112 protein-coding genes and 3 pseudogenes (1 of these 115 only partly in view) are annotated in these 111,510 nt (G+C 61.3%); 68 read left to right on the top strand and 47 right to left on the bottom strand.

Going from position 1 to position 111,510, the window contains the following annotated elements; genetic code table 11:
- The first annotated feature begins 159 nt into the window (after positions 1-159).
- Together OGV19_RS09855 and rarD are read left to right on the top strand one after the other, a co-directional pair.
- Positions 160-1,746, top strand: a complete 1,587-nt coding sequence (locus OGV19_RS09855; RefSeq protein ID WP_264313217.1) for an EAL domain-containing protein — start codon at positions 160-162, stop codon at positions 1,744-1,746.
- A 33-nt stretch (positions 1,747-1,779) separates the two neighbouring features.
- Entirely contained in the window at positions 1,780-2,667 is an 888-nt protein-coding gene (gene rarD / locus OGV19_RS09850; RefSeq protein WP_264313216.1) for an EamA family transporter RarD, read from the top strand.
- Here the strand turns inward: rarD and OGV19_RS09845 are convergent.
- Positions 2,630-4,201 (bottom strand): TerC family protein, encoded by a 1,572-nt coding sequence (locus OGV19_RS09845; protein ID WP_264313215.1) that lies wholly within the window; start codon positions 4,199-4,201, stop codon positions 2,630-2,632. The two genes, rarD and OGV19_RS09845, sit on opposite strands and share 38 nt — an antisense overlap.
- A gap of 250 nt (positions 4,202-4,451) precedes the next feature.
- Here OGV19_RS09845 and OGV19_RS09840 point away from each other — a divergent pair, with 250 nt between their 5' ends.
- Positions 4,452-5,033, top strand: coding sequence for a LysE family translocator (locus tag OGV19_RS09840; protein ID WP_264313214.1), 582 nt, complete (start codon positions 4,452-4,454; stop codon positions 5,031-5,033).
- Here OGV19_RS09840 and OGV19_RS09835 read toward each other — a convergent pair.
- From OGV19_RS09835 to OGV19_RS09815, 5 genes are all read right to left on the bottom strand, one after another.
- Complete coding sequence (locus OGV19_RS09835) at positions 5,018-5,794, bottom strand: AraC family transcriptional regulator (RefSeq protein ID WP_264313213.1); 777 nt, start codon at positions 5,792-5,794, stop codon at positions 5,018-5,020. The genes OGV19_RS09840 and OGV19_RS09835 overlap by 16 nt on opposite strands.
- Positions 5,795-5,804: 10 nt before the next feature.
- Positions 5,805-6,347: a helix-turn-helix domain-containing protein gene (locus OGV19_RS09830; protein WP_264313212.1), complete on the bottom strand. Its 543-nt coding sequence runs from the start codon at positions 6,345-6,347 to the stop codon at positions 5,805-5,807.
- Between the two features lie 97 nt (positions 6,348-6,444).
- Positions 6,445-7,863 carry a short-chain fatty acid transporter gene (locus OGV19_RS09825; RefSeq protein WP_264313211.1) on the bottom strand — a complete coding sequence of 473 codons (1,419 nt, stop codon included), beginning with the start codon at positions 7,861-7,863 and terminating at the stop codon, positions 6,445-6,447.
- 136 nt (positions 7,864-7,999) lie between these two features.
- Positions 8,000-8,656, bottom strand: a complete 657-nt coding sequence (locus tag OGV19_RS09820; protein WP_264313210.1) for a CoA transferase subunit B — start codon at positions 8,654-8,656, stop codon at positions 8,000-8,002.
- Between the two features lie 35 nt (positions 8,657-8,691).
- The gene (locus tag OGV19_RS09815) at positions 8,692-9,390 is read right to left on the bottom strand and encodes a CoA transferase subunit A (RefSeq protein ID WP_264313209.1); all 699 of its coding nucleotides are present in this window, start codon (positions 9,388-9,390) and stop codon (positions 8,692-8,694) included.
- A 140-nt stretch (positions 9,391-9,530) separates the two neighbouring features.
- Between OGV19_RS09815 and OGV19_RS09810 the strand changes: the two genes are divergently transcribed.
- Entirely contained in the window at positions 9,531-10,436 is a 906-nt protein-coding gene (locus OGV19_RS09810; RefSeq protein ID WP_264313208.1) for a LysR family transcriptional regulator, read from the top strand.
- Positions 10,424-11,245 carry an aldo/keto reductase gene (locus OGV19_RS09805; protein WP_264313207.1) on the top strand — a complete coding sequence of 274 codons (822 nt, stop codon included), beginning with the start codon at positions 10,424-10,426 and terminating at the stop codon, positions 11,243-11,245. The genes OGV19_RS09810 and OGV19_RS09805 overlap by 13 nt, the downstream gene beginning before the upstream one ends.
- A gap of 16 nt (positions 11,246-11,261) precedes the next feature.
- On the opposite strand, the gene OGV19_RS09800 is transcribed toward OGV19_RS09805, so the two are convergent.
- From OGV19_RS09800 to lexA, 4 genes are read right to left on the bottom strand one after another with little or no spacing between them, the layout of a single operon-like run.
- The gene (locus OGV19_RS09800; protein WP_264313206.1) at positions 11,262-14,342 is read right to left on the bottom strand and encodes an error-prone DNA polymerase; all 3,081 of its coding nucleotides are present in this window, start codon (positions 14,340-14,342) and stop codon (positions 11,262-11,264) included.
- Positions 14,339-15,757, bottom strand: coding sequence for a Y-family DNA polymerase (locus tag OGV19_RS09795; RefSeq protein ID WP_264313205.1), 1,419 nt, complete (start codon positions 15,755-15,757; stop codon positions 14,339-14,341). Before OGV19_RS09795 ends, OGV19_RS09800 begins: the two co-directional genes overlap by 4 nt.
- Before the next feature lie 12 nt (positions 15,758-15,769).
- Entirely contained in the window at positions 15,770-16,384 is a 615-nt protein-coding gene (gene imuA / locus OGV19_RS09790; RefSeq protein ID WP_264313204.1) for a translesion DNA synthesis-associated protein ImuA, read from the bottom strand.
- On the bottom strand, positions 16,384-17,001 hold the full coding sequence (gene lexA, locus OGV19_RS09785; protein WP_264313203.1) for a transcriptional repressor LexA: 618 nt from the start codon (positions 16,999-17,001) through the stop codon (positions 16,384-16,386). Before lexA ends, imuA begins: the two co-directional genes overlap by 1 nt.
- Positions 17,002-17,093: 92 nt before the next feature.
- Between lexA and OGV19_RS09780 the strand changes: the two genes are divergently transcribed.
- Both OGV19_RS09780 and OGV19_RS09775 read left to right on the top strand, forming a co-directional pair.
- Positions 17,094-17,750, top strand: coding sequence for an HAD family hydrolase (locus OGV19_RS09780; RefSeq protein ID WP_264313202.1), 657 nt, complete (start codon positions 17,094-17,096; stop codon positions 17,748-17,750).
- Positions 17,751-17,906: 156 nt separating this feature from the next.
- A complete protein-coding gene (locus OGV19_RS09775) occupies positions 17,907-18,818 on the top strand; it encodes a LysR family transcriptional regulator (RefSeq protein WP_264313201.1) in 912 nt (303 codons plus the stop codon).
- Between the two features lie 44 nt (positions 18,819-18,862).
- Here OGV19_RS09775 and OGV19_RS09770 read toward each other — a convergent pair whose 3' ends face one another.
- From OGV19_RS09770 to OGV19_RS09750, 5 genes are all read right to left on the bottom strand, one after another.
- Positions 18,863-20,923 (bottom strand): TonB-dependent receptor, encoded by a 2,061-nt coding sequence (locus OGV19_RS09770; protein ID WP_264313200.1) that lies wholly within the window; start codon positions 20,921-20,923, stop codon positions 18,863-18,865.
- A 165-nt stretch (positions 20,924-21,088) separates the two neighbouring features.
- Positions 21,089-22,432 (bottom strand): MFS transporter, encoded by a 1,344-nt coding sequence (locus OGV19_RS09765; RefSeq protein ID WP_264313199.1) that lies wholly within the window; start codon positions 22,430-22,432, stop codon positions 21,089-21,091.
- A gap of 50 nt (positions 22,433-22,482) precedes the next feature.
- Complete coding sequence (locus tag OGV19_RS09760) at positions 22,483-22,812, bottom strand: NIPSNAP family protein (RefSeq protein ID WP_264313198.1); 330 nt, start codon at positions 22,810-22,812, stop codon at positions 22,483-22,485.
- Positions 22,812-24,530, bottom strand: a complete 1,719-nt coding sequence (locus tag OGV19_RS09755) for an FAD-dependent oxidoreductase (RefSeq protein WP_264313197.1) — start codon at positions 24,528-24,530, stop codon at positions 22,812-22,814. The genes OGV19_RS09760 and OGV19_RS09755 overlap by 1 nt, the downstream gene beginning before the upstream one ends.
- Positions 24,527-25,354, bottom strand: a complete 828-nt coding sequence (locus tag OGV19_RS09750) for an SDR family NAD(P)-dependent oxidoreductase (protein WP_264313196.1) — start codon at positions 25,352-25,354, stop codon at positions 24,527-24,529. The genes OGV19_RS09755 and OGV19_RS09750 overlap by 4 nt, the downstream gene beginning before the upstream one ends.
- A 177-nt stretch (positions 25,355-25,531) precedes the next feature.
- Between OGV19_RS09750 and OGV19_RS09745 the strand changes: the two genes are divergently transcribed.
- Positions 25,532-26,446 carry a helix-turn-helix domain-containing protein gene (locus OGV19_RS09745; RefSeq protein ID WP_264313195.1) on the top strand — a complete coding sequence of 305 codons (915 nt, stop codon included), beginning with the start codon at positions 25,532-25,534 and terminating at the stop codon, positions 26,444-26,446.
- A 66-nt stretch (positions 26,447-26,512) separates the two neighbouring features.
- Here the strand turns inward: OGV19_RS09745 and OGV19_RS09740 are convergent, their stop codons facing one another.
- The 4 genes from OGV19_RS09740 to OGV19_RS09725 form a co-directional block, all read right to left on the bottom strand.
- Positions 26,513-27,286, bottom strand: a complete 774-nt coding sequence (locus tag OGV19_RS09740) for an IclR family transcriptional regulator (RefSeq protein ID WP_264313194.1) — start codon at positions 27,284-27,286, stop codon at positions 26,513-26,515.
- A gap of 70 nt (positions 27,287-27,356) precedes the next feature.
- On the bottom strand, positions 27,357-28,814 hold the full coding sequence (locus tag OGV19_RS09735) for an amidase (RefSeq protein ID WP_264313193.1): 1,458 nt from the start codon (positions 28,812-28,814) through the stop codon (positions 27,357-27,359).
- Positions 28,811-30,121 carry a citrate-proton symporter gene (locus OGV19_RS09730; protein ID WP_264313192.1) on the bottom strand — a complete coding sequence of 437 codons (1,311 nt, stop codon included), beginning with the start codon at positions 30,119-30,121 and terminating at the stop codon, positions 28,811-28,813. The genes OGV19_RS09735 and OGV19_RS09730 overlap by 4 nt, the downstream gene beginning before the upstream one ends.
- An 83-nt stretch (positions 30,122-30,204) precedes the next feature.
- Positions 30,205-31,380 (bottom strand): M20 aminoacylase family protein, encoded by a 1,176-nt coding sequence (locus tag OGV19_RS09725; RefSeq protein WP_264313191.1) that lies wholly within the window; start codon positions 31,378-31,380, stop codon positions 30,205-30,207.
- Between the two features lie 533 nt (positions 31,381-31,913).
- On the opposite strand from OGV19_RS09725, the gene uvrA reads away from it, so the two are divergent.
- Both uvrA and OGV19_RS09715 read left to right on the top strand, forming a co-directional pair.
- Positions 31,914-34,430 carry an excinuclease ABC subunit UvrA gene (uvrA, locus tag OGV19_RS09720; protein ID WP_264313190.1) on the top strand — a complete coding sequence of 839 codons (2,517 nt, stop codon included), beginning with the start codon at positions 31,914-31,916 and terminating at the stop codon, positions 34,428-34,430.
- Between the two features lie 60 nt (positions 34,431-34,490).
- Positions 34,491-34,655 (top strand): annotated as a pseudogene (locus OGV19_RS09715) (HlyD family secretion protein); the annotation flags it as partial.
- A 57-nt stretch (positions 34,656-34,712) separates the two neighbouring features.
- Here the strand turns inward: OGV19_RS09715 and fdhE are convergent.
- From fdhE to fdnG, 4 genes are read right to left on the bottom strand one after another with little or no spacing between them, the layout of a single operon-like run.
- Positions 34,713-35,621 (bottom strand): formate dehydrogenase accessory protein FdhE, encoded by a 909-nt coding sequence (fdhE, locus tag OGV19_RS09710; RefSeq protein ID WP_264313189.1) that lies wholly within the window; start codon positions 35,619-35,621, stop codon positions 34,713-34,715.
- Positions 35,618-36,253 carry a formate dehydrogenase subunit gamma gene (locus OGV19_RS09705; protein WP_264313188.1) on the bottom strand — a complete coding sequence of 212 codons (636 nt, stop codon included), beginning with the start codon at positions 36,251-36,253 and terminating at the stop codon, positions 35,618-35,620. Before OGV19_RS09705 ends, fdhE begins: the two co-directional genes overlap by 4 nt.
- Positions 36,250-37,134: a formate dehydrogenase subunit beta gene (gene fdxH / locus OGV19_RS09700; protein ID WP_264313187.1), complete on the bottom strand. Its 885-nt coding sequence runs from the start codon at positions 37,132-37,134 to the stop codon at positions 36,250-36,252. The genes OGV19_RS09705 and fdxH overlap by 4 nt, the downstream gene beginning before the upstream one ends.
- Positions 37,135-37,147: 13 nt before the next feature.
- Positions 37,148-40,198 (bottom strand): formate dehydrogenase-N subunit alpha, encoded by a 3,051-nt coding sequence (gene fdnG / locus OGV19_RS09695; protein WP_264313186.1) that lies wholly within the window; start codon positions 40,196-40,198, stop codon positions 37,148-37,150.
- 757 nt (positions 40,199-40,955) lie between these two features.
- On the opposite strand from fdnG, the gene OGV19_RS09690 reads away from it, so the two are divergent.
- From OGV19_RS09690 to OGV19_RS09630, 13 genes and pseudogenes are all read left to right on the top strand, one after another.
- The gene (locus tag OGV19_RS09690) at positions 40,956-42,248 is read left to right on the top strand and encodes an MFS transporter (protein ID WP_264313185.1); all 1,293 of its coding nucleotides are present in this window, start codon (positions 40,956-40,958) and stop codon (positions 42,246-42,248) included.
- A gap of 112 nt (positions 42,249-42,360) precedes the next feature.
- A complete protein-coding gene (locus OGV19_RS09685) occupies positions 42,361-42,672 on the top strand; it encodes a hypothetical protein (protein ID WP_264313184.1) in 312 nt (103 codons plus the stop codon).
- Between the two features lie 48 nt (positions 42,673-42,720).
- Entirely contained in the window at positions 42,721-43,272 is a 552-nt protein-coding gene (locus OGV19_RS09680) for a YbhB/YbcL family Raf kinase inhibitor-like protein (protein WP_264313183.1), read from the top strand.
- Positions 43,273-43,822: 550 nt separating this feature from the next.
- Positions 43,823-44,884 (top strand): 3-deoxy-7-phosphoheptulonate synthase, encoded by a 1,062-nt coding sequence (locus OGV19_RS09675; RefSeq protein ID WP_264313182.1) that lies wholly within the window; start codon positions 43,823-43,825, stop codon positions 44,882-44,884.
- 79 nt (positions 44,885-44,963) lie between these two features.
- Positions 44,964-45,245, top strand: a complete 282-nt coding sequence (locus OGV19_RS09670) for a peptidylprolyl isomerase (RefSeq protein ID WP_264313181.1) — start codon at positions 44,964-44,966, stop codon at positions 45,243-45,245.
- Positions 45,246-45,309: 64 nt separating this feature from the next.
- Positions 45,310-47,145, top strand: a complete 1,836-nt coding sequence (locus OGV19_RS09665) for an extracellular solute-binding protein (RefSeq protein ID WP_264313923.1) — start codon at positions 45,310-45,312, stop codon at positions 47,143-47,145.
- Complete coding sequence (locus tag OGV19_RS09660; RefSeq protein WP_264313180.1) at positions 47,142-48,200, top strand: microcin C ABC transporter permease YejB; 1,059 nt, start codon at positions 47,142-47,144, stop codon at positions 48,198-48,200. The genes OGV19_RS09665 and OGV19_RS09660 overlap by 4 nt, the downstream gene beginning before the upstream one ends.
- Positions 48,200-49,216 carry an ABC transporter permease gene (locus OGV19_RS09655; RefSeq protein WP_264313179.1) on the top strand — a complete coding sequence of 339 codons (1,017 nt, stop codon included), beginning with the start codon at positions 48,200-48,202 and terminating at the stop codon, positions 49,214-49,216. Before OGV19_RS09660 ends, OGV19_RS09655 begins: the two co-directional genes overlap by 1 nt.
- A 26-nt stretch (positions 49,217-49,242) precedes the next feature.
- Complete coding sequence (hbdH, locus tag OGV19_RS09650) at positions 49,243-50,013, top strand: 3-hydroxybutyrate dehydrogenase (protein WP_264313178.1); 771 nt, start codon at positions 49,243-49,245, stop codon at positions 50,011-50,013.
- A 56-nt stretch (positions 50,014-50,069) separates the two neighbouring features.
- Complete coding sequence (gene eco, locus OGV19_RS09645; RefSeq protein ID WP_264313177.1) at positions 50,070-50,549, top strand: serine protease inhibitor ecotin; 480 nt, start codon at positions 50,070-50,072, stop codon at positions 50,547-50,549.
- A gap of 69 nt (positions 50,550-50,618) precedes the next feature.
- On the top strand, positions 50,619-52,577 hold the full coding sequence (locus tag OGV19_RS09640; protein ID WP_264313176.1) for an acetoacetate--CoA ligase: 1,959 nt from the start codon (positions 50,619-50,621) through the stop codon (positions 52,575-52,577).
- A gap of 37 nt (positions 52,578-52,614) precedes the next feature.
- Positions 52,615-52,890, top strand: coding sequence for a peptidylprolyl isomerase (locus OGV19_RS09635; RefSeq protein WP_009686637.1), 276 nt, complete (start codon positions 52,615-52,617; stop codon positions 52,888-52,890).
- Positions 52,891-53,206: 316 nt separating this feature from the next.
- A pseudogene (locus OGV19_RS09630) lies at positions 53,207-54,024 on the top strand (autotransporter outer membrane beta-barrel domain-containing protein); the annotation flags it as partial.
- On the opposite strand, the gene OGV19_RS09625 reads toward OGV19_RS09630, so the two are convergent.
- On the bottom strand, positions 54,021-54,644 hold the full coding sequence (locus tag OGV19_RS09625) for a LysE family translocator (RefSeq protein ID WP_264313175.1): 624 nt from the start codon (positions 54,642-54,644) through the stop codon (positions 54,021-54,023). The pseudogene OGV19_RS09630 and the gene OGV19_RS09625 overlap by 4 nt on opposite strands.
- Positions 54,645-54,774: 130 nt before the next feature.
- Between OGV19_RS09625 and OGV19_RS09620 the strand changes: the two genes are divergently transcribed.
- On the top strand, positions 54,775-55,599 hold the full coding sequence (locus OGV19_RS09620; protein ID WP_264313174.1) for a helix-turn-helix domain-containing protein: 825 nt from the start codon (positions 54,775-54,777) through the stop codon (positions 55,597-55,599).
- 65 nt (positions 55,600-55,664) lie between these two features.
- Positions 55,665-56,279, top strand: coding sequence for a LysE family translocator (locus OGV19_RS09615; RefSeq protein WP_264313173.1), 615 nt, complete (start codon positions 55,665-55,667; stop codon positions 56,277-56,279).
- Here OGV19_RS09615 and OGV19_RS09610 read toward each other — a convergent pair.
- A complete protein-coding gene (locus tag OGV19_RS09610; RefSeq protein WP_264313172.1) occupies positions 56,227-56,952 on the bottom strand; it encodes a metallophosphoesterase in 726 nt (241 codons plus the stop codon). The two genes, OGV19_RS09615 and OGV19_RS09610, sit on opposite strands and share 53 nt — an antisense overlap.
- A 75-nt stretch (positions 56,953-57,027) precedes the next feature.
- Here OGV19_RS09610 and OGV19_RS09605 point away from each other — a divergent pair, with 75 nt between their 5' ends.
- The 3 genes from OGV19_RS09605 to OGV19_RS09595 all read left to right on the top strand — a co-directional run bounded on the left by OGV19_RS09605 (position 57,028) and on the right by OGV19_RS09595 (position 58,603).
- Entirely contained in the window at positions 57,028-57,558 is a 531-nt protein-coding gene (locus OGV19_RS09605) for a DUF3016 domain-containing protein (RefSeq protein WP_264313171.1), read from the top strand.
- 62 nt (positions 57,559-57,620) lie between these two features.
- A complete protein-coding gene (locus OGV19_RS09600; RefSeq protein ID WP_264313170.1) occupies positions 57,621-58,364 on the top strand; it encodes a carbon-nitrogen hydrolase family protein in 744 nt (247 codons plus the stop codon).
- Positions 58,361-58,603: a hypothetical protein gene (locus tag OGV19_RS09595; protein WP_264313169.1), complete on the top strand. Its 243-nt coding sequence runs from the start codon at positions 58,361-58,363 to the stop codon at positions 58,601-58,603. Before OGV19_RS09600 ends, OGV19_RS09595 begins: the two co-directional genes overlap by 4 nt.
- Before the next feature lie 30 nt (positions 58,604-58,633).
- Here OGV19_RS09595 and OGV19_RS09590 read toward each other — a convergent pair whose 3' ends face one another.
- Together OGV19_RS09590 and OGV19_RS09585 are read right to left on the bottom strand one after the other, a co-directional pair.
- A complete protein-coding gene (locus tag OGV19_RS09590; protein WP_264313168.1) occupies positions 58,634-59,134 on the bottom strand; it encodes a methylated-DNA--[protein]-cysteine S-methyltransferase in 501 nt (166 codons plus the stop codon).
- Between the two features lie 76 nt (positions 59,135-59,210).
- Positions 59,211-60,011, bottom strand: coding sequence for a WaaZ-like lipopolysaccharide core biosynthesis protein (locus OGV19_RS09585; protein ID WP_264313167.1), 801 nt, complete (start codon positions 60,009-60,011; stop codon positions 59,211-59,213).
- A gap of 269 nt (positions 60,012-60,280) precedes the next feature.
- On the opposite strand from OGV19_RS09585, the gene OGV19_RS09580 reads away from it, so the two are divergent.
- Positions 60,281-60,481 carry a hypothetical protein gene (locus OGV19_RS09580; protein WP_264313166.1) on the top strand — a complete coding sequence of 67 codons (201 nt, stop codon included), beginning with the start codon at positions 60,281-60,283 and terminating at the stop codon, positions 60,479-60,481.
- Positions 60,482-60,527: 46 nt separating this feature from the next.
- On the top strand, positions 60,528-60,890 hold the full coding sequence (gene osmE / locus OGV19_RS09575; protein ID WP_264313165.1) for an osmotically-inducible lipoprotein OsmE: 363 nt from the start codon (positions 60,528-60,530) through the stop codon (positions 60,888-60,890).
- A gap of 2 nt (positions 60,891-60,892) precedes the next feature.
- On the opposite strand, the gene OGV19_RS09570 is transcribed toward osmE, so the two are convergent.
- Positions 60,893-61,252, bottom strand: a complete 360-nt coding sequence (locus tag OGV19_RS09570; RefSeq protein ID WP_413470133.1) for a hypothetical protein — start codon at positions 61,250-61,252, stop codon at positions 60,893-60,895.
- Between the two features lie 196 nt (positions 61,253-61,448).
- On the opposite strand from OGV19_RS09570, the gene OGV19_RS09565 reads away from it, so the two are divergent.
- From OGV19_RS09565 to OGV19_RS09555, 3 genes are all read left to right on the top strand, one after another.
- On the top strand, positions 61,449-61,670 hold the full coding sequence (locus tag OGV19_RS09565) for a hypothetical protein (RefSeq protein WP_264313163.1): 222 nt from the start codon (positions 61,449-61,451) through the stop codon (positions 61,668-61,670).
- Positions 61,671-61,749: 79 nt separating this feature from the next.
- Positions 61,750-62,211, top strand: a complete 462-nt coding sequence (locus OGV19_RS09560; RefSeq protein WP_264313162.1) for a GNAT family N-acetyltransferase — start codon at positions 61,750-61,752, stop codon at positions 62,209-62,211.
- A gap of 72 nt (positions 62,212-62,283) precedes the next feature.
- Positions 62,284-62,493, top strand: a complete 210-nt coding sequence (locus OGV19_RS09555; RefSeq protein WP_264313161.1) for a hypothetical protein — start codon at positions 62,284-62,286, stop codon at positions 62,491-62,493.
- Positions 62,494-62,576: 83 nt separating this feature from the next.
- Here the strand turns inward: OGV19_RS09555 and OGV19_RS09550 are convergent, their stop codons facing one another.
- Complete coding sequence (locus OGV19_RS09550) at positions 62,577-62,774, bottom strand: hypothetical protein (RefSeq protein ID WP_264313160.1); 198 nt, start codon at positions 62,772-62,774, stop codon at positions 62,577-62,579.
- 343 nt (positions 62,775-63,117) lie between these two features.
- Here OGV19_RS09550 and OGV19_RS09545 point away from each other — a divergent pair, with 343 nt between their 5' ends.
- The 3 genes from OGV19_RS09545 (at position 63,118) to OGV19_RS09535 (ending at position 66,494) form a co-directional block, all read left to right on the top strand.
- Positions 63,118-64,617 (top strand): sensor domain-containing diguanylate cyclase, encoded by a 1,500-nt coding sequence (locus OGV19_RS09545; protein WP_264313159.1) that lies wholly within the window; start codon positions 63,118-63,120, stop codon positions 64,615-64,617.
- A 194-nt stretch (positions 64,618-64,811) separates the two neighbouring features.
- Complete coding sequence (locus OGV19_RS09540; RefSeq protein WP_264313158.1) at positions 64,812-65,069, top strand: hypothetical protein; 258 nt, start codon at positions 64,812-64,814, stop codon at positions 65,067-65,069.
- A gap of 285 nt (positions 65,070-65,354) precedes the next feature.
- The gene (locus tag OGV19_RS09535; protein ID WP_264313157.1) at positions 65,355-66,494 is read left to right on the top strand and encodes an acyltransferase family protein; all 1,140 of its coding nucleotides are present in this window, start codon (positions 65,355-65,357) and stop codon (positions 66,492-66,494) included.
- A gap of 170 nt (positions 66,495-66,664) precedes the next feature.
- On the opposite strand, the gene OGV19_RS09530 is transcribed toward OGV19_RS09535, so the two are convergent.
- Positions 66,665-67,225: a TetR/AcrR family transcriptional regulator gene (locus OGV19_RS09530; protein ID WP_264313156.1), complete on the bottom strand. Its 561-nt coding sequence runs from the start codon at positions 67,223-67,225 to the stop codon at positions 66,665-66,667.
- On the bottom strand, positions 67,222-67,758 hold the full coding sequence (locus OGV19_RS09525) for a dihydrofolate reductase family protein (RefSeq protein ID WP_264313155.1): 537 nt from the start codon (positions 67,756-67,758) through the stop codon (positions 67,222-67,224). The genes OGV19_RS09530 and OGV19_RS09525 overlap by 4 nt, the downstream gene beginning before the upstream one ends.
- A gap of 556 nt (positions 67,759-68,314) precedes the next feature.
- On the opposite strand from OGV19_RS09525, the gene OGV19_RS09520 reads away from it, so the two are divergent.
- A complete protein-coding gene (locus OGV19_RS09520; protein WP_264313154.1) occupies positions 68,315-68,566 on the top strand; it encodes a hypothetical protein in 252 nt (83 codons plus the stop codon).
- A 383-nt stretch (positions 68,567-68,949) separates the two neighbouring features.
- Here OGV19_RS09520 and OGV19_RS09515 read toward each other — a convergent pair whose 3' ends face one another.
- Positions 68,950-69,978: a PDZ domain-containing protein gene (locus OGV19_RS09515; protein ID WP_264313153.1), complete on the bottom strand. Its 1,029-nt coding sequence runs from the start codon at positions 69,976-69,978 to the stop codon at positions 68,950-68,952.
- A 455-nt stretch (positions 69,979-70,433) separates the two neighbouring features.
- Here OGV19_RS09515 and OGV19_RS09510 point away from each other — a divergent pair, with 455 nt between their 5' ends.
- The 3 genes from OGV19_RS09510 (at position 70,434) to OGV19_RS09500 (ending at position 74,548) form a co-directional block, all read left to right on the top strand.
- The gene (locus OGV19_RS09510; protein WP_264313152.1) at positions 70,434-70,946 is read left to right on the top strand and encodes a sigma-70 family RNA polymerase sigma factor; all 513 of its coding nucleotides are present in this window, start codon (positions 70,434-70,436) and stop codon (positions 70,944-70,946) included.
- A 77-nt stretch (positions 70,947-71,023) separates the two neighbouring features.
- Positions 71,024-71,974 (top strand): FecR family protein, encoded by a 951-nt coding sequence (locus OGV19_RS09505; protein ID WP_264313151.1) that lies wholly within the window; start codon positions 71,024-71,026, stop codon positions 71,972-71,974.
- A gap of 147 nt (positions 71,975-72,121) precedes the next feature.
- Positions 72,122-74,548 carry a TonB-dependent siderophore receptor gene (locus OGV19_RS09500; protein WP_264313150.1) on the top strand — a complete coding sequence of 809 codons (2,427 nt, stop codon included), beginning with the start codon at positions 72,122-72,124 and terminating at the stop codon, positions 74,546-74,548.
- A 115-nt stretch (positions 74,549-74,663) separates the two neighbouring features.
- Here OGV19_RS09500 and OGV19_RS09495 read toward each other — a convergent pair whose 3' ends face one another.
- Genes OGV19_RS09495 through tnpB form a run of 3 tightly spaced genes read right to left on the bottom strand, consistent with a single transcriptional unit; the run spans position 74,664 to position 76,961 of the window.
- Positions 74,664-75,050: a GNAT family N-acetyltransferase gene (locus OGV19_RS09495; protein ID WP_264313149.1), complete on the bottom strand. Its 387-nt coding sequence runs from the start codon at positions 75,048-75,050 to the stop codon at positions 74,664-74,666.
- Positions 75,051-76,583 carry an IS66-like element ISPpu13 family transposase gene (locus tag OGV19_RS09490; RefSeq protein WP_264311494.1) on the bottom strand — a complete coding sequence of 511 codons (1,533 nt, stop codon included), beginning with the start codon at positions 76,581-76,583 and terminating at the stop codon, positions 75,051-75,053.
- An 18-nt stretch (positions 76,584-76,601) separates the two neighbouring features.
- Positions 76,602-76,961 carry an IS66 family insertion sequence element accessory protein TnpB gene (tnpB, locus tag OGV19_RS09485; RefSeq protein ID WP_010954006.1) on the bottom strand — a complete coding sequence of 120 codons (360 nt, stop codon included), beginning with the start codon at positions 76,959-76,961 and terminating at the stop codon, positions 76,602-76,604.
- Between the two features lie 478 nt (positions 76,962-77,439).
- Here tnpB and OGV19_RS09480 point away from each other — a divergent pair.
- Positions 77,440-78,015 (top strand): annotated as a pseudogene (locus OGV19_RS09480) (tyrosine-type recombinase/integrase); the annotation flags it as partial.
- A gap of 283 nt (positions 78,016-78,298) precedes the next feature.
- Here OGV19_RS09480 and OGV19_RS09475 read toward each other — a convergent pair.
- The gene (locus tag OGV19_RS09475; protein WP_264313148.1) at positions 78,299-79,168 is read right to left on the bottom strand and encodes a DMT family transporter; all 870 of its coding nucleotides are present in this window, start codon (positions 79,166-79,168) and stop codon (positions 78,299-78,301) included.
- Between the two features lie 121 nt (positions 79,169-79,289).
- On the opposite strand from OGV19_RS09475, the gene OGV19_RS09470 reads away from it, so the two are divergent.
- The gene (locus OGV19_RS09470) at positions 79,290-80,672 is read left to right on the top strand and encodes an aminotransferase-like domain-containing protein (RefSeq protein WP_264313147.1); all 1,383 of its coding nucleotides are present in this window, start codon (positions 79,290-79,292) and stop codon (positions 80,670-80,672) included.
- A gap of 741 nt (positions 80,673-81,413) precedes the next feature.
- Positions 81,414-82,031 carry a hypothetical protein gene (locus tag OGV19_RS09465; protein ID WP_264313146.1) on the top strand — a complete coding sequence of 206 codons (618 nt, stop codon included), beginning with the start codon at positions 81,414-81,416 and terminating at the stop codon, positions 82,029-82,031.
- Between the two features lie 436 nt (positions 82,032-82,467).
- Here the strand turns inward: OGV19_RS09465 and OGV19_RS09460 are convergent, their stop codons facing one another.
- Entirely contained in the window at positions 82,468-82,938 is a 471-nt protein-coding gene (locus tag OGV19_RS09460; RefSeq protein ID WP_264313145.1) for a hypothetical protein, read from the bottom strand.
- 110 nt (positions 82,939-83,048) lie between these two features.
- On the opposite strand from OGV19_RS09460, the gene OGV19_RS09455 reads away from it, so the two are divergent.
- On the top strand, positions 83,049-83,594 hold the full coding sequence (locus OGV19_RS09455) for a phiTE_072 family protein (protein ID WP_264313144.1): 546 nt from the start codon (positions 83,049-83,051) through the stop codon (positions 83,592-83,594).
- Between the two features lie 22 nt (positions 83,595-83,616).
- Here the strand turns inward: OGV19_RS09455 and OGV19_RS09450 are convergent, their stop codons facing one another.
- On the bottom strand, positions 83,617-83,814 hold the full coding sequence (locus tag OGV19_RS09450) for a hypothetical protein (protein WP_033698215.1): 198 nt from the start codon (positions 83,812-83,814) through the stop codon (positions 83,617-83,619).
- A 150-nt stretch (positions 83,815-83,964) separates the two neighbouring features.
- On the opposite strand from OGV19_RS09450, the gene OGV19_RS09445 reads away from it, so the two are divergent.
- On the top strand, positions 83,965-84,597 hold the full coding sequence (locus OGV19_RS09445; protein ID WP_264313143.1) for a polysaccharide lyase family 7 protein: 633 nt from the start codon (positions 83,965-83,967) through the stop codon (positions 84,595-84,597).
- A 143-nt stretch (positions 84,598-84,740) separates the two neighbouring features.
- Positions 84,741-85,334 carry a hypothetical protein gene (locus OGV19_RS09440; protein ID WP_264313142.1) on the top strand — a complete coding sequence of 198 codons (594 nt, stop codon included), beginning with the start codon at positions 84,741-84,743 and terminating at the stop codon, positions 85,332-85,334.
- 33 nt (positions 85,335-85,367) lie between these two features.
- On the opposite strand, the gene OGV19_RS09435 is transcribed toward OGV19_RS09440, so the two are convergent.
- The 3 genes from OGV19_RS09435 to OGV19_RS09425 all read right to left on the bottom strand — a co-directional run bounded on the left by OGV19_RS09435 (position 85,368) and on the right by OGV19_RS09425 (position 86,887).
- Positions 85,368-85,763, bottom strand: coding sequence for a hypothetical protein (locus tag OGV19_RS09435; RefSeq protein ID WP_264313141.1), 396 nt, complete (start codon positions 85,761-85,763; stop codon positions 85,368-85,370).
- Positions 85,764-85,926: 163 nt separating this feature from the next.
- Positions 85,927-86,463 (bottom strand): hypothetical protein, encoded by a 537-nt coding sequence (locus OGV19_RS09430; protein ID WP_264313140.1) that lies wholly within the window; start codon positions 86,461-86,463, stop codon positions 85,927-85,929.
- Between the two features lie 199 nt (positions 86,464-86,662).
- Positions 86,663-86,887, bottom strand: coding sequence for a hypothetical protein (locus OGV19_RS09425; RefSeq protein ID WP_264313139.1), 225 nt, complete (start codon positions 86,885-86,887; stop codon positions 86,663-86,665).
- Positions 86,888-86,987: 100 nt separating this feature from the next.
- On the opposite strand from OGV19_RS09425, the gene OGV19_RS09420 reads away from it, so the two are divergent.
- Positions 86,988-87,338 carry a hypothetical protein gene (locus OGV19_RS09420; protein WP_264313138.1) on the top strand — a complete coding sequence of 117 codons (351 nt, stop codon included), beginning with the start codon at positions 86,988-86,990 and terminating at the stop codon, positions 87,336-87,338.
- Positions 87,339-87,397: 59 nt separating this feature from the next.
- Positions 87,398-88,267, top strand: coding sequence for an adenine nucleotide alpha hydrolase family protein (locus tag OGV19_RS09415; protein ID WP_264313137.1), 870 nt, complete (start codon positions 87,398-87,400; stop codon positions 88,265-88,267).
- A 2-nt stretch (positions 88,268-88,269) separates the two neighbouring features.
- On the opposite strand, the gene OGV19_RS09410 is transcribed toward OGV19_RS09415, so the two are convergent.
- Positions 88,270-88,725: a hypothetical protein gene (locus OGV19_RS09410; protein WP_264313136.1), complete on the bottom strand. Its 456-nt coding sequence runs from the start codon at positions 88,723-88,725 to the stop codon at positions 88,270-88,272.
- Positions 88,726-88,776: 51 nt separating this feature from the next.
- On the opposite strand from OGV19_RS09410, the gene OGV19_RS09405 reads away from it, so the two are divergent.
- The 6 genes from OGV19_RS09405 to OGV19_RS09380 all read left to right on the top strand — a co-directional run bounded on the left by OGV19_RS09405 (position 88,777) and on the right by OGV19_RS09380 (position 91,405).
- On the top strand, positions 88,777-89,580 hold the full coding sequence (locus OGV19_RS09405) for a hypothetical protein (RefSeq protein ID WP_264313135.1): 804 nt from the start codon (positions 88,777-88,779) through the stop codon (positions 89,578-89,580).
- A gap of 80 nt (positions 89,581-89,660) precedes the next feature.
- Entirely contained in the window at positions 89,661-90,041 is a 381-nt protein-coding gene (locus OGV19_RS09400; protein ID WP_264313134.1) for a hypothetical protein, read from the top strand.
- Positions 90,038-90,310 carry a hypothetical protein gene (locus OGV19_RS09395; protein ID WP_264313133.1) on the top strand — a complete coding sequence of 91 codons (273 nt, stop codon included), beginning with the start codon at positions 90,038-90,040 and terminating at the stop codon, positions 90,308-90,310. The genes OGV19_RS09400 and OGV19_RS09395 overlap by 4 nt, the downstream gene beginning before the upstream one ends.
- On the top strand, positions 90,307-90,702 hold the full coding sequence (locus tag OGV19_RS09390; RefSeq protein ID WP_264313132.1) for a hypothetical protein: 396 nt from the start codon (positions 90,307-90,309) through the stop codon (positions 90,700-90,702). Before OGV19_RS09395 ends, OGV19_RS09390 begins: the two co-directional genes overlap by 4 nt.
- On the top strand, positions 90,699-91,082 hold the full coding sequence (locus OGV19_RS09385) for a phage protein NinX family protein (protein WP_264313131.1): 384 nt from the start codon (positions 90,699-90,701) through the stop codon (positions 91,080-91,082). Before OGV19_RS09390 ends, OGV19_RS09385 begins: the two co-directional genes overlap by 4 nt.
- The gene (locus tag OGV19_RS09380; RefSeq protein WP_264313130.1) at positions 91,079-91,405 is read left to right on the top strand and encodes a hypothetical protein; all 327 of its coding nucleotides are present in this window, start codon (positions 91,079-91,081) and stop codon (positions 91,403-91,405) included. The genes OGV19_RS09385 and OGV19_RS09380 overlap by 4 nt, the downstream gene beginning before the upstream one ends.
- Positions 91,406-91,421: 16 nt before the next feature.
- On the opposite strand, the gene OGV19_RS09375 is transcribed toward OGV19_RS09380, so the two are convergent.
- Positions 91,422-91,607, bottom strand: a complete 186-nt coding sequence (locus OGV19_RS09375) for a hypothetical protein (RefSeq protein WP_264313129.1) — start codon at positions 91,605-91,607, stop codon at positions 91,422-91,424.
- A 71-nt stretch (positions 91,608-91,678) separates the two neighbouring features.
- On the opposite strand from OGV19_RS09375, the gene OGV19_RS09370 reads away from it, so the two are divergent.
- The 5 genes from OGV19_RS09370 (at position 91,679) to OGV19_RS09350 (ending at position 97,517) form a co-directional block, all read left to right on the top strand.
- Positions 91,679-92,599 carry a phosphohydrolase gene (locus OGV19_RS09370; RefSeq protein WP_264313128.1) on the top strand — a complete coding sequence of 307 codons (921 nt, stop codon included), beginning with the start codon at positions 91,679-91,681 and terminating at the stop codon, positions 92,597-92,599.
- A 52-nt stretch (positions 92,600-92,651) separates the two neighbouring features.
- Complete coding sequence (locus OGV19_RS09365) at positions 92,652-93,149, top strand: hypothetical protein (protein ID WP_264313127.1); 498 nt, start codon at positions 92,652-92,654, stop codon at positions 93,147-93,149.
- A gap of 212 nt (positions 93,150-93,361) precedes the next feature.
- Positions 93,362-94,555 carry a tyrosine-type recombinase/integrase gene (locus OGV19_RS09360; protein WP_264313126.1) on the top strand — a complete coding sequence of 398 codons (1,194 nt, stop codon included), beginning with the start codon at positions 93,362-93,364 and terminating at the stop codon, positions 94,553-94,555.
- Positions 94,556-94,575: 20 nt separating this feature from the next.
- Positions 94,576-96,162 carry an ABC-F family ATPase gene (locus OGV19_RS09355; RefSeq protein WP_264313125.1) on the top strand — a complete coding sequence of 529 codons (1,587 nt, stop codon included), beginning with the start codon at positions 94,576-94,578 and terminating at the stop codon, positions 96,160-96,162.
- A 161-nt stretch (positions 96,163-96,323) separates the two neighbouring features.
- Positions 96,324-97,517 carry an MFS transporter gene (locus OGV19_RS09350; protein WP_264313124.1) on the top strand — a complete coding sequence of 398 codons (1,194 nt, stop codon included), beginning with the start codon at positions 96,324-96,326 and terminating at the stop codon, positions 97,515-97,517.
- Here the strand turns inward: OGV19_RS09350 and OGV19_RS09345 are convergent.
- Positions 97,479-98,525 carry an alpha/beta hydrolase family protein gene (locus OGV19_RS09345; RefSeq protein ID WP_264313123.1) on the bottom strand — a complete coding sequence of 349 codons (1,047 nt, stop codon included), beginning with the start codon at positions 98,523-98,525 and terminating at the stop codon, positions 97,479-97,481. The genes OGV19_RS09350 and OGV19_RS09345 overlap by 39 nt on opposite strands.
- 199 nt (positions 98,526-98,724) lie before the next feature.
- Here OGV19_RS09345 and yghU point away from each other — a divergent pair, with 199 nt between their 5' ends.
- The 8 genes from yghU (at position 98,725) to OGV19_RS09305 (ending at position 108,523) form a co-directional block, all read left to right on the top strand.
- Positions 98,725-99,564: a glutathione-dependent disulfide-bond oxidoreductase gene (yghU, locus tag OGV19_RS09340; RefSeq protein WP_264313122.1), complete on the top strand. Its 840-nt coding sequence runs from the start codon at positions 98,725-98,727 to the stop codon at positions 99,562-99,564.
- Between the two features lie 140 nt (positions 99,565-99,704).
- The gene (locus OGV19_RS09335) at positions 99,705-101,411 is read left to right on the top strand and encodes an amidase (protein ID WP_264313121.1); all 1,707 of its coding nucleotides are present in this window, start codon (positions 99,705-99,707) and stop codon (positions 101,409-101,411) included.
- A 72-nt stretch (positions 101,412-101,483) separates the two neighbouring features.
- On the top strand, positions 101,484-102,185 hold the full coding sequence (locus tag OGV19_RS09330) for a helix-turn-helix transcriptional regulator (protein ID WP_264313120.1): 702 nt from the start codon (positions 101,484-101,486) through the stop codon (positions 102,183-102,185).
- A gap of 15 nt (positions 102,186-102,200) precedes the next feature.
- Entirely contained in the window at positions 102,201-103,118 is a 918-nt protein-coding gene (locus OGV19_RS09325) for a pyridoxal-phosphate dependent enzyme (RefSeq protein ID WP_264313119.1), read from the top strand.
- 336 nt (positions 103,119-103,454) lie between these two features.
- A complete protein-coding gene (locus OGV19_RS09320) occupies positions 103,455-104,552 on the top strand; it encodes a carboxynorspermidine decarboxylase (protein WP_264313118.1) in 1,098 nt (365 codons plus the stop codon).
- A gap of 31 nt (positions 104,553-104,583) precedes the next feature.
- On the top strand, positions 104,584-105,828 hold the full coding sequence (locus tag OGV19_RS09315) for a saccharopine dehydrogenase family protein (protein ID WP_264313117.1): 1,245 nt from the start codon (positions 104,584-104,586) through the stop codon (positions 105,826-105,828).
- A 145-nt stretch (positions 105,829-105,973) separates the two neighbouring features.
- Positions 105,974-106,354: a RidA family protein gene (locus tag OGV19_RS09310; protein WP_264313116.1), complete on the top strand. Its 381-nt coding sequence runs from the start codon at positions 105,974-105,976 to the stop codon at positions 106,352-106,354.
- Between the two features lie 168 nt (positions 106,355-106,522).
- Positions 106,523-108,523, top strand: coding sequence for a peptidase U32 family protein (locus tag OGV19_RS09305; RefSeq protein WP_264313115.1), 2,001 nt, complete (start codon positions 106,523-106,525; stop codon positions 108,521-108,523).
- 69 nt (positions 108,524-108,592) lie between these two features.
- On the opposite strand, the gene OGV19_RS09300 is transcribed toward OGV19_RS09305, so the two are convergent.
- Entirely contained in the window at positions 108,593-109,915 is a 1,323-nt protein-coding gene (locus OGV19_RS09300) for a sigma-54 dependent transcriptional regulator (RefSeq protein ID WP_264313114.1), read from the bottom strand.
- Between the two features lie 341 nt (positions 109,916-110,256).
- Between OGV19_RS09300 and OGV19_RS09295 the strand changes: the two genes are divergently transcribed.
- A complete protein-coding gene (locus OGV19_RS09295; RefSeq protein WP_013972506.1) occupies positions 110,257-110,523 on the top strand; it encodes a hypothetical protein in 267 nt (88 codons plus the stop codon).
- 123 nt (positions 110,524-110,646) lie between these two features.
- Here the strand turns inward: OGV19_RS09295 and OGV19_RS09290 are convergent, their stop codons facing one another.
- Both OGV19_RS09290 and OGV19_RS09285 read right to left on the bottom strand, forming a co-directional pair.
- Positions 110,647-111,213 (bottom strand): vWA domain-containing protein, encoded by a 567-nt coding sequence (locus OGV19_RS09290; RefSeq protein ID WP_319026045.1) that lies wholly within the window; start codon positions 111,211-111,213, stop codon positions 110,647-110,649.
- A 101-nt stretch (positions 111,214-111,314) separates the two neighbouring features.
- Positions 111,315-111,510, bottom strand: partial view of a magnesium chelatase ATPase subunit I gene (locus OGV19_RS09285; RefSeq protein WP_264313113.1) — the end only. Its footprint extends 806 nt past the window's final position; 196 of the gene's 1,002 nt are visible here — the last part of the coding sequence; its start codon lies beyond the right edge, outside the window; its stop codon occupies positions 111,315-111,317.

The raw sequence follows: 111,510 nt of genomic DNA, 5'->3' as shown, positions 1-111,510 counted from the left end.
CCATTCTCGGCGGGCTTGATTCTCCGGATGTGGAGAACCTTATTGTTGTATTCGTAACCGGATTCTACATTGCGTAAATTGCTTTGTCGCGCTTTAGTTCGCCACCCTCCCCGACAAGCGGCTATTCTCTGCACGTTATCTTCATCAGATTAGGCCAGTATGCCCCTTACCCGTAAACGCCGCGCCGGCTGGAGTTGGCGCAACCTGCTCCCTTTGGCGATCGGGGTACTCCCGGTGGCCTGCGGCCTGGGGGTCATGAATTGGCAGATCGACCGTGAGCTGCGTGCCGACAGCCATGCCACCACCGCTCAGGTGATTGCCCATGTCGAACGCATACTCGACACAGCGTCCAATACCGCACAAGCACTGCTGCCGTTGGCGGGCAGCCCATGCGAGCAGGTGCAACTGGCCCTGCGCGGCCAGGTCACACGTAACGCGTTCGTGCGGTCCACCAACCTGTTCCAGCACAACACGCTGTATTGTTCCTCGCTGTTCGGTGAGTTCGATGAGGCCGTCGACGCCGGCGACTACGCCAGCGGCACGCTGTGGTTGATGGATGGCAACTCGGTAACGCCGGGCCATGCCCTGCTGGTGTATCGGGCCAGCGACGGCGATCGCGGTGCGATCAGCACCGTGGATGGCGACCACTTGCTCACGGCGCTGCGGCTTATCGGCCCGGATGAAACACTGCAGATCCGCGTTGGCAACAACTGGATGGGCAAGGACGGTGTCGTCCACGAAGGCTCACCGCCCACGGCGGCGACTGCCGCGGTGATGCTGAGCTCGACGCGTTACCCGTTCAGCGTGTACGGCGGCTATGGCGCCGACAAGCAAGGCCAACTGCTGCTCAACCACTACCCCGCCCTGCTCAGCCTGCTGCTGATACTCGGTGCGGTGGCCGGGGTTGCGTGCCATTGGCAGGTCCGCCGTGCCACCTCGCCACGCGCCGAACTGCAGCGGGCCCTGGAGGCCGACGAGTTTCTACCGTACTTCCAGCCCGTGGTACGCAAGGGTGATTACCACTGGGCCGGTGCCGAAGTGCTGATGCGCTGGAACCACCCCCGTGAAGGCCTGGTGCGCCCCGACCTGTTCATCCCCTACGCCGAACACAGCGGCCAGATCGTCGCCATGACCCGCGCGCTGATGCTGCATACCGCGCAGAGCCTGGCGCCGTATGCCGCGCTGCTCGAGGACGGTTTCCATATTGGCATCAACATCACCGCTGACCATTGCCGCGACCTGAGCCTGCTCGACGACTGCCGGACCTTTCTTCAGCATTTCCCGCCAGGCCGGGTGGCGCTGACCCTGGAGTTGACCGAGCGCAAGCTGATCGAAGCCACCCCGGTAACCCTGGAGCTGTTTGAAAAACTGCATGAGATGGGCGTGATGATTGCCCTCGACGATTTCGGCACCGGCCAGTCGAGCCTCAACTACTTGCGTCAATTCAAGGTCGACTACCTGAAGATCGACCAGAGTTTCGTCGCCATGATCGGCGGCGACGCACTGTCGCTGCACATCCTCGACACCATCATCGAGCTGTCGGGCAAACTGGGCCTGGGCATCGTCGCCGAAGGCGTCGAAACCGAGACCCAACGCGACTATCTGGCCCGGCACGGTGTGGACTTTCAACAAGGCTACCTGTTCGCCAAGCCCATGCCGCCGGACGCCTTTCTCGAAGCGTTGGCCGCTCGCCCTGGTGTCTCGCGGTTGCCGCAGGACGCGCCCCCTGAGATCATGCGCGGCTGATCCAGCCGCTCAACTCCCCTAATCGAGGCACTCGTGTCAAAAGGTATCCTTTCATCGGTCATGGCGTCCTGCTTGTTTGCCGTGATGTACTTCTATACCTCCCTGCTCACGCCGCTCGATGGCGAAGAGATCTTTGGCTGGCGCACGCTGTTGACGCTGCCCTGCCTCACCCTGTTCATGCTTGCCTCGAAGGACTGGAAACGGGTCGGCGAGCTGCTGGCGCGGGTACGACGCACCCCGGTGCTGCTGCTGGGGATGGTCGGTACGTCCTGGCTGATGGGGGTGCAACTGTGGCTGTTCCTGTGGGCGCCGCTGCACGGGCGCAGCCTGGAGGTGTCGATGGGTTACTTCCTGCTGCCGCTGACCATGGTATTGACCGGGCGCCTGGTCTACGGTGAGCGCCTGTCCCACCTGCAGAAGGTGGCCGTGTGCTGCGCCGCGCTGGGCGTCGGGCACGAGCTCTACCAGCATGGCAGCTTCGCCTGGGAAACCCTGGTGGTGATGATCGGTTACCCAATCTACTTCGTGCTGCGCCGACGCTGCCGCACCGACCATCTGGGTGGCCTGTGGTGCGACATGTGCCTGCTGTTGCCGTGGGCCCTGTACTTCGTGATCCAGGGGCCGTTGTCACCTGCTGACCTGCAGGCCCACCCTGGCCTTTACGCCTTGATCCCAGTACTGGGGGCAATCAGTGCTTCTGCCCTGATCGCCTACGTGCTGGCCAGCCGTCTGTTGCCGTTCAGCCTGTTTGGCCTGCTCAGCTACGTCGAGCCGGTATTGCTGGTGGGCGTGGCCCTGTTGCTGGGTGAAAGCATCGGCCCGGATCAGTGGCTGACCTACCTGCCGATCTGGGCCGCAGTGCTGGTGTTGGTGGTCGAAGGTTTCAAGCACCTGCTGCGTCAGCGTCGCCGTTCGGTATAAGCCGCACCTGGCGCACCCGCCGTTCTTCGACAGCCTCCACGGTCATGATCCAGCCATTCCAGGCCAGGCGATCCCCTACCACCGGCAGGCGATCCAGCAAGCTCATCACCAGGCCCGCGAGGGTCTGGTAGTCCTCGGTGGCGCGGGCGCTGAAGCCGGTACGCGCCTGGAGCTGGCTGAGGTTCAGGGCGCCGCTGACGACAAAACCATTACCTTCTTCAACGATCCCTGGGCCCTCTACCTCGCTTGCATCCGGCAGTTCGCCGGCAATCGACTCAAGGATATCGGTCATGGTCAAAAGGCCGGTGAAATCACCGAACTCGTTGACCACGAAGGCGATATGGGTCGATTGACCGCGCATCTGTTCAAGCGCGTTGAGGATGCTGAAGCTTTCCAGCAGATTCAACGGGGCCCGCGCCATGCGCTCCAGATCTGGCTGGCTACCCGACAGCAACTCCTTGAGCAGCTCCTTCTTGTGCACGAAACCCAGTGGCTCATCGATGCGGCCATCGCGGATCAGCGGCAGGCGCGAGTAAGGCGAGTTGGCCAAGGCCTCGGAAATGGCCGCGGCCGGTTGCGCAAGGTCGATCACATCGACTTCGGCACGCGCGGTCATCACCGTACGGATCGGGCGCTCGGCAAGGTTAAGCACGCCACTGATCATCACCCGCTCACGGCGGTCGAACAGCACCTCTTCACCCCCACCTTCGACTAGGTCGGCGATTTCCTCGCCCACCTCGTCGGCCTCGACCCGACGGCCACCCAGCAGGCGTAGCACCGCATGGGCAGTGCGCTCACGCAGTGGCCGGTGCTGCTGCAGGCTGCGCTTGCGGCGCGCGCGGGCCAGCTGGTTGAACACCTCGATCAGAATCGAGAAGCCGATGGCCGCGTATAGGTAGCCTTTCGGAATATGGAAACCCAGACCTTCGGCAGTCAAGCTGAAACCGATCATCATCAAGAAGCCCAGGCACAGCATGATCACGGTCGGGTGGGCGTTGACGAAGCGGGTCAGCGGCTTGCTGGCGACAATCATGATGCCGATCGAGAAGATCACCGCGATCATCATGATCGACAGCTGCTCGACCATGCCCACCGCCGTGATCACGGCGTCCAGCGAGAACACCGCATCGAGCACGACGATCTGCGCAACGATTGGCCAGAACGCCGCGTGGCGTACCGCACCGCTGGCCTGGGTGACATGCCCTTCAAGCCGCTCGTGCAGCTCCACGGTGGCCTTGAACAGCAGGAAGACACCACCGAACAGCATGATCAGGTCACGGCCCGAGAAGCTCTTGCCGAACACCTCGATCAGCGGCGCGGTGAGTGTCACCATCCACGAGATACTCGCCAACAGGCCCAAGCGCATGATCAGCGCCAAGCTCAAGCCGATGATCCGCGCGCGGTCGCGCTGATGGGGCGGCAACTTGTCGGCCAGGATGGCGATGAACACCAGGTTGTCGATACCCAGCACCAGCTCGAGGACGATAAGCGTCAACAGGCCTAGCCAGGCCGTGGGGTCGGCTAGCCATTCCATTAGCGGGTACTCACAAGGGAAGCGTCACGAGGACAGGTGAAGGATGGCCAGGAAGGCCGGAAACTGGGGGGCTCCGCGAAGCTGCTCATAGTTACCTGAATAGAAATTGGGTAAGCGATCCTACAATCACAGCAGGTTTTTCGGACAGCGAGAAACTATTGCAAAACCTGTAACAGGGGACTTTCATTCAATACGGCTGACGCCCTGCGCCTGAAGATTAGCGTCAACTTCCACCACCTGGATTGCCCTCATGAGTCTGTCTCTTTCCATGGCCGCTTTCGCCCTGGCGGCCTCGATCTCCCCTGGCCCGGTCAACATCGTCGCCCTGGGCAGCGGTGCCCGCCATGGCCTGCGCGCCAGCCTGTGGCATGTAACCGGTGCAACCCTTGGTTTCTGCCTGCTGCTGGTACTGGTCGGGCTGGGCCTGCATGAACTGTTGTTGCGCTGGCCGCTGCTGGGCGTGCTGCTGCACTGGGGTGGGGTGGCTTTTTTGCTGTACATGGCCTGGAAACTGGCCAGCGACGATGGCCGGCTAAGTAGCGAGGATCAACAGAATGCGCCCTCGGCCTGGCACGGCGCGGCGATGCAATGGCTCAACCCCAAGGCGTGGTTGGCGGCGGTGGCGGGTGTCGGTGCCTATACCGGCGGCGAACAGCAACTGCTGTGGCTGTTCACCTGGATCTATGGGCCGATCTGTTTTGTCTCGGTGGCCAGCTGGGCCTGGGCAGGCAGCGTGATTCGTCAGTACCTTGGCAACCCTGGGCATATGCGCTTGTTGAACCGGGGGCTGGCCGTATTGCTGGTGGGTAGCGCGGTTTACCTGCTGCGATAATGTCCAGGCGTCGCTGCCAGGTGCCGCTTGAAGGCACGTTGCAGGTGCGCCTGGTCGGCGAACCCCGCGTCCAGCGCCGCGTCGGCAATCGACCGGCCTTGACGCAATTGCGTACGGGCATGCTGCACACGCTGGTCAAGCAAGTAGTCGTGGGGCGTCAAACCAAAACGCTGGCGAAACGCGCGAATCAGGTAGGAGCGGGATAAACCGCAGGCGTCGCAGATGTCTTCAAGGCTTAGCGGGTCGGTACGGTGCGCACGGATGAAGGCTGCGGCAGCCTCCAGCCCCGCGTGGTCCGGCACAGCCACACTCGGCGCATCCTCCAGCAAACCAGGCAGTGAGGCATAGAACGCTGCAAGCCTGCCTTCGCGATCAGGCAGGTCGTCGTCGAACAGGTCTGCAAATACCTGAAGCAAGCGCTTGTAGAGTACCGGCGAGGTGCTGCATGTCTGCGCCGGCAACTGAAAACCCAGCGCCTGCAACCACGGCAGGTCGACGAACATCATCAGGTAGGACCACGCTTGCCCCTCGATGGGGTTGCAGGTGTGCACCACCCCAGGGTTCATCAGCACCGTGGTGCCAGCGCTGACGTCGACACGGCTGCCGCCGCTCAGGTAGGTGCTGCGCCCACCGGTGATGACGCCGATGGAAAAGCTCTCATGGGAATGGGCGGCGTAGCACACCTGGCGCCCGTCCCCTACGCGCCGGGCCTCGACGAAGGGCAATGCCGGATCACGCCAGAACCGCGACACTTCGATCATCGCCCTGACCTCACTCGCCGTCGTCGTGCACCACAACCAGCAACTGCGCCGGCTGCGGCCCGACCGAACGTAGCCGGTGCGGGGTCTGGGCGTTGAAGTGCAAGGCGTCACCCTGCTCCAGCAGCACCCGCTCGTTCATGAAATCCACCTCCACCAGCCCTGCATGAACGAACAAAAACTCCTCGCCCTGGTGTTCCTTGAACGTCGGGTCGCTGAACTCGGTAGGCGGCTGGATCAGGAACGGCAACAGACTGCGCTGCCCCACCTGGCTGGTGAGCGCCGCATATCCTGGCCCCTGGCCGTCGCCCACCAGGGCCTGGCGCTCACCCTGACGCACCAGGCTGTAACGGCTCTGCGCGGTGTGCTCCTCCGCGAACAGTTCTTCGACGTTCACGTTCAGCGCGCGCGCCAACTTCAACGCCGCAGCGATCGACGGCGTGTTCAGGCCGCGCTCGACCTTGGACAGGTAGCTTTTGGTCATACCGGTTTTTTCGGCCAGCACTTCCAGGGTGAGCCCCAGTTTCTTTCTTAACAGTTTCAATCGGATAGACATGTGACGCAGGTTTCCCAGGCGAAGGCAGGTGCAAGGTTCGCGCACACCGATGATACGTGGACTGCACGCGAAATGCTGGCCGAGACCTGGCAAATTCTCAAGGCATCACGGGCGGCACATACTGCAAGGTGGTACCCAACGCCCACAGCAACACCAGCACCAACGGCGCATGCACCAGCAACTGCACGAACGAGAAGCCGATCAGGTCGCGCGCCTTGAGCCCCAGCACGCCCAGCAATGGCAACATGTAGAACGGGTTGATCAGGTTCGGCAGCGCCTCAGCGGCGTTGTAGATCTGCACCGCCCAGCCCAGGTGGTATTGCAAGTCATTGGCCACCAGCATCACATACGGCGCCTCGATGATCCACTTGCCACCGCCCGAGGGGATGAAGAAGCCCAGTACTGCCGAATACACGCCCATTAGCACCGCGTAGGTGTCGTGGGAGGCAATCTGCACGAAGAAGGTGGAAATGTGATGGGCCAATGTCTGCTCATCCACGCCCTTGACCTGGGTAAGGATCGCCGCGATCGAGCCATACAAAGGGAACTGGATCAGCACCCCGGTAGTGGTCGGCACGGCACGGGTCACGGCATCCAGGAAGCTGCGCGGGCGCCAGTGCAGCAAGGCACCCAGCATGATGAACAGGAAGTTGTAGGTGTTCAGCCCGGAGATGGCGGTGATAGCAGGCTTGGTTGCGAACTCCTGGTACAGCCAGCCACCGGCCAGGGCCACCAGCAGCAAGGTCAGGATCGGGCTGTACTCCAGCCACTCGCCGGGCCGGCTGCGCTGGGCAGGTGTTGGCGCGGTAAAGCTTGGGTCAACACCGCATTGTTGCGCGGTACGCGCGCTGTTCGGGCCTGGCGCGGTGGCATAGGCAACCACCAGCGATACGATCACCAGCGCCGCCAGCATGACGCCGGACTGCCAGAGGAAGATGGTCTCGGTGAACGGAATCACCCCCGTGATCGACAGGATCGACGGTGGCAAGCTGGCCGGGTTGGCCTGCAGTTGCGCCGCTGAAGACGAAAGGCCCAGCGCCCATACCGCGCCAAGGCCCAGGTATGCGGCAGCGCCGGCAGCGCGGTAGTCCATTTTCAGGTCCGTGCGCCGTGCCAGGGCGCGCACCAGCAGGCCACCGAACACCAGCGACAGGCCCCAGTTGAGCAACGAAGCCAGCATCGAGATCAGCGCCACCCAGCACACGGCCGAGCGGCCGTTTTTGGGGATGCGTGCCAAGCGGTCGATCAGCCGCGCGGCAGGCGGCGAACTGGCCACCACATAGCCGCCGATGACCACAAACGCCATCTGCATGGTGAACGGGATCAGGCTCCAGAAGCCATCGCCGAACGCCTTGGCGGTGTCGGTCGGCTTGGCACCCATGGCCAGCGCACCCACGCACACCAGCACCACAGCAAGGGCGGCGAATACCCAGGAATCAGGGAACCAGCGTTCGGCCCAGTTGGAGCAGCGCAGGGCAAAGCGGGCGGAGCGGCTGTCTTGGATTTCAGCGGCCACAGTCAACTTCCTTTTATTGGTTTTATCGGACGGATCTTGAAGCAACAGCAAAACCCTGTGGAAGCGGGCTTGCCCGCGAATGCGTCGGCATTCGCGGGCAAGCCCGCTTCCACAGGGTCGGTGGTCACAGCAGGGGTTAGAAGGTCATTTCTTTCACATCATCCGGCACGATCAGCTTGCCAGCGGTCTTCTCGATGATTTCTTCAACGCTCACCCCCGGCGCTGTCTCGCGCAGGATGAACGCGCCATCGTCGATTTCCAGGTAGGCAAGGTCAGTCAGCACCTTGCGGATGCAGCCGGCACCGGTCAGCGGCAGGCTGCAGCGCGGCAGCAGTTTGGACTCGCCGTCCTTGGACGCGTGGGTCATGGTGACAATGATGTTGTCGGCTCCGGCCACCAGGTCCATGGCGCCGCCCATGCCCTTGACCAGCTTGCCGGGGATCATCCACGAGGCGATGTTGCCGTGCACATCCACTTCAAAGGCGCCGAGCACCGTGAGGTCGACGTGGCCGCCTCGGATCATGGCGAACGACTGCGCCGAATCGAAGATCGAGGCGCCACGGCGGGCGGTGACAGTCTGCTTGCCGGCGTTGATCATGTCGGCATCGATCGTGCTCTCAGTAGGGAATTCGCCCATGCCGAGCAAGCCGTTCTCCGACTGCAACATCACATCCATGTCGGCAGGTACGTAGTTGGCCACCAGGGTCGGAATACCAATACCCAGGTTGACGTAGTAGCCGTCCTTCAGTTCACGGGCGACGCGTTGCGCCATCTGTTCGCGGGTCAGTGCCATGGTCAGGATCTCTTTGTTGTTCTGAAGGATGGCGCTCAGGCCTTGACGGTGCGCTTTTCGATACGCTTTTCGAAGGTACCGACAATCACGCGGTCAACGAAAATACCGGGGGTGTGGATCTCGCTGGGCAGCAGCACGCCCGGTTCGACGATCTCTTCCACTTCGACCACGGTGATCTTGCCGGCAGTGGCCGCCAGCGGGTTGAAGTTTTGCGCAGTGTTGCGGTACACCACGTTGCCGTAGTGGTCGGCCTTCCAGCCCTTGACGATGGCGAAGTCACCGGTGATGGATTCTTCGAGAATGTAGTGGCGGCCCTTGAATTCTCGCACCTCCTTGCCATCGGCGACCGGGGTGCCGTAGCCGGTAGCTGTGTAGAAGGCCGGGATGCCGGCGCCGCCAGCGCGCATTTTCTCGGCGAGGGTACCTTGGGGCGTGAGTTCGACTTCCAGTTCGCCACTGAGCAACTGACGTTCGAATTCGGCGTTCTCGCCAACGTAGGAGGCGATCATCTTGCGAATCTGCCGGTCTTCCAGCAGTACACCCAGGCCGAAACCATCGACACCGCAGTTGTTGGAGACCACGGTCAGGCCTTTGACGCCACGACGCTTGATCTCGCTGATGAGGTTCTCTGGAATGCCGCACAGGCCAAAGCCACCGGCCAGTACCGTCATATCATCGGTCAGGCCGTCGAGGGCCTCTTCATACGTTGCTACGCGCTTGTCCAGTCCGGCCATGTTGATCCGCCTTTTGTAGTTGTTGAACCGACGAGGCTGTCGGTGAGCGTGTGGGCACATCTTCACCTTAGACGACTGATTTGTTAATTTTGTTTTCATCATCGATTGATAACTTTTTTAAAACAACTGTCGAGCCTGTCATGAACGTCAAGCAACTGCGCGCCTTCGTCGCCGTGGCCAAGTACCAGAGCTTCGCCCAGGCCGGCGAGCATCTGCACGTCTCACAACCGGCGTTGAGCCTGACCATCAAGGCCCTGGAAGAAAACCTTGGCGGCGCCCTGCTCAGCCGCACCACCCGCAGCGTCAGCTTGACTGCCGAAGGTGAAGTGCTGCTGCCACTGGCTCGGCGCCTGCTGGCCGACTGGGACGACACCGAAGAAATGCTGCGCCAGCGTTTCACCCTGCAACTTGGCCGCGTTTCGGTGGCGGCCATACCGGCCTTTGCAGGCAACCTGCTGCCGCACTCGCTCAAGGTGTTTCGCCAACGCTACCCGAAGGTCAACGTCACCGTGCACGACGTGATTAACGAGCAGGTACAGGAACTGGTGCGCCACCGTCGCGTCGAACTGGGCATCGGCTTCGAACCGGACAACACCGATGGCCTGGACTTCTACCCGCTCTACATGGACCGCTTCGTCGCCGTGGTGCCCGCCGACTCGCCACTGGCCGTGTTGCCTCAGGTCAGTTGGACGCAATTGCTGGCCGAAGACTTCATCGCCTTGCAGCGCCCGTCGGCGGTTCGCCTGTTGATGGAACAGAACGTCGCGGCCAGCCATGGCAAGCTTGCGGTGGCGTTCGAGAGCCATCAATTGTCGACCGTCGGCCGTATGGTCGCCAGTGGCCTGGGCGTCAGCGCGGTACCGGCACTGTGCATCAACCAGATGCAGGAGCTCGGCGCCCGCTGCGTGCCCCTGGTCGAGCCAGCGGTCGAGCGGCGCATGGGTGTGATTGCCCTCAGCGAACACAAGCTGTCCACCGCAGCGCAAGCGCTGCTTGAGGTACTGCTTGCCCATACCCAGATCCCGGAGGTGACATGCGATACGTGAAACTGGCAGGTTCAAGCGTTCCGACCATTGGCCAGGGCACCTGGTACATGGGTGAAGACCCCGGCCGCCGGGCGGCTGAGGTTTCTGCCCTGCAACAGGGTATCGAGCTGGGCTTGAGCCTGATCGATACCGCTGAAATGTATGCCGAGGGCGGCGCGGAGGAAGTGGTTGGCCAGGCCATCGCCGGGCGCCGCGATCAGGTATTTTTGGTCAGCAAGGTCTACCCGCACAATGCCAGCACGCGAGGCATACCTGCGGCCTGCGAGCGTAGCCTCAAGCGCCTGGACACCGACTGCATCGACCTGTACCTGCTGCACTGGCGTGGCCAGTACCCACTGGAGGAAACGGTCGAGGCATTCGAGCGCCTGCGCGAGCAAGGCAAGATCAAGCGCTGGGGAGTGTCCAACTTCGACGTCGATGATTTGCGCGAGCTGCACAACCCCGATTGCGCCACCAATCAGGTGCTGTACAACCCGGCGCAACGCGGCATCGAATTCGACCTGCTGCCGTGGAGCCAGAAGCGCGCCTTGCCGACCATGGCGTATTGCCCATTGGCCCAGGCCGGGCGGTTGCTGCAGCATCCGGTGCTGGCTGAAATCGCCGAGCGCCATGGCGCCACACCGGCCCAGGTGAGCCTGGCATGGGTAACCCGTGACGATGGCGTGATTGCCATTCCCAAGGCGGTAGCGCCGGAGCATGTGCGGCTGAATGCGGCGTCAGGCTTGTTGACCCTGAGCAGCGAGGACCTACGGGCCATCGACCGGGTGTTCCCGGCGCCCACCCGCAAGCAGCGGTTGGCGATGGTCTGAATCTGCCCCGGTGGGGTTAGTGAAAATCCCGGCTCCGCACATCCAGCCCCTGTAGCAAGGGGCTGACATCTTCCAACCGCCGCGCAATCAGGTGGCGCACGCCATTCTCCTGCTCCAGCCGCCCACTCACCTTGAGCAATTGCGCCCCCACCAACGCCCGCCGCTGCCGTTCGGCCAAGTCACGCCACACCACCACATTGACCATGCCGTACTCATCCTCCAAGGTCACGAACGTGACTCCACTGGCGGTCTGCGGGCGTTGCCTGCCCACTACCAGCCCCGCCACGGCAATGCTGTCGCCATGCTCGACAGCCGAGAGCTCGTGCGAACTGCGACAGCCCAACGCGCGCAAGCGTGGGCGTAGCAGTGTCAACGGGTGTGGCCCAAGCGTGGTCCCCAAGGTCTGATAATCGGTGACAAGGTCTTCACCCACGGTCGGCGCGGGTAGATCCACCGCCGCCTCCGGTAACGCTTCTACTTCCGCGAACAAGGGCAGTTGCGGTTGTACGGCCGCCACCTGCCAGCGCGCCTGGTGGCGGTCACGCGCCAGGGCCTTCAGTGCCCCGGCATCGGCCAGACGTGCTCGGGCGCGGTGGTCGAGCCCTGCTCGCAGGCACAAATCCTCGACATCGCGCCACGGCCGTTGCGCCCTCGCCTGCTCCAGGCGCCGGGCATCGACTTCGGCAAAGCCACGGATCTGCCGCAACCCCAGGCGTATGGCCAGGTCACGTTCAGCTACCGGCTCAAGTGTGCAATCCCATTCACTGTGAAACACGTCCACCGGCCGTACCTCGACACCCTGGCGCCTGGCCTCTTGCAGCAGTTGGTCCGGGCTGTAGAAGCCCATGGGCCAACTGTTGACCAACGCGCAGGTAAAAATGGCCGGCTCATGGCATTTGAGCCAACTGCTCGCATAGCACAGCAAGGCGAAACTGGCCGCATGGGATTCCGGGAAGCCATAGCTGCCAAAGCCCTTGATCTGTTCGAAGATGCGCTCGGCGAACGCCAATTCGTAACCATTGCGCAGCATGCCCTGTATCAGCCGTTCACGGTGCGGCTCCAACCCACCATGGCGTTTCCAGGCGGCCATGCTGCGGCGTAGCTGGTCGGCCTCGCCTGGGCTGTAGTCTGCAGCCACCATGGCCAGTTCCATCACCTGCTCCTGAAACAGCGGCACACCCAGGGTACGCTCGAATACGTCCTGCAATTTAGGCGAAGGGTACGTGACCGGTTCCTGCTTCAGACGCCGGCGCAAATACGGGTGCACCATGTCGCCCTGGATCGGCCCGGGGCGTACGATGGCCACCTCGATGACCAGGTCGTAGAACGTGTTGGGCTTGAGCCGAGGCAACATGGCCATCTGCGCCCGTGATTCGATCTGGAACACACCCATGGTCTCGGCACGGCTGATCATCGCGTAGGTGGCCGGGTCCTCGGCCGGAATGCTCGCCAACGTCAGGTGCCTGCCTCGGTGGCGCTGCAGCAGGTCGAAGCAGCGGCGCAAGGCGCTGAGCATGCCCAGGGCCAGCACATCGACCTTGAGCAGCCCGACCATGTCCAGGTCGTCCTTGTCCCACTGGATCACGGTGCGGTCTTGCATCGCGGCGTTTTCCACCGGCACCAGTTGATCCAGCGGTTGCTGCGAAATGACGAAGCCGCCGGGGTGTTGCGACAGGTGCCGGGGAAAGCCGATCAGCTCACCGGCCAGAATCAGCACCCGCCGCAATGACGGGCTGCTGGCCTCGAAACCGGCCTCGGCCAGGCGTTGCGCATCGGGGATGCGGTCACTCCAGCGGCCACAGCACTTGGCCAGTGCATCCACCTGATCGGCCGGCAGCCCCAGTACCCGCGCCACATCACGCACCGCACCGGCAGCATGGTAGGTGTTGACCACGGCAGTGAGTGCGGCCCGATGCCGACCGTAACGACGAAACACATACTGAATGACCTCCTCGCGGCGGTCGTGCTCGAAATCCACATCGATGTCGGGCGGCTCGTTGCGCTCGCGTGACAGGAAACGCTCGAACAGCAAGCGATGCTCCATGGGGTCAAGTTCGGTGATCCCCAGCACGAAGCACACCACCGAGTTGGCTGCCGAGCCCCGCCCCTGGCAGAGAATCTGCTGGCTGCGAGCATAAGCGACAATATCGTGTACGGTCAGGAAGTAGCTTTCGTAGGCCAGCTCCTCGATCAGCGCCAGCTCCCTTGCCAGCACCTCGCGCACCTTGTCGCTCGGCCCCCCCGGCCAACGCATCGGCAAGCCGCGCTCGCACAGCTCACGCAGCCAGCTCGCGGGCGTGTGGTTTTCAGGCACCAGTTCGCGCGGGTACTGGTATTTCAGTTCGCTCAAATCGAAACGGCAGCGCTGGGCGATGATCAACGTCTCGGCCAGCAGGTCGTCCGGGTAGAGCGCCTGCAACTGCTCCTGGGTACGCAGGTGACGCTCGCCATTGGCGAACAGGTAGCGCCCGGCCTGAGCCACCTGACAATGCTGGCGGATCGCGGTCATGCAATCCTGCAGGGCGCGACGACCGCGTACATGCATGTGCACGTCGCCGCAGGCCACGGCGCGAATACCCACCTTGCCCGCCAGCTCGCGAAGCTTGCCAAGGCGTACGTCGTCGTCACTGCCACGGTGCAGGTGCACCGCCAGCCACAACCGCTCGGCGAACACGGAGTGCAGCCACCGGCCTGGCGCAGGGTCGTCGGTGTCCTCGGCGACCCACAGCGCCAGCAACCCTTGATGATGCTGATGCAGGTCATCGGCGAACACGTGGTACTCGCCCTTTTCCGCCCGCCGACGGGCGCGGGTAATCAGTGCGCACAGGCTCTGGTAGCCCGTGAGGTTTTCCACCAGCAGCACGAGCTTGGGGCCATCCTGCAAGCGTATTTCGCTGCCGACGATCAGTTGCAGTTGATGCGCCTTGGCGGCCTGCCAGGCGCGGACGATACCGGCCAAGGTGCATTCATCGGTGATCGCCAAGGCTTGATAACCCTGCTCGCGGGCACGCCGGAACAGCTCATCGGCACTCGATGCACCGCGCTGGAAGCTGAAGTTCGACAGGCAATGCAACTCGGCATACCCGGGCGTAATCATGCGAACCAGCCTTGCAGCCACAGGGGGCCTGGCTGGCTGAGGTCGCGATAGGCCCAGCCGCGCAGGCCCTCGCGGGTTTCGATGCGGTAATAGTCGCGGCGCACGTCGCCACCGTCCCACCACCCGGACTCGATGCGCTCGGCCTGCCCCAACAAGCGGTGGCCAGCCTCCTCCAGCGCCAGGGGGGCCGGCAGCAGCCAGCCGGGACGGCTACCCGGCATCACCGGCAGGCTGCCTTGTGCGCCCTGCTCCGCCGTTTGCCAGGCGCACTCGGGGCGATGGTCGGCCTCGGCGCTCAACCCCTTTACTGCTTCATCGCCCAACCGCGCGCGCAACCGTTCACGCAACTGTTCCCAGGGCTGCGCTTGCTGAGCACGGGGGTCGAACAGCGCCTGGTGCTGGGGCACGAAGGGTGGCAGGTCATCGGCGACCAACCGCAGATTGCGCACGGGGGCGCGAATTTGCAGCGGTTCCAGGCGCCCTTTTGCCAACTCGAAGAGCATGGCTGGGTCACGCTCTGCCGCCAGCAGGCCAACCTTGAGCAGCGTGTCCGCCCCCTCGGCATGCTCCAGGTGCAGACAAAAACGTTGCACGCCACAATCGCGCCCGGCCAGGAACGCGCCCAGGTCGTTGAGCATTCTGCGCAGCGGAAACAGCAGGGCCTGGTGCGACTCAACGTCGAAGTTCAACTCCAGGCGTGCTTCGAAGCAGTCCGGTGGCTGATAGAAATCCAGCCCCAGGCTGCGCAGGCCGAGCAATTGGTCCAGGTGCAGCTGGACCTGGGCAGAAAAGCGTTTGGCCAGGGCATCACGAGGCAACGCCATGACCTGGCCAAGCTGGCGCAACCCCATCCGGGCAAAGGCCTCGGCGGCCTCCTGAGGCAGCCCGACACGGTCGATGGGCATGCGCGCCAGCACCGCGCGCGTCTGTTCGGCACAGGTCACTGCCAAGCCATCGTGGCCGTTGGCGAGCATGCGTGCCGCCACTGGGTTACTGGCCAGCACGATGCGCTGACGCAAGCCCAGCTCGCTGAGTTCCTGACGCAAGCGTGCCTCGAACAGCGGCCAGGGGCCAAACAATTGCAGGCTGGAGCCTACTTCCAGCAGCAGCGCCCTTGGGTAATGCAGGCTCACCTGCGCGCTGAAGCGGTAGGCCCAGGCCGCCAGTAGCTGTTGCAACTGTTCGATGCGGTTGGCATCGGCCTCTGTGCACGTGAAACCATCGGCCAAGGCGCGCGCCGTGGTCAGGGTTTGCCCGGCACGCAGGCCAAGTGCAGCGGCAGCGGGGTTGACCGCCTGCACGACACGGCGCTGCGTTGGGCCGCCAATCAGCACCAGTGGCGTATCAGGGTTGTCACGCTCGCGCAGGACGGTGTCCAGCGCCAGCTGTGGCAGCAGAATGCAAGCCCAGAGCATGATGCATCACCCTCAACCAGGTAGCGCGATGGGTTGCGCGGGCGGCATGCCACCCCGGCTCTTGAGCACACGCCACTGTGCCGGTCGGGTATCGATGGCAATGCGCAGGGCAGCCGGTGACGGGTTGTGTGCCGCCTGCTGTGGGCGGCAGGCGAAAGCCAGCGCCTGGCCGGTTTCAGCGGCCACTTGCAGACGCCGCAGTGCCCGATCGTCGGCGCGTTCTGGCCAGCACAGCACGGCTGCACAACTACCGGAACGCAGGCACTGCTCAGCCGCCCAAAGTGCATCGACCGGCTCGGAGGCAATTTGGACCAGCCAACGTAAATCCACCCCCGCTGCTTGCCAGGCCGGGGCGAAGGGAATGAACGGCGGCGCGACCAGCACCACCCGCCCGCCTTCGGCTGTAAGGCGGGCCAGCGAAGGCCACAGCAGCTGCAGCTCACCGCAACCGGGGCTGGCCAGCAGCAGTTCGCTGAGCGCTGCGGCCGGCCATCCCCCCTCGGGCAGGCGTTGGTCGAGCGCGGCATGGCCGGTCGGCTGCAACCCCTGAGGCCGGGCCTGAACCTGCCGCCCGCGCCAGACCTGGCGCTGGTCGAGCAGCCTGTCGAGATCGACCACCGCGCCCATCAGTCGCGCCTCAGCAGGCCGCAGAACACGCCTTCAATGAAGAACTCCTGCTCAGGGCCCACATCGATCGGCGCATAGGCCGGGTTGCGCGGCAACAGCCGGTAACCGCCAGGTTGGCGCTGCAAGCGCTTGATGGTCACTTCGCCGTCCAGGCGGGCGACCACGACTTGCCCGTCACGGGCCTCGCCCTGTTGACGAATGCCGACCAGGTCGCCGTCGAAGATGCCGTCGTCGACCATCGAGTCGCCGCGTACCTTCAGCAGGTAATCAGGCGTGCGCCGGAACAGGCTGGGGTCGAGCAGCAACTGCTCGTGGATGCCAAGGTCCGGGCCGATCGGGGCACCCGCGGCGACCTGGCCCAGCACCGGCACTTCGAGGATTTCCGGGCGGCGCAACGGTTGGGCCAGGCGAATGCCCCGCGCCTGGTTGGGCGTAACGTCGATATAACCGGCCTGGCACAGGACGGTGATGTGTTTGCGCGCGACGCTGCGCGAGGCAAAGCCGAAGCGCGTGGCGATATCGGCGAGGCTCGGGGGCTGGCCGTGGTCGGCGATGCGCTCACGAATGAATTCGAGAATGGCGCGGCGTTTGGGGGTCAGATTGTCCATGGAGCACATTTGTACTCTTTTCGCGACGCACTGACCAGCCCCCTTCGTCGTCAGCTTTGGTTATGATCGTCGGGCTTGTGTTTTTCATACCTGGATACCTGATGCTGACTGCCCTGCTGTTCGACCTCGACGGAACCCTCACCGATACCGATACCCTGCACCTGCAGGCTTTCCGCCAGTTGCTGCATGAGCATGATGGCCGTGAACTGACCCAGGCCCAGTTCGACGCGCAGGTCAGTGGCCGGGCCAATGGCGAACTGTTCGCCGAGCTGTTTGCCGATGCCAGCCCGCAGCAATGCCTGACCTTGGCTGATCGCAAGGAGGCGCTGTTCCGCTCGCTGGCGCCGTCGCTTGAGCCCATGCCGGGCCTTTTGCGCTTGCTGGAGCACGGCCAGGCCTGTGGCCTGGGGATGTGCGTGGTGACCAACGCACCCCGGCTCAATGCCGAGCACATGCTGCAGGCCATGGGGCTGGGGGCGCGCTTCGAGCATGTGTTGGTGGCCGAGGAGCTAGAACGGGCCAAGCCGGACCCTCTGCCCTACCTCACCGGGCTGCAGCGGCTTGGGGCCCAGGCCGGGCAGGCGCTGGCCTTCGAGGACTCGTTGCCTGGGGTCAGGGCTGCCAGCGGGGCGGGGATCTTTACGGTTGGGATTGCCACCACACAGACTGCCGAACGCCTGATGGCTGCGGGGGCTGGGCTGGTGATCGATGACTTTGATGATCTGCGGTTGTGGGCGTTGATTGAATCGATGGGGTGATTGGCGCTGGAAGCGCTGGTGTATGAATTGAGTTCTATGGCGCCTGGGAGATCGAGCGCCGCGCGGGCGGCGCTCGATCTCCCAGGCGCCAAAAAACTCAACCCCTGCACCTTGATGCTATAACCCCCAACTGCAGCCCCACCTACCAGGCCGCCCATGCTCATCGACGAAGAACTGACCCTCAAGAAACTGCAAACCTTCCTCGCCTTCATGCGCACTGGCAACCTCGGCCGCGCCGCCGCCGAGCTGTCCACCAGCGCCGTCAGCGTGCACCGCGCTATCCACTCGCTAGAAAGCGCCCTGCGTTGCCCCTTGTTCAAGCACGAAGGCCGCCAGCTGATCCCACTTGAGAGCGCCTACGTACTGGAGAAAAAAGCCCGTCAGCTAATCCAGGACGCCGAGCAGATGGTCCACCAGACCCGTGAAGCCGCCGGGTTCTATGCCGAACGTTTCCGCCTGGGCGCCCTCTATTCGCTGACGGTGAAGACCGTGCCGAAACTGGTCATGGGCCTCAAATTGCGCCGCAGCGAGCTCAACATCGACCTGACCCTGGGCTCGAACGTCGACCTGCTACAGCGCCTGAAAAACCACGAACTGGAGGCAGTTCTGGTATCGCTCGACGAAAGCGTCAGTGACCCCGCCTGCGAGCAATTGCCGCTGTTCTCCGACGACATCTTCCTCGCCGTGCCCACCGACTCGCCCTTTGCCGAACACGCCGAGGTGGACCTTGCAGACCTGGCCGACTCCACGTTCATCACCCTGACCCAAGGCTTTGCCACCCACCGTGATGGGGCGCGGGTATTCCAGCAGGCCGGGTTCGAGCCGAAGGTGGCCATGCAGGTGAACGATATCTTCACCCTGCTGAGCATGGTCAGCTCGGGCGTGGGCTTTGCCCTGCTGCCAGGGCGGATCGCGGCGGTCTACGAAAACCGGGTGAAGCTGATTGCCCTGCAGCCGCGCTATCGCCTGCAGCAGCATATCGGCGTGGTGTTTCTGAAGGCCCGGGAACGGGAACCGAACCTGCTGGCGTTGCTGGCGGAATGCAGGATGTACAGCCGCGAAAACTAGGCCTGCAGGGCTGGCAGGCCACTGCAGGCACTCAGCTACCTGACCTAGAGGTCGTAACGCAACGCCAGGCCCACCGTACGCGGAGCCCCGACATCGAGAATGTCGCCGCTGCGGTTGTTGGTGATGTACTCCTTGTCGAAGGCATTCTTCACGAAGCCGGACACCGCGATATTGCGGGTGATCTTGTACTCGGTGTTGAAATTGGCCAGCCAGTAGTTGTCACTGCGGCGCTCGCCCGTGACGTGGCCTGCGTCATCGAATTCGTATTCCGAAGGCGATGTGCTCTGGTACACAAGGTCGGTGTTGAGGGTCAGGCGCTCGTTCCATCGGTAGGTCGCACCCAGCGACAGCTTGTACTTGGGCGAATAGAGGAAGTCTTCACCGCTCATGTCGCGGCCATCGCCGGTGACGAAATCTTTGTAGGTGCCGTCGGTGACCGAGGCGGCGGCGTTCAGGGTCAACTGTGCGCCGAAGTCTTTCTCGACAGACACTTCCAGGCCCTTGATGTCGCTGCTGCCGGCGTTGAATACATGCAGGAACTCGGTATTCGGGTCCAGCACACTGACCTGCTGGTCCTTCCAGTCGGTGTAGTACAGGTTGGCCCGGGTACGCAGGGAGCCGTCGAGGAAGCTGCCACGGTACGACAGTTCGTAGTTGGTGGTGTATTCCGGGTCGTAGGCCTGATGCCCACCCCCGGCACGCATGTTCACGCCACCGCCGCGATAGCCTTTTTGCACCATGAAGCCCAGGTACTGCCCTTCGGCCAGCTCATAGTCCAGGCCAAGCTTGGGCAGCAGCGTATTGAACGATTTGCTGACCTTGCCAGGGCTGGAGAAATCGTCCTGGTCGATGTCCGTGTCGTTGGTCTCATGGTCGTAACGCAATCCGGTAATCAGCGTCCAGCGCGGCACGAACGTCCAGTTGATCTCGCCGAACAGCGCGGTGTTCTTGATGGTGGTATCGCCTTTGGCCGTACCGAACAAACGCTCGTCGAACAGCAGTCGGTCATGGAAATCGTTAGTGTTGTGCCCGTAGTAGGCACCCACGAAGCTCTTGAGCGTATCGCCGGTGTAGTTCAGGCGCAGCTCCTGGCTGAACAGGTTGCCGTCCTGCTGCCGCAGCACTACCTCGTTGGCGTCCGCCGATTGGTCGAAGTCCAGGCGGGCGTCGTAGTCCGAGCGCGTGTTGGCCGTGAGGCTGGTCAGCGACCAGTAGTCGTCGAGGCGGTAGTCGACCTTGGCGCTGACCGTGTCCTGTTCGAGCTTATCGAAGGCCTTGGTGTTGGAGGTCATCTTGTAATAACGGACCTTGCCGTTTTCACGCATGACCGTGTTATCGCCCTTGCGGCTTTCGCCGTGGGCATAGGTCAACAGGATGTCGAGGTCGTCACTGGGCAGGATCAGCAACTTGCCCCGGGCATTGGCCGTGCGGGTAGGGTTGGCATCGTCGTGCAGGGTGCTGTTGTCGATGTAGCCGTCACCTTCCTGGTAGTCCACGGCGATGCGCCCGGCGATCTTGTTATCGACCAGTGCGCCACCACCGGCTACCGCCGCACCCTGTTCGCCGTAGTTCCCTACGTTGGTCTGCGCCGAAAGGCTCGGCTCGAAGGTCGGGTTGCGGGTCTGGATGACCACCGCACCGGCCAGGGAGTTACGGCCCTGGGTGGTGGACTGCGGGCCAAGGAACACTTCGACCTGTTCGACATCCCAGAGCGGCATGGGGCTGAGGGTCAGTGAACGGTTCGGCTGCACGGCACCGTCGACGAACACTGACACCGCCCCGTTCAGCGTGGCCGGGCCCTGATCGTCGAAGCCCGACACTGGCACCCCGCGGATACCCCAGTTTTCATTGCCGGACTGGTTGTAGACACCGGGGGTACGGGCAAGCACATCGACCAGGCTGTGGTCTTCTTTTTCCCGCAGCTGCTTGTCGGTGATCACCACGACACTCGACTGGGTCTGCTCCAAGGTGCGGTTGATCTTCTCCCCGGTCACCGTGATCGCATCCAGCTGGACGGCCCCCTCTTGCGCCGCCGCCCAGGCATTGTTCGCCAGGCACAGGGCTGAGCCCACCGCCAGCGCCAGAGTACTTTTCATCAAATTCACGCCCCGCTCCTTCGACAGATTGCTGTTTTTTTTCTGTATGCATGCACGCACTTTGGCGCTGGCGGGGCGGAGTCTGATGTAAAGGGAATGTAAAGTAAATACTATTGATAACGCCTCTCATTTATTTAAAAAAGTAGCGGGAGTACATTTGTACTCCCGCCGTCTTCAGACCGGTTGCCGGGCAGCGTCTCGGCCTGAACCGGCATGGCGCCCTTGCATCAGCACAGCCAGCGCGGCCAATAGCGCCGGGATCAGCAACGAGGCGAACACCTGCGCAAAACTCCAGCCCATTGCCAACATCTGGGCACCGGCAAACGCACTGAGAATCGCCCCAAAGCGCCCGATGCCACTCATCCAGCTGGCGCCGGTCGCCCGCGCCTCAGTGGGGTAGAACGCCGCCGCCAAGGCATTCATGCCCACACTGGCGCCATTGAGGCCGAAGCCCACGGCCCAGGCAATCGTGCACAGCCAGGTGAAATCCCCAGCGACCTGGCCAATGGCGAAGATCACCGCGCCGCTGAACAGGAAGGTCAGCATCAGTACCCGTTGCGGGTTGCAGCGGTCCATGGCCCAGCCCACCGAGATCGCCCCCAGCGGCCCGCCGATCTGGAAACAGGCGGTGACGATGGCCGCTTCGGCTACCGAGAAGCCGCCACCCTCTTTCACCAAGGTGGGCAACCAGCCGCTGAACAGGTAGACCAAAAACAGCGCCAGCACGTAGCCGGTCCAGAGCATCAAGGTGCCGAAGCGATAGCGAGGCGAAAGGATGGTGCCAATCGCCCCGCAGCTGCCCGGCGCGCGGGTAGGCACGACGAAGGTGCTGTCGGCGTTGACGCGCCCCGGCGCCAGGCGGCTGACGATAGCGTGGATGCGCCGTGCATCCGCGCCCTTGCTGACCAGGAAGGTGACCGACTCGGGCAACCGCCAGCACAACAACGGCAATGTCAGCAGCGGCAGCACACCGCCCAGCACCAGCACGCTGCGCCAGCCCAGATTGGGGATCATCCAGGCACTGACAAAGCCGCCTGCCGCCGCGCCCAGGGAAAAGCCGCAGAAGGCCAGGGTGATCAGCAGCGAGCGGCTGCGCGCCGGCGCGTATTCACTGACCAGAGTACTGGCATTGGGCATGGCAGCGCCCAAGCCCAGGCCGGTGAGAAAACGCAAGGCAACCAGGGTCTCCAGATTGGGCGAGAACGCCGAGGCCAGGGTCCAGACACCAAACAGCAGGACACTCCCCAGCAAGACCGCCTTGCGCCCGTAGCGATCAGCCAGGGGGCCGGCGATCAATGCACCGAGTGCCAGGCCGATAAGGGCGGCGCTCAGCACCGGGCCCAGGCTTTGCGCGTTCAGGCCCCAGTCGCTTTTCAATTGGGGTGCGATGAAACCGATGATGGCGACGTCCAGCCCGTCCAGGGCAATGATCAGAAAACCCAGGAAGACCACCCATTTCTGGTAGCGGCCGATAGGTTGCTGGTCGATCAGTTGGCGCACATCGATGGCGTTGTTCATGGGTATCACCTGTTGTTGTTTTTATGAAGGTGCATCGGGGTTGGGCCGCGTTACCGGTTAATGAGGCTACGCAACCGCACAGGCCTGATGATCCGGGTTTCCTGGGCCAGCACCAGGTCGCGGGTGGCGTGCAGGTAGGCGGCGAAGTCCGGGTCGGCATCGCGGGCGGCGCTGCGTTTTTCGAAGTCATCGAGGCTGTCGTAGCCCCACAGATGCACCACCTGGTTGAGCGGGCCGATGCTGCTGGTATAGAACGCCAGCGGTGCACCGAGATGGCGCAGCAGAATCGGCATCGCCAACTGGTCGAACGCTTCAAGAAAGGCCGCCATGCCACGTGGACGAATGGTGTAGACCCGGTGATCGACGACGGGCTTGTCCATCACGCCACCTCCTGCGCATTGCCCGCTGTCGCCAGGCCTTGTTCGACGCCCGCCAGATGGCGACCGGTGATGTAGCCAAAAGTCATGATCGGCCCCAGGGTGATGCCCGCACCGGGGTAATTGCCCCCCATGATGCTGGCGCGGTCGTTGCCGACAGCGTACAAGCCGTCGATGGCCTGCTGATCGGCGCCCAGCACTTCGCCGACCACGCTGGTGCGGATGCCGTCGAAGGTGCCCAAATCGCCCATGATCACCTTCACGGCAAAGTAAGGCCCCTCGCCCAGCGGTGCCACGCACGGGTTGGGCTTATGTTGCGGGTCGGCCAGGTAACGGTTGAAGCTCGTGGTACCCCGCCCGAACTGGCGGTCCTCCCCCTGAACGGCGCCCAGGTTGTAGTCGCGCACGGTCTGCTCCAGCCCGGCGGCATCGATCCCGGCCTTGCGGGCCAGCTCGGCGAGGCTGTTGCCCTTGAGCAGGTAGCCATTGCGCAACAGCGGCCCCAACGGCATTGGCGCGGGCTTGGCAAAACCCAGGCCGTACTTGGCCAGGGTGCGACGGTCACAGACCAGCCACATGGCGGTTTCCGTTTGTTCGGCACACGCCTCGATCAAGGCCGCCCCCACGTCGTGGTAAGAATTCGACTCGTTGGTAAAGCGTTTACCCGAGCGCAGAACCCCGATCACACCAGGCTTGTAACGGTCGAGCAGGTGCGGAAACGCAACGTAGCGCCCTGCCCCCATTGGTACCTTGGACACTGGCATCCACGCCGCCGCAGCCTGCAAACGGATATCGACCTGGGCGCCCAACGCCTCGGCCATGCGCGCACCATCCCCGGTGTTGCTCGCGGGCACCGGCGAAAAGTGTTCGCCGCCTCGACGCACATGCGGGTAGGCCTGCTTCAACCGTTGCACGTCATGGGAAAAACCACCACAGGCCAGCACCACACCGCGCCGTGCCTCGATGCGCAGCTCGCCGTCGCCATGCTTGGCCAGCACCCCAGTGACCCGATGGCCTTCACGCAAAAGCTGCCTGGCCGGCGTCCCGGTCAGAATCGGAATACCCAGGTCCAGCGCCGACCTCACCAACCGCGCCGCCAGGGCATTGCCACTGGTGACCTGGGTGCCGCGCCGGTACAACGCCAGCTCCTTGAGGTGGGTCAGCAAGCGCTTGGCCACATAAACGAAGGAGGTCACCGAGCGCGTGACATTGAAGAAATGCTTGAGGTCGGCATTCGACGAGTTGAACATCATGCCGATGAAAGTGATGGTCTTGAGCGGTGGCCGCAGGCGTGCCATGTCTGGCCCCAGACCTCGGATATCGTAGGGCGCCGCCAGTATCGAACGCCCGATATCGACGCCACCCTCCACGTGCGGGTGATAGTCGGGGTACAGCGTGGGGATGAATTTGACCGCGGTATTGCGTTCGAAGAACTCGACCATGTCTGGCCCATGACGCAGAAACGCCTTGACCGCCACTTCGTCGAAACAGTCGCCGGCTTCGTTACGCAGGTAGGTGAGCGCCGCCGCCTCGCTGTCGTTTACCCCATGCCGGTTGCCCGGCACCCACAACACGCCACCGGAAAACGCCGTGGTGCCCCCGAAGCAGTCATCCTTTTCGATGACGATCACCTCCAGGCCGTGCATTTTTGCGGTGATCGCCGTCGCCAAGCCACCGGCGCCCGCGCCCACCACCAGTACGTCGCAGCTGCGCGTAGTCATGTGCGTACACCCTCAAAACCGGGGCGGGGGATCAATGCCATGGGCATGCTCTCCAGCCCACCATCGACGGTCAGCTCCGCGCCATTGATGTAGTCGGCGCGCGGGCTGGCGAGAAACAGCACCGCTTCGGCGATGTCTTGCGGCTCCCCGATTCGCTGGTTGGCAGTCATGGCGCTGCGCTGGCGTTCGATCTGCGGGTCCGCGTAGAACGCGGCCGACAACGGCGTGCGGATCAACCCAGGGCACACCGCGTTGCTGCGTACACCACGCGGCCCCCACTCCACGGCAATCTGCCGGGACAGCATGCTGACACCGGCCTTGGCCGCGCTGTAGGCGCCACTGTTGGGTTGCGGGTAATGGGCGGCGATGGACGCAACATGCACGATACGCCCCTGAGCACGGGCAAGCATCGCGTGGCCGAAGGCCTGGGAGCACAGCAGATAGCCGCTGAGGTTGACCGCCAACACCTGGTTCCATTGCTCCAGGGTCAGCGTTTCAAGCGACCCAGGGCGCAATACGCTGGCGTTGTTGATCAGTACATCGCAACGCCCGTGCAGCGCCTGCACCTGAGCGGCAACCTGGTTGACACTGCCTGGGTCGGCGATGTCGCAGCCCAGCGCGCTGACCTCCCCGACACTGTGCTCGCCCAAGGTGGCTGCCAGCTCACGGCACTTGTCCAGATCGCGGTCCAGCAACACCACATGGGCCTGCTGCTCGACCAACGCTGCGGCCAGCGCCGCACCAATGCCGCCGGCCGCGCCGGTCACCACGCAAACGGCTGAACCCAGGCCCAGCCAGTGATCGTGAATCTTGTTGTTATGCATGCTGCTCTCCAGAGTGTCGCTTCATCTGGCGAACAGCCTAGGGCCGGCAGCTACCCTGGAAGAATGGACAAAACCTGCAACCAGCCCCACATTCCCGACAATTTCGGCATTGGCCCCTGAACCCTGCAGGCTGCTGTGGCACAGTAGCCGGGTATCGATCACAACAATTACAACACCATGAACAAGATCCCCAACTACGCCCTGTACGGCGAGACCGCGCAGCCAGTGTGGCACGAGTCTCTGCATGTGGAGTCGATCTCGCAACGCTCCGGCGCCCACAACTGGGAGATCGCGGCGCACCGTCACGAAGGCCTGCTGCAGTTGTTGTACCTGCAAAGCGGTGCGGGTGAAGTGCTGTTCGACAGCGACCGCGTGCAGGCCCGGGCACCCTGCGTGGTTTACGTGCCGGCGCAGGTGGTCCATGGTTTTCATTGGGCCGGCGCCGTGGAGGGCCAGGTGATCACCGCGGCGCAGCATCCGCTGGAAAGCATCGCCCAGGTACTGGCGCCGAACCTGCTGGCACAGATCCGCAAGCCCCTGGTGATCGCCCTGCCGCCCTGGGACGCCGACGAAGACCCCTTGCTACCGCTGTGCCGTGCCCTGCGCGAGGAATACCACAACCGCGCCCGCGAGCATGTGGCCAGCAGCATGTCGCTGTTGCTGGCGCTGCTGATCCAAGTGGTACGCCACGAGCCGTCGGCCAGCGGTAGCGAGCAGCGTCTGCCCTCCAGACGCAGCCAGCAGCTGACCGGGTTCCGTGAGCTGGTAGACATGCACTTTCGCGAGCATTGGTCGCTCGGTGACTACGCCGGTGAAATGGGGCTGACCTTGGCCACGCTGGGGCGGCTGTGCCAGGAGCACCTGGGCATGACGCCGATGAATGTCATCAATGCCCGGTTGGTGTTGGAAGCCAAACGGGCGCTGGGGCATTCGAGCCTCAGTGTAAAAGAGATCGCCCATGAACTGGGGTTTGTCGATGTGGGGTATTTCAGCCGGTTTTTCCGCAAGCACTCAGGGGTGAGCCCGAGCGGGTTTCGCGAAACTGCGTTGGCCTCTTCGCGGGCAAACCCGCTCCCACAGCCCTACACATAGCCTGTTGAATTAGCCGGGGACCTGTGGGAGCGGGCTTGCCCGCGAAGAGGCCAGCACAGGCATCCCTCAAGCCTCCAGCGCATGCTGCACCTGCCCCACTGTCGCCGCCAAACGGTCCAGGTGCAGGCTCAACACCCGCTCTACCGGCGCCTGATCCACCGGCCAGTGCAAGGCAATGCTACCGGCCAGCTGCCCCTCAACCCGCACCGGCAACGCGATCGCCCGGATCAGAAACGGCAACCGCACCGGATACTCCCAGTGCCCCTCGGTGCGCTGACCAAAGCCCTTGTGCGCGTCCTCTTCGATTTCGCGCAACAGCGTGTCATCGCGCAACCGCTGGTGGCTGGCCAGGCGCTGCACTTCGTCGCTGTGCAATTCCCCCAGGCACGCGCGCCCCATCGCCGAGTGAAACAGGCTGGCATGGTGGCCGACGATCTGGCAGTTGTTCGGATAGCGCTTGCGCAACACCTGGGGGATGGCGCTTTCCATTACTTCGAGCTGCTCGCCATCGAAGCACGAAAGGTCCGCCACCAGCCCGGTGCGCTCGCTCAGTTCCAACAGCCAGGGCGCGGCGTGTTCCACCAGGCGCCGCTTGAAACGCAGCTGGCGGTCACCGAACAGGCGCCGGGCACACAGGCGATAGCGTCGATCGCTCAAGCCCCGGTAGACCCACCCTTGCTCCTGCAAGGTAGCGAGCATGCGCGAGACCGTGGCCTTGGGCAACGACGTCAGGTAGTGCAACTCTTCAAGCCCCAGCGCCTGATGCTCGCCGAGCAAGTCGACGATGGCCAATGCTCGCTCTACCGAACGTACGCCACCACTGTCTGTCATGTTGCCCATGTGTCCGACCTCCCTGGCTTCTAGCGGGTTGGTCATCATGCACAGCAAAAACCGCGCCTGCCCAGGGCCTTTACGGTATTTGCAAGCACTGCGGTGGCCGCCGCTCGACCCAGCGGGTCAGCTGCTCATGCGCATAGGCCAGTTGCAACACGGCATGATCCGCCTGGGCCGGGCCAATGAGCTGCAGGCCCATCGGCAACCCCAGGGCACTGAAGCCCACCGGTACACTGATGCTCGGCAGCCCTGCCAGGGTCGGCCCGATCACCACCTCCATCCAGCGGTGATAGGTGTCCATCGTCCGTCCTGCGACCCCCTTCGGCCACGCCTGCCGTGCATCGAACGGGAACACTTGGGCCGAAGGCAGCAGCAGGAAATCGTAACGTTCGAACAAACGGCCGAGGGCCTGGTACCACGCGCTGCGGTCCACCGAAGCCTGGTACAGCTGCGCCGCACTCAACTGCAGGCCACCCTCGACTTCCCACTGCGCCTCAGGCTTGAGCAACGCACGTTTGCCGGGGTCGGCATAGGCCGCACCGAGGTTGCCGTGCACCAGGAAGTGGCGGTGGGTGAGCCAGCATTGCCAGAGGCGCGCCAGGTCAAATGCCGGCTGGCAGGCTTCGACCTGGCAGCCCAGCTCGGCGAAATCCGCCAGGGCCGACTCACACAGGCTCAGCACGCCATCCTCCATCGGCAAGTAGCCGTCATAGTCACCCAGCCAGCCCAGCCGCACGCCCTTGAAGTCGCGCTGCAACCCTTCGGCAAAATCACCCTGGCCGCCGCTCAGCGACAACGGCACGCGTGCATCGAAACCGGCCTGGGTCGACAACAGCCGCGCCACATCGACCACGCTGCGCCCCATCGGCCCTTCGGTGGCCAACTGCTGCATGAACACCTCCGGCGCAGGCCCGTGTGGCACCCGCCCCTGGGACGGGCGCAGGCCGAACACGTTGTTGAACGCCGCCGGGTTGCGCAACGAGCCCATCATGTCGCTGCCATCGGCCACCGGCAGCAACCGCAGCGCCAGCGCCGCAGCTGCCCCGCCACTGCTGCCACCGGCCACCCGGCTGGGGTCGTAGGCATTGAGGGTGGTGCCGAACAGGGTGTTGTAGCTTTGCGAACCCAGGCCGAACTCCGGCACATTGCTCTTGCCGACGATGATCGCCCCGCTGGCGCGCACCCGCGCCACACTGACTGCATCCTGCTCGGGCACATGCTCGGCGAACAGCGGCGAGCCCAGGGTGGTGCGCAGCCCGGCGGTGGCGGCCAGGTCCTTGATCGCCTGAGGCATGCCATGCATCCACCCCCTTGAGAGCCCCCGCGTCAGCTCACTGTCGCGCTCATCGGCTTCGGCCAACACCGCCTCGGCCGCACGCAACGACACCAGCGCATTGACCTGTGGGTTGAAGCGCTCGATATGGGCGAGGTATGCCTGCATCACTTCGTGGCACGACACCTGACGGGCATGAATAGCCTTGGACAAGGCCTCGGCATCGAGGGCAACGATCGGATCGATGGCTAATGGCTTCACGGTTTCACTCCAAGGTTGAAAGCAACCGCTTTGCCTGCCCGCGGCGCTTCTTTCAGGCAGTAGGTGCCCAACAGCGTCAGCAGGCAAGCGAACAGTACGTAGAACGACGGCGCCACCGGGGTATTCAGGGCCTTGCTCAACCAGGTGACGATCAGCGGGGCAAAGCCGCCGAACACCATCACTGCAACGTTGTACGCCACCGACACGCCGGTCGAACGCACCTCGACCGGAAACTGCTCGGCCAGGGCCGTGGGTGCCGGCCCGAAGAACCCGCCGATGGCGGTGCACAGTAGCATCTGCATGACCAGCAGGCGCTCGATCGACGGCGCTGCGGCCACCCACACGTACAGCGGATAGACCATCACGAAGAAGGCCAGGGTGAAGGCCATCAGCACCGGGCGCCGGCCAAGCCGGTCAGACAAGGCCCCCGCCAGCGGGATGACCACGGTCATCAGCCCCACCGCAAGCATCTGCACCAGCAACACCTGGTCCAGCGGCAACCCGAGGTTTTTGTGGGCGAAGGTCGGCATGTTCACCAGCACCACGTAGAACGATACGGTTGCGCCACAGGCCAGGCCCATCGACACCAACAGGCTGCGGCGGTGCTCACGCAGTATCTGCCACAAGCTCGGCGCCTGGCCCTTGGCCTGTTTGCGCGCCGCCAAAAACTCCTCGGGTTCTTCCATGTGCTTGCGAATCCACAGCCCCACCGGGCCAATCAGCAGGCCGAGCACGAACGGGACCCGCCAACCCCAGCTGTCCAGGGCCTCAGGCGTGCACAGGTGCGTCACCAAGGCCACCATCGCGGCCCCAGAAAACACCGCCAGGCACTGCCCCACCAACTGCCATGAGCCGTACAGGCCCTTGCGATGGGCCGGTGCACTTTCCACCAGAAACGCCGTGGCACTGGCATATTCGCCACCCGTGGCAAAGCCCTGGAGCATGCGCGCCACCACGATCAGCAAGGGTGCGCCCATGCCGATGGCGAGGTAGTTGGGCGCAAAGGCGATCATGGCGATGGACACCGTCATCAACCGGATGATCATCTGCATGGCCGCCTTGCGGCCCTTGCGGTCGGCATACATGCCCAGCAGCACCCCGCCCACCGGGCGCATGAAAAAGCCGACACCAAAGGTGGCCAGGGCCATCAGCAGCGAGGCGTACTCGTCATCCGACGGGAAAAACTGCCGGGCAATGATGCTGGCCAGAAAGCCGTAAACAATAAAGTCATACCACTCCAGGGCGTTGCCGATAACGGCAGCGACCACTTGCCGGGTACGCGACACACCGGTGCTCGAAGTCTGCATAGGGAACACTCCACACAATGATTGGGTGATCGCCCAGGCGCGGTCGCGCCCGGGTTCCAGCGGCAGTCGTCAAAAAGGAAAGGTCAGGCGGGCGCGAGCCAGCGCTCTGCCAGCGCGCCCCAGTAGGCGGCGCCGGTCAGCAGGATGTCGTCGTTGAAGTCGTAGGCCGGGTTGTGCACCATCGGCCGCGATACACCGTTGCCGATGAACAGGTAGGCGCCCGGGCAGCGTTGCAGCATCCAGGCGAAGTCTTCGCTGCCCATCAGTTTGCGGGTATTGCCATCCACCGCCTCGGCCCCCACCAACTCGACCCCCACCTGTGTGGCGAAGGCGTTTTCCGCAGCATGGTTGACCAGCACCGGGTAGGCCGGGCGGTGTTCGATGCTGGCGCGGCAGCCAAAGCTTTCGGCCTGGCTGACGATGATCGCCCGCACCCGCTCCAGGGTCTGCGCCCGTACCTCGGCGTTGAGCGCGCGCAGGCTCAGCCGCAACAGTGCCTGTTGTGGGATCACGTTGGCCGCTTCACCGGCCTGCAAGGCGCCGACGGTAACCACCGCAGCTTCCTGTGCGTCGATGTTGCGCGCCACCACGGTTTGCAGCGCCATCACCACACTGGCCGCCGCCACCAGCGGGTCGACGGTCAGGTGCGGCATCGAACCATGCCCGCCAACCCCGTCGAGGGTCACCGTCAGCAGGTCTTGCGAGGCCATCATCGGCCCCTCGCGAAAGCCCAGGTGCCCGGCCGGCAGCCCAGGCATGTTGTGCATGCCGAACAGTGCATCGCAGGGGAAGCGTTCCAGCAGCCCGTCGGCCAGCATTGCCTCGGCGCCACCCTGGCCCTCCTCGGCCGGCTGGAAGATCAGCGTCAGCGTACCGTCGAACTGCCGGGTTGCCGCCAGGTAGCGGGCGGCCCCCAGCAGCATGGTGGTGTGACCGTCATGGCCGCAGGCGTGCATGCAGCCCTGGTGCTGGCTGCTGTAGGCGGCGCCGGTCGCTTCATGAATGGGCAGCGCGTCCATGTCGGCACGCAGGCCCAGGCGGCGTGTGCTGCTGCCATTGCGCAACACGCCGACTACGCCGGTCTTGCCGATGCCGGTATGCACTTCATAGCCCCACTCCTCAAGCAGGCGGGCAACCAGCGCCGAGGTGCGGCTTTCTTCAAAACCCAGTTCCGGGTGGGCGTGGATATCGTGACGGATCGCGTGCAGGTCACTGGCCACATCGTCGAGCCAGGCCAGGATGTGCTGATGTCGGGACATGCGGAATCTCCTTGCGCGGGTATGTTCCCGTTCTTGTTGTTCGCGTTGAGATCACGACGGGGGAAGGCAGGTCGTGTTGGCTGACAGATAAACGCGAGTGGCGGGAGAGCACAATCGAATGTGGTTCCGCAGGGTGGAACTTGGTTTTGGGGATTGGGTGGGGGCTGCCAGGTGAAGGGGTTGAGAGGTTCGGCGCCTGGGAGATCGAGCGCCGCCCGCGCGGCGCATCGCGACGCAAGGCCGCTCCCACATTTGTTTCGGGCCAGTGAGACCTGTGAAATCTGCGCGCGACCGCCTTGTTTGTCTGACTCGATATCAAGGTGGGCACCAAAGGGCCGCGCGCCCATGTCACAGGAATAATTGGCCCGAAACAAATGTGGGAGCGGCCTTGCGTCGCGATGCGCCGCGCGGGCGGCGCTCGATCTCATAGGCGCAAAAAACCTCAAGGCAAGCACCTGCCAACCCACCCCCAATCTACGCACAGCCCCGCAAATGCTGCTACCGTGCCCCACTCCCCAGCCAAGGAGTGCCTAATGCCACACCGTCACCCAAACCCTGCCGGTTTCGTCCGCGTCCGTGGCGCCCGTGAGCACAACCTCAAGAACATTGATGTCGATATCCCCCGCGACGCTTTGGTGGTGTTTACCGGTGTGTCGGGCTCGGGCAAGTCTTCGCTGGCCTTCTCCACCCTGTATGCCGAAGCCCAGCGCCGCTACTTCGAATCAGTCGCCCCCTATGCCCGGCGCCTGATCGACCAGGTTGGCGTACCCGACGTGGACGCCATCGAAGGCCTGCCGCCGGCGGTCGCCCTGCAACAGCAGCGTGGCACCCCCAGCGCGCGGTCCTCGGTGGGCAGCGTCACCACGCTGTCCAGCTCAATACGCATGCTCTACTCGCGCGCCGGCCATTACCCGGCCGGGCAGGCGATGCTGTACGCCGAAGACTTCTCGCCCAACACCCCACAGGGTGCCTGCCCCGAATGCCACGGCCTGGGCCGCGTCTATGAAGTCACTGAGGCAACCCTGGTCCCCGACCCTTCGCTGACCATTCGCGAGCGCGCGGTGGCGGCCTGGCCCATGGCCTGGCAGGGCCAGAACCTGCGCGACATCCTGGTCACCCTGGGCTATGACGTGGACGTTCCCTGGCGCGACTTGCCACACGCGCAGCGCGACTGGATTCTGTTCACCGAAGAAACCCCCACGGCCCCGGTGTATGCCGGCCTGACCCCGGCGCAAACCCGCGCCGCCCTCGAACGCAAGCAGGAGCCCAGCTACCAGGGCACCTTCAGTGGCGCCCGGCGCTACGTACTGCACACCTTCATGCATTCGCAGAGCGCGCAGATGCGCAAGCGCGTGGCCCAGTTCATGCGCCCAAGCCCTTGCCCACTGTGTGCAGGCAAACGGCTCAAGCGCGAGGCGCTGAGCGTGACCTTCGCGGGCCTGGACATCGCCGAGCTGTCGCACCTTTCATTGCAGGCACTGGCCGAGGTGTTCCGCACGGTGGCGGCGCCGGCTTACCTGGAACAGCCCCAAGACGACCTGACCCTGGAAAAACGCCTGGCGGCGCAGCGGATTGCCCATGAACTGCTCGAACGCATCGACACCTTGCTCGACCTGGGGCTGGGTTACCTGGCCCTGGAACGCAGCACCCCGAGCCTTTCCTCGGGTGAGTTGCAACGCTTGCGCCTGGCCACCCAGCTCAACTCACAACTGTTCGGCGTGATCTATGTGCTCGACGAGCCCTCGGCCGGCTTACATCCGGCCGACAGCGAAGCCTTGTTCGAAGCCTTGCAGCGCCTGAAACAGGCCGGCAACTCGGTTTATGTGGTGGAGCATGACCTCGACACCATGCGCCGCGCCGACTGGCTGGTGGATGTTGGGCCGGCCGCCGGTGAACACGGCGGCACCATCCTTTACAGCGGCCCACCCAAAGGGCTCGCCCAAGTCGAGCAATCGTGCACACGCGCCTACCTGTTCGGCGAACGCACCCAGGCCCCCCGCACGCCGCGCGAGCCACAGGGCTGGCTAGAGCTGGAAGGCATCACCCGCAACAACCTCGTCAACCTCAGCGCCCAGTTCCCCTTGGGTTGCTTCACTGCCGTAACCGGTATTTCCGGCTCGGGCAAATCCAGCCTGGTCAGCCAAGCGCTGCTGGAGCTGGTGGGCGAGCACCTGGGCCATGCCGAGCAGCGTTCTGAGCCCGAAGAGCACAGCCTGGAGGACGCCCCCGAACAAACCAGCAGTGGCCGAGTAAAGGCGGGCCTTGGCAGCATCAAGCGCCTGGTCCAGGTCGATCAGAAGCCCATCGGCCGTACCCCCCGCTCCAACCTGGCCACCTACACCGGCCTGTTCGACGCCGTGCGCAAACTGTTTGCCGCCACCGAGCAGGCCAAGGCGCAAGGCTTCGATGCCGGGCGCTTCTCGTTCAACGTCGCCAAGGGCCGCTGCGTTACCTGCGAGGGCGAAGGCTTTGTCAGCGTCGAGCTGTTGTTCATGCCCAGTGTCTATGCGCCCTGCCCGACCTGCCATGGAGCCCGCTACAACCTCGAAACACTGGCGGTCACCTGGCAGGGCATGAACATTGCGCAGGTGCTGCAACTGACCGTTGAACAGGCCCTGGCGGTGTTCACAGAACAACCGCCAATACGGCGCAGCCTGCAAGTGCTGCAGGATATCGGCCTGGGCTACCTGCGCCTGGGCCAGCCGGCTACGGAGCTGTCTGGCGGCGAGGCGCAGCGCATCAAGCTGGCCACCGAGTTGCAGCGTACGGCGCGCGGGGCGACGTTGTATGTGCTGGACGAGCCCACCAACGGGCTGCACCCGCAGGATATCGACCGGCTGCTGGTGCAACTCAACCGCCTGGTCGATGCCGGGCATAGCGTGGTGGTGGTCGAGCACGACATGCGCGTGGTGGCGCAGAGCGACTGGGTGATCGATATCGGACCGGGGGCTGGGGATGCGGGGGGGACGGTGGTAGTGAGTGGTACGCCTGAGGCTGTGGCTGGGTGTGCTGAAAGCCGAACTGCCGCGTTTCTGGCCAGAGCCCTCTAGGGGTTGCACCAAAACCGCCAAGTGACCGCGCCCTGGCTTCTTGAAGCGGGGCGCGTCACAAGCGCCTTCGCGCTGCTGCAGGCAGACAACGCCACCGGCAATTTCGTCAAGATTGCCCAACGGATCCGGGTGCGCATCACCGTGGATGCCGACCAGCCAGCGGCAAAACGGTTACGGCCAGGCATGTCGGTTGTGGTGAGTATTGACACCCGTGAGGCGCAGTAAATCGCTCACCACACCGACCTGGGCAAGGCGTTCGCTACAACGCCGGCGCAGTTCACCTCAACCCGGAAACAGAAAGGGGTTGATGCTGCTACGGGCAAAGCCTTGCCCTTCAAGCTCGGCATCCAGGCGCAACGAAGCCAGGTCGTCGGCGATGGGCTCCAGCGCCGGGTCGTGCTCGTAATAGAAGGCCTTCAGGTAGCTTTCGCAGTCGCCGCAGCTTTCCGCCTTGACCGCGCTGTCCTGACGCTCCAGCGACCAGTAGTCCAGTTTGCCGGTGTGCTCACAGTTGCTGCACTTGACCCGCACCATGTGCCAGCGACTCTCGCACAGCCCGCAATGCAGGTAACGCAGCCCGGCACGCTTGCCGGTGAGGATGACGCTGGCCACCGGCGCGCTGGCGCACACTGGGCAGAACTGGCGATGCTCCCCCACCGCCGCATGCGCATGGGCAGGCAATGCCGCGGCCAGCTGCACGAAGTACAGCCCCAGGGCCGCCCACAAAAACACCGCCTCGCCGCTGTCCACCTCGCCATAGCGACCCTGCAGCAAGTCCTCGGCGCAGGCTTCACGCTGCTCCGCGCTCAGCGCTGCGAGCCTGTCCAGGGCAGCACATACCGGGTCGCTGGCGTCTGCGCGCAGATCCTCCAGCAGATGCTCAAGCGCTTGCTGCCAGTAACGTGAGCGCGGCAGCTGTTGCGCCGACAACGGCGCAGCGACATCTAACCGCTCGACCAGCGCCTGCAGCTCTTCAGCAGGCACTGGGAAGCGCTCCAGCAACCGCTGCTGGGCCTGTGCGACGGTGGCGGCAAACGCCAGATAGTCGGCCTGTTCATGCCCCTGGGCCAACTGGCGCAAACGCGCAGCGCGCTTGGCAAAGTGCTGGCCTGGTTGCGGCAGCAACAAGGCGCTGATGGCGCCCACGCCACCGCTTGGCTGCTCGACCGCCGTCAGTTTGATGCTGCTCATTTCTTCTCACTCTTGCTGCTGATCTGCTGGTACCAGCGGTCATGGTGCGACTTGGCCCAGGTACGCGAGACGTAGCCGGTGATCATGCCGCGGATCGAGCCCTTCACCCAGAACGCCAGGTAAGCGTGGCCGATGATCAGCAAGATCAGCGAAATGCCCGCCAGTGCATGGGTAAACAGGGCAATGCGGATCAGCGGGATGCTGAAGTAGTGGGCAAACCACGGCCGCCAGATGATCACGCCACTGAGCATGAGCAAGGTGATCAGGCCCATGATCCCCCAGAACAGGATCTTCTGGCCGGCGTTGTACTTACCGATGCGCAGCGGCTGGCTGTGATCGCCCGCCAGTACGCGCTTGACGTTGCGAAACCAGATGCCGTCTTCACGTTCGGGCAGGTTGTACTTGACGAAACGCACGAACAGGAACATCAGCACCACGAACACCACCACCCCGAAAAACGGGTGAAGGATACGCGCCAGCTGCGGTGTGCCGAACACGCCGTTGAGCCAGTTCAGCGACGGGAAAAACCACGACAACCCCGACATCGCCACCAGGAAGAAACAGATGACCATGAACCAGTGGCTGGCCCGGTCGATGAAGCGCGTACGCAGAATCAGTCGATCCTTGTTCATACCTGGGTCTCCTTCTCGTCTTCCTCGACTTCGTTGGGGCCAACGCCGATGTAGTGGAACACCGTGCCCGCCAGGGTGGCGAAGAACGCCACGGCGGCCACCGGCTTGAGCCAGCCTTTCCAGCCCTCGATCGCGCTGCTGATGCGTGGGTCCGGGTTGAGCTTGTGGTACAGCTGAGGTTTGTCGGCGTGCTGCAGCACATAGAACACATGGGTGCCGCCCACGGCCTGCGGGTCGTAGATGCCGGCACCGGCAAAGCCTCGGCCTTGCAGCTCGCTCACGCGCTCCTCGGCCTGCACCAGCATGTCGGCCTTGCTGCCGAAGTTGATCGCGCCGGTCGGGCAGGTTTTCACGCAGGCCGGCTCCTGGCCGACACTGACTCGGTCAACGCACAGCGTGCACTTGTAGGCCTTGTTGTCCTTCTTGCTGATGCGCGGCACATCGAACGGGCAGCCGGCTACACAGTAGCCGCAACCGATGCAGTGCTCGGACTGGAAATCGACGATACCGTTGGCGTACTGAATGATCGCCCCTGGTTGCGGGCAGGCCTTCAGGCAGCCCGGGTCGGCACAGTGCATGCAGCCATCCTTGCGGATCAGCCACTCCAGTTTGCCGTTCTCGTCCTGGTGCTCGTCGAAACGCATCAGCGTCCAGGTGTCGGGCGTGAGGTCGGCCGGGTTGTCGTACACACCGACGTTGTGGCCGACCTCGTCACGCAGGTCGTTCCATTCGTTGCAGGCCACCTGGCAGGCCTTGCAGCCGATACAGATGCTGACGTCGATCAGCTTGGCCACCTCGGCCTGGTGATCGCGGGCACGCGGCGCCGGGGTGAAGGCGTTGGTCGCCGAACGGCGAATGATGTCTTGGGATTGCAGGGACATGTGCGTCGCTCCGTCAGGCCTTTTCCACGTTCACCAGGAACGCCTTGTATTCCGGGGTGTTGGTGTTGGAATCACCCACCCCCGGGGTCAGCGTGTTGGCCAAAAAGCCCTTGCGGGTGGCACCCTCAAAGCCCCAGTGGCACGGGATGCCGATGGTATCGACCATCTGCCCGGCCACCTCCAGGCGCTGGACCCGCTTGGTGACCACCGCCTTGGCTTTGATGTAGCCGCGCTTGGTGCTCACCCGCACAAGGTCGCCCTGGGCGATGCCTTTCTCCTTGGCCAGCACTTCGCCGATCTCGATGAACTGTTCGGGCTGGATGATCGCGTTGAGCCGCGAGTGCTTGGTCCAGTGGCGGAACAGCTCGGTGATCGAATAGGTGGTGGCCACGTAAGGGAACTCCTCACGGCTGCCCATGCGCGCGCGGTCGCTTTCATACAAGCGTGCGGTCGGGCTCTTGCTGACATTGGGGTGCAGCGGGTTGGACGCCAGCGGGCTTTCGATTGGTTCGTAGTGCTCAGGGAACGGCCCGTCGTTCATGGCCCCGACCGAGAACAGCCGGCCGACCCCTTCAGGCAGCATGATGAACGGGTTGACGTTGCTGCCCGGCGCGGCGGTGACCGGGAAGTCCGGTACATCGCTGCCACTCCAGCGGCTGCCATCCCAGGCAATGATCTGGCGCTTGGGGTCCCAGGCCTTGCCTTGGGGGTCGGCCGAGGCGCGGTTGTAGAGAATCCGCCGATTCTGCGGCCAGGCCCAAGCCCAGCCCGGCGTGCAACCCAGGCCACTGTCGGCGTTGTCGCGGCGGGCCATCTGGTTACCGGCTTCGGTCCAGGAACCGGCGAATACCCAGTTGAAGCACGCCGTGCTGCCGTCGTCGCGCAACTGGGCGAAGTTGTCCAGCAACTGGCCCTTGCGCAGCACCAGGTTGCCAGCGTCGTCGTGCAGGTCCGCCAGGGCGTAGCCGTTGGACTCCTTGGCGACTTCCTCAGGCTCCGGATCGTAGGGGTTCTTGTAGTCCCAGGCCATGTTCAACACAGGCTCCGGGCATACGCCACCCTCGTTGCGGTACAGCTCGCGCAGCTTCATGAACAGGTGGCCGAGAATCTTGCCGTCGTGCCAGGCTTCACCCGGCGGCGCCGCGCCGGCCCAGTGCCATTGCAGCCAGCGGCTGGAGTTGACGATCGAGCCGTTCTCTTCGGCGAAGCAGCTTGACGGCAGGCGGAAGACTTCGGTCTGGATCGCCGCCGGGTCAACGTCGTTGGACTCGCCGTGGTTTTGCCAAAAGCTCGACGTCTCGGTCGCCAGCGGGTCGATGATCACCAGGAACTTGAGCTTGGCCAAGGCCTCGGCGGCCTTGTTCTTGTCCGGGAACGCCGCGATCGGGTTGAAGCCTTGGGCAATGTAGCCGTTGACCTTGCCTTCGTACATGCGGTTGGAATAGTTGAGTACGTCGTAGCTGTCGTCCCATTTGGGCAACCAGTCGAAGCCCCAGTTGTTTTCCTGGGTGGCTTTGTCGCCCCACAGGCTCTTCATCAGGCTGATGAAAAACTTGGGCGTGTGCTGGTAGTAGTTGACCTGCCCGGGCAGCTGGGCGCTGGGCGTGGTTTCCTTCAGGTAGGTTTCGACCGTGGTCTGGTTGTCGGACGGCAGGTTCATGTAACCCGGCAGGCGTTGCGACAGCAGGCCCAGGTCGGTATAGCCCTGGATGTTGGAGTGCCCGCGCAGGGCGTTGACGCCGCCACCGGCCATGCCGATATTGCCCAGCAGCAGCTGGATCATGCCCGAGCCACGGATCATCTGGGCGCCCGTGGTGTGGTGGGTCCAGCCCAGGGCATAGAGGAAGGTGGCGGTCTTGTCCGGTGCGCTGGTGCTGGCAAGGATCTCGCAAATTTGCAGGAAATCGCCCTTTGGCGTACCGCACAACTCGCTGACCCGCTCTGGTGTGTAACGGCTAACGTGCTCTTTGAGCAGGTTGTACACGCAACGCGGGTGGCTGAGCGTCATGTCGCGCTTGGCGAAGCCCTGCTCGTCGAGTTCATAAGCCCAGGAGCTGCGATCGTAGCGCCGGGTCTCGCTGTCGTAGCCGCTGAACAGCCCGTCGTCGAAGCTGTAGTCGCTGCGCACGATCAGGCTGGCATTGGTGTAGGCGCGCACGTACTCATGCTGAATACGGTCATGGCTGATCAGGTAGTTGACCACCCCCATGAGGAAGGTGATGTCGGAGCCTGCGCGGATGGGCGAATACAGGTCGGCCACCGAGGCGCTGCGGTTGAAGCGTGGATCGACCACGATCACCTTGGCGCCGTTGCGGATCTTCGCCTCGATCACCCATTTGAAACCCACCGGGTGCGCCTCGGCGGGGTTACCGCCCATGATCAGCACGACGTTGGCGTTCTTGATGTCCACCCAGTTGTTGGTCATCGCCCCCCGGCCGAAGGTCGGTGCCAGCGCCGACACGGTCGGGGCGTGGCAGACCCGGGCCTGGCTGTCGGTGCCGAGGATGCCCAGGGCGCGCGTGAAGCGCTGGTCGAGCGAGCCAGTTTCACTGCTGGCCGCAGACGAGCAGAGCATGCCGGTGGACAGCCAACGGTTGACGGTAACGCCCTTGGCGTTTTTCTCGATGAAGTTCGCATCGCGGTCGGCCTTCATCAGCCGGGCGATGCGCTCAATGGCGTGGTCCCAAGTGATGCGCTGCCACGTGTCCGAGCCTGGCGCCCGATACTCCGGGTACATCAGGCGTTGCTCGCTGTGGATGTAGTCCACCAGCCCCGCCCCTTTCGGGCACAGCGAACCGCGGCTGACCGGGTGGTCCGGGTCGCCTTCGATATGGAAGATGCGCGCTTTGGCGTTTTTCGCGCCGTCGCCGAGGCTGTACATGAGGATGCCGCAGCCTACCGAACAGTAGGTGCAGTTGTTGCGTGTCTCTTTGGCACGCAACAGCTTGTATTGGCGTGACTGGCTGGCATTGGCCACCGCCGGGGCAAAGCCCAGCGACACGGTGGTCGCTGCCGCCGCGCCGGCCGTGCAAAGTTTAAAAAATTGTCGTCTGCCAAGTGCCATGGGCATCTCCTCATCTAGGCCCGGTTCAGTACCAGGCGAACAGGCGTTACTTATCAACGGGTGTTATCGGCAAGTCGTTCTAATTCGGTGACAGGCACAAATCAGGGGCAATAGAAATCTGCAGCGCGTTAATAAGAACGCAACTTCTTGGCAAACACTAAATTGACCGTGGTATCACACGTTAATCAAAGGCGGCCCTTGCAGGCCGCGCCCGCCATTGTAGTGGCAGGATGACGCAGGGACCAATTGACCGGGTTGATCGCTTGATCAGTTTTATCGATCAACAAACTGCTATGGCCATTAATTGCACTTCTGTATTGATCCAGGTCAATAAACGGCCGCTGCATGCCGATAAAACAATGAATCAATACGACTAAAGTTATTTTTTCTTACAAATTATTATTGGCAGGGTCCATTGAGGCTGCAGGCAGCCACGCCCTGCGGCGTCTCGTCGCAGGGCAATGCCCCTTGGGCAAATCGTTGCAAGCACGTAGAATCGCGCTTCCTTTTCGCCCGTCGCCTTGAACGGTGGCAACCGGCAGCAACGACAGAGTCCGTGCCTGAACACATGACCGCACATGTGAAATAGGCTCAACCCACCCCGCCCGGCCCAGTTCCCTCACGGCCCAGCGGTTGAGTCTTGCCCAGGTCGCATCCATCCCAGGCACATCCGTGCAGCCTCTTGGCCCCTTGTCGGGCCGATTCGGCGTGCGCGTCCGAAGAGGCGCTCATTCCGCTCATCCACCTTGAGGTACGTATGTCTCCGCGTTTGCTGGCCATGGCGCTGGCGCCCCTGCTCGGGCTGTTCATCATTGCCCTGGGCAACGGCTTCATGTCTTCCCTGACCACCCTGCGCCTGGGCGCTGCCGGTGAATCGGCAACCACCATCGGTATCGTGTCGTCGAGTTACTTCATTGGCCTGACCCTTGGCGCGATCTTCAATGACCGGCTGATTCTGCGCATCGGCCATATCCGCGCCTACACCAGCTTCGCCTCGCTGATCGCTGCGACCATTTTGCTGCAGGGTCTGTTTTACGACACAACCTGGTGGTCGATCTTGCGCCTGATCAATGGCTGGGCTGCGGTCGGCGTGTTCCTGGTGATCGAGAGCTGGCTGCTGCTGGCCGGCGACGCGAAGATCCGTGGTCGCCTGCTGGCGCTGTACATGATTAGCTTCTACGGTGCTGGCGTTATCGCCCAGGCAGGCCTTGGCGAAATCACCGGCCTGGGCGATACCGCGCCGTTCATGCTCGCCGGCATGCTTGCGGCACTGTCGGTGCTGCCGATCGTGATCCTGCCACGGGTATCACCGCTGCTGGATCAGGTCGAACCACTGAAACCGCGCCAACTGCTGGGTGTGGCACCGTCGGGCCTGGTCGGCTGCTTCGGTTCGGGCGTGGCGATTGCCGGCATTTATGCCCTGCTGCCGCTGTATCTGCAGCGCATCGGCCTGGACGTGGGGGAAGTCGGCAACATGATGGCCTGGGTGATCCTGGGCGCTATGCTGCTCCAATACCCGGTGGGTCGTTGGTCTGACCGCAAAGACCGCCAGGACGTGCTGATTGCCCTGGCCGGGCTGTGCGTGGTGCTGTCGTTGATCACCGTGTTCCTGCCTTCTGAGTCTTCATTGCTGCCCGCGATGCTGTTCCTGCTGGGGGGCGGCGTGTTCGCCCTGTACCCGGTGGCGGTCAGCCACGCTGCCGACCGTGCACCGTCCGACGCCTTGGTACCCATGATCCAGGGCTTGCTGTTGATCAACTCGCTGGGCTCGGCACTGGCGCCACTGGCGATTTCGCCGATGATGACTTCGTTTGGCGAGGCGGGGCTGTTCTGGGCCTTCGCAGTGGTCAACCTGGGCATGGTGAGCTTCTTCCTGTGGCGCCGTGGCAAGCGCCCGGCGGCGGAGCACCCGGCCCCCTTCACCGCCTCGACCACCTTCTCGCCCACCGGCGCCGAGCTGCGGGTAACCGAAGACCTGATGCATGCAGCGCAAGAACACCCGCCGCTGGAGCCTGCGGAGCATAAAGTGCCACGCCCAGAGCACAGCTGAACCCCTGGGGCTGCTGTGCAGCCCCTTTTCTTGACCACCCGTCGCCCAGAGGGCACCGCGCCGTCCCACTCCAGCCAAACGAATGACAGATCATCCGCACTGGAGATTCACCATGATCCGCATTCGCCCCCTCACGCTGTGCCTGGCCCTGGCCATGGGTGCCATCTCCGGCACCAGCTTCGCTGCCACCGAACCCACCAACACCGACAGCCGCCCACAAACCGACCAATCCGGCGGCAAGACGGCCGGTGACGGCAGCAGCGTCAACAGCCCCGGCAGCGGCCAGGATAACGACAGCAGCAATACCGGCAGCGATACCGATGCCGCAGACGGCGCCAGTGGCGGCAGCAACAGCACGGGCGAAGCCACAGGCTCCGGTGCCGGCTACGACGGCGGCACCGCCGAGGACCAGGACAGCCGTTGAGGCCGGCCTGGGCTACACTGCGCCCCATCGCCCTGCCAAGGAATTGCCATGAACGTCAAACCCTGGCTGCTCGCAGCCCTGCTGCCACTCAGCGCACTGGCCGCAGGGCCGGGCTCTGGCGCCTTGTCGATCAGTTCATCCTCGTTCACCGACGGCGGGGTGATTGCCCTGCAACAGGTGGGGCCTGACCCGGCCTGTGGTGCCGGCGAAGCGCGCACCCCGCAGTTGAGCTGGGACAACCTGCCAGCAGGCACCCAGTCCTTGGCGCTGGTGATGTTCGACCCCGACGGCGGCAAGGGCCTTGGGGTGGTGCACTGGGTCGCCTACAACATCGACCCGGCCCTGGACGGCTTGAAAGAAGGCGTAGCCGGGCAAACCACCCCCGCCTTCACGGTGGGGCGCAATTCCCGTGGGACCGCCAGCTACCGAGGCCCCTGCCCGCCCGCTGGGGATAACCCACATCACTACACACTGACGTTGATCGCCACCGACCTGGCACCCGGCATCCTGCCAGCGGAGCTCGACCGCAATGGGCTGCTGGAATTGCTGCAAGGCCATGCCTTGGGCGGGCAAACCCTTGTAGGGCGCTATGGCCACTGACATTAGCCACAATGATCGCCCCCATAGCATTTACCCATTGAACGCCGCGCCTGATCTGAAGTAAGCTCGGGCTCATTCACTGGAGAGCAACATGCCGAAACACACCTGCAATCACGCCAACAACACCGGTCGCACCCTGCGCCCTGTGCTGGCTGTTGCCGGTAGCATGGCCCCTGCCAGCTATTACTTTGGGTATTGGTTTAGCCACTAGGCGCCGCTGATACCCACACGGCGCCCACTTTCGAGGGCCGCCGAACATGAGAATACTCAAACCCCCGGTCGGCTCCCCGACCGGGGGTTTTGCTTTTCAGGCCTTTGAACATTACCGATTTACGTTGAGGACACATTCATGAACTACGCCACTTATTACGACGCAAGCACCTATGCCTGGCGATTTAGCCAATCCCGTTCGGGCCAGCCTGCCGCCTCCGTTCGGTCGTCCTTCAAGGGTGGCAACGCTGCAGACAACACACATTCAACGATCTGTCGAACACCTCGATAGGGCCGACCGCGCGGGCCAGAACCCGCCGTCCGCCCAGGGAAAAACGCCATGCACGCCTCGAACCTCGCCCTGCCCCTGACCCAACCGCAAGCCGCCAACACCACCGTCAGCCAGCGTCTGCCCAGCCCCCATCTGCTCAAGCAGCAAATGCCGCTGTCCACCGAGCTCACCCAGCAAGTCCATGCCCATCGTCAGGCCATCCGCGCCATCCTCGAAGGCCGCGACGAACGCCTGCTGGTGGTGGTCGGCCCTTGCTCGATCCACGACCCGCGCTCGGCCCTGGAATACGCCGATCGCCTGGCCGCGCTGAGCCGCGAGGTGGATGACAAGCTGCTGCTGGTGATGCGCGCCTACGTCGAAAAGCCCCGTACCACGGTGGGCTGGAAAGGCCTGGCCTACGACCCGCACCTTGATGGCAGCGACGACATGCATGCCGGCATCGCCCTGTCCCGTGGCTTGATGCTGAACATGATCGAGCGCGGCCTGCCGATTGCCACCGAACTGCTGCAACCGATGGCCGCGGGCTACTTCGATGACCTGCTGGGCTGGGCCGCCATCGGCGCACGCACCACCGAGTCGCAAGTGCACCGCGAAATGGTCAGTGGCCTTGCATTGCCGGTGGGCTTCAAAAACGGCACCGACGGCGGTATCGGCATCGCCTGCGACGCCATGCGCAGCGCCGCCCACCCGCACCGCCACTTCGGCATGGATGCGCAGGGCCATCCGGCAATCATCGAGACCCTGGGCAACCCCGATACCCACCTGGTCTTGCGGGGCGGCCACCAAGGCCCGAACTACGATGCGGCAAGTATCGCCCAGGCTCGCCAGGGCTTGGCCAAGGTGGGCTTGCAGGCGCGGATCATGGTCGATTGCAGCCATGCCAACAGCGGCAAGGACCCGGCCCGTCAACCCGCAGTGTTCGAGGACGTGCTGGCCCAGCGCGTGGCCGGTGACCGCTCGATTGTTGGCGTGATGATCGAAGGGCACCTGTTCGATGGCTGCCAGGCCTTGGGCAAAGGCGCACTCAAGTACGGCGTGTCGATCACCGATGGCTGCCTGGGTTGGGCATCGACTGAAACACTGTTGCGCGAGGCGGCACAAAAACTGTAGGCAGTCGCCAACATGCCTTGCGAGACATTTCCCGAACAAGTGCGCTAGGCTTGCGTTTTTACCCTAAGGAGCAGTACCCATGGCACGTGCCACCGCCCGCCACATCCTGGTCAGCAGCGAAGACAAATGCAACGAACTCAAAACCCAGATCGAAGCGGGTGCCGATTTCGCTGAAGTCGCCAAGGCCAACTCCACCTGCCCATCCAGCCGCCAAGGCGGCGACCTGGGCTCGTTCGGCCCGGGCCAGATGGTGCGTGAGTTCGATACCGTGGTCTTCAGCGCGCCGCTGAACGTTGTCCAGGGCCCGGTGAAAACCCAGTTCGGTTATCACCTGCTGGAAGTGACCAGCCGTCAGGACTGATACCAGGTTGTTCCTCAGGAACGACTCAACCTCTGCAGCAGCACCCTGGTGCTGCTGCCGGGGTTTGTATCGCCTGGGCTGGCTGGCATTGATCCTGTGCCTTCCCCCTAACGCCCACGCCGCACCTACCCACGCCTTGACCGTCTACGGCGAAGCCCCTCGCTACAACGAAACCTTCCGCCATTTCGACTACACCAACCCCTACGCCCCCAAGGGCGGCATGCTGCGCCGCTCGGCCCTCGAGATCGGCCAGTTCGACCATATTCTGCCGTACATCGACAAAGGCATCGGCGTCAACGAAGTCGATGGCTGGCTTTACGCGCCATTGGCCGTGCGCGCGTTCGATGAACCCTACACCGTCTACGGCCTGATTGCCCGGCGCATGGAGCGTGGCCCCGACGATGCCTGGCTACGTTTCGAAATCGACCCACGCGCCACCTTCGCCGACGGCAAACCGGTGCGCGCCGAAGACGTGCGTTTCACCTTTGAGCTGCTGATGAGCAAAGGCAGCCTCAAATACCGCACCCAGTTCGCCGAGGTCACTGGGGTGACTGTCGAAGGCCCCCACCGCGTGCGCTTCGACTTCAAGCAGCCCCACGGCCGCACCCTGCCGCTGGACCTGGCAGGCCTGCCGGTGCTGCCCGAGCATGACTGGCAGCAGCGCGATTTCGCCAACGGGGCCGGCTTCGACAAACCGGTCGGCAGCGGCCCGTATCGCATTGGCCGGATCGACAATGGCCGCAGCATCACCTTTGAACGTAACCCGACCTGGTGGGCCAAAGACCTCCCAGTCAGCCGCGGCCGCTACAATTTCGACACGCTGCGTATCGAATACTTCGGCGACACCGAAGTGGCGCGGCAAGTGCTCAAAGGGGGCGGCTACGACTATAACCGCGAGTTTTCCGCCACGGCCTACACCCTCGGCTACAACGGCGCGCAGCTGGACGACGGCCGCCTGCAGCGCGCTCACCTGGGCCCGGCCAAGCCGCAAGTGGCGCAGGGGTACGTGTTCAACCTGGACAAGCCGCCGTTTCACGACCGCCGCGTGCGCCAGGCGCTGGGCATGCTCTGGGACTACGAGTGGAGCAACCGGCAGATGATGCGCAACCTCTACATCCGTCAACAGAGCGTGTTCTCCAACACCGCGCTGGCTGCCCGCGAACGGCCGGACGCGAGCGAGCTTGAACTGCTGGAGCCCTTGCGCGGCCTAGTGCCGGATGAGGTCTTCGATCAAGTATTCACGGCCCCGGTCACCGATGGCACTGGCATTATCCGCGCGCAACAGCTGCAAGCGCTGGCTTTGTTGCAGCAAGCCGGCTGGCACCCCGAGGGCGACCGCCTGGTGAACGCCCAGGGTGAGCCGCTGGAATTCACCTTCCTTAACGGCCAGGCTGGCCTGGAACGCCTGCTGCTGCCGTGGAAGCGCAACTTGGCGCAGATTGGCGTGACCCTGAACATCCGCAATGTCGACTCGGCCCAGTACGTCAACCGCCTGATGGCACGTGACTACGACATGATCGTGACCGGCTACCCGGTCACACTGTCGCCGGGTGCCGAGCTGTACAACTACTTCGGCTCGGCAGCGGCCCACGACCCTGGCTCGAACAACCTGATGGTGCTCCAGGACCCCGCCGTGGACAGCCTGATCGATGGCCTGGTGCGCGCCAGCACTCAAGCCGACATGCTGCGCCACGCCCATGCCCTGGACCGCGTGCTGCAGTGGAACTACTACTGGATCCCCAACTACTACCCACCCGGCAGCTCCACCGCCTGGTGGAACCGCTTTGGCCTGCCCAAGGTGCAGGCCGCCTATGACGAAGGCCTGGACACCTGGTGGGAAGTCAGCCCTACCCCCTTGACCAACACGCAGATGGCCGAGCGCCTGAAGGCCTCACCATGACGGCCTACATTGTGCGTCGCCTGTTGCTGATCATCCCCACGCTGCTGGCGATTTTGCTGGTCAATTTCGCAATCGTCCAGGCCGCGCCGGGGGGGCCGGTGGAGCAAGCGGTGGCGCGCTTGCAGGGTATCGGCGGCGGCGCACCCGGCGCCCGTGCCGAGGTGGCGCATGGCGAGTCGCGGGCTACCCGTGGCCTGGACCCAAAACTGATCGAAGCGATCAAGCACCAGTACGGCTTCGACAAATCAGCCCCCGAGCGCCTCTGGCTGATGCTCAGCCAGTACGCCCGCCTTGACTTCGGCCAGAGCTTTTTTCGCGGGGCCAAGGTCACTGACCTGATCCTCGACAAACTGCCGGTCACCTTGTCGCTGGGTTTCTGGGCCACACTCATCACCTACCTGGTCTCGATCCCGCTGGGCATCCGCAAGGCCGTGCGCCACGGCAGCCGCTTCGATGCCTGGAGCAGCGCGCTGATCGTGATCGGCTATGCCCTGCCCTCGTTTCTGTTCGCCTTGTTGCTGATCGTGTTGTTCGCCGGTGGCACGTCGCTCAACTGGTTCCCCGTGCGTGGCCTGGTGTCGGAAAACTTCGACCAGCTCAGCCTGCTGGGCAAGGTCGCCGACTATTTCTGGCACTTGGTGCTGCCGGTCGGCGCACTGGTGATCGGCGGCTTCGCCACCCTGACGCTGCTGACCAAGAATGCTTTTCTCGATGAGATCTCCCGCCAATACGTGGTCACGGCCCGGGCCAAGGGGCTGAGCGAACGGCGCGTGCTCTACGGCCACGTGCTGCGCAATGCCATGCTGTTGGTGGTGGCCGGGCTGCCTCAGGCGCTGATCACGGTGTTCTTCGCGGGGTCGCTGTTGATCGAAGTGATCTTCTCCCTCGATGGGCTTGGGCGGATGAGCTACGAGGCGGCCGTGTCGCGTGACTACCCGGTGGTGTTCGGCACACTGTTCATCTTCACCCTGGCGGGTTTGTTGATCCGCCTGATCGGCGATGTGTGCTACACCCTGCTCGACCCACGCATCGACTTCGACACGAGGGCCAACTGATGCTCTCGCCCGTTTCGCGCCGCCGCCTGCAACGCTTTCGTCGCAACCGCCGCGGCTGGGTTTCGCTGTGGCTGTTCGCCGCGCTTTTGCTGCTGAGCCTGGGCGCGGAGCTGGTAGCCAACGACAAACCCTTGCTGCTGGGCTACAAGGGTGAGCTGTACACCCCGGCCCTCAAGCGTTACACCGAGCAGCAATTCGGCGGCCAGTTGCCGTTCCAGCCGGACTACCGCAGTGCCTACGTGCGCCAGTTGATCGAGGGCCAAGGCGGCTGGATGCTGTTTGCACCGATCCCATTCAGTGCCGACACACCGAACTACGACCTGCAAGTGCCAACCCCCAGCCCGCCCAGCGCGAGCAACTGGCTCGGCACCGACGACCAGGGCCGCGATGTGCTGGCCCGGGTGCTGTACGGCACCCGGGTGTCGCTGCTGTTCGCCTTTGCCTTGACCGTGGTCAGCGTGCTGATCGGCGTAACCGCCGGGGCCTTGCAGGGCTACCACGGCGGTTGGGTCGACCTGCTCGGGCAGCGCTTGCTGGAGGTCTGGTCGGGGTTGCCGGTGCTGTACCTGTTGATCATCCTCAGCGGCTTTGTCGAGCCTGATTTCTGGTGGTTGCTGGGGATCATGGCGCTGTTCTCGTGGCTGGCCCTGGTAGACGTGGTGCGTGCCGAGTTCTTGCGGGGGCGCAACCTGGAGTACGTGAAAGCTGCGCGGGCGCTGGGGTTGCCAGACAGCCAGGTGATGCTGCGGCACATCCTGCCCAATGCCATGAATGCCACGCTGACCTATGTGCCGTTCATGTTGACCGGGGCAATCACCACCTTGACCGCGCTGGACTTCCTGGGCTTTGGCATGCCGGCCGGCAGCGCCTCGCTGGGTGAGTTGGTCACCCAGGGCAAACAGCACCTGGAGGCCCCCTGGCTTGGATTTACCGCGTTTTTCGCGCTGGCGGTGATTCTGTCGCTGCTGGTGTTTATCGGCGATGCGCTGCGCGAGGCGTTTGACCCGCGTGGTTAATGCACTATCCCTGTAGGAGCACCCGCATGACCCTCAAAGGCAAGACTGCACTCGTCACCGGTTCCACCAGCGGTATCGGCCTGGGCATCGCCCAGGTGCTGGCCCGTGCCGGAGCCGACATCCTGCTCAACGGTTTTGGCGACCCGGCACCGGCGATGACCGAAATTGCCCGACACGGCGTAAAGGTCGCCCATCACCCCGCCGACCTGTCCGACGTGGCACAGATCGAAGCGCTGTTCGCCATGGCCGAACGTGAGTTCGGCGGCGTCGACATCCTCGTCAATAACGCCGGTATCCAGCACGTGGCGCCGGTGGAGCAGTTTCCGGTCGAAAGCTGGGACAAGATCATCGCCCTGAATCTTTCGGCAGTGTTCCACGGCACCCGCCTGGCCCTGCCCGGCATGCGCGCACGCAACTGGGGGCGGATCATCAATATCGCGTCGGTGCACGGGCTGGTGGGCTCGACCGGCAAGGCCGCCTACGTGGCGGCCAAGCATGGCGTGGTCGGCCTGACCAAGGTCGTGGGCCTGGAAACCGCCACCAGCAATGTCACTTGCAATGCCATCTGCCCTGGCTGGGTGCTGACCCCACTGGTGCAAAAGCAGATCGACGATCGCGCCGTACAGGGTGTCGAGCCGTTGCAGGCACAACAGGCGTTGCTGGCCGAGAAGCAGCCTTCCTTCGCCTTCGTCACCCCCGAGCACTTGGGCGAGCTGGTACTATTTCTGTGCAGCGAGGCCGCAAGCCAGGTTCGCGGTGCCGCCTGGAATGTCGACGGCGGCTGGCTGGCCCAGTGAGGGCCGGCGTAGATCTGGCACGGGTCTCGCACCTATTCAACTGCAAGGAGGCCTTCATGCGCCCAACCCCACTGTCCGCGATCCTGACCTTGACCCTGGCTGCTGCCGCTCCGGCAATGGCCGCCAGCCTGAAGGACGTCGCGCCCTATCCCGAGGCGGAAAAAGGCTACACCCGGCAGGTCATCCACCTGCCAGCCCAGGCCGATGAATCGGCCTACAAACTGGAAATTCTCGCAGGCAAAACGCTCAAGGTCGACTGCAACCACCAGCGCCTGGCCGGCAGCCTTGAGGAACGTACCCTCGAAGGCTGGGGCTACAACTACTACCGCCTGGACAAGGTCGGCGGCCCTGCCAGCACACTGATGGCCTGCCCGGATGGCAAGAAGACCGACGCCTTTGTACCCGTGGTGGGTGAAGGTTTCATGCTGCGCTACAACAGCAAGTTGCCGGTGGTGGTGTATGTGCCCAATGATATCGAGGTGCAATACCGCGTATGGTCGGCCTCGGCAGAGGTGCAAAAGGCTAAAGTGGAATAACAAGGCCACTTAACACCGGCGGTGGAGCAGCCTTGTGCTGCTCTTACCCCCAACAACGGGAGGTTCGCCATGAACGACGTACTCTGGAGCCCCTCCACAGCACAGATCGAAGCCAGCCGGATGGTTGCGTTCCGCCGCTGGGTCAATCTGCGCTACAACCTCGAATTGAACGACTATCAGGCACTGCACCGCTGGAGCATCGAGCAGCGGGCAAGCTTCTGGCAGAGCCTTGCCGAATACTTTCATGTCATCTGGCAACACCCGCCGACCCACGTGTTGCGCGAAGGGCCGCAGATGGCCGATGCCCAGTGGTTCGTCGAGGCCACCCTCAACTACGCCGAACACCTGCTGCGCCGGCGCGACGACCGCCCGGCAGTGATCGCCGTGCGCGAAGACGGCCAGCGCCGGGTGCTGACCCATGCGCAATTGGCCGCCCTGGTCGCGGGGCTGCAACGGGCGTTCGAGGCCGCCGGTGTCAAACCGGGCGACCGCATCGCCGCCGTAATGCCCAATACCTGGGAAACCCTGGTCGCCATGCTGGCTTGCACCAGCCTCGGCGCGGTCTGGTCCAGCGCTTCACCCGAATTCGGTGTGCACGGCATCATCGACCGTTTCGGTCAGATCACCCCCAAGCTGCTGATTGTCTGCGCCGGTTACCACTATGCCGGCAAGGCCATCGATCAGGTCGACAAGGTCAACCAGGTGTGCGCCCAGTTGCCAGGCCTTGAGCAACTGATCGTGGTGCCCCATACCCGCAGCGCGACACGCGCCGACGAATTCCACGCGGCCCGTGTCGACCTGTGGGAGGGCTTTTTCCAGCCCGGTGGCGTGCCTCGGTTCACCGCGCTGCCGTTCGATCACCCACTGTGCATCCTCTACTCCAGCGGCACCACCGGCGTGCCCAAGTGCATCGTCCACCGCGCCGGTGGCGTGCTGCTGCAGCACCTCAAGGAACATGGCCTGCACAATGAACTCAAGGCCGATGATGTGCTGTTCTACTACACCACCTGCGGCTGGATGATGTGGAACTGGCTGGCCAGCGGCCTGGCCGTAGGCGCCACACTGGTGCTGTATGACGGCTCGCCTTTCCACCCTGGGCCAGAGCGGCTGCTGGACCTGATCGACGCCGAGGGCATCCACGCCTTCGGTACCAGCGCCAAGTACCTGGCCGCACTCGAACAGGCAGGCCTTGAACCTGCAAGCAGTCATCGGCTGGACAGCCTGCGGCTGATCCTCTCGACCGGTTCGCCACTGTCGCCGCACAGCTACGACTACGTTTACCACAAGGTCAAGACCGATGTGTGCCTGGCGTCCATGTCCGGCGGCACCGATATCGTGTCCTGCTTCGTGCTGGGTAACCCGACCCTGCCCGTGCATCGCGGCGAAATCCAGTGCAAAGGGCTGGGCATGGCGGTGGAGGTCTGGAATGCGCAGCGCCAGAGCGTGTACGACGAAAAAGGCGAGCTGGTATGCCTGCAGCCTTTTCCGTCCATGCCGCTGGGCTTCTGGCATGACCCCGACGGCAGCCGTTACCATGAAGCTTACTTCAGCCAGTTTCCAGGCGTCTGGGCCCAGGGCGACTATGCCGAGCAACGCGCCAGCGGCGGCATGGTCATCCACGGCCGCTCCGATGCCGTGCTCAACCCTGGCGGGGTGCGCATCGGTACCGCAGAGATCTACCGCCAGGTGGAAAAGGTCGAGCAGGTGCTGGAAAGCGTCGCCATCGGCCAGGACTGGAAAGGCGATGTGCGCGTGGTGCTGTTCGTGCGTCTGCAAGATGGCCTGCAGCTAGACGACGCCTTGCGCCAACGCATCCGCCAGGTGATACGCCAGTACACCACGCCGCGCCATGTACCTGCGGTGATTGCCCAGGTCAGCGACATCCCGCGTACCATCAGCGGCAAGCTGGTGGAGCTGGCGATTCGCGATGTGGTGCACGGTTTACCGGTGAAAAACACCGACGCACTGGCCAACCCCGAGGCGCTGGAGCAGTTCCGCGACCGCAAAGAGCTGCGCGATCAGGCATAATAGCGCCCTTTTTTTTACCCCGAAGCACAGGTGCCCCATGAAAGCTCAAGCCCGCCACATCCTGGTCAAGACCGCTGACGAAGCCGAAAAGCTCAAGCAGCGCATCGCCAATGGCGAGGCTTTCGATGTGCTGGCGAAGAAGTTCTCCACCTGCCCGTCGGGCAAGCGCGGCGGTGATCTGGGTGAGGTGCGCCCCGGCCAGATGGTCGGCGCCATCGACCAAGTCATTTTCAAAAAACCGCTGCGCGTGGTGCATGGGCCGATCAAGAGCAAGTTCGGCTACCACTTGGTGCAGACCTTCTACCGCGACTGAAACCCCAGGTGGCCACCAGCCACCTAGCATTATTGCCAGTTGTTCAACGCCCGGCATTTCCCTACAACTCCGGCAGGACCGAGGCGGCACGTGCAAGTGCCGTTCCAGGTAGTGGTCCCCTTCCAGAGGACCCGGAGACCTGCCGATGCGTTATCACCGTTTGCGTTCACCTGCCGCGCTGCCACTGCTTGTCCTGCCCTCGCTTGGCTACCCAGCCTCATTGACCGTCTTGCCCGGCGAAACCCTGGGTGCGGTCGTACAAACCCAGCAAATCGATACCTTCACCATGACCGGCGGCACGCTCCAGTCATTGAACCAGGGGCAAGGTTTCGATGATTTACAATTGCTGGCCGGCCAAGGGGGCTACCCGCCAGTTGGGGCCAGGCCTATGGCGGTTTCAAGGTAGGTCAGGACCTGTATGCCAAGGTCAATGACAACGACTATCGCCAGCATGTGGGCCTGTACGTCAGCCACAGTCGCCTGGAAGCCGACGTCAAAGGTTTTGCCCTGGCGGTGGAAAACCGCAGTGTCGGTGACCTGAAACTCGATGGCGATAGCGTCGGCGTTTACTGGACGCTGGTTGAGCCACAGCGTGGGTACCTGGATGCTGTGCTGCAGTACACCGACCTCGATGGCCGGGCGCGCTCCAACCGTGGCGACAAGTTGAACCTCAATGGCCATGCCTGGACCGCTTCGCTGGAAACCGGCTACCCCATCGCCTTGTCGCAACGCTGGACCTTGGAGCCGCAAGCCCAGTTGATCGCCCAGAAAGTCTCGCTGGACACCGCCAGCGACAGCGTCTCGCGCATCAGCCACGACGCCCAGGTGGAACTCACCGGGCGCCTGGGTGCACGCCTTGCAGGCACCTTCACTGGCACCAGCGGGCGTCTGCTGCAGCCGTATGCGCAGGTCAATCTGTGGCATGGCGACGGTGGCCGCGACACCTTGACCTTCGATGGCATCGACAGAATCAAGACCGACTACCGCTACACCTCGGTGCAACTCGAAAGCGGCGTGGTCGCGCAAGTCAGTGAAGCGCTGAGCCTGCATGGCGGGGTGCAGTACAGCACCAACCTGGACAGCCGCCAGCAGGAAGCCAGCGGCGTCAACCTGGGGGTTCGCTGGCAGTTCTAGCGGCGGGCCGCCAACAGGCCAAGGCCAGCGCAGCCAAGCAAGGAGGCGCTGACCCGGTTGAACATCCGGCGCGGCCCTGGTTGGCTGAACCAGCGCTGCATGTAAGCGCCCAAGCCTGAATAAATGGCAATGGCCGCCCACTCAAGCAGCAGGAACAAAACGCCCAACCAGAGGAACTGCTCGCTCACCGGGGTGGCGCTGCCGACTGAGATGAACTGCGGCAGGAAAGCGGTAAAGATCAGGATGGCCTTGGGGTTGCCCGCCGCCACCCAAAACTCCTGCCGCGCCAGGCGCCAGGTGCCGCGTGGGTGATCATCCGCCACCACCGCCTCGCCCACGGGTGCACGCCACAGTTGCCAGGCAATGTAGAACAGGTACGCAGCGCCAATCACCTTGATGGCGAGGAACAGGTATTCACTGGTATGCAGCACCACCGCCAGGCCCATGGCCGCCAAGGCGATCATGCCGCTGAAGGCGACAATGCGCCCGCCACCGGCCACGCAGGCCGTGCGCAAGCCATAGCGGCTGGCATTGTGCAACGACAGCAGGTTGTTGGGCCCGGGCGCCATGTTCAGGGCGAAGCAGGCGGGGATGAACAGCAGCAGGCTGGCAAGATCCATTATTGTTTTCCTCTGACATCAGGCGCCTATTTCGACTGCAGACGCACACGGGGTCAAGCTACAGCCAGGCGAAAAAACTGTATGGGTCACCTGCAACTGTTAAGCTTTTGCCCTTGCCGAGGACCCCTTCATGCCCCGCTCACAAGCCGCTGTTTGGCGCGATGCTGCCCTGCCCTTCGTCGAAAGCCGCCGCGCGTGCCACAGCCGCGCCTGCTACAAGGCCCACAGCCATCCGACCTTTTCCATGGGCGCGGTGGATGCTGGCTTCAGCCTGTTTACCGGCGCAAGCAGTGGCCAGCAACGCCTGACACCCGGCACCCTGGTGATGGTCCCGGCAAGGCGTGTGCACGCCTGCAACCCAGAGCCTGGCCAGGCCTGGAGCTACCAGATGCTGCATGTGGATGCCGACTGGTTGGCGCAGCTGCGCATAGAGTCCGGGCTGCGGGGTGCACAACCTGGCGAGCCGGCCCGTATCAGCCGCGCTCCCGAGCTGTACCGTCAATTTTGCGTGCTGAACGCGCTGCTGTTTTCCAGTGCCAGCCCTGGCGAGAAAGAGGCGGCGCTGATTGCCTTCCTGGGGGATCAGGACTTCTGCATGTATCCGATGCTGGAGGCGGAACCCGCACTGGGGCCCTCCATGCTCAGTGGCCTGGTCGAACAGATCGAGGCAGAGGACCCTGCACAATTGAGCCTTGCGTTGCTGGCCCGTGATACAGGCCTGGGGCGTTATCAGTTGATCCGAGCGTTTCGCACCGCGACCGGGCTGACACCCCATGCTTACCTGATCAATGCCAAGGTCAATCGCGGGCGCCAACTGCTGAACCAGGGCCAGGCGTTGGCCCAGGTTGCCTACCAGCTCGGGTTTGCCGACCAAAGCCACTTTCAGCGGGTGTTCAAGGCCCACGTGGGGGTAACGCCCGGGCAGTACCGAGGCGGTTCAAGCCCTGCGCAATAATCTTCAATACGCGCCCCATGCCCGACGCCAGACTGCGGCTTTCCCCTGCCAGAGTCGTCGCACCCATGGAGCAGTTCCTGATCATCGCCCTCGCCCACTTCCTTGCCCTGCTTTCACCCGGGCCGGACTTTTTCCTGGTTGCACGCACCTCGATCAGTAGCGGTTGGCGCACCGCCAGCGGCGCGTGCCTGGGTATCGCTGTGGCCAATGGCGCCTTCATTGCCATGGCGTTTACCGGGCTGTCGATACTGCGCGAAGGCAGCACGTTGTTTATCGCCTTGCAACTGGCCGGCGCGGCCTACCTGCTGTATATCGGCAGCCAGTTCTTGCGGCATGCGGGCCACTCCAGCCTGGCTGCGGTCGCTGGCAACGGGGCCATGCAGGGTTGGTGGCACAGCGGTGCGATGGGCTTTGTGTCGGGCATTCTCAACCCCAAGAACGCACTGTTCTACGCCAGCCTCGCCAGCATGGTCACCAGCAGCAGCGTCGGCTGGAAGGTGGCCTATGCGAGCTGGATGTTCAGCATCGTGCTGCTCTGGGACTTGCTGGTAGCCGTGGCCATCGGCAATCAGCGCGTGTTGCAGCGTTTCGCCCGGACCCTGCCCTGGCTGGAACGGGCCTCGGGCGTCATGTTGATGCTGTTGGCCGGCGCATTGATCGTGCACCTTGCTCGGGGCTGACCAGTTCAAGGGTCGCCAGGTCGATCAGGCTGAAATGGCCACTGGCCCAGCCACCGGTGTCCAGGTGCCAGACATTGCCCAGCTGCTTGACCTCAAGCACGGGCGTGTGCCCGACCAGCAAGGCACGGATGCCTTGCACGGGCCGGGTGTCGCCCACCTTCAGCCGGCGCCGCGACCATTGGCAGACCTCACGCACCTCGGGGTCGTCATCCCGTTCCAGCCAGGTACGCAACACGGACCAATCGGCAAACGGGCTGTCGGCATGCAACAGGCCGATCAGGCCCGATGCACTTTCGACCTCCATGCCGATCGGCAATTGCTCGAAGCGTTCGACGAAGCGCGCCTGCTCCCTACTGGGCAGTTCGAGAAACCAGCCTCCACCGGCCGCGTAGTACATCTGAAGGTCGAGCCGGCCGCCGCGCAGGTAGGTAATCGCCAGCGCCTCATGGTTACCTTGCACCGCATGGAACCAAGGGCAGTCCAGCCACGCCAGCGCCGCTTGGCTGAGCGGGCCGCGGTCGACCAGGTCGCCGACGCTGAACAGCCGGTCCACCGCTGGGTTGAACCCGACCGCTTCCAGGCACCGGACGAGGCGCCCGAAGTGCCCGTGGATATCCCCTACTGCCAGATCGCGCCCCTGGGTATTGGCGGCTATCCGTCGAAACCGGCTCATTACAATCTCCCTCTGCTGGGGCGCCCATGGCAGGCGTAGAATGGGGGTACACGCAAACCGCCCCGGAGGTGCATCATGCGTACCGCCCTCGTGTGTGCCGTGCTCATGGCGCTGTCATTGGACAGCATGGCACAAGGCGCCCCGGCCGCGCAGGTCGAGGTGCGTTTCGACCATCCCGAAAAATTCCGCGATGCCAGCCTCGACAGTGCCGGGTATGAGCGCGGTGCCGATGCCTATGTCATGAAGACCCTGACCGAGTACCTGCAGAAACTGGGCAAGCGCTACTTGCAAGCCGACCAGCAACTGGTGATCGACATCCGCGACATCGACCTGGCCGGGCGTTTCGAGCCTTGGCACAGCCGTGCCTACGACGTGCGCTTCATGCGCGAAATCACCTGGCCGACCATCGACCTCAGCTACACCCTCAACCAACCCGGCAAACCCGCCCAGCACGCCCAGGAGCGAGTCAGCGACAAGATGTACCTCAGCCGCCCAGGGCGCGTGACCAGCAGCAGCGACCGCCTGTATGCCGAAAAGGCCATGCTCAACGACTGGTTCCGCCAGCGCTTCGCGCCGCATCCGGCGTCCTTAACAATCCTTCACTAGTACAGGTGTTGCCGCCGATAGTAAGCTCGGCCTTTGGACCTGTACCAGGGAAGGATGTGTTGATGAAACTCTGCGCCGTGCAACTGGCGTCGCTCAAGGGCGACGTCCAGGGCAACCTCGAACGCCACCTCCATTGCATCGAGCAGGCGGCGGCGCTGGGTGCCGAGCTGGTGGTGTTTCCTGAACTTTCATTGACCGGCTACGAACCGACCCTGGCCCGCCAAGCTGCTTTGCCCCTGTCATCGTCGCGGCTCGACCCGCTGCAGGCGCTGTGCGATCGACATGGCCTCTCGGTTGCCGTGGGTCTGCCGTTGCCAACCCCTGACGGCATTCGCATCGGCATGCCAATCCTGAGCCCGCGTGCGCCCCGTCAGGCCTATGCCAAACAGCGCCTGCACAGCGATGAACTGCCCTACTTCGTCGCAGGCGATCAACCCTTGGTATTCGAGCTGGACGAGCTTCGGGTGGCGCCTGCCATCTGCTACGAGTCGATGTTCATCGACCATGCGGCAGAGGCGCGCGCGCAGGGTGCGCAGGTGTACCTGGTGAGTGTGGCGAAAACCGCCAAGGGCATTGGTGAAGGCTACGAACACTACCGCGAGGTCGCTCGCACGCTGGGCTTGAGCGTACTGCTGGCCAACTGCGTCGGGCCAGCCGATACATTCGTTGGCGCAGGCGGGTCTGCGGCATGGGATAGCCAGGGGCGGCTGTTGGCCAGCCTGGATGACAGCTGCGAAGGCCTGATTGTGCTGGATACCACCAACGACAGCGCGACTGCCGTAGCGTTGAGGACGTTCCCTGCGTGAAGTATCTGTTGTTGACGCTGGCGAGCTACGCGTCCATTCATTATCTGGTCGGGCTATTGATCCAGGGTCAGTTGGCCGATATCGCCGAGGGCCTGCGCCATCGGCCCGATGCGCCGACGCCTGGCGAGTACCTACGCGAAGTCAGGCCCCATGCGCGACGGGCCCACCGGCAGTACACCTTGATGGCCGGGTCAGCGCTGGCGCTGGTGGCCTGCCTGATCGCCAGCTGGGTCGGCTGACTGACGCGAGCAAGCGCCGCATTGCCCTGTTCAAAGCGCCAATGCCAGGCTCTCCCGCCCCTCCAGCGCCAGCAGATACTGCTTCGCCTGAAGCCCTCCGGCAAAACCGGTGAGGCTGCCCGAAGCGCCGATCACCCGATGGCAAGGCGCAATGATGGAGATCGGGTTACGACCATTGGCCGCGCCCACCGCACGGACCGCGCTAGGGTTGCCGATCTGCCGGGCGATGTCGCCGTAGCTGCGGGTTTCCCCAAAAGGGATGGTCAGCAAGGCATCCCACACCTGGCGCTGAAACGGCGTCCCGACAAAGTCCAACGCCAGGTCAAAGCGCCGCCGCGTGCCGGCAAAGTACTCGCCCAACTGGCGGGCGGTGTCCAGCAGAACCGGGCAGTGATCGTCGCGGTGGAGCTCACCGAGGCGCACGCGGTTCTCTCGCTCCTCCTCCCACAACACCGCTGCCAGCCGCTCGCCACGGGCCACCAGCGTCAGCGTGCCGACGGGGGATTGCATGAAGGTGAAGGCGCTGGACATCAGGGGGCTCCTGCAGGGTACTAGACAGTCAGCGCACTCTACGCATGCCCAAGGCTGTGCGCACCCGCTTTCTTGCTCAACCAATCCCACAGCCGGCAATGCGCCTCGCCTCGCTGAGATCGACCTTGGGAATCAACTCGGCCGGAATACGCGAAGCCGCCGACAGGTTGTAAACGTGAAAATGCTCATTCACCACGTGCCGCGCCATCAGCGTCAGTGACGGCAGGATACGGCTGTCCCAATGCTGGTCCAGGCCACAGGGCGAGTGTTCACCGTCCGCGGTTTCGTAGAAGCGCCCCACCGTCTGGTCAAGGTCCACCCCCACCAGCAGCACCTCTTCGAAACCCAGGTGATACGCCAGTTGCAGGGCCACATAAGCGACTGTGCGAGCATCGAAGAAGCCCTGCGACAGGTCCTTGCTGAAGGCGATCGAGCGGGCCCGTTTGCTCCACAACGCACGCTTGCAGACGCAACTGTCTCCATGCCCGCGCATGCCGTCGAGTAAGCCTGGCGTGTGTGCCTTGTGCAAGGCATAACATTCGCTGGAGGCTGGAATATCGGCGCCCTGAAACTGCTCTGGCCACAACGCCAGGCGTTGACTGTCACGCAGGGCGGTAGCAAACAGCTCAGGTTGCTGTTGCCCAAAACTCTTGTCGGTGCACACGTAAAAGAACGGCTTCACACCATGCTCGGCAGTCATGGAAACCGAACCGTTCATGGCGATGATTGGCAAATGGGCAAAGTCGCCCAGTGGGAAATGTTTTGCTGATGCGCCCGAGGCCAGAATCACCACGGGGCCTTGTTGGGTATTGCGACACGCCTCAAAACTGGAGAACGCCCCGCGTTCAGCGCTTGGCTGCGACGGAAGTGTGTTCATCATTTGCCACTTTGGACTGGACAGTACAAAACACGATACCGGTCCTTGTACGCACATCGAGCGCTTTTACATAAACCTTACACAAAGCGACTGATGGGTCTAGATATGTCCAAAAATTAAATGAGCTAACACCGTTTTCCAGACAGGTGCTGTGCATCTACAGACCCGCAAAGTCAGTACTCGTTCATTCGTCGTTTCTTCATGAGCCTCCTTGATGGTAATCCACAACCGGACTAATACTTAGGTCTCTGCCTGGGGAGGCACGAAACATGCAACCAAGATTCGTTATCGTTCCGGCGGTGCCCATCGAAAAGGAGTCGTTCCGTGTCGGTAGCCGTTACTACGCCGCTACCGTATGCGGTGGGTTCGACATCTATGACAACCTGGCGAAGGAGCGGCTCAAACCCAGCTACCCAAGCAAGACCGATGCGGAGGTACAGTGTCAGCGGATGAACAGAAGCCCGAGGTAAGATGATTTGCGCAGAGCACAAGGCTTTCTCTACCAGGAGCACAGCCATGAACACGCCCACTTCAACGTTGCTGTTCGCGCTGGCAGCCCTCGCCGGCTGCTCGACCCCTTCATCGCTCTACCACGACCAACCCGTGGTCGCGAAAGTCGAAACCGGCATGAGCAAAGAGCACGTCCTGCAGGTGGGCGGCAAACCTGACGCCGAGTCCGAACGAGACGTGGTGCCGGGTACCTGCTTTGACTACATGCTTGTCAAAGCAGGCAAAAGGCAACCTTACAGCGTCAGCTTCAACAGCGCAGACAAGGTCGACAGAACCGGCTTCATGACGTGTGCCGAGTGGAGCAATGCCCAGCACAAGGCCAGGCAGCCGGCGACCAACATGGGCGGCATGGGCGGCGCGGGTTACTGACCTCAGTCCAGGCACTCTCTGGCCGCCTGGCGCAGCTTGTCGCCCGACAGGAAACTGCCCTTGTAGAACGTCGCCCGGCTACCATCGCGGGCGTCGACCACCTCCAGGACATCGTCAGATGCCACTGCGCTGGGTGCTGTCAATCGATAGCCGTGAGCGATGGACTTTTGCGTGGCAAGTGGCGCCAGTGCTTGCCACTTAGGCATTACACAGGCGGCATATTGCACGGGGGTCTTGTGGGTCAGCTTACTGGCTGTGGGTTTACCAGGCGTTGCGCAACCGGCAACGCTGGCCGCCACGAAGGCGCAGCAGAAGATACGAAATGTAGGCATTTGCAATTGGCCAATAGGGGTACGGGGCATTCTACCGGGGGTTGCGCGGCGGTTCCAATCAACCAAGGTCGTGGCCATGCCGGCCGCCTTCTCAATGAACGATTGAATCTGCTTCGACCTACGCCACCTCCTACCTGTCAATTCTGCTAGTGGCGATAACAGCCAGGCGCGCCGATAGTGGGCATACGGATGTTCATCAGCTGTCTTTCGAAAGGAGCCTCTACGCATGCCCGACAAGATCACACGTTTTTTCTACCAGAACGGCCTTCTTCACACGCTGAAAACAGGCGATGAGGGCCGCGTTATCTTCCGCACTCCAGACATGCCACTTGCGGAACAAGGGGCTGACAACGCGCAAAACAATGGCTTGTTGGCAACAGACGATAAAGGCTCGGTGCTTCAGGTACAGGGTAGTGCAGTCGAAAAGCCAGGCGCTGATCAGGCCTAGCGTTTGAGGCTTCACTTGCCATGCCCCTCTTAATGCGGTGTCATTGCCCGCCCAACAGGCTTTGCAGCGCAGGACGCCCATGCCGCATTTTGACTGGCTAGCTAATCATATGAACCATTGCGACACCTTCGCTCAATGGATTCATCAGCAATTCAAGTACGAATTCGAGGGCGTTGACCTCGCCCTCTGGCAGCAGGCCTTCGCTGACGGCCAGGGCAATGGTCAATGGAAATGCCTGATTGCCTTGGATCAAGGTCAGCTTCTGGGCGGTGCAGCCCTGGCAGCTGAAGACCTGCCCTCACGCCCGGACCTCGGCCCTTGGCTTGCCTGCGTGTTTGTTGACCCGGCAGCCAGAGGGGGCGGAATCGCCGAACAGCTGATCGAGGGCATATGCTCGCACGCCCGCAGTACCGGCCTTGAAACCTTGTACCTGCACACCAGTGACAAACACGCTTACTATGCCAAGCGTGGCTGGGCGGTCATTGAACAGTTCGAAGCCTGGGGCAAGGCGCAATGGCTGATGTCGCGGGTACTTCGCTGAACGACACCCAACCGATGCAGTAACGCCCAATGGGGGGTGTAGAAGCAGACTTCAAGGAACACACTCACGATCATGGAAACACTTCAAACCATCAAATCAGACCTCGTCACTACAGCCGATCACCTCGATGAACTCAGCAAGGCCATGACCGGGCATGCCAGGTTCATGGAAGCCAGAGCCACCTCCGAGACCAAGATCGATGTACGCGCTCACATCAAGGCCATCGATGGGGTTGCCGAAGAGTTGAGGTCCGTTGCAGCAAGAATCAAAGATGATGCATGACCGCGCTCAGCACATTGCTCAACTACTGGCCCCTCTGCCCGCTACTTCAAGCAGGCAACTGCTCGGTGACAGGAGATGATACTTCAGTGTTTGCCGTCTAGTTCCGGTGGCCATGCGCTCATGAAAATGATGACCCCAGGTATGGAAAGCGCCAGCAGGTACTGGCCGGGGTGAACCACCACGCCAAAGGCCCAGAACGCCATTAGAACTCCGCCGACAACACGCCGCTGTCGAGGGGAAAAACGCTTTTGAAAGGTTTCCAGTTTTTTACGCCAAGCCATTTTCACACGCCCTATTTCCGCACTCACGTCCATTGTGTCGGCTTGCAGATCCGCAGCAGGTCATCATCACTCCGTCTTGCTCTGATAGTTCGCAGCGCCGCCCGTGGCTTCGAAATGCGTGCCAGAGAATTTCTTCAATGGGGATGCGCTGGTTAGCAGCGCTCATTCTACCAAAGCCCCGGGTCATGGCATTAGCGTTATCGCGGGACAGCCACGTACCAACTGGTTAATGCCTTCTCCGCCGACTCTCTATATCATTGCCCCCAGCCAGGCATGGCTTTTTGCTATGGCATTCAAACATTGATCGCCAGCCCCGGAATTCGGACTCCCCTCAGGTATTGCCGTGAAGCGTGACATCCACCTCGTTGTTCTTCTGCTGTCGGTCATTGGTTGTTCACTCGCATCATTGACGCTGTGGAAGGTCATGGCCTCCCGCGAACGAGCCCTGGAAGACATCAACATCCACAGCCTGAACCTGACCCAGGCGCTATCCACCTATTCAGAAGGCATCGTAAGGCAAAGCTCACTGCTACTGCTCGGCCTGGTCGAGCGCCTGGAAACCGAAGGCAGCGGGCCAGCCCAGATCGAGCGCCTGAGCCAACTGGTCAGCCGTCAGCAGCCCCTGATGCCGCAGTTGAGCGGCGTCACCCTTTACGCCAAGGACGGACACTGGCTGATGTCGTCCAACCGTCCGATCCCCGCCGGCGCCAACAGCAGCGACCGGGCCTACTTCATCCACCACCGCGACGACCCTTCCCGCGAGCCCTTCATCGGCCTGCCCATTCGCAGCCGCACCAACCACGAATGGGTGATCACCATCAGCCGGCGCTTCAACGACAGCCGCGGCGAGTTTGCCGGCGTCGTGGCTGTGACCCTTGGCGTGAAGAACTTCCTGCGTCTCTTCGGCAAGCTCGAGGTGGGCCATGACGGCGCCATCGGCCTGTCATACACCGACGGCTCCATGCTGGTGCGCTACCCGTTTCGGGAACAGGACATGGGGCGCAATTTCTCGAAGTCGCCAATCTACGCCAAGTACCTGGTCGACCAGTCGGTGGGCACCGCCTCGTTCACCTCAAGCCTGGACGGCGTGGAGCGACTATATGCGTTTCGCAAGAGTGACAAGCTACCATTAGTGACGACGGTCGCGCTGGGCAAACGCGAGGCCCTTGCCGCCTGGCAGCTGGAGGCGTTGCTGTCATTGCTGGTGGTCTGCGGATTGCTCGCGCTCATCGGTGCCATTGGCGGCTTGCTCATTCGTGCCATGGGGCGACGTATCACGGTGGAAAGCGAACTGAGAGTGGCCCAACAGCAGTTGCTTGACAGCAATCAGAAGCTCGAACGCCTAGCGATGCACGATGCGCTGACCGGGCTTGCCAACCGACGCTGCTTTGACCAAACGCTGGCCGAGGAGCACCTCAGAGCCCGTCGAAATGGCACACCGCTGGCGTTGCTGATGATTGATATCGATCATTTCAAACGCTACAACGACACCTACGGGCATCCGGCTGGCGACGCTTGCCTGCAGCAGGTTGCCCGTCTGCTCTCGGCCTGCATCCGCCGCCCCTCAGACCTGCTGGCGCGCTACGGGGGCGAAGAGATGGCTGTGATTCTGCCCGACACCGGTAGCGCCGGTGCGGCCATCGTTGCGCAGTTGATGCTTGATCGGTTGACGTCTGAACGTATTGCTCACCCGACCAGTCCTTTTGGACATGTGACCGTCAGTATCGGTATCGCATGTGCTACCGAGCCCACCCTCGACAGCTGGCCGGCGCTGCTGGAGCGCGCAGACCAGGCGCTCTATATCGCGAAGGAAGCAGGCCGCAATTGCCTGCATGTCGGCTGAACGAAAGCCCGAAACGTCCCCAGCTTAGTCCTAGCCCCCCCCACGGCGAAAACGATCGTGACTGGCCACCCATCCAGCATGGACGCAAAGCCAGTAACCCACACGCCCTCCTCCATAGTAGCGTTGCGCATTCAACGAACTTGCAAGTCCGTCACTAGGCCGACGGACTTGAGCGATTCTGACCAGGAGGTCACATGCAAGGTGTTCAGGTAATAGACCAGGCAGCGCTGGATTCGGCGCTGATTGCGTTTGCCCGCTACAAAATCGGAGAAACTAAAATTTTCGACCTGGAGCGTGCAATGAGCTTTGAAGTAGGGGAAGCCTTGTCCAAGAGCGGGCTGGTGAGGTTCTCAATTGCGAAATCCATGTCCGGTCGCTACCGCATCAGCGATGAAGGAGAGAACGCCATCACGGACGCTGGGCGGGCACGCCTTAAGGTAATCCGCGGGTAACACCGCCTTCGTCAACCCGTTCAGCCAGCTTCATCTCCAGCGCCTGATGCTGCGCCTGGAGGTGAAGCTTGGTCCTCACTCCGCCAGCCCCTTCGTGCGCCAACCGAGCAAAGATGGCCTCCTCGGACGGCGAGAAGCCGGAGCATTGCCTACCTTTCTCACTTCGTAGCACCTCGAAGCACTCGCCAGCTTCCGGTCGCCCAAGCCACGGCGAATGGGCAAGAAGTGGGTAGGAAAACCTTGAGGGCACGACTACAATCGCGCCCTCTTCAGGAAGGCATGTCAATGACCGAACGTTATTCACACCTCGATGGGCTCCGCGGGCTGGCTGCACTGGCGGTTGTTTTCTGTCATTTTGTACAGCTTTACCTACCCGCTGCATTCCTTCGCACTGCTCCCGACCATTTCGGTGAGTCGAAGATATCGGCATCACCGCTAAACCTGGTATTCAATGGCAATTTCGCGGTGGCGATTTTCTTCGTGTTAAGCGGCTTTGTGCTTGCCGCCCCTTTCTTCAATGGCCAATCTTCAAGGTGGTACATCAAAGCAGCCATCAAGAGATACCCTAGACTGGCACTGCCAGCCTTGGCATCCACGCTAATTCCCTGCCTGATCTACGTCACCTTCGGCTCAAACTTTTCAGCTACAACCCCACTGTCGGGTTATACGAAAACCGAGTACTTCTCCGGGTTTGATAGTATTACAACCGCTGTATGGCAAGGCCTGATAGGGTCTTTCCTATTCGCCGAACAGGACTATAACCGAGTGCTTTGGACGATCCGCACCGAGCTAATTGGCTCGTTCGGAATCTTTGTCATGCTGCCACTACTGGGCAGGTACCCAGCGCGGTTCATCGCCTACGCCGCCCTTGTACTCATCCTTAAAGACTCGTTCTTGCTGGGCTTTGTACTCGGCGCCCTGGCGGCCGATCTGGCATTCGGGCTTCGCGTCAGCATCAATCGAGCCGCGTCACTGACCCTTTTTGTGCTTGGCCTGTATTTAGGCGCATTCCCCTATGTCGGCCAAGACCTGTTGATATGGCGGCCGATCACCGCCATTCCACTTAAGAACATCTTTATAGTTTCACACCTTGCTGGCGCTTTCCTGTGCATCATTGCGCTTGCGGGCCTTCCATCGCTCCAGCGCCTTTTGACGACTCGCCCCTGTGCCTTCCTGGGAAGAATCTCATACTCCATGTACCTGATTCATTTCACCGTTATTGGGTTCCTTGGGTCATCTCTCATCGTCAACATGGCAAGCCTCGGCTATGGCACCTCACTTTTCATAACCTTGGGCATTCTACTTCCCGTCGTAATTGCATCAGCCTATCTGTTTACGATCATGATCGATGAACCCTCGATCAGGCTTAGCAACCGCTTGGCCAAAACGCTAATGAATTCGCCAAGGTCTACATCAGCTGCTTAGCGGGCACGCGCAGGGATGCGCAACTCTGTGAATGCAAAAACCCGGCGCAATGGCCGGGTCCTTTTTGTCATTCGATAGCGTGTAGGTTCGCCCTCTTTTCTTGCAAGGTAAGCTCTCCAAATCGACGCGGGTTCCCACACATCCAACAGGAGCAGAGAGGGTACAAAGCTTCAAACACGAATCATGGACGCCAGGAGTAACTCAAGTGCTTGCTGGTAATGCAACCTCAGCGCCTGCACTTGCGATTGTTCCCCCTGTGACGAAACAAGCGCGAGCGCGCTGCCATGCGCATGGTCGACCAGAACATCACGCCAAAGCAACGGATTCGTGGCAACCTGTTCCAAACATGTAGTAAGGAGCTCGGTGAGCTGAGCTGTCACGCCAGCATATGCTTGCGGGTTAGCAAAAACTGCCAGCGTCAGTTGAGGATGCTGGCAGACTGCGTCGTGATACCGGGATAACATCGTACGGATCATCAAGACAGCGTTTGCTTGATGCGGAACATCCTGTAGTACTCCCGCATAGACATGATCCGAAATCGCTCGGATAAGCCCAGCCTTGTCCTCCACATGACGATAGAGTGCCATTGGACTGACCCCAAGCCGGGTTGAGAGTGCGCGCATAGTCAAGCCCACTTCTCCGCTTTCGTGCATCAACTCTAGTGCAGCAGTGATGATGTCGGCTCGTATAAGCTCGTTCCCTTGAGCGGGCCTGCCACGTGCTCGGGTCATCCAATCACCTTGTAGTTGGACTGTACCAATCCGGAAGGAAAACTTCGGCTGCTAACAAGCTTCAAGTCGACATCAGCCTCCATTTCACCAAATAGCGGTCTCCCCTGGCCCAGCAAGACCGGTACCACGGTAATAACAAGGTCGCAGATAAGTCCTTCGCGCAAGAAGGCTTGCACCACCTTTCCTCCGTCTACATAGACGCGGCGTACGTTTTGCGATGCCAGCTCCGCCATAAGCTCTATAGGCTGTTTGCTCGTGAAGTTGACCTTGCCCACTAGCGCGTCTGGGACAGGTGCTTCGCTGAGTTTCGCAGACATCACCAGTACAGGGCGATCATAGGGCCAAGGCCCTAGGTCTAACACCTTTTCGTAGGTTCCGCGGCCCATTACGATCAGGTCTATATCGGCGATGAAATCTTCATAACCATGATCTTCGGATGGGTCGTCACGCTCCATCAACCAGTTCACATCGCCGTTGAGCCGGGCGATGAAGCCATCCAGGCTGGTTGCGATGAAGGCATGTCCGCTGGTCATTGATTAGCTCCTCACTTTTAATATACATCGTATATTTTATCTGCGAGAAGCGGATTGCGCAATTAGGTGGTAGACAATCAACTGATTTACACCCCGCATGAAGATTTCGGGCAGTCTTAGGCAGCCCCCCCCTCCTCCGGCGTTCTACCCCCCCACCTTGAAATCACATCATCTCGTCGGCTGGACTTGGCCGCTGGCACTGATCAGTATGCTGTATGTGCATACCGCTATATCTCAAGTGAAACATGGATATCGATACAACCGGCTTCGAGCATGGCATGCCGACCCAAGTCGGAACGCTCGATCAGCAATCGCACATCCTGATGGCCGAGAATGCCCCCCCTGAAGGCCAAACTCGCCCAGGCACAGGCCAACATCACCAAGCTGATCTGCCGTGTTTGGACTGTAGCCAGCGTGGATGGCGGCTCTTCGCTAACCGGCAGCTCGTGCCGGATTCGAGTGACACGACGCGTCACTGTTTCGTCTCGATGAGTCATATTGATGCCTTCCAACTCTCAGGCTAATACTTAAGTCTCAACCTGGGGAGGTATGAAAAATGCAACCGCGATTCGTTATCGTTCCAGCTGTACCCTTGGAAAAAGAGTCGTTCAGATCTGGATCTCGTTACTATGCCGCTACCGTTTCGGGTGGTTTTGACATTTACGACAACCAAGAGAAGGCACGACTGCGACCGAGCTACGCGACAAGAACGCAAGCCGAATCTGCACGTGTGAAGCTGAACAGCGAGTGCCGTAACCCCGACGAACTCTTCCCGCTGTTTCGGGTAGAGCTTTCAAACGCGAACTAGAACTTACTGCAGTTCCTCGCCGTATCATCGTCGCGCCACGGAACGGCGCACTTTGATTTTGTGGCGCGCGCTGAATGACATCCCGCGACGCTTGAGCGCATACATCTCGAATGACTTGCTGATCTCGCCCGGCTCAGTCTGGAGCACACCATGAGTGGCCGAGCCTCGCAGATCCCGCCTGTCCGTCGAAGACATCACCACACTACTGGCTAGCAGTGTCCAGGACTCCCGGAGGTTGCGCTGGCTGCAGTGATGATTTTCGCTGGCGGGTAATGCTGTTCACTTAAGCTCTGCATCGCCTGCATTGGGGCTGCTGCGCAGCCCCGGCATTCTTAAGTGAACAGCATGTCGCTCTTGGCGGGGTTCTGTTATCAGCAACAACTTCAATGCTGAACAACCACTGGCGGCCCAAGCACTAGAGAAACATTGGCATAGGCGCCCTTTCGAAAAATCTGGAGCAAGGTGGCCGACCCTGTCGGAACCTTGTTAATGCCGACCAGAAAATCAATATCATCTCTGACCGGCACCCCATCAACCTTCACAATGACATCGGCAAACTGCAGACCCGCTCGCTCTGCCGGCCCGCCCGGAGAAATCTTCTCAATGGATGCTCCCTCCAGCGGCATACCTAGCCGGGCAGCCTTGATAGGGTCCATGGAAGAAATTGCCGCGCCAACCCTCCCCGGTAGGAAGGGGCTTGGTGCCGGGCAATCGCGACCTGAAAGAGCATGATCGATAGCCTTCTTTTTGCTATCAGCAAGATCCCTGAATTCAGGCCCCAACTGTGCACTCCGGATCAGCGCCACATTCAGGTAGTCGCAGGACTTCCCGTGATAGGCCTCTGGGGTTTCTTTCGCTACCCATTGAGCCAGCGAAGTTTGCGAAGAACCGCGTTCCGAAGTTGATCCTTGAAAATGTGCAGTCGGCTGAGGAGCACTAGCAGGCACTGACGCTGTAGCAGTTGGCGCCGCAGCGTACGCGCCTGCGGGAAGCTTGCCGCCCGCCTTGATGTACTCAAGACCGCCAGGCGGCAAGTCTGCCTGAAGCTCTTTCAAGGACTCAGGATGTTGGAGGATATAGTCGATAGCCCCTGCCTGGTTGACGGTCGTGCCCGGCATGCAGCCTTGCTCTTGCTCAACCTGCTCTACCGAGGCGTGCGTCCAACGGCCATGTTTTTGCACATATTCAGCGTGTTCACCTGTGTTTGAAAGCAAGATACCCGCATTTTGTCGATCAACGGCAAGCTCGAGACAGGTTTTGCCGCGAAAGTTAGCGGGCGCAAGGCTCACACTTTCTGGCGTTTCGCTATCTAGAGACGCTTGCGCCATGCTATTGAGGACCATTTGGTCAACGCATCCAGAAAGATTGACCATAACCAACGATAACGCAGCGAAACTGACTACCCTGCTCATATCTCATTCACCTAGATGCCAATACGGCATCATTATCGAACGATTCCATATTAGCAATACGGTATTTGCGATGGCCCGGGCTTGGGGGTTATCGGTCTTTTCACCTACTGACAATGACGCAGTTTCTTAGTGGTGTATAGCGGTGGCAAAGGGTTGATTTCATTGGGCCAGGCACCCCTCCATCCCCCTCAATTCCTCATCAGTGGTATCAAAATTGGTATCACCTGGTGGCTGTCGCTGACTGTCCGCTTTCGACCCATAGCTGCCCTTCACGGATGGCTATCGGCGGCCAAAAGTGTGCGCCCGAACGATGCCAGATCAGGTAGCCTGCCACCACTTCCGCGCGATTTGCTCGAAATGCTCAAGACGGTGCAAAGCCCATTTAATAATGCTTCTCAGTTAGTGTAAGATCCGCGGCTCTCCGGCGGGGCCGGTTCACTGACTTAGGGCTGAGCATGTCACGCATTGGCACCTCTGATTTGCTAACCAACTTCCACGAGCACTACGCGGAACTGATGGCGTTCTTGGCTCGGCGGCTGGGTAACGTAGATCAAGCTGCCGATGTGGCCCAAGATACCTATTTGCGTTTGGTCAACCTGCCAGCGGGCGAACCGATACAGGAGCCTCGCGCGTTCCTGTTCCGTATTGCTGGCAACCTGGCCATTGATCGCATGCGTCGGGAGGGGAGACTGACTGCCTTGCAAGCCGATGAGTCACAGGCCTTGGAGGTCTGCGATCCACGCCCTTCACCAGAGACTGCTTTGATCACGGATGAGGCCTTGGCGCAGCTCGATATTGCCATGGAGAAGTTGCCGAATAACGCACGTCTGGCGCTGTTGCTCAACCGTCTAGAGGGGCTGACACATGCGCAGATCGCCATAAGACTCGGCGTTTCCGAAAGCACTGTGGGGAAGTACATTGTTCAAGCTGTACGGCATTGTCGCGACACATTGAGGCGGTCGGAGTGAAGATGAACCGCTTGCCTCATACGAACGTGTCCCCCCAAACTCTGACGCCTCTTCACACTTCTCAGCTTGCAGAGCCAATGACTGACACTGTTGATCCTTCCGATCTGGAAGACCAGGCCCTAGAGATGCTGGTACATCTGGACTCTGGCCGGGCTACTACGGCCGATCATCTGGCCTATGAAAACTGGTGCCAGCGTTCTGCAATCCATGCTCACGCCGCAAGAAGCGCCGAGGCATTGTGGGGCGCATTCCCACGCACAAAAACAGCCCAACAGTTTGTTAATCCGCCCCCCGAGAAGCATCGCAAACCCGTACGCGCCCTGTGGGTAGCCGGCATGGCTGCTTGTTTTGCATGGGTGGTGTTCAGTGGGGCACTGTCACGCAATTGGTCAGCGCTTTCTGCCGATCATGTGACTGACGCTGGGGAGCGGCGGGAGTTGCGACTTCAAGATGGCAGCCTGCTGTGGATGAATGGTGACACCGTGCTGTCGGTGAATTACAGCCCTGGCCAACGCGGCATCACGCTCTATCAAGGGGAAGCGCTGTTCGAAGTAGCCAAGGATCCATCGCGGCCTTTTATCGTTCACGCCGCTCAAGGTGAAGTACAGGCGGTTGGTACACGTTTCGATGTAGATCAGCGCGGCGACAAGGTCACCGTCCAGGTAAGCGAAGGGATAGTTCAGCTCAGTTCGGGCGGGGAGACACTGCGTCTGCCCGCAGGGCAATCCTCAGCCTATCGCCAAGGGCTGGCGCCGCAGATGGCGGTGAACGTCGATGTGCAGAGTGTCGCCACCTGGCAGCGAGGCAAATTGATTTTCAATGCGCGGCCGTTGGGCGATGTTCTCGCTGAGCTTGACCGGTACATCCCTGGCGTCCTGTACCTGACCGATGAAACGCTGGCGGCAAGGCGTATCAGCGGGATATTCGACGTGGATGATCCACAAGCGGCGCTCAAAGCGCTGGAGCAGACGCAACCACTTCGTATTACCCGATTACCGTTACTCACCGTAGTGCGGCCCAAGAGCTGATGTAAGGCCGGCATCCTCCTCCTGAGAGCACCTTGCAAAAAAATGAAAATTCTTTGGCAAGGTTCTCTACGTCGCTTCGTCGTAGATACGAAGCGCGAATCATTCACATCAAAATCGCGCAGCCAACTCTAGGGAAAGGTTGCTTTCATGTTCCATGTCTCCTCACGTACCCACGCTCATTCGTTGCGCCAAGCAGTGGCACTTGCGTCCTTGCTCGGGCTAATGGGACCGGTCAATGCTCAGACCAAGGTCACTGACGCCTTCGCTGTCATTCAGGTCTTCAATATCGCTGCCCAGCCACTGGACAGCGCACTGATCCGATTCGCCGATCAAGCCGGCCTGCGCATCATTTTCAACTCCGACGACATTGGTGGAATGTCCAGCACTGGGTTGAGCGGGCCCTTCAAGGTCAATGAGGCGCTTGACCGGCTACTTCGCGGCAGTGGTTTTAGTTATGAGTTCGTGAATAGCAAGACGCTGACCTTGCGCAAGCTATCGGCTGATTCGGCAGCGCTGGAGCTGGGCGTTACCGATGTGAATGCACTTGGGTTGGCCTCCACTACTGAAGGGACCGGCTCCTACACCACTGGCCTTACCAACACAGCAACACGGTTAGGGCTTTCGCCGCGCGAAACACCTCAGTCCATCAGTGTGGTCACTCGGCAACAGATGGACGACCAGAACATGCAGTCCTTGGAAGACGTTGCGAGGGCAGCGACGGGCATCAGCACAGTCAAAGGGTTCGGCACAGAGCGCCCGCTTTACTATTCGCGAGGGTTCCAAGTCGACGACTTGCAATTCGATGGCCTGCCGAGCAGCGTCACGGAAAGTTTCTCGATGGACGTCATGTCGGTGAACAACATGGCGATGTATGACCGGGTGGAAATTGTCCGAGGCGCAAACGGCCTGATGCAAGGTGCAGGCAATCCTTCTGCGGCAATCAACATGGTTCGCAAGCGACCGACGCGTGAATACCAACTCAAGGCGGAGATAGGTGCTGGTTCGTGGGACAGCTACCGCACGCAACTCGATGTTGGCGGCCCCTTGAACGCAGAGGGCACCCTGCGTGGTCGTACTGTCCTGATGTACAACAATCGAAATAGCTACCAGGACTACGCTGACAAGGACAACCAGCTTTTCTACGCCATCGGCGAAGTCGACCTGAGTGACTCGACAACGGTCGCGGTGGGTGCGTCCTTCCAGCAGGACAATAACGGCGGCTACGATTGGGGCGGTTTGCCTACCCACCTGGATGGCAGCTCTTACAACTTCTCACGTTCAAAATCGCTCGCCGGGAAGTGGGCCTACCTGGACAAGATCAACCGCAACGTCTTTGCCGATATCAAGCACAGTTTCAACGAGGACTGGAACCTCACCGTCGCCACCAATTTGATCTGGTCCAATTCAGATTTTCTCGCTCAGGTTGGGTATCACACCAAGGATACCGATTCGATGATGCGGTACTGGCCGAACAGCGCCCGTTACGATGACGAGCAAATCAATCTCGACGCAGCGCTCAACGGCGCATTCACCCTGCTGGGGCGCCAGCATGAGGTGGTGATTGGCACCAACATGAGGCGCGACAGGCTGCAATACGTCACAGGCTCGGCCAGCGTGAACCCTACCGTCGACATTCTGGACTTCGATACCTCGCAATTCCCTAAACCGCAGATAGTTGGCAACCTGACGCCCAGTCGACATGTGCGCAAGGACAAGGGGATCTACGCCGCCACTCGCCTCAATCCGTTCGATGACCTGCACGTCATTCTCGGCAGCCGTTTGAGTTGGGTCGACTACGACACCCAAGGCCCATGGGAGACCGACCGCTTCAAGGAAAACCGCAAGGTCATTCCTTACGGCGGCATTGTCTACGACCTCAATGACAGTACCTCGGTGTACGCGAGCTATACCGAGATTTACAAGATGCAGAGCAACTACAGCGTCGACAACAAATTACTGGAACCCACCACGGGCAGTAACTACGAAGTCGGAGTAAAAAACGAACTGTTCGATGGCCGGTTGAATGCTTCCCTGGCGCTCTTCCAGGTCGATCAGTCAGGCCTTCCTCAGGTCGTTCCCGAGGCTGGGCAAGTCTGTGGACCGGCGCGCGATGCGCGGTGCTACACCGAGGGTGCCAAAGTGCGAAACCGCGGGTTCGATGCAGAGGTCTCAGGCGAGTTGATGCCCGGGTGGAATGCCTCCGTGGGCTACACCTACAGCCATCCTAAATACATCGCGGGCGCCAACAAGGGTGCCACCTATGGCACAGAAAATTCGCCACAGCGACTATTCAAGGCCGCTACCACCTATCAGCTGCCAGGGAAGTTGGATCAATGGCGAGTCGGGACCAGCTTGTACCATCAGAGCAAGCTGTACCTGAACGACATTTCGCAGAGTGCCTACAACCTTGTGGACCTGAACGCTAACTTCCGAATTGATCAGAACCTGAGCGTACAATTGAACCTCAATAACATTTTCGATGAGAAGTACTACACCGCGATTTTCAGTCAAAACACCGGAAACTATTACGGTGAACCCCGCAACTTTGCCGTCACTCTACGCTACGAGAATTAGTCGCGAGCCGGATGAGCGCTTTGAGTCGCCCCCGTTTGGCAGATACTGTCCAAGGGGCGGCTTCTGGCTTTTAGCCAACCTCGGCCAACGGTCGGTATGGGTCGATAGCAGCCAGTCACTTTTCGGCAACATATAGCATGTGCATCGCGCTCGCGTCGGTCGGAGGATAATCGGGATGAAGGAATTCACCGCCCTCAACTCTCGTCATCCCCAGCCGCTGCATTACAATTTCAGAACGCTTGTTCGCCAATGCGGTAAAAGCGTAAACGCGGGGCACATCCAAGGTGCTAAACGCATAATCGAGAGCCGCGCGAGCGGCTTCGGTCGCATAACCCTTGCCCCAATAGTCGCGACCAAGCCGCCAGCCCACCTCTAACGCCGGACCGAATGGAAAATCATCTCCGAGCCAATGCAGGCCAACTGCGCCGATCAACGAGCCATCATCGATACGTTCGGCGTAAGCGCTCCATAAACCCCACCTAACCAAAGATGGGCAGCGCACCTAGCTGTGTATGTGAGGTGTGCAATTCCATGGCAGTAGCGCTTCGTAGTCTTCGACTGAGCACGCCTGCGGCAGGCGTTCCAGTGCGTGGCGCAGCCACGCATAGGGTTCTTGGCCGTTGGCTTTGGCCGTTTCTACCAAGCTGTAAAGTTGTGCGCTGGCAGTGGCACCTTTGGGCGTGTCACTGAACAACCAGTTCTTTCTCCCGATGACAAACGGGCGGATCGCACGCTCGGCCGCGTTGTTGTCCATCGGCAAGTAGCCGTGCTCGACGTAGCGTTCCAATTTGCTCCAGTTGCTGGCCAAGTAACCGATGGCCTTGCCCAAGGCATTCTGCGTCGTGACCTGAGGTTGCGTTTTCTCTACCCAGTTTTTCAGCTGAGTCAGCAATGGCAGGCTGCGCTCCATGCGGGCAACCTTACGATCTTCGTCGTCACTGTCCTTCAAGTCGCGCTCGACGCCATAGAGCTTATTGATCAAGTTCAATGCGATGTCAGCGCGTCCTGTTTTGCCCTTGGGCTGTACTTTCTGCGCTTCGACGAACTTGCGGCGCGCGTGCGCCCAGCAGCCCAATCGCTCCAGCCCGTCCTGTGCGGCCAGCGCGTTGTAACCGGCGTAGTCGTCGGTCATGACATAGCCGCGATAGCCGTCCAGCAGGCGCACCGGCACCTCCTGCGCTCGGCTGGTGGTGTAGTCGAAAAGGATCACCGGGCGATCAGGTGGGCCGCCGGTTTGCACCCACATCCAGGATTGGCTGCTGGGCTCACGACCAGGCTCTTTCAACACCTGCACACGTGTTTCATCACAGTGGATGATCCGACTGTTCAACAGGCTTTCGCGCATCAGATTCAGCAGCGGCTGAAAGTGCTCGCTGCATTGAATCACCCAGCGTGCCAGGGTTTGGCGCGGGATATCGATACCGTGACGCCCCAGCACTTTTTCGAAGCGGTGAAGCGGCAAGCCGTCTACGTATTTAATGGTCAGCAGCATGGCCAGCACACTCGGGCTGGCCATGCTTTTCTCGATCATCTGGGCGGGCTTGTCCGCCGTTACGGGCGCTGACTCGCAGTCCCGGCAGCCGTACACCTTGCGAACATGTTTGATGACGCGAATCTGCATCGGGACGATTTCAAGCTGTTCGCTGACTTCTTCACCGATGGCATGTTTACGGCAGCCACAAGCGCAGGTCAGTTCATGCTCGGGCAGTTCGTGGACAACTTCGATACGCGGCAAATCAGCTGGCAGCGGCTTGCGCTTGCCACGGCGTTTGGTTGGCGCAACGACTTCTTCGTCGTCAGCCTCATCCAAGGGCTCGGCCAGGCTTTCCGCTTCGTCGAAGAGTGGCAACTGTGGTGTCGCCGTATCGCCAGTCTGCTCGGTCTTGCGCCCGAACAAGCGCTGGCGCAACAGCGCAACTTCCTCTTCGAGATGAACGATCTTGCCCTTGTCGGACGCGCGCTCGTGGATCATCTGCTCAAGCAGTTGCTTGAGCAGAACAGGATCGTCAGGGAGGTTTTCGGGCATGGAAATCATGCCGCGGATTATACCGAATCAGGCGACGTATCGAGGCGTCAAAACCTGATGCGGACGGTTGCGCCAGAGGTCGAAGCCATCGAGCAGCCAGTTCAGTTCCTGAACGGTCAGGACAATGGCGACGTCAGTCGGATCAGGTGAAGTTTTGAAACGTTCGGACTCCAGGCGTTTGAGCCAGAGGCAGAAGCCGTTGCGTTCCCAATACAGGATCTTCACGCGGTTGCGCGGCTTGTTGAGGAAGACGAAAAGCACTGGGTCGAACACCGCCACTTTGATATCGAGTTCGACCAGTGCGGCCAGTCCATCGATGGATTTTCGAAAGTCGACGGGCTTGGGGTAGAGGTACACTTTTTCGACTTTGGCGTCGGGTCGCATCATGGTCGGCGAGCTCCAGAAAGAAATCGGGAGCACAGCATCGAGGATCAGGTAAGCGCTTTGAATGTGGGGTTCATGGAGCGCTTACCGTTCGGCAGCCCAGAAAGTTGGCTCGCCGCCTTTAGAAAGCCGCGTCAGCTGGTCAACTACATCGCAGGTCTCAGACGCAGTCTTCGTGCCCCCGAGGAACTGCATTACCTCAGGATCAGCATGGATTACGCTCAGTAGGGGCTTATCCGCCTCTCGCCAATCCCTGAGCTTCAACCGGTCTGTTTCAATCATTCTTTCCCCCATTGCGAACAGGCTTGTTCCCGCTGCCACACTATCATCGTGCCCTCCACAAGTCCCCGCTCTCAATTATCGAGCGGCGGCTTATGGGAGCTCCCATGCAGGGAATGAATGACCGGAACGGGAACAAAAATGACTTGGGTGTAAGGCCTGGAACGGCTAATAGCGAGGTGTTCTTCGTTATGAATATGCAGCATTCTTCAAGTTCTGCTTCTTCACCGGCGTGAAGACCTGGCGAAGCCATGGTCTGAAGTGGGAGGACGTCGACCTTGAGCAGCGCTGCGCGACGATTCGCCGGATCATCGTCAACCGTGAGCCCCAGGAACGCACGAAAACCAAGCATCATAGGGAGGTCCTGTTAAACGAGCGCGCACTGAACGCCATCAACCAGGCCCGGCGAATGGCCACACTCCGGCGTATGGCGTCCCAATCCGCGCACCCAGTCAGCCCATTTGTGTTCCAACCGCGCAAAGGTGGGCTGTGGATCAACGAACCAAGTGTTACAATCCGCCACTTCAAATCGGCGCTCAAGGCGCTGAACATCCGTGAACGTCGGCAGTACGACACCCGCCACACCTATGCGACCATGTGCCTGATGTCTGGTATGAACCCCGCGTTCATTGCGAACCAGCTCGGCCACAGCGTTGAGATGTTGCTTTCTACCTACGCGAAATGGATCAGCTCCTCCTCGGACTGGAGGGAGCTGGAGAAGCTGCCGCCCCGAGTCGAATTGGCCCAAAATTGGCCCAAGACTGACGAGAGGGCCTAAATACACCTCTGGAACCCCCGCAGGACAGGCACTTGATTTCTACCGCTAACATCACCATGCAGTTTTTTCGTGGTGTTTGGCGGTATTGGAGGGCTGACTTTACTGGGCGAAACGCCCCTACTCACCCCTCTCTTCCCCACCAGTGGTATCAAAATTGGTATCGCCTGCTAGCAGACATTGATTGTCCGCTATCGACCCATAGCTGCCTTTAGCTGAGGGAGACTGACGGCCAGAAGCGGACGGTCACCGGCCACGATTAACTACCTTTGTTTTGACTCTTCATCTACTGGGCGTATTTTTTGGCCCCGGCAACACAGAGGACAGCACCCAGCGTCACGACAAGCATCATCCAACTGACTTGCTCGTTCAGAAGCAACGCTGCTAGTCCAAGCCCCATGAACGGCTGAAAGAGTTGCAGTTGGCCCACTGCCGCAATCCCACCCTGGACGAGTCCTCGGTACCAAAACACAAACCCAATCAGCATGCTGAACAGTGAAACGTAGCCGAAGCTAAACCACGCAGGGGCGCTTACCTTGGCGAAGGCATCAGGCGCTGGAAGATTAACAATAGTCAGCAACAGCATTAACGGCAACGCTACAAGTAATGACCAACTGATCACCTGCCAACCACCCAATGTCCGCGAGAGACGCGCCCCTTCCGCATAACCCAACCCACAAACAACTACCGCAGCCATCATCAGCACATCTCCCACCGCCGACGCCTCTCCTCCATTCATCAACGCATAGCCAACGACTAGCCCAGCACCAATCAACGAGAACAACCAGAACAGTGGCCGAGGTCGCTCACCGCCCCGCAGAACGGCAAATCCTGCGGTACAGAGTGGCAGCAGTCCGACAAAAACGATGGAATGAGCAGAGGTGACGTGCTGGAGGGCCAGCGCCGTCAGCAGAGGGAAGCCAATAACAACTCCAAGCGCTGTTACAGCCAATGACGACAAATCACCACGTTTAGGTCGCGGCTGCCGTAGCACGATCAAAAAAAGCGCACCCAATAGCGCGGCAATTGTTGCCCTAGCACATGTCAGAAACGTAGGCTCGAAGGCCGCCACTGCCACACGGGTTGCCGGCAACGAGCCCGCAAAGATTGCGACGCCTATGAAGCCGTTGATCCACCCGCTTGTTGATTTTTCCATCGGTAAGTCCTCGATAAGTCTGGGTTCAGTACAACACTGACAGGCTCACCAAGGCCACGCACAATACAGTACAATTTAACCGAACTGTTAGGCATATAAATCCAGCACAGTTGGGGGGGCGATGAAACGGGACGGAACGCGAATTCGAGCTGTAATGGGAGAGATCCAGTCCAGGATAGCCTCTCGAACCTACACACAAGGTGCGAGAATTCCTTCAGTCCGCGCAATGGCTCAGACCATGCAAGTATCGGTTTCTACTGTCCTTGAGGCATATGAACGGTTAATGGCAGAGGGTGTACTTAGTTCTCGTCCTGGCTCCGGCTTTTACGTGGCCGGGCCGGTGGCGCCACTGGCACTAACCGAACTTGGTCCCAAACTTGATCGTGACGTCGACCCGCTGTGGATCTCGCGCCAGTCTCTTGAAAACTCCAGCGATGCATTGAAACCAGGGTGCGGGTGGCTACCTCCATCCTGGATGTACGAAGCTGGCATGCGCAAAGCTCTTCGAATCGTTGCCCGCTCAGACACTTCGAAACTGACTGAGTACGCTTCGCCGCTTGGACATCCGCCTCTCAGGCAATTCTTATCGCGACGACTGGCGGGAGTCGGGATCGAAGCCCCTCCGGAACAGATCATGCTCACTGAATCCGGCACTCATGCCATCGACCTGATTTGCCGATTTCTTCTGGAACCGGGCGATACTGTCTTGGTCGACGACCCCTGCTATTTCAATTTTCATGCACTACTGAAAGCACATAGGGTGAACATTGTAGGTGTACCCTACACGGAGACGGGCCCAGACATCGATGCGTTCGGCGCTGCCCTACTCAAGCACTCTCCCCGGTTGTACATAACAAATTCCGGCATCCACAACCCAACCGGGGCCACCCTGTCTCCGGTCAAAGCACACAGGCTGCTAAAGCTAGCCGACATATCGAGCCTAGTAATTGTAGAGGACGACATCTTCGGGGATTTCGAGAATACTCCCGCGCCACGACTGTCTGCCTTCGATGGCCTCTCTCGTGTCATCCAGATAGGCAGCTTTTCCAAGACCATCTCCGCTTCAATTCGATGCGGCTACATCGCTGCTCGTAGTGAATGGATCGAGAGCCTGGTAGACCTCAAAATTGCGACTACATTCGGGGGGGGACGCTTGGCCGCCGACATAATCTATCAAGCCATTACTGATAGCGGCTACCGAAAACACATGGAAAGTGTTCGCCTTAGGTTAGCCGAGGAAATGGACAGAACGGTAGCGAGGCTTCAGGCCGTTGGTCTCAAGCCTTGGATGATTCCCCGGGCAGGCATGTACGTCTGGTGCCAGCTCCCTCAAGGTAAGGATGCAGCAACGCTGGTTAGAGCTTGTTTGAATGAAGGTGTAGTGCTAGCACCCGGAAATGTTTTTAGCCAATCCATGACGGCGGGAGATTTCCTCCGCTTCAACGTTGCTCAATCTGGTGACGCCAAAATCTACGAAGTATTGAAACGGGCTCTGAGTGATTAGTCGCGAGACCAATCCACATAGCTACCTCAGTAAAAAGGACTCCAGTCGTTGGACTAACAGGGCAACTGAGACTGCAGTCGTAGGCTGCTAAGGGTCGGTAGCGGTCAGTCGCGAAAGGCTAACGACCCTAATCGAATGCCAGGCCCGTAGAGCACCATTACTTCAGGCTCTGCCCAGACGTCAGGGTGTACATTGACACGGAGAGTGCCTCTGTCTCAGACCATTAAAATCCATCTGAAATTAACCCTCGACGTTCATAGCGCCACTAATGGCGACGTTGGAGGACTGTATGGACAAATCATGTGCTCCATAGCCTACTAGAGACCGGCATCGAGCCGGCATGGCCTTCCTGATGACCTGCCGCCCAGCCAGGTGCAGCCCAGCACTCAGTCCGCTCTACGGATTTGCAATCCGATTCAAGAACTCCCGTTTCATGCGGCCTTGGCGAGAAAATCAGTTCCAAAACGAAACGGAGGTTGCCGGCCCGTAAGCCGCATTCTACAAGGGTCGCCGTTTTAGTTTTGGAACAGATTTCCCCAGTGCAGCCAAGGCTTGGGCTGGTACTCTCGCAACATAAGCGTTTAGCTCAAATACAGCTGTCACCGAATGACCGCTATCGACACAGATCGGCCACTCGCTACCCCTGCGAAATGGTAGTTGAGCGCTACCCCAGATGCGGGATTCGCAAGGATGCAGGCTGTGTGACATTATCTTCAGGTCAAAGGCATGGATTGGCTATAAATGAGCGAAGCGAAGTCAAAGTCAAAAAAGGCAAAAAGCAATAAAAAATCAACGCCTAAAACAGCTGTTATTCACACGCTCGTGAGACTGGAGCTGAAAAAACCGCTGCCACGGAGTGCAGAGTTTTTTATTCGCAGTCTTCGATACACCGCATATCGTGACTGGCCGAAAATAAAATGGCACAAAATAAATGAGATATATGCAAATATTTTGCTGTCGGAGCAGGCTGGATACCAACAGCACAAGGAGATCGCGTCTTTTCTCTACCATTTGAATGGTATCGACGCCGTGACGCAGGACACATTGGGTAAAAGAACTAGCACCGACGCGACACGTATTTATGATTCCTCAGAGCAAATGAAACTCGTGTTAGAGCTATACCCGGACGTTGCGTCTCCCCTGCTGAAAAAACAGACAGGCAAAGCCAACGATAGAAGCCCTGCAAGTTTTGCGAATGAATCAGAAAGCAGTTTTAAACCGACTAAAATTCGCCGCGATGATGTCACGATTGACGAGCACACGAAGCCTGTAGCAAAAAAGGATAGCGGTATATTGTATACCGCTGGGTGGGCTGCAACGGGGGCTTTTGACGATGCCGATAAACCGGAGAGGAAATGACCACGGGTATCGAAAAATCATAGACACCCTGACCGTTGATGCCCCTACATCCACTGCGGCATCTGCCAATCGCCGCAGGCCTAGTTCTTGGCAGCGGTTTTCAAGACCGTAGGACAAAGCCCCGGGCCATGCGGATTGTAAGGCGAAATCGATTCCAAAACAAACTCGAGACGGCACGGCTACAAGCCTCATACTGCAAGGGTCGCCGTCTCAGTTTTGGAATCGATTTTTGCCGTATTTCGCCCACCACCCAGTACTCCTTAACACCCCCATCCAGGCGTTCTGCCGACGACGATCCGTCCTGGCTCGTCCCCATCCCAACTATTCGAAATAGGCCCGCGCGGAGCGTTGCCGCTGCTAGAACCTCCGCGCCACGAAATCACGGTGTCACCGGCTGTGGCGCGGAAACTTCAATATTTCAAATCAATGGAAGAACTCAAACATGAGGCTTCTTAGCTTGGAAAGAAATCGGCCTAGGCGGTCTTGGTAGTTCCAGAACAACCTTCGCGATAGATGTGAGCATGCTAGCCAACCCTTTGCCTGAGTCAGGGTCAAGAATGGATTTCCCCTCGTCATCCACAACATTAGCATCACGATTCACTAAGAATCTGGTCGCCTCCGCTATGGTGCCATCGTTGAAATGCACCACTACAACTGCTTGACCGTAGCATTTACTCTGCTTTACGACGGCGCTCAGCTCGACAAAAAACTTCTTCCCCAGCACCTCTCCCGTAAGAGAGCTATTTTCATCTAGTACGCCGAGCGAGATGACACCATCAAAGTGATCCTTGCATAACCTTCTCCAGCCCGAGACCACGTCACTGAAATTTCGGCGGCACTTCTTCCAGTCACTCTGAAGGGTGTCTACGTAAATCCCGAAATTCTCGGGATCATGAACAATTTCCACTTCATAACCTCCTGCTGTCCTTTTCAGAAGCCTCTTTTTAATTTATCTCAGCCCAAATTGCCACCATGCCGCATCCGGCCACGGAGGGCGGCGCATGCATGGACAAAGCCATGAACATCGAGACCTCGACCGTCACCAAGCTGCTGATCACCGGGGCCGAGGGCCTGGACCCGATCAGCGTCTACCTGGAAGACTTCGAGCCCCGCAAGGGCAAGATCACCGTCAGCTGCTTCGACAAGACCTGGCACGCCCATTGGGGAGGAATGTGGGATGGCCTGACGGTGGGCCAGTTCTTCTGCAGGCTAAACGAGGCATACATCATCGGTTACTTCGACCGATCGCTGAAATCCCGCCGGTTCAGCCCCGAGGCCCTAGCCAGCAAGGCTCGCAAGATCATCCTGCAGATGCGTCGTGACCGCGACCTAGATGCCGAGGATGCGCGAGACCTCATCGACGAAGCAGAGGGCTTAAGCCACACTTCATCCCTGGATGAATGCGGTGGGGCACACCGCGAGTTTATGCACCGGGTGTTTGGTGATGAGTGGTGGATTCTGCCGGCGGATGCTGAAGAGCCGAACCCGGACTGGGCCTACCTCTGCCGCATCATCGCGACAGTGCAGCAGTCCCTGGCCAAGCAGTTCCCGATCGCCGACTGACCCCGCGCTGCCCGCCAGCGCCTCAACGCTTTCCGCCAAGAACGGGGGGCAAGGCCGTGAAGAACCAGTAGATCCCAGTCCCTAGCACCAAGGTCCACCGGCTTTCCGGGTTGAGAAACATCCCGACCACGCCAAGCGCGATCAGCGCAACACCAGCCCACCGTCTGCGCTTCGGGTTGAACCACACCTGGAACGCCCGGAGCCTATCACGCAAACGCATCACCACTCTCCTTTTGGTAAGCGGCGAAGCATATCACCCCTATTCAACGATAATGCCTCCCCGGCGAGGCATCCGAATACCAGTCGCCTGGCGGAAGTCGCAGAGGCGGCGCCCTACGAAATTCACACCCCAAACCACAAAGGAATGACCATGAATAACTTTGGAAACATCACCGCGCACGGCACGCTTTATCTCTATCCAGAGCGACCGCCGCAAGACCTCTTCTGGATCGACCAACTGGGCCACACCAACTACTGGTGCTCAGTCCAAGGTGGCACATCGGGAACCTCTAAGACCCCACGCACAGAGAGCCGCCAGACACTTCCTGATTCCCCTGTATCGTTCAACTGGATTCGCGGCAGCGCCAAGCACTCTATGGCAGGCCGGGTACGGGTCGAGAGCGCTCCATCTAGCGGTAAGGTTATCGTCGGTCAAATCCACGGACTGAATGCCCCGAACCCATTCCTGATGGTGATTTGGTGGAACGGCTTTGTTCGGATCGATGCCCGCGATAAACCAAGTAGCACAACCCGGACGCTGTTGAAGAAGGCAATCCCACTGGGCCAGCCCTTTGAATACAGCGTCCAGGTTGATGCCACCGGCGAGTTGAGTGTTCAGCTCGACACACTGTTCGGCAATGCAACAGTGAACACGGCATGGGACAAATTCCCGTTCTACTTCAAGGCTGGCTCCTACGTGATCGACAACGAAGGCCCGGTAACCGAAGGCGGCTGGGTAGTGTACGAGTCTTTCGACGTGTTCAACGGCGCGTTGCACCCCTAAAACCCAGTCAGCCCCGAGCTGACTGACCAGATCCTGGAAGAGTCCAAGTCAGGCTTCCCTTACTGACTCTTCCAACGGGCCTAATCAACAAATCCACCATGCCGCATCCGGCCACGGAGGGCGGCGCATGCATGGAGAAAGCCATGAGCGATACCGAAGCCAGCCCGAGCTTGGCAATCGGCCACCCGATGACCTCCGACACCTGGTCGGACTTCGTTACCCGCCTTCGTCACCACTGCAATGGCCAGGGCGTGAAGTGGCACCACACGGCCTGCGCGCTGTTTACCGTGCAGCAAAAGCGCATCGACTACGGCTATGACGCTGACTACGCCGAGGGCCTGGTGGCCTGCTTGGAAGACAGCAGGTGGTTCAGCCCCGAGGAATACTGGTCAGATCTCGACGAGGAAGAGCAGGGAGAGCTGAATCGGGTGGTTCAGGCCAGAAACGAGTGCGATTTTCTGGAGCTTGATACCGATGACCAATGGGAAGTCCTGGGCGAACTCGCCGACCACACCGTCACCGGCTGGAACAAGCGCTGGGAAATCGTAAACAGCCACTTTACCAAGGAAGCGGCCGAGGCCTTCATTCGCCGCAAGCAGCACGACTACCCAGAACTGCGGGTCTACGTCGAGTCCCAGTACTACGCCTGGGAATTCGAAGCGATCAAGGCCGCCATCCTCGACGGCACGCTGATCTACCAGCCAAAGGCTGCAACTGACGACGACGCTGCCGGCTGACCCTCAGGCGCTGCACGCCAGCGTCTAACCAAGTCAGTCTTTTCTATCAAGCCAGTACTGCAGCCTCGTTTTAGGATCATCCATTAATTCTTTGCACAGGTCAGCGTATTGATTAATGACGATAGAGAAGTTGTTAAAGCTGTCGCCCATATCATCCATCATTGACTTAAGCGACATGTTGTACCTTGCCGCAGCGACCTTTTTGCTCGTTAGCCCCGTCGACAGCTCAAGTGCAACATTTGCTGCCTCATTCATCTTTACCGCCAAGTCGGGGTCTCTCTTCCCTGCTCCTTTAGACCCCAACGTGTAGTAAGCGGCGCACTGCGCGAAATCGTGCGCCAGATTATTTACAGCCAACTCCTGCTCATATGCGTGGGAGTCAGAGACGACCAAGACAAAAGCGGCGAGATAAATTCGACGGTGACTCATTTCAACACCTACTTTCGCCCGAGATCGAACGTTCAAGCATAGACACACCAGGTGCTGCCATTGCCTGGCGCGCAGTAGCGCCTCCCCTAACGCCTCCCCGGCGAGGGCGGCGCCTGCACGCAAGGACCAAAAATGACCTTTATGACATCCGTCACCCTGCCATTCAGTTAGCGTTAAGCAAACCCTCAATTTCAATGCGCTGCCTGCACTCCAAGACGCGACCATAATCAATTTTGTGGAAACACTTCAGAGTTTTATTGTTGGTCATGAGGGCTTCGATGGCACGGTACGCGGTGAGATGAATTTCACGCTTGGCTTCTAGATAATTCTCATCGAGAGCAGCATTAACAGGGTTGCAGAGGTTTACTTCTCCCTTCGTGCGCCAACGCTCTAGGCCTCTAATGAAGAGCGCGGCTTCGCTGGGATTATGTGATAGATAATTAACGAAATGACTACCACACTGACGCGACTCTTCTTCCGTAAGGTGATAACCACTAACAAGCGGGACATCAAGCGCGCTAAAGAAAAAACCTAAGTCATCAGGGAATAGAGGCATTAATAAATTTCTAGCATGTTCCCTGCGCTTAACAGCAAATCTTTTGACTACCCCTCGGGCAACTGCCAGGCAAAACCATAAAAGAATGGAAAGCCCGTAGGTCGGCCACGCCAGAAGAACCGCGACAATAAATAGCAAACCCATACTCGCTCCTTAGTGCAGTGTGCATTTCACCATGAGCCATACGTACATGGTGCCATCGGCGACGCCAATGCTACCAACTTGCCATTATCAGGTGTATTCCCATGACGACAGAAAACCGGTCCAGCAACACCTATAGGGCTTCAACGTCGCGGCCTGACAAGAATCGCTACGCTGCCTGACCCTAAACGCAGCGGTTTGGCTACTTTCTTGAACCACCCTCGAAACTCCCGGAAACAAATGGCCACCCGCCACGCTTCTTCTTCCCGGACTTAGCCATCGACTCTGCAATTCGTTCCCGCTCTAGCTTTTCGTAGAGCTTAGCCCGGTACTCGGCCGGAGTTGACTCAAGCAGTGCAGCAATATCATCAAACTGGTGCTTCTGCTTGAGCCGTTCAGCCCTGGTCCGCCGGTCCTTTTTTGCCATCGCGATTCTCCATATCCGGCTCCATGCCGGGCACAGCACCAATACCCCACTTCAACGAATCACGCCACCCCGGCGAGGGCGGCGCCTGCCTGGAGGCACCATGAAGATTCAGATCAGGACGCTCTACAAGTGCGGTTCCTGTGGAGACATCCACGACGATGAAGATGGAGCCCGGGAGTGCTGCCAGCCAGAAGTGGAGGAGATGTTCGAATGCCCAGCATGCAAGACCATCCACGACGGCGAGGACGAAGCTCGCTTGTGCTGCGGCATCGACTCGATCAAGTGCCCGTCCTGCTATCGGGATCACTCATCCATCACGCTGTCCTTCCAGGCAATCAAGATCGCCGGCCACTGCACCACCTGCAACCCGCTGTTCACCATCGACCAGCAGCAAGCCATTCAAGACCTGCACTACCAGACAACGGGACAGCGCGAGCATTTGTTCGAATGATTTCGGCCGTACCTTTCCCGCCCCGCCGCACTGGCGGCGCAAGCAATGGAGATTGCCCCATGAACCCCTACCAGATCACTGGGCCGGCGCAGATCGGCGTCAGTGGTGGCCGCACCAGCGGACACATGCTCTGGAAAATACTGGAGGCCCACGGCGGCAAGCTACCGGCAGACGTACACGCCTTCTTCCAGAACACCGGAAAGGAGCGCGAGGAGACGCTGGTCTTCATCGACGCCATGGCCAAGCACTGGGGCGTCAAAATCGTCTGGGTGGAGTGGTGCCGGGTGTACGGGCAGCCGGACGACGCGCCCTGGTACAAGATCGTCGACTTCGAGACTGCCAGCCGCAATGGCGAACCCTTCACCATGATGCTCGAGTACTACCAGGGATACCGGAAAGCAGAGAAGAACCTGCCGGCGGTGCTGCCCAACTTCAGCAACAACATGTGCACCGCCTACCTGAAGGTGAAGATCGGCGAGAAGCACATGCGCGCCCTGGGGTACGACGAATGGGACTGCATCGTCGGTATCCGCTACGACGAGCCCCGCCGCTACAGCCGAATGATGACCGCCAACGAGCGCGGCAATGCCCGCTGGTACAGTGTCTGCCCATCCTACGTCGCGGGAATCATCAAGGAACACGTGTCGGCTTTCTGGGCTGAACAGCCATTCGACCTGGGCATGGATTCGGACTACGGCAACTGCGACCTGTGCTGGAAGAAGAACGAGGCAAAGCTGATCAGGACCATTCAGGAGGATCCTTCCCGGGTGATCTGGTGGTCTGGCACCGAGGAGAGGTTCGGCCAGGTGTTCCGGCAGGACCGGCCAAATTACCGGTCTCTGGCCTGGTCAGCCGATCAGCGCGCCAGGCAGACGGATTTTGATTTCGACTACCTGGCCGAAGACATAGACTGCTTTTGCGGTGACTGATCTCAGTTAGGCCATGCAGATACAACGCCTATGACGATGCCTCCAATACCTGTTATCCATGTCAACCAGAAGGCCTTTACCTCCCGACGATGCTTCTGCTCTTCCCTAAGTGCAGCTCTTGCAGCCACCTCTCCATCGGTTGTGAGGCACCTGATTTCTTCCTCGGTTATCTCGCTTCTTACACTTTCCCAAAAGTCGTCGTTTTTATAGCTCGGCATTGGAACCGAAAGACGATCCAGCTTCCTCCGATACTCCCTTGTAATCAGGTCGCGCCGCCATTGGTGAACGTCTGAGTACTCTTGAACGTACTGACTGACCGCCCCGCTCTCGTGCGCTTCTCTAGTGTCCGGGGGGCTATTTCTTCGCATTTTTTCTTGAGCATTCCGGCATAGCCTGATTTCGATCTGATACCGCAATGCGTCAGGAATGTACTTCCTAATTTTCCAGTAAAACCTCATCCCAGAAGTCTCCCAATTAGCAGCATGCCAATATAGCTGCGAGGTATCCCCATGCCCACAGAAAACCGATCCAGCAACACCGAGATGGTCAGCGTGCTCCAGCGCGAAGACCGGTACATCGTCATCAAGCGCAGCGACCTCGGGAAGCTGACATACACCGAGCAACGCGTCTTCAGCGCTCAATGCCGCAAGCTGCACGAGAGGATGTTCGCAGCCGGTGCCCCAGCTCGGCAGTTCTTGGTCATCGAAAGCGACTGGCCAGAGTACGAACCGGCCTGGGCGGCCATCGAGTCGCGGGTCACCGGAAAGCCAGCCGAGCAGCGCCAGGGCGAGCCGGTGGCGTGGCGATTTCGCTGGAGCATTGAGCCGCACAAGCCCTGGATTTATCAACCAGAGAAGCCGGTCGATTCTCGGGGCTACGATATTGAGCCGCTCTACACCCACGTCGATCCTGGCGAGGTTGAGCGGCTGCGCGAAGTCATCAAGCACTCTGACGCGCAGATCATGCGGCAGAGCATGCGCATTTCGAATCAGCGGGACCAGCTGGCCGAGCGGGATGCGCCGCACCCAATCCGAGCACTTGGACAGGAGGCCTATTCAACGCTGGTAGGCATGGTCGAATTCTGCCTGAACAAGCGTGTCTGCCTGGGGATGGATGAGGGCTACAAGAACTTCCTGGAAGAAGAGGGCGAGCACGACTTCATGAAAGAGTTGCGCAGCTTTGTCGCCCTATCCGCCAGCGCAGAGCCGAGCGCGCCTACTTGGGTGTGCCTGCCATGCAAGATTGAACAACCGACTGATCGACCTTGCGCTGCTTGCGGCGCAAAGACCGAGCTGAAAGTTCTGAATTCCTGACAGGAGTACATCCGTACTCCTTAGCTGTAACCCCTCTCCCCTCTATTCACTGCCGCGATATGGCGGCCAAGGACGAAGTCATGCCTGAAGAAAAGCAATTGATCCAGCCAGCCTCTGTCGCGCGCGATGAAAACGGGTGGTGGTGCCATCCAGGCATCCCTGATTTTGGCGGAACGGAAGACCCGGCCCCCTTCAAGGCCTGGGCAGCTGAGCAAGGCCTGGAGCTGAAGACCTGGGATATGGATTCAGACCTGGTTGAGCACTCGTACTTCGACGGCGCCGGCCATTGCAACGGGTGGGAGCCGGAGTCACCCGGCCCTGAGTGGTTCCTGATGGGCATCTTCGACACGGAGGACGGCCCGCATGTGCAGTGGGCGCGCCGCAAAGAACAGTGCGGCGCCTGCGGCGGCTGCAGCAATGGTTGCCAACTCGGTAAAGACAGCCCGGCGGTGAAGCCATGACCCGCCTCGCCCTCTGCCTCCTGCTGCTGGCCACCGGCGCCAGCGCGGAGCGACTGACCGAAGACATCGAGGTCGTGCACGACCAGAAGCGCGGCGTGACCTGCTGGGTGCCGCGAAACGGTTACAACACCCCGCAAGCGATCTTCTGCATCCCCGACAGCCAGCTGCAGGCCGGCAACGAGCGCCAGCTCTCCCCGCACGAAACCCAACCCGAACCTACACCCGCTCTGGCGCCTGGGCGCTGGATTGATGAGAGGTATCAGCTGTGAGCAAAGCCGCCCGCAAAGACGTGCTCGACGAGATGACAAAGGAAGACCTGGTTGAGTGGATCCGGTCTCAGCATTTCTTCATGAAGCCCAAGAAAAGCGGAGTGCTGTACCTGCGCTGGAAGCGGCAATCGGCCGACATCATTGCCGAAATGGAGAAGGAAAATCGATCGCTTGACCACCTGGACTTTGGCGAGCGCGATCGACTGGCCAAGCAGTTCAACGCAACAACAGATCCGAATGAGCGGCTTCGGCTGGTCGAGAAGATCGAGCCATATGACAAGGCTCTGAGGGACCACCTGAGCCGCTCTGAGGCAATCAACCGCAAACAGAAGCGGATGGACGCCCTCTACGATCAGATTGAAGTCGAGCAGCAGAAGGAGCGCCGCGCATGACCGACCTGATCGAAGTGAGGACGGCCGAGATGGTCGGTGAGCAGCTGGCCTGGGCGGTGGGCAAGGCTGAGGGCCTAGAGGTTCTCCTCGCCCCGCCCATCTACGGCAACCCGTGGCGGGTGTTCGTCCACTACACCGGCGAGGTCACCATCCGCGATGCGCGCTATAACCCACACGAAAGCTGGGCAGTAGGCGGCCCGCTTCTACCAAAGCACCGCATCGGCTTCGGGCTTTATCCGAATGCCTATTTTGCCTGCACCGGGGTGAATGACGACGCGGGCGAAGCGAGCGGGCCGACTCATCTGGTAGCCGCCTGCCGCGCAATCGTCGCCGCCAAACTCGGCGATACCGTCCAGGTGCCGAAGGAGCTGTGCCAATGACTAATAACAAAGAAAAGCTGAAGGCCTTGGCCGATCGTGTAGCAGTTGATCGGCGCTTCTGCGCTGACGAACACCACCGCGAGCTTGCCGCCGGAGTTACAAGCCTGCTGGCCGAGATCGAGGACCTGAAAGGTCTTCGCCCTGAATGGCCGCCACGGCCCCCCAATGGCGAAGGGCTTCCTCGCTACGGCCTCCGGTGGAACGGCCCCCAGCAGCCTTTGGCCGTACCTATGGTGGATGGTTATTGGACGCCATGGCACCTGGCCGAACGGCTGCGCGAAGAACGCGACGGCCTGCTCGAAGCCGGAGCCCATCTGCTGTAACCCCTCCCCCTACTACTCAAGCCCGCTGACGTGCCGACCAGAAGTGCGTCACGGCCAGCAGTACACCCGGTATGGCCATGCCAAGGCCGCTGTAAATGAAAGCAGGCTGCTCTGTCAGCAGTCCACCCACTAAGAACCCGATGCCGGAGGGTATCAGTGTGACCGCTACATAGCCAAACGGCTTTCTGACTTCCTTCGCCATTCCATGCTCCTTGCTTTGGGGCCACTATTTAAGCATGCATGCCCGCCGCTGTGCGCGGGCGAGGATCCCCTATGTCTGAACGCAAAACGATGTGCATCTACCACGGTAACTGTGCCGATGGCTTCGGCGGCGCTTGGGTCGTTCGCAAGGCCTTGGGCGACCAGGTCGAGTTTGTGGCCGGTGTGCACGGCCAGGAGCCGCCTGATGTCACCGACAAAGACGTGATCATCGTCGACTTCAGTTACAAGTACGACGTACTCGCACGGATCAGCTGGAAAGCCCGGAGCATCATTGTTCTGGACCATCACAAGTCCGCGGCTGAGGACCTTGCCCAGTTCCCGCCGTTCCATGCCGGCGTTCGGGTAGATGGCCGGCACGCCGACGGTTCTACTGCGCTGGGCTGGGAAAGCGCGCACAAATTCATGAACTCGCAGAACTCACCGGCGATCGCCTGCTGCTTCGACATGAACCGAAGCGGCGCCATGCTTGCCTGGGACCACTTCTTCCCCGGGCAAGAGCCGCCAATGCTGCTGCGCCACATCGAGGACCGGGACCTGTGGCTGTTCCAGCTGGATGGCACCCGCGAGATTCAGGCCAACCTCTTCAGCTCCCCCTACGACTTCGAAGTCTGGGACACGCTCATGGCGACTGATGTGCAGTCCCTCCGCTCGGACGGCGCCGCGATTGAGCGAAAGCACCAGAAGGACGTTGCCGAACTGGTGGCCGTGACCAAGCGGCGCCTGGTCATCGCCGGGCACGATGTGCCGGTGGCCAGCCTACCGTACACGCTCACCAGCGATGCGGGTCACCTCATGGCCCAGGGCGAACCTTTCGCCGCCTGCTACTGGGACACCCCTGATGGCCGCGTATTCAGCCTGCGCAGCACCGACGAGGGCATGGATGTGTCGGAGATCGCCAAGCAGTACGGCGGTGGTGGCCACCGCAACGCCTCCGGTTTCCGCGTGCCTTTCGGCCACGAACTGACCAAGTAACCCCCCTTCTTTCAAAAGCCCGGCGGCAATGGCTGCCGGGTGAGGATTACCTATGTCCGCATTAAACCGATTCCACGAAGTCGCCAACGATGCACTGGTGAAAATCAGCAGCCACCTGACGGCGGAAGCCAAGCTGGCACTGGTGATCTACACCCCGGGGGAGCCAGAGCAAGACATCCTCCTCAAGGGCCCCGGCGTCGATGCCGACGAGGTCGTGAACACCATACGCCAGCGGGGCGGCCTGAGTCTTGATGGTGACAACGCTTACAAGCGCGGGATATGCGATGTAGCCGTAGGCGCAATGGCGGCCGGGAAACAGAACTACAACCAGCCTCCTGAAGGGCATTGGGGCCAGCGGTTCTGGGACATCGGACGGGCCGAGGGCGCACTGCAGGAGGAGCTGATTCAGGCGCTCCGCCTGGCCCGCAAAGAACTGGACGCCTGCCAGCGGGTGATCCACTACGCCGGTGGCTTTGATCCCGCTTACGTCAATGATGCCCAGGTCGCTCTCAAGGCTACTGACGCAGTCTTGGCCAAAGCACCTCTCTGACCACCAACCTGCCGCCACCGGCGGCGTGGAGACCATCCCATGGATATCGAAAGCACCGGTGACGTAGACAAGGTCACCGAGCAGCGAATGGCCGAACTCATCGGCTGCACTAAACGCTCCCTGGAACACCGACGCCTGGATGGGAAGATTCCAGCAGGCGTCTGGATGAAGCACGGCGGCCGGATCATCTACAGCAAAAAGAGGTATGACGAATGGCTGGAAAGCCAATGGGTTTACCCCGTGGGGTCGAAATCTTCCGCAACGCCCTCCGCATTCGTTTCACATGGGACGGTATCCGTCGATGCGAAACGCTCCCCTATCCCCCGACACAAAAAGGGATCAAGGCTGCCTCCAGCCTTCGCGATCAGGTAGCTAGCCTTAACAAACTCGGCCTGCTTGACCAGGACAAGTATGCAGAGCTGTTCCCCAGCTCTCAGGCTGCAGTCGGCGGTAAGCCGACCTTCGGCGAGTATGCACAGCTCTGGCTCGACAGCCGGGAAATCACTCAGGGCACGCACAACAACTATAAAAGCGCCCTGAACCTCTACTGGGTACCGCGACTGGCCATGGTCCGTGTCGACCTGATCACGACCAATCTCCTCCGCCGCGTCATCATTGAAACCGAATGGACCTCGGCAAACGTGAAGCGCAATGCGATTACCCGATTATCGACGATCCTTGCGGCAGCGACCCGGGAGGGCCTGCTAGTCAAGAACCCCGCCGAGCTGATCGAACTGCCGAAGAGGTCGAAAAAGGAGATCGACCCATTCAGCCTGGCGGAAGCCAATACCATCATCGACAAGCTGTATCAGCACAAGCACTGGCCAAGCCTCATTTATGCCGCTCTGTTTGAATTCATGTTCTTCACCGGTCTCCGCCTGTCTGAGGCCTTGGCCGTGCGCTGGGACGTGGTCGACATGGAGAGGAGGACAATACACGTCAAGAGAACCGTCGCCCTGGGCGAGGTTGAAGAAAGGACGAAAACTGGCAGGGACCGTTTCGTGCTGCTGAATGATCGGGCCTTGCGGGCGATTCAGTTTGCCAGGCAGTACGCGGATCGCCGTAGGCATGGCAAGGGGGCAGTGACCGAAACACCGTTCCTGTTCCCACCGTCGAAGAACGCCGAGTACGTGAAACAGACCTCCGATCTCCATAAACAGTGGGTGCATGTGCTGAATGAATTGGGGATCAGACGTCGCCCCCCATACAACTGCCGTCACACCTATGCGACAATATGCTTAATGTCCGGCCTCAACCCCGCATTTATCGCCCAACAGCTGGGTCACAGCGTTCAGATGCTGCTGTCGACGTATGCCCGTTGGCTTAACTCAAGCTCCGACTGGAGCGAGCTGGAAAAACTCAAGATTGGTATCAAATCGGTATCAGCTGAAAGCCCAGCGTCGTAAGTTACTGATAGGTAAGCCCTTTGATCTCCACCGCTAACATCACCATGCAGTTCGGCTCCAAGCCGCTGTTTGAAAACGTTTCCGTCAAATTCAACAATGGCAACCGCTACGGCCTGATCGGCGCCAACGGTTGCGGCAAGTCGACCTTCATGAAGATCCTCGGCGGCGACCTGGAGCCGTCCGGTGGCCAGGTCATGCTCGAGCCGAACACCCGCCTGGGTAAGCTGCGCCAGGACCAGTTCGCCTACGAGAACTTCACCGTGATCGACACCGTGATCATGGGCCACGGCCAGCTGTGGAAGGTCAAAGCTGAGCGCGATCGCATCTACTCGCTGCCGGAAATGACCGAAGAAGACGGCATGGCCGTCGCTGAGCTGGAAACCGAATTTGCCGAGATGGACGGCTACACCGCAGAATCGCGCGCCGGCGAACTGCTGCTGGGCCTGGGTATCCCACTGGAACAGCACTTCGGCCCGATGAGCGAAGTGGCACCGGGCTGGAAGCTGCGCGTACTGTTGGCCCAGGCGCTGTTCTCGGACCCGGACGTGCTGCTGCTCGACGAACCGACCAACCACCTGGACATCAACACCATCCGCTGGCTCGAAACGATCCTCACGGCGCGTAACAGCACCATGATCATCATTTCCCACGACCGCCACTTCCTCAACAGCGTCTGCACCCACATGGCCGACCTGGATTACGGTGAGCTGCGTCTGTTCCCAGGCAACTACGACGAATACATGACCGCCGCGACCCAGTCGCGCGAGCAGTTGCTGTCGGACAACGCCAAGAAGAAAGCCCAGATCGCCGAGCTGCAAACCTTCGTCAGCCGCTTCTCGGCCAACGCCTCGAAGGCCAAGCAGGCCACCTCGCGCGCCAAGCAGATCGACAAGATCCAGCTGGCCGAGGTCAAGCCGTCGAGCCGGGTCAGCCCGTTCATCCGCTTCGAGCAAACCAAAAAGCTGCACCGCCAGGCCGTCGTGGTCGAGAAGATGGCCAAGGCCTTCGACGACAAGGTGCTGTTCAAGAACTTCGACATCACTGTCGAAGCCGGCGAGCGCGTTGCGATCATCGGCCCCAACGGTATCGGCAAGACCACCCTGCTGCGCACCCTGGTAGGCGAGATGAAGCCGGATGCGGGCTCGGTGAAGTGGACCGACAGCGCCGAAGTGGGCTACTACGCCCAGGACCACGCCCACGACTTCGAAGACGACCTGAGCCTGTTCGACTGGATGGGCCAGTGGACCTCCGGTGAACAGGTGATTCGCGGCACCCTCGGGCGCATGCTGTTCTCCAACGACGAGATCCTCAAGTCGGTGAAGGTGATTTCCGGCGGTGAGCAAGGTCGCATGCTGTTCGGCAAGCTGATCCTGCAAAAGCCGAACGTGCTGGTGATGGACGAACCGACCAACCACCTGGACATGGAATCGATCGAAGCGCTGAACCTGGCGCTGGAAAACTACCCGGGCACGCTGCTGTTCGTCAGCCACGACCGCGAGTTCGTGTCGTCGCTGGCCACCCGCATCATCGAGCTGTCGCCGGACGGTGTCGTGGACTTCAGCGGCACCTATGACGATTACCTGCGCAGCCAGGGCGTCGTGGTCTGATGTAGCTGATGTAGCCTGGCCCCTTTGAGGGGGCTGGGCCACCCCTCTTCGCGGGGCAAGCCCGCGATGAGGCCAATGATTAATTCGTTAGCCTGCTTTCATTTCCTTCGCGCAACGGCCATGATGAAACAACGCCCAACCGCCTGCCCGCGAAAGAGCCCATGACCGCGCAACAACCCGCCCCCGCCAGCAACACCGTCAACATCACCCTGCAGATCCTGTCGATCGTCTTCTACACGTTCATTGCCTTCCTCTGCATCGGCCTGCCGATCGCGGTGCTGCCCAGCTATGTGCATGACCAGCTGGGCTTTGGCGCGGTGATCGCGGGGGTGACGATTGGCCTGCAATACCTCGCCACCCTGCTCAGCCGCCCCTTCGCTGGGCGGGTGGCGGACACGCTGGGCGGTAAGCAGGCGATCCGTTTCGGCTTGCTGGGGATTGCCAGCTGCGGGGTGTTGACCCTGTTGTCTGCCTGGACACTGAGCGTGCCATTGCTGAGCCTTGCGCTGCTGCTGGGTGGGCGTTTGCTGCTGGGTATCGCCCAGGGCCTGATCGGTGTGGCTACTTTGAGCTGGGGCATCAGCCAGGTCGGCCCGGAGCACACAGCTCGGGTGATCTCCTGGAACGGTATCGCGTCCTATGGCGCCATTGCCATTGGTGCTCCAGTGGGCGTACTGGCCGTGGATGGCCTGGATTTCAGCGTGCTGGGGCCAACCTTGCTGGTACTGGCGCTGTTTGCCCTGCTGGTGCTGCGCAAACGGCCGGACGTCGTGGTGGTACGTGGCGAACGGCTGGCATTCTGGTCGGCATTCGGCCGGGTTGCGCCCTGTGGCCTGGGGCTGACCCTGGCATCGATCGGCTATGGCACCCTGACCACGTTCGTCACCCTTTATTACCTGGAACGTGGCTGGGCCGGCGCGGCCTGGTGCCTGAGCGCCTTTGGCGTGTGTTTCATCATTTCGCGGCTGTTGTTCGTCAATGCGGTCAACCGGTTTGGCGGCTACAACGTGGCGGTGGTTTGCATGGCTACCGAGGTGGTCGGCCTGGGCCTGCTGTGGCTGGCCCCCTCGCCGTCTTGGGCTTTGGCAGGTGCCGGGCTTACCGGCTTCGGGCTATCGCTGGTGTACCCGGCGCTAGGCGTCGAGGCAATCAAGCAAGTGCCCAGCAGCAGCCGCGGCGCCGGGTTGGGCGCTTATGCAGTGTTCTTCGACATGGCCTTGGCCATCGCCGGCCCGGTGATGGGGGCGGTGGCGGTGCATTTGGGCTATGCCTCGATCTTTTGCGTCGCAGCTCTGCTCGCCCTGGCGGGCGTCGGTTTAACGCTGCTGCTGGCGCGGCGCGGCCGACGCGGCTGAGCGCTCGCCCGACGCCGGCGCGCCGAGGGTCTGGCTGAAAAAAGCTGCGGTGTCGCGCTGCAGCGAGTGGTGAATATGGCGGCGGTCAACCCCTTCGGCGTCCTTGCACAGAGCCGGCATGCGTGTGCGCTGTTCTTCGTCACACCGCGCCATGAACACAAAATGCCCCGCACCAGCCAGCAAGCGGTAGTCCGGTGTGATGGGTAGCTTGCGGGCCAAGGCTTTGGCGTTGCGGTCCACGGCCACCAGCTGGTCACTGTCACCGCTGTAGATCAATGCCGGGATCTGTACCCCGGCCAGTGCATGGCGACCAAACAGCAGGCTCAGCGGTGCCATCAGCATCACCGCCCCCACCCGCGCGTCGGCCTCGGGCGCCAGCTCGCTGCGGTCGGCAATCAGCACGCCATGGGTCTTGCAGGCGTCGGCATCACCAGGGCGCTCAAGGCAGTACTGGCGCAGACGGTCCAGGTCGGGCTGCGCCCCGGACACGATCAGCGCCGTTTCGCCCCCTGCCGAATAGCCGATCACACCGACCTTGCCATCGTTCAAGTAAGGCCCCAGCAGCGCGTCGTCCCGGGCAGCCGTGATCGCGGCGCTGACTTGCAGCGGCCGGCCATACAGGTTGCTCAAGGTACCCAGCCGACTATGATCGCGGGCGTTGTCACCCGGGTGCACGACCGCCACGACCACAAACCCCTGGCGTGCCAGGGAGGTCGCCAGGTAATGCAAGGCCAGCGGGCTACCCGTGTTGCCGTGGGACAGCACCAGCAACGGAAACTGCCCGAGGGCCACCGGGGCTTCCTCGGCGACCTCGATCGGGTAACCGTCGATACGGCTCTTGCGGGGTGTACCAACGGCCGGGTAGAACGCCAGGGCCTGCATGGGGCGGTCATCGACAGGGTCGGCCATGGTCATGTGGTGCAGGCCGGCGACCCAAGGCGCGGCGTCGGCATGGGCCAACAGGCCGCCGAGCAGGACCAGCGCCAGCAAGCAGCGAGGGATGTTCATCGGCCGGTTGCTCCGTGCAGGGCGAAGAGATTGCGCCAGCATAGAACCGCTGCAGGCAATGGCAGATGAAAACTGGATGAAACTCTCCATGCAGCCAACGCCTGCGCCCAATGCATTTGCGCTTTTCCAAGAACCCGTGGCATAGATGCAGGTCAACGTCTTTAGCTGACGCTTTCGCGGCATTCAAGGAGAACCCAGCATGAGCAAGCCCCCGTACGCCCCACCCAATGTCTGGCGCAATGACGCGGCCTCCGGCGGCCAGTTTGCCAGCATCAACCGCCCGGTTGCCGGCCCGACCCACGACAAGGCGCTGCCGGTAGGCAAGCACCCCTTGCAGCTGTACTCCCTGGCCACGCCCAATGGCGTCAAGGTCAACATCGCCCTTGAAGAGCTGCTCGCTCTGGGCCACAGCGGCGCCGAGTACGACGCCTGGCTAATCCGCATCGGCGAAGGCGACCAGTTCTCCAGCGGCTTCGTACAGGTCAACCCCAACTCGAAGATCCCCGCCCTGCTTGACCGTAGCGTAGAGCCGCCGGTGCGGGTCTTCGAGTCGGGTTCGATCCTGCTGTACCTGGCGGAAAAGTTCGGCGAATTGTTGCCCAAGTCAGCGGCTGCGCGTATCGAATGCCTGAACTGGCTGTTCTGGCAGATGGGTGCGGCGCCTTATTTGGGCGGCGGCTTTGGCCACTTTTATGTGTACGCGCCGGAAAAGTTCGAGTACGCGATCAACCGCTTCACCATGGAAGCCAAGCGCCAACTGGATGTGCTCGACCGCCGCCTGGCCGAAAGCCGCTACCTGGGTGGCAGTGAGTACAGCATCGCCGATATCGCCGTGTGGCCCTGGTATGGCGAACTGGTGCGCGGCAACCTTTATAGCGCGGCAGCGTTTCTTGCGGTGCACGAATACACCCACGTGCAGCGTTGGGCCGAAGAAATCGCCCAGCGCCCCGCCGTACAGCGCGGCACGCGGGTCAACCGAACGTGGGGCGATGAAGCCAGCCAGGTGCCGGAGCGACACTGCGCGGCAGACCTGGATTGACCGTTCGGGGCCGCCTGGCGGCCCCGACAATGCCCGCCTGCATAAAACCATTTGCCCCTGCGCAAACCTGCGTCCGTCAATGCCTTCTTGTACACTCCTCGCACTAGCCCCCACCTGCAAAACTCTTTTTTGGTGAACGCATGATCGAGGTAACCGAGGTTTCCATTGCCGAGCTGCGCGACGCGCTCGAGTCGGGCCGCACGACAGCGGTCGAGCTGGTCAAGGCCTACCAGGCGCGCATCGACGCCTACGATGGAGCCGACACCGCTACCGCACTGAACGCCGTGGTGGTCCGCAACCCAGACGCACTCAAGGAGGCCGAAGCGTCCGATGCACGCCGCGCCAAGGGCCAGCCCCTGAGCCCGCTCGACGGCATCCCCTATACGGCCAAGGACAGCTACCTGGTCAAAGGCCTCACCGCCGCCTCTGGCAGCCCGGCCTTCAAGGACCTGGTAGCCCAGCGCGACGCCTTCACCATCGAGCGTCTGCGTGCAGCCGGCGCCGTGTGCCTGGGCAAGACCAACATGCCGCCCATGGCCAACGGGGGCATGCAGCGTGGCGTCTATGGCCGCGCCGAAAGCCCGTATAACGCCAGTTACCTGACTGCGCCCTTCGCCTCCGGCTCGTCCAACGGTGCCGGTACCGCGACGGCCGCCAGCTTCAGCGCCTTCGGCCTGGCCGAGGAAACCTGGTCGAGCGGCCGTGGCCCTGCGTCGAACAACGGCCTGTGCGCCTACACCCCCTCGCGCGGGGTGATCTCGGTACGTGGCAACTGGCCGCTGACCCCGACCATGGACGTGGTGGTGCCTTATGCCCGCACCATGGCCGACCTGCTGGAAATTCTCGACGTCGTGGTTGCCGATGACGCCGACAAGCGCGGCGACCTGTGGCGCCTGCAGCCGTGGGTGCCGATCCCGGCCGCCTCTACCGTGCGCCCGGCTTCGTACCTGGACCTCGCCGTGGACGCCAGCGCACTCAAGGGCAAACGCTTTGGCGTACCGCGCATGTACATCAATGCCGACCCAGAGGCTGGCACCTCCGAAAAACCGGGTATTGGCGGCCCGACCGGCCAGCGCATCAACACCCGCGACAGCGTCATCGACCTGTGGCAGCAGGCGCGCCAGGCCCTGGAAGCGGCCGGTGCCGAAGTGCTCGAAGTGGACTTCCCGCTGGTCTCCAACTGCGAGGGCGACCGCCCTGGCGCCCCGACCGTGTACAACCGCGGCATCGTCAGCTCGCAGTTCCTCCATGACGAACTGTGGGAGCTGTCGGGCTGGGCCTTTGATGACTTCCTGCGGGCCAACGACGACCCCAAGCTCAACCGCCTGGCCGATGTCGATGGGCCAAAGATCTTCCCGCACGACCCCGGCACCCTGCCCAACCGTGAGGATGACCTGGCAGCGGGTATGGACGAGTACGTCAACATGGCCAAGCGCGGCCTGAAGACCTGGGACCAGATCGAGACCGTGCCCGACGGCCTGCGCGGGCTGGAACATACCCGCAAACTGGACCTGGAAGACTGGATGGACAACCTGGGCCTGGACGCGGTGCTGTTCCCGACCGTGGCCGACGTAGGGCCGGCGGATGCCGACATCAACCCGGCTTCGGCGGACATCGCCTGGAGCAACGGCATCTGGGTGGCCAACGGCAACCTTGCCATCCGTCATCTGGGCGTGCCAACCGTCACTGTACCGATGGGCGTGATGGCCGATATCGGCATGCCGGTGGGGCTGACCTTCGCTGGCCGCGCCTATAGCGACAATGCCCTGTTGAGCTTTGGCGCAGCCTTCGAGGCAACCGGTTCGCGCCGCATGATCCCGCCGCGCACCCCAGCACTGGGCGCATAAACGCGCCACCGCATCGCCAATTTCAACTTTATGTGCAAAAATGCACAAACCGTTGAAATTGGCGATATTTCCATGCCGCTCTCCCCACCTGAAGAACGCACGCTCACCCTCACCATTCTCAAGGCCGCCATCGAGGCGCTGGGCAGTGTTGCCGCGCGCAACATGGAAATCCTGCTGCACGATCTCGACCACCCGGAACACTCCGTTGTGGCGGTCGTCAACGGCCACCTCTCCGGTCGCGTGGTCGGCAGCCCGATCCTCGCCGCACCGGAACAGGACCAAGGCTTCAAGGCCCTGATGCAGGCCACCGTCGAACAGCGCGGCTGCAACCCTGTGGTATTGCCCGACTACCCCACCACGCTCAAGGGCCGCACCCTGCGCAGCGCCACGGCCATCTTCCGCGACAGCACCGGCCACCCGTTTGCCAGCCTCTGCGTCAACACCGACGTCACCGGGCTGGACGCCGCCTTGAGCTTTTTGCAGCAACTCCAGCCACTGGGCGCCTCACCGGCATCGACCACCACCAGCGAACCGGCGGACATGGAACTGTTGATGAGCGAAATCATCCACGACTCGCTGCTGCGCAGTGGCCAGGGCCGCATGAACAAGCGAGCCAAGGTCGAGGCCGTGCGGGTCATGCAGGAGCGTGGCCTGTTCATCGTCAAGGGCGGCGTGGAAAAGGCCGCCAGCGCCCTCGGCGTGACCCGATACACCGTTTACAACTACCTGGAGCAACTGCGTGGCGAGAGCCCCTCGGTTGCCCGTGAAGACTGACCTGTGGAGCACGCCATGACCTTGCATATCCAGACGCCCCTGATCGAATCCCGCCCCCTGTCACTGGCCGCTGGCCGTACGGTCTGGCTCAAACTCGATGCCCTGCAGCCCTGTGGCTCGTTCAAACTGCGCGGGGTGGGCCATGCCTGTGAAGTCCACCATGCCCGGGGGGCGCGCCATTTTGTCTCGTCGTCCGGGGGTAACGCCGGGCTGGCGGTGGCTTATGCCGGGCGCAAACTAGGTGTGCCGGTGACCGTGGTGGTACCTGAAACCACTACCGAACGGGCCAAGGAACTGTTGCGCCTGGAGGACGCCAAGGTGGTGGTGCACGGCAGCTCCTGGCAGGAGGCCAATGAACTGGCTCAGACCCTGCTCGGCAGTGGCGATGCCTTTATTCACCCCTTCGACGACCCACTGCTGTGGACCGGGCATGCCAGCCTGATCGACGAAGTGGCCGCAAGCGGGCTCAAACCCGATGCGGTGGTGCTGTCGGTCGGCGGCGGTGGCTTGCTCAGCGGCGTGGTCGAGGGCCTCAAGCGCAATGGCTGGGGTGACGTACCCGTACTGGCGGTAGAAACCACCGGCGCCGCCTCGCTGCACGCCGCCATGCAGGCGGGCCACCCGGTCGAACTGGAGCGCATCGCCTCGGTGGCGACCTCCCTGGGCGCGAAGCGGGTTGCCGATCAGGCATTGGAATGCGCGCGTAACCATCCGCTGCACAGCCATCTGGTGAGCGACCGTGCCGCACTGGAAGCCTGCGAGCGCTTCTTGCTCGATCATCGGGTATTGGTGGAGCCCGCGTGTGGTGCTGCATTGGCGGTCGCTTACGAAGCCGAGAAGTTGGCCAATTACAACAATGTGCTGATAGTGGTTTGCGGGGGCGCCACGGCGACACTGGCGCAGATTCAGGATTGGTTGCAGCAAGTCGATTGAGGTTGCCTGTTCCGGCCTTTTCGCGGGCAAGCCCGCTCCCACCGTTACCCCACTGCTCTTAAGGTTAGTGGAGAACCTGTGGGAGCGGGCTTGCCCGCGAAGGGGCCGGCGCAGTCAATCGAGTAAGCCTCTGGGCGCAACAAACTGTTCCAATGGGATGGGATAAAAAAACGCCCCTGAGATCAGGATAGTCACACAGGCCTGTTCTAATGAGCCTCACGCACCTGGGAAATTTCCAGCGAGCCTGACGAAAAGCGCATCTCGCCCTTTCGATCTGTAGCGAGTGAAGGCACAATGCGTGTCCTTTTTTTGGCCGGCCTTGCCGGGGGCCTTTAAATGATCAAGACGCCGTACTACCTCATCGATAAAACCAAGCTGCTGAGCAACATGGAGAAGATCGCCTACGTGCGTGAACACTCCGGTGCCAAGGCGCTGCTCGCCCTCAAATGTTTCGCCACCTGGTCGGTGTTCGACCTGATGCAGCAATACATGGACGGCACCACCTCTTCGTCGCTTTTCGAGCTCAAGCTTGGCCGCCAGAAGTTTGCCGGCGAGACCCACGCCTACAGCGTTGCCTGGGCCGACGATGAAGTCGAGGAAATGCTCGAGAACTGCGACAAGATCATCTTCAACTCGATCGGCCAGCTGCAGCGCTTTGCCGAACAGTCCGAAGGCAAAGTCCGCGGCCTGCGCGTCAACCCGCAAGTCAGCAGCTCCGACTACCTGCTGGCCGACCCGGCGCGCCCGTTCAGCCGCCTGGGTGAGTGGGACCCGGAGAAGATCGAGAAGGTCATCGAGCAGATCTCGGGCTTCATGTTCCACAACAACTGCGAGAACGGCGACTTCGGCCTGTTCGACAAGATGCTCACCCACATCGAAGAACGCTTCGGCCACTTGCTGCACAAGGTCGAGTGGGTCAGCCTCGGTGGCGGCATCCACTTCACCGGCGAAGACTATGCCGTCGATGCGTTCTGCGCGCGCCTGAAAGCCTTCTCGCAAACTTACGGCGTACAGGTTTACCTGGAGCCAGGCGAAGCCGCCATCACCAACAGCGCCTCGCTGGAAGTGACCGTGCTCGACACCCTGTACAACGGCAAGCACCTGGCCGTGGTCGACAGTTCGATCGAAGCACACCTGCTCGACCTGCTGATCTACCGCCTCAACGCCAAGATGGCCCCCAACGATGGCGAGCACACCTACATGGTCTGCGGCAAATCGTGCCTGGCCGGTGACATCTTCGGCGAGTACCAATTCGATCGTCCGTTGGCCATCGGCGATCGCCTGTCGTTCATCGACACGGCGGGCTACACCATGGTCAAGAAAAACTGGTTCAACGGTCTGAAAATGCCATCCATCGTGGTCAAGCAGCTCGACGGCAGTGTCGAGGTGGTGCGCGAGTTCGGTTTCGAAGACTACGTTTCCAGCCTGTCGTAAGACCGGCTTTCAGTAAGGAGCAAGGGATAAATTGAAGAAGAACGTTCTTATCATTGGTGCAGGAGGTGTCGCCAAGGTGGTGGCCCACAAGTGCGCGCAGCATAACGACGAACTCGGTCGTATTGCCATTGCGTCGCGGAACATCTCCAAATGCCAGGCCATCATCGACAGCGTCAAGGCCAAGGGTAGCCTCAAGGTACCCGCCGACATCCAGGCCTTCTCGCTCAACGCGCTCGATGTCGAGGCGACCAAAGCACTGATCCGCGAGACCGAATCGCAGATCGTGATCAACGTGGGCTCTGCCTTCCTCAACATGTCGGTGCTGCGTGCCTGCATCGATACCGGTGTTGCCTACCTGGACACCGCGATTCACGAAGAACCAGGCAAAATCTGCGAAACGCCGCCCTGGTACGGCAACTACGAGTGGAAACACCTCGAAGAGTGCCAAGAAAAGAACATTACAGCCATTCTCGGCGTCGGTTTCGACCCGGGTGTGGTGAACAGCTACGCAAAACTTGCGCAGCAGCAATACTTCGACCGCATTGATTCGATCGACATCCTCGACGTCAATGCCGGCTCGCATGGCAAGTATTTCGCCACCAACTTCGACCCGGAAATCAACTTCCGCGAGTTCACCGGGCAAGTATGGAGCTGGCAGAACAGCCAGTGGACCAGCAACACCATGTTCGAGGTCAAGCGTACCGACGACCTGCCGGTCGTAGGCTCGCAAAACCTGTACCTGACCGGTCACGACGAGGTCCACTCGATCTCGAAGAACCTCAACGTGCCGAACGTGCGTTTCTGGATGAGCTTCGGCGAGCACTACATCAACGTGTTCACGGTGCTGAAAAACCTGGGCCTGCTTTCCGAGCAGCCGGTCAAGACCGCCGAAGGCCTGGAAGTGGTGCCTTTGAAAGTGGTCAAGGCCGTGCTGCCTGACCCGTCCTCCCTGGCCCCGGGCTACACCGGCAAGACCTGCATCGGTGACCTGGTCAAGGGCACCAAAAACGGCCAGCCGCGCGAAGTGTTCATCTACAACGTAGCGGATCACGAAGAAGCCTTTGCCGAGACCGACAGCCAGGGTATTTCCTACACTGCCGGTGTACCGCCAGTGGCTGCCGCCCTGCTGGTCGCCCGTGGCGAGTGGGATGCCAAGCGCATGGTCAACGTTGAAGAACTGCCAGCCGAGCCGTTCCTCAAGGCGCTGGACGTGATGGGCCTGCCGACCCGCGTCAAAGATGAAAAAGGTGATCGTCCGTGGGACGCTGAAGCCTAAGCAACACCCCGCAGGGCGCCTATCAGGCGCCCTGTTTTTTTGTGCATCTGCCAGCGGTACACGTGGCAGTGCCCGAACGGCTCGACCCCTGCCGCCTGCTCGCGTACGCTTGCCGCTTTCCTTCCGTAGCAAGGCAAACGCTCCCATGGCAAACACAGACATCACCTACACCCCCGACCCGGACGCCGACTCCATTTCGTCCGACGTCGCCGAATACAACGGCGTGCTGGTTTCCACCCAAATCCCCACACGCGCCGATGGCAGCCTCGAACTGGGCGACATCGTTGCGCAGAGCGAATGCACCTTGCAGGCGCTGAAAGTGGCCCTGGAAAAAGCCGGCAGCGGCATGGACCGCGTGCTGCACCTGACCATCTACCTCACCGACATGGCTGAACGTGCAGCGTTCAACGAGGTGTACCAGCGTTTCTTCAGCAAGCCGTGGCCAGTACGCGCCGCCGTTGGCGTGGCCTCGCTGGCTGTTGAAGGCATGCGCGTGGAAGTCACTGCGATGGCTGCCAAGCGCTGACCCCAGCAGATTGCGCCCAGCCTCGTAGGAGCGGCCTTGCGTCCCATTCGCGACGCAAGGCCGCTCCTACAACCTGGCATACCACCTCTAAGCAGCGTAGGGATGCCACCAACCCGTTTCACCGCTACAATGCCCGCCTAAACCGTGACCGCCCGAAAATATAACGACATGTCCCTTCCAAAGAATCACCTGGAACTGCTCAGCCCTGCCCGTGACGTGGCCATCGCTCGCGAAGCGATCCTGCACGGCGCTGATGCCATCTATATTGGCGGCCCGAGCTTCGGCGCGCGCCATAACGCCTGCAACGAAGTCAGCGAAATCGCCGAACTGGTCGAGTTCGCACGTCGCTACCATGCACGCGTGTTCACCACCATCAACACCATCCTCCACGACAACGAGCTGGAGCCTGCGCGCAAGCTGATCCATCAGCTCTACGACGCCGGCGTCGATGCCCTGATCGTGCAGGACCTGGGGGTGATGGAGCTGGATATTCCGCCGATCGAGCTGCACGCCAGCACCCAGACCGACATCCGTACCCTGGAACGGGCCAAGTTCCTCGACCAGGCCGGCTTCTCGCAGCTGGTACTGGCCCGCGAGCTAAATCTGCAGCAGATTCGCGCCATCGCCGCCGAAACCGACGCCGCCATCGAATTCTTCATCCACGGCGCGCTGTGCGTGGCTTTCTCCGGCCAGTGCAACATCTCCCACGCCCAGACCGGGCGCAGCGCCAACCGTGGCGACTGCTCGCAAGCCTGCCGCCTGCCCTACACCCTCAAGGATGACCAGGGCCGCGTGGTTGCCTTCGAGAAGCACCTGCTGTCGATGAAGGACAACAACCAGACCGCCAACCTGCGCGACCTGGTCGATGCCGGCGTGCGCTCGTTCAAGATCGAGGGCCGCTACAAGGACATGGGCTATGTGAAGAACATCACCGCCCACTACCGCAAAGAGCTCGACGCCATTCTCGAAGACCGCCCGCACCAGGCCCGCGCGTCGAGCGGCCGTACCGAGCACTTCTTCGTCCCCGACCCGGACAAGACCTTCCACCGCGGCAGCACCGACTACTTCGTCAGCGACCGCAAGATCGACATCGGTGCCTTCGACTCGCCTACTTTCACCGGCTTGCCGGTGGGCGTGGTGGAAAAGGTCAACAAGCGTGACATGTTGGTTACCACCGAGGTGCCGCTGAGCAATGGCGATGGCCTCAACGTGCAGGTCAAGCGTGAAGTGGTGGGTTTCCGCGCCAATATCGCCGAGCCACGTGGCGAGTTCGAGGAAGACGGCCAGAAGCGCTACCGCTACCGCGTCGAGCCCAACGAAATGCCCGATGGCCTGTACAAGCTACGGCCCAACCATCCTTTGTCGCGCAACCTCGACCACAACTGGCAGCAAGCCTTGCAGCGCACTTCGGCCGAGCGCCGGGTGGGTGTCGAGTGGCACGCGGTACTGCGCGAGCAGCGCCTGATGCTGACGGTCAGCAGTGAGGAAGGTGTGAGTGTGCAGGTAGCCCTGGACGGCCCGTTCGGCCCAGCCAACAAGCCGCAACAGGCACTGGAGCAACTGCACGACCTGCTAGGCCAGCTGGGCACCACCCAGTACCACGCCAACGCCATCGAGCTGGATGCACCGCAGGCGTACTTCATCCCCAACTCGCAACTCAAAGCCCTGCGCCGCGAAGCCATCGAGGCGCTGACCGCTGCACGGGTCGAGGCGCACCCGCGTGGCGGGCGCAAGGCCGAAACCACGCCGCCGCCGGTCTACCCAGAGTCGCACCTGTCGTTCCTGGCCAACGTGTACAACCAGAAGGCCCGCGACTTCTACCACCGCCATGGCGTGCAATTGATCGACGCGGCCTACGAGGCCCATGAAGAGCACGGCGAAGTGCCGGTAATGATCACCAAGCACTGCCTGCGCTTCTCGTTCAACCTGTGCCCCAAGCAGGCCAAGGGCGTCACCGGCGTGCGCACCAAAGTCGCGCCGATGCAGTTGATTCAGGGCGATGAAGTACTGACCCTGAAGTTCGACTGCAAGCCGTGTGAAATGCACGTGGTCGGCAAGATGAAGAGCCACATCATCGACCTGCCGACACCCGGCAGCGCGGTGGCTCAAGTGGTGGGGCACATCAGCCCGGAAGACCTGCTCAAGACCATCCCGCGCGCACCGCATTGATCGGGCGGCGCATGAGGTAGCCCACTCCCACAGGGTGGGCTGCCCTGCGGCGATCGCTGGTCACTCAGCTCAGCGAATCTGGTGCTTGTGCAACAGCCGATAGAATGTTGGCCGTGAGATCCCCAGCACCTTCGCCGCGATGCTCAGGTTGTCACTGTGGCGGTTCAGCACATCACACAGGGCTTGGCGCTCTGCCCGGTGCTTGTATTCCTCCAGCGTCCCCAGCGGCGGCTGTTCCTGCTCGGTCTGCAAACCCAGGTCCTGCGCTTCGATCTGCCGCCCTTCAGCCAGCACCAGCCCGCGCCGCACCCGGTTGGCCAACTCGCGCACGTTGCCGGGCCAGTCATGCCGGCCCATGGCCGCCAAGGCATGGTCACTGAACGAGCGCGGCCTGCGCCCGGTCTCCAGGCTATAGAAATGCGCAAAATGGCTGGCCAGCATCGACAGGTCGCCATGCCTGTCACGCAACGGCGCGGTCACCACCTGCAACACATTGAGCCGGTAATACAGGTCTTCGCGAAAGCGCCCCTGTTCGATGGCTTTTTCCAGGTCCACGTGGGTTGCCGCCAGCACCCTCACATCCACCGGGATCGGTTGGCTGCCGCCGACCCGTTCAATGTGCTTTTCCTGCAGAAAGCGCAGCAGGTTGGCCTGTAGCTCCAACGGCAAATCACCGACCTCGTCCAGAAACAGGGTACCGCCATGGGCGGCCTCGATACGCCCTGCCTTGCGCTGATGAGCGCCGGTGAACGCGCCCTTTTCATGCCCGAACAGCTCGGACTGAATCAGGTGCTCGGGGATCGCCCCACAGTTGATTGCGATAAACGGTTGATCGCGCCGCTGTGACTGCTGATGCAGGGTACGCGCCACCAACTCCTTGCCCGTGCCACTCTCACCGCGGATCAGTACGGGTGACTCGGTGGGCGCCAGCTTACCCAACAGTTTGCGCAATTCGCGAATCGGTCGGCTTTCACCCAGCAGCTCATGGGTGGCCTCATCGACCCGCGCCGCCCCCTTGCCGCGCAAGCGCGCCATGCCAAACGCCCGCCCGAGGGTAACCTGCACGCGGGAAACATCAAACGGCAAGGTATGGAAGTCGAAAAACCATTCGCAAACGAAGTCACCCACGTTCTGCATGCGCAACTGCTCGGCGCTGAGCACAGCAATCCATTCGGTATTGCTGCGCTTGATCATGTCCTTCACGGCGTCAGGATGGCGCAGGTGCGATGCCTGCAGACGCAGCAGGCCAACATCGCAGGTGTGTTCCAGCGCGGCGCCGAGGACACAACTGTCCACATCCCAGCCGGCACTGCGCAAGCCCGGCAGCAGGCGGTGGCAGTCGTCGCAGGGGTCGACGATGAGCAAACGGCGTTGGGAAGCGGGTTGCTGCATGACCGATCCTTGGCGCCAGTGTTTGGTTTTATGAAGTAAAACAGCAAGTTGTGGCGCCCAATTAACAGTAGCAACGAACTTGACGGTGCCCAGTACCGTCTGTCTGCCGACTCATTTTTTTACAATGTGTGACGGGAATTTTCGCACTTTATCGACATCACATGGCGGCGCAGGCAAGCACGGATTCGACCCTGACAAATTTTTTTACATCCAAAGTGTGACTTGCCCCCGGACAACGAGCATCAGTACACATAACCCCGCGCTGCACTTCGCGATAATTGAGGCGACTTAAAAGCAACGCGGACTCACTTCGATGTTTGGGACCATAGAGAGACCGAACCATGAATGCCCCGCTCCGTGTCAACGAAGCACTGCTGATTGCCGACCACGCCTTCGAACCTTTCCAGTGCGTAGCCTGGGATGCACCCAATGGTACTGGTGAGCTAAGCCTGGCAGTGATCGACCGGACCAGCACCCGCATCGGCAGCAAACAAGTGTCCTCGCGCATTTATTCCGACCCTGCGCAGTGGGCCAGCCTGATCGAGGAAGTGCGCGCCGAATTGTGCGAAAAAGGTTATGACCTGCAACCCTGGTCGATGCCAAAGTAATATCGATTGCCCCTCCAAGTGCGTGCCCTGTCACGCACTTGTACAACTTCCCGGTTGCTGTCCTGGCAACTTTTTATTGCGACACTCTTTATTGCGACATCGTGTCGCAGTATCCGCCGTTATTCAATCCACGACCTTGAAATGCTCAAGGTGCTGGTAATCAGCCTGCAGCTGTTCTGCCAATCGTTGCGCACGCCCCAGGCGAACGGGCGCCAGTTCCATGTCGACCAAGAGCGTCGCACACGGCATGGGTTGCACGGCATCCCAGTGCTGCAGTCGGCCATCAGTGAACACCAGGCAGCGCAGCGCCTCGTTGGGGTGCGCCTGCTGCCGCGTCTGCAGCCATTGCCGTGCCTGCTCCAGTGCAGCGATCAACGGCGTACCGCCACCGGCGCCCAGCGCTTGCAACCATGGCTGCAGGGCTGCCGAGGCCTTCAGGCCGTGACGCTGCCACTGTGGCGTCTGCCCGCTGGCGGTCAGCAAGGCCAGACGGGCCCGTTGGCGGTATGCCTGGTCGAACAACGCCGCCAGCAAGCCTTTGGTCTGGGCCAGCGCCTGGTGGCGGCGGGTTGAGGCAGACGCATCGACGATTACCAGCCACAGCTCGTTAGCCTGGGCCTTACGCTGTTGCCAGCAGAGGTCGTCGCGCAGCCGTGGCCGCCCCTTGAGCAAAGTCGGCAACCAGGCCACCCGGCCCGTGGCGGCGCTGTGCGCGCGGCCACGGCTGGCGCCTGGCAGCTTCCCCGTGCGTGGTCTGGCATCCGTCCCTTGGGCAGGTCGCTGGCGGATGCTCAGGGCTTTTTTGCCCAGTTCGGCACCTCGCGGCGTGCGCCAGTGGCCACCGGCTGAGGTGGCAGCGCACCCCAGTCACCCTGCCCGCCCTGGTTATTTGCGCCCTGCTCGCTTGCTTGCGGCGGCGGCGAAGACGGCTGCTGCGCAGGCGTGACCCGACGGCGATGGCGCAGGGCGAACTCGGCCACCGCGTCG

Origin of the sequence: Pseudomonas putida (genome assembly GCF_025905425.1) — a bacterium.
Taxonomy (GTDB): Bacteria; Pseudomonadota; Gammaproteobacteria; order Pseudomonadales; family Pseudomonadaceae; genus Aquipseudomonas; species Aquipseudomonas putida_AF.
The sequence above is the reverse complement of the archived record's forward strand: the minus strand, read 5'-3'. Positions and strand labels throughout refer to the sequence as shown.

Coding starts and splice junctions, on each gene's coding strand:
- OGV19_RS09855 (WP_264313217.1), top strand. CDS start 160: ATGCCCCTTACCCGTAAACGCCGCGCCGGCTGGAGTTGGCGCAACCTG.
- OGV19_RS09845 (WP_264313215.1), bottom strand. CDS start 4,201: ATGGAATGGCTAGCCGACCCCACGGCCTGGCTAGGCCTGTTGACGCTT.
- OGV19_RS09840 (WP_264313214.1), top strand. CDS start 4,452: ATGAGTCTGTCTCTTTCCATGGCCGCTTTCGCCCTGGCGGCCTCGATC.
- OGV19_RS09835 (WP_264313213.1), bottom strand. CDS start 5,794: ATGATCGAAGTGTCGCGGTTCTGGCGTGATCCGGCATTGCCCTTCGTC.
- OGV19_RS09830 (WP_264313212.1), bottom strand. CDS start 6,347: ATGTCTATCCGATTGAAACTGTTAAGAAAGAAACTGGGGCTCACCCTG.
- OGV19_RS09820 (WP_264313210.1), bottom strand. CDS start 8,656: ATGGCACTGACCCGCGAACAGATGGCGCAACGCGTCGCCCGTGAACTG.
- OGV19_RS09815 (WP_264313209.1), bottom strand. CDS start 9,390: ATGGCCGGACTGGACAAGCGCGTAGCAACGTATGAAGAGGCCCTCGAC.
- OGV19_RS09810 (WP_264313208.1), top strand. CDS start 9,531: ATGAACGTCAAGCAACTGCGCGCCTTCGTCGCCGTGGCCAAGTACCAG.
- OGV19_RS09805 (WP_264313207.1), top strand. CDS start 10,424: ATGCGATACGTGAAACTGGCAGGTTCAAGCGTTCCGACCATTGGCCAG.
- OGV19_RS09800 (WP_264313206.1), bottom strand. CDS start 14,342: ATGATTACGCCCGGGTATGCCGAGTTGCATTGCCTGTCGAACTTCAGC.
- OGV19_RS09795 (WP_264313205.1), bottom strand. CDS start 15,757: ATGCTCTGGGCTTGCATTCTGCTGCCACAGCTGGCGCTGGACACCGTC.
- imuA (WP_264313204.1), bottom strand. CDS start 16,384: ATGGGCGCGGTGGTCGATCTCGACAGGCTGCTCGACCAGCGCCAGGTC.
- lexA (WP_264313203.1), bottom strand. CDS start 17,001: ATGTGCTCCATGGACAATCTGACCCCCAAACGCCGCGCCATTCTCGAA.
- OGV19_RS09780 (WP_264313202.1), top strand. CDS start 17,094: ATGCTGACTGCCCTGCTGTTCGACCTCGACGGAACCCTCACCGATACC.
- OGV19_RS09775 (WP_264313201.1), top strand. CDS start 17,907: ATGCTCATCGACGAAGAACTGACCCTCAAGAAACTGCAAACCTTCCTC.
- OGV19_RS09765 (WP_264313199.1), bottom strand. CDS start 22,432: ATGAACAACGCCATCGATGTGCGCCAACTGATCGACCAGCAACCTATC.
- OGV19_RS09760 (WP_264313198.1), bottom strand. CDS start 22,812: ATGGACAAGCCCGTCGTCGATCACCGGGTCTACACCATTCGTCCACGT.
- OGV19_RS09755 (WP_264313197.1), bottom strand. CDS start 24,530: ATGACTACGCGCAGCTGCGACGTACTGGTGGTGGGCGCGGGCGCCGGT.
- OGV19_RS09750 (WP_264313196.1), bottom strand. CDS start 25,354: ATGCATAACAACAAGATTCACGATCACTGGCTGGGCCTGGGTTCAGCC.
- OGV19_RS09745 (WP_264313195.1), top strand. CDS start 25,532: ATGAACAAGATCCCCAACTACGCCCTGTACGGCGAGACCGCGCAGCCA.
- OGV19_RS09740 (WP_264313194.1), bottom strand. CDS start 27,286: ATGGGCAACATGACAGACAGTGGTGGCGTACGTTCGGTAGAGCGAGCA.
- OGV19_RS09730 (WP_264313192.1), bottom strand. CDS start 30,121: ATGCAGACTTCGAGCACCGGTGTGTCGCGTACCCGGCAAGTGGTCGCT.
- OGV19_RS09725 (WP_264313191.1), bottom strand. CDS start 31,380: ATGTCCCGACATCAGCACATCCTGGCCTGGCTCGACGATGTGGCCAGT.
- uvrA (WP_264313190.1), top strand. CDS start 31,914: ATGCCACACCGTCACCCAAACCCTGCCGGTTTCGTCCGCGTCCGTGGC.
- fdhE (WP_264313189.1), bottom strand. CDS start 35,621: ATGAGCAGCATCAAACTGACGGCGGTCGAGCAGCCAAGCGGTGGCGTG.
- OGV19_RS09705 (WP_264313188.1), bottom strand. CDS start 36,253: ATGAACAAGGATCGACTGATTCTGCGTACGCGCTTCATCGACCGGGCC.
- fdxH (WP_264313187.1), bottom strand. CDS start 37,134: ATGTCCCTGCAATCCCAAGACATCATTCGCCGTTCGGCGACCAACGCC.
- fdnG (WP_264313186.1), bottom strand. CDS start 40,198: ATGGCACTTGGCAGACGACAATTTTTTAAACTTTGCACGGCCGGCGCG.
- OGV19_RS09690 (WP_264313185.1), top strand. CDS start 40,956: ATGTCTCCGCGTTTGCTGGCCATGGCGCTGGCGCCCCTGCTCGGGCTG.
- OGV19_RS09685 (WP_264313184.1), top strand. CDS start 42,361: ATGATCCGCATTCGCCCCCTCACGCTGTGCCTGGCCCTGGCCATGGGT.
- OGV19_RS09680 (WP_264313183.1), top strand. CDS start 42,721: ATGAACGTCAAACCCTGGCTGCTCGCAGCCCTGCTGCCACTCAGCGCA.
- OGV19_RS09675 (WP_264313182.1), top strand. CDS start 43,823: ATGCACGCCTCGAACCTCGCCCTGCCCCTGACCCAACCGCAAGCCGCC.
- OGV19_RS09670 (WP_264313181.1), top strand. CDS start 44,964: ATGGCACGTGCCACCGCCCGCCACATCCTGGTCAGCAGCGAAGACAAA.
- OGV19_RS09660 (WP_264313180.1), top strand. CDS start 47,142: ATGACGGCCTACATTGTGCGTCGCCTGTTGCTGATCATCCCCACGCTG.
- OGV19_RS09655 (WP_264313179.1), top strand. CDS start 48,200: ATGCTCTCGCCCGTTTCGCGCCGCCGCCTGCAACGCTTTCGTCGCAAC.
- hbdH (WP_264313178.1), top strand. CDS start 49,243: ATGACCCTCAAAGGCAAGACTGCACTCGTCACCGGTTCCACCAGCGGT.
- eco (WP_264313177.1), top strand. CDS start 50,070: ATGCGCCCAACCCCACTGTCCGCGATCCTGACCTTGACCCTGGCTGCT.
- OGV19_RS09640 (WP_264313176.1), top strand. CDS start 50,619: ATGAACGACGTACTCTGGAGCCCCTCCACAGCACAGATCGAAGCCAGC.
- OGV19_RS09635 (WP_009686637.1), top strand. CDS start 52,615: ATGAAAGCTCAAGCCCGCCACATCCTGGTCAAGACCGCTGACGAAGCC.
- OGV19_RS09625 (WP_264313175.1), bottom strand. CDS start 54,644: ATGGATCTTGCCAGCCTGCTGCTGTTCATCCCCGCCTGCTTCGCCCTG.
- OGV19_RS09620 (WP_264313174.1), top strand. CDS start 54,775: ATGCCCCGCTCACAAGCCGCTGTTTGGCGCGATGCTGCCCTGCCCTTC.
- OGV19_RS09615 (WP_264313173.1), top strand. CDS start 55,665: ATGGAGCAGTTCCTGATCATCGCCCTCGCCCACTTCCTTGCCCTGCTT.
- OGV19_RS09610 (WP_264313172.1), bottom strand. CDS start 56,952: ATGAGCCGGTTTCGACGGATAGCCGCCAATACCCAGGGGCGCGATCTG.
- OGV19_RS09605 (WP_264313171.1), top strand. CDS start 57,028: ATGCGTACCGCCCTCGTGTGTGCCGTGCTCATGGCGCTGTCATTGGAC.
- OGV19_RS09600 (WP_264313170.1), top strand. CDS start 57,621: ATGAAACTCTGCGCCGTGCAACTGGCGTCGCTCAAGGGCGACGTCCAG.
- OGV19_RS09590 (WP_264313168.1), bottom strand. CDS start 59,134: ATGTCCAGCGCCTTCACCTTCATGCAATCCCCCGTCGGCACGCTGACG.
- OGV19_RS09585 (WP_264313167.1), bottom strand. CDS start 60,011: ATGAACACACTTCCGTCGCAGCCAAGCGCTGAACGCGGGGCGTTCTCC.
- OGV19_RS09580 (WP_264313166.1), top strand. CDS start 60,281: ATGCAACCAAGATTCGTTATCGTTCCGGCGGTGCCCATCGAAAAGGAG.
- osmE (WP_264313165.1), top strand. CDS start 60,528: ATGAACACGCCCACTTCAACGTTGCTGTTCGCGCTGGCAGCCCTCGCC.
- OGV19_RS09570 (WP_413470133.1), bottom strand. CDS start 61,252: ATGCCCCGTACCCCTATTGGCCAATTGCAAATGCCTACATTTCGTATC.
- OGV19_RS09565 (WP_264313163.1), top strand. CDS start 61,449: ATGCCCGACAAGATCACACGTTTTTTCTACCAGAACGGCCTTCTTCAC.
- OGV19_RS09560 (WP_264313162.1), top strand. CDS start 61,750: ATGCCGCATTTTGACTGGCTAGCTAATCATATGAACCATTGCGACACC.
- OGV19_RS09555 (WP_264313161.1), top strand. CDS start 62,284: ATGGAAACACTTCAAACCATCAAATCAGACCTCGTCACTACAGCCGAT.
- OGV19_RS09550 (WP_264313160.1), bottom strand. CDS start 62,774: ATGGCTTGGCGTAAAAAACTGGAAACCTTTCAAAAGCGTTTTTCCCCT.
- OGV19_RS09540 (WP_264313158.1), top strand. CDS start 64,812: ATGCAAGGTGTTCAGGTAATAGACCAGGCAGCGCTGGATTCGGCGCTG.
- OGV19_RS09535 (WP_264313157.1), top strand. CDS start 65,355: ATGACCGAACGTTATTCACACCTCGATGGGCTCCGCGGGCTGGCTGCA.
- OGV19_RS09530 (WP_264313156.1), bottom strand. CDS start 67,225: ATGACCCGAGCACGTGGCAGGCCCGCTCAAGGGAACGAGCTTATACGA.
- OGV19_RS09525 (WP_264313155.1), bottom strand. CDS start 67,758: ATGACCAGCGGACATGCCTTCATCGCAACCAGCCTGGATGGCTTCATC.
- OGV19_RS09520 (WP_264313154.1), top strand. CDS start 68,315: ATGCAACCGCGATTCGTTATCGTTCCAGCTGTACCCTTGGAAAAAGAG.
- OGV19_RS09515 (WP_264313153.1), bottom strand. CDS start 69,978: ATGAGCAGGGTAGTCAGTTTCGCTGCGTTATCGTTGGTTATGGTCAAT.
- OGV19_RS09510 (WP_264313152.1), top strand. CDS start 70,434: ATGTCACGCATTGGCACCTCTGATTTGCTAACCAACTTCCACGAGCAC.
- OGV19_RS09505 (WP_264313151.1), top strand. CDS start 71,024: ATGACTGACACTGTTGATCCTTCCGATCTGGAAGACCAGGCCCTAGAG.
- OGV19_RS09500 (WP_264313150.1), top strand. CDS start 72,122: ATGTTCCATGTCTCCTCACGTACCCACGCTCATTCGTTGCGCCAAGCA.
- OGV19_RS09490 (WP_264311494.1), bottom strand. CDS start 76,583: ATGATTTCCATGCCCGAAAACCTCCCTGACGATCCTGTTCTGCTCAAG.
- tnpB (WP_010954006.1), bottom strand. CDS start 76,961: ATGATGCGACCCGACGCCAAAGTCGAAAAAGTGTACCTCTACCCCAAG.
- OGV19_RS09475 (WP_264313148.1), bottom strand. CDS start 79,168: ATGGAAAAATCAACAAGCGGGTGGATCAACGGCTTCATAGGCGTCGCA.
- OGV19_RS09470 (WP_264313147.1), top strand. CDS start 79,290: ATGAAACGGGACGGAACGCGAATTCGAGCTGTAATGGGAGAGATCCAG.
- OGV19_RS09465 (WP_264313146.1), top strand. CDS start 81,414: ATGAGCGAAGCGAAGTCAAAGTCAAAAAAGGCAAAAAGCAATAAAAAA.
- OGV19_RS09455 (WP_264313144.1), top strand. CDS start 83,049: ATGAACATCGAGACCTCGACCGTCACCAAGCTGCTGATCACCGGGGCC.
- OGV19_RS09450 (WP_033698215.1), bottom strand. CDS start 83,814: ATGCGTTTGCGTGATAGGCTCCGGGCGTTCCAGGTGTGGTTCAACCCG.
- OGV19_RS09445 (WP_264313143.1), top strand. CDS start 83,965: ATGAATAACTTTGGAAACATCACCGCGCACGGCACGCTTTATCTCTAT.
- OGV19_RS09440 (WP_264313142.1), top strand. CDS start 84,741: ATGAGCGATACCGAAGCCAGCCCGAGCTTGGCAATCGGCCACCCGATG.
- OGV19_RS09435 (WP_264313141.1), bottom strand. CDS start 85,763: ATGAGTCACCGTCGAATTTATCTCGCCGCTTTTGTCTTGGTCGTCTCT.
- OGV19_RS09430 (WP_264313140.1), bottom strand. CDS start 86,463: ATGGGTTTGCTATTTATTGTCGCGGTTCTTCTGGCGTGGCCGACCTAC.
- OGV19_RS09425 (WP_264313139.1), bottom strand. CDS start 86,887: ATGGCAAAAAAGGACCGGCGGACCAGGGCTGAACGGCTCAAGCAGAAG.
- OGV19_RS09420 (WP_264313138.1), top strand. CDS start 86,988: ATGAAGATTCAGATCAGGACGCTCTACAAGTGCGGTTCCTGTGGAGAC.
- OGV19_RS09415 (WP_264313137.1), top strand. CDS start 87,398: ATGAACCCCTACCAGATCACTGGGCCGGCGCAGATCGGCGTCAGTGGT.
- OGV19_RS09410 (WP_264313136.1), bottom strand. CDS start 88,725: ATGAGGTTTTACTGGAAAATTAGGAAGTACATTCCTGACGCATTGCGG.
- OGV19_RS09405 (WP_264313135.1), top strand. CDS start 88,777: ATGCCCACAGAAAACCGATCCAGCAACACCGAGATGGTCAGCGTGCTC.
- OGV19_RS09400 (WP_264313134.1), top strand. CDS start 89,661: ATGCCTGAAGAAAAGCAATTGATCCAGCCAGCCTCTGTCGCGCGCGAT.
- OGV19_RS09395 (WP_264313133.1), top strand. CDS start 90,038: ATGACCCGCCTCGCCCTCTGCCTCCTGCTGCTGGCCACCGGCGCCAGC.
- OGV19_RS09385 (WP_264313131.1), top strand. CDS start 90,699: ATGACCGACCTGATCGAAGTGAGGACGGCCGAGATGGTCGGTGAGCAG.
- OGV19_RS09380 (WP_264313130.1), top strand. CDS start 91,079: ATGACTAATAACAAAGAAAAGCTGAAGGCCTTGGCCGATCGTGTAGCA.
- OGV19_RS09375 (WP_264313129.1), bottom strand. CDS start 91,607: ATGGCGAAGGAAGTCAGAAAGCCGTTTGGCTATGTAGCGGTCACACTG.
- OGV19_RS09370 (WP_264313128.1), top strand. CDS start 91,679: ATGTCTGAACGCAAAACGATGTGCATCTACCACGGTAACTGTGCCGAT.
- OGV19_RS09365 (WP_264313127.1), top strand. CDS start 92,652: ATGTCCGCATTAAACCGATTCCACGAAGTCGCCAACGATGCACTGGTG.
- OGV19_RS09360 (WP_264313126.1), top strand. CDS start 93,362: ATGGCTGGAAAGCCAATGGGTTTACCCCGTGGGGTCGAAATCTTCCGC.
- OGV19_RS09350 (WP_264313124.1), top strand. CDS start 96,324: ATGACCGCGCAACAACCCGCCCCCGCCAGCAACACCGTCAACATCACC.
- OGV19_RS09345 (WP_264313123.1), bottom strand. CDS start 98,525: ATGAACATCCCTCGCTGCTTGCTGGCGCTGGTCCTGCTCGGCGGCCTG.
- yghU (WP_264313122.1), top strand. CDS start 98,725: ATGAGCAAGCCCCCGTACGCCCCACCCAATGTCTGGCGCAATGACGCG.
- OGV19_RS09335 (WP_264313121.1), top strand. CDS start 99,705: ATGATCGAGGTAACCGAGGTTTCCATTGCCGAGCTGCGCGACGCGCTC.
- OGV19_RS09330 (WP_264313120.1), top strand. CDS start 101,484: ATGCCGCTCTCCCCACCTGAAGAACGCACGCTCACCCTCACCATTCTC.
- OGV19_RS09325 (WP_264313119.1), top strand. CDS start 102,201: ATGACCTTGCATATCCAGACGCCCCTGATCGAATCCCGCCCCCTGTCA.
- OGV19_RS09320 (WP_264313118.1), top strand. CDS start 103,455: ATGATCAAGACGCCGTACTACCTCATCGATAAAACCAAGCTGCTGAGC.
- OGV19_RS09310 (WP_264313116.1), top strand. CDS start 105,974: ATGGCAAACACAGACATCACCTACACCCCCGACCCGGACGCCGACTCC.
- OGV19_RS09305 (WP_264313115.1), top strand. CDS start 106,523: ATGTCCCTTCCAAAGAATCACCTGGAACTGCTCAGCCCTGCCCGTGAC.
- OGV19_RS09300 (WP_264313114.1), bottom strand. CDS start 109,915: ATGCAGCAACCCGCTTCCCAACGCCGTTTGCTCATCGTCGACCCCTGC.
- OGV19_RS09295 (WP_013972506.1), top strand. CDS start 110,257: ATGAATGCCCCGCTCCGTGTCAACGAAGCACTGCTGATTGCCGACCAC.